The organism is Diaminobutyricimonas sp. LJ205 (assembly GCF_009755725.1).
Classification (GTDB): Bacteria; Actinomycetota; Actinomycetes; order Actinomycetales; family Microbacteriaceae; genus Ruicaihuangia.
Genome location: NZ_CP046619.1, coordinates 1,486,285 through 1,600,633 on the forward strand (window position 1 = coordinate 1,486,285; position 114,349 = coordinate 1,600,633).

Annotated in this window: 116 protein-coding genes and 1 tRNA gene (2 of these 117 running past the window's edge); 68 read left to right on the forward strand and 49 right to left on the reverse strand. The window is 65.5% G+C overall.

What is annotated here, in order from left to right; translation table 11 throughout:
- On the reverse strand, positions 1–653 hold the 5' portion of the coding sequence (locus GO591_RS07055) for a Sir2 family NAD-dependent protein deacetylase (RefSeq protein WP_370455342.1). Its footprint begins 184 nt before the window's first position; the window shows 653 of its 837 coding nt (coding positions 1–653); its start codon is at positions 651–653; its stop codon lies off the left edge, out of view.
- A 98-nt stretch (positions 654–751) separates the two neighbouring features.
- Between GO591_RS07055 and GO591_RS07060 the strand changes: the two genes are divergently transcribed.
- On the forward strand, positions 752–1,564 hold the full coding sequence (locus GO591_RS07060) for a TrmH family RNA methyltransferase (RefSeq protein WP_157156171.1): 813 nt from the start codon (positions 752–754) through the stop codon (positions 1,562–1,564).
- 35 nt (positions 1,565–1,599) lie between these two features.
- Positions 1,600–2,823 carry a D-alanyl-D-alanine carboxypeptidase family protein gene (locus tag GO591_RS07065; RefSeq protein WP_157156172.1) on the forward strand — a complete coding sequence of 408 codons (1,224 nt, stop codon included), beginning with the start codon at positions 1,600–1,602 and terminating at the stop codon, positions 2,821–2,823.
- Positions 2,824–2,866: 43 nt separating this feature from the next.
- Here the strand turns inward: GO591_RS07065 and GO591_RS07070 are convergent, their stop codons facing one another.
- On the reverse strand, positions 2,867–3,655 hold the full coding sequence (locus GO591_RS07070; RefSeq protein ID WP_157156173.1) for an ICP22 family protein: 789 nt from the start codon (positions 3,653–3,655) through the stop codon (positions 2,867–2,869).
- A 245-nt stretch (positions 3,656–3,900) separates the two neighbouring features.
- Complete coding sequence (locus GO591_RS07075; RefSeq protein WP_157156174.1) at positions 3,901–4,686, reverse strand: SGNH/GDSL hydrolase family protein; 786 nt, start codon at positions 4,684–4,686, stop codon at positions 3,901–3,903.
- A gap of 137 nt (positions 4,687–4,823) precedes the next feature.
- Here GO591_RS07075 and GO591_RS07080 point away from each other — a divergent pair, with 137 nt between their 5' ends.
- The 3 genes from GO591_RS07080 to GO591_RS07090 all read left to right on the forward strand — a co-directional run bounded on the left by GO591_RS07080 (position 4,824) and on the right by GO591_RS07090 (position 8,274).
- Complete coding sequence (locus GO591_RS07080; protein WP_157156175.1) at positions 4,824–5,090, forward strand: GlsB/YeaQ/YmgE family stress response membrane protein; 267 nt, start codon at positions 4,824–4,826, stop codon at positions 5,088–5,090.
- A gap of 114 nt (positions 5,091–5,204) precedes the next feature.
- Complete coding sequence (gene dinB / locus GO591_RS07085; RefSeq protein ID WP_157156176.1) at positions 5,205–6,479, forward strand: DNA polymerase IV; 1,275 nt, start codon at positions 5,205–5,207, stop codon at positions 6,477–6,479.
- Positions 6,472–8,274, forward strand: a complete 1,803-nt coding sequence (locus GO591_RS07090; RefSeq protein WP_157156177.1) for a DEAD/DEAH box helicase — start codon at positions 6,472–6,474, stop codon at positions 8,272–8,274. The genes dinB and GO591_RS07090 overlap by 8 nt, the downstream gene beginning before the upstream one ends.
- On the opposite strand, the gene GO591_RS07095 is transcribed toward GO591_RS07090, so the two are convergent.
- Genes GO591_RS07095 through GO591_RS07120 form a run of 6 tightly spaced genes read right to left on the reverse strand, consistent with a single transcriptional unit; the run spans position 8,271 to position 16,172 of the window.
- Entirely contained in the window at positions 8,271–9,416 is a 1,146-nt protein-coding gene (locus GO591_RS07095; RefSeq protein WP_198295582.1) for a YihY/virulence factor BrkB family protein, read from the reverse strand. The two genes, GO591_RS07090 and GO591_RS07095, sit on opposite strands and share 4 nt — an antisense overlap.
- A complete protein-coding gene (locus tag GO591_RS07100) occupies positions 9,409–9,672 on the reverse strand; it encodes a hypothetical protein (protein ID WP_157156178.1) in 264 nt (87 codons plus the stop codon). The genes GO591_RS07095 and GO591_RS07100 overlap by 8 nt, the downstream gene beginning before the upstream one ends.
- Positions 9,673–9,719: 47 nt before the next feature.
- Positions 9,720–10,205 carry a DUF6194 family protein gene (locus GO591_RS07105; RefSeq protein ID WP_157156179.1) on the reverse strand — a complete coding sequence of 162 codons (486 nt, stop codon included), beginning with the start codon at positions 10,203–10,205 and terminating at the stop codon, positions 9,720–9,722.
- Between the two features lie 49 nt (positions 10,206–10,254).
- Positions 10,255–11,121, reverse strand: a complete 867-nt coding sequence (locus tag GO591_RS07110) for a hypothetical protein (RefSeq protein WP_232466307.1) — start codon at positions 11,119–11,121, stop codon at positions 10,255–10,257.
- A gap of 24 nt (positions 11,122–11,145) precedes the next feature.
- Positions 11,146–14,610 carry an error-prone DNA polymerase gene (locus GO591_RS07115; RefSeq protein ID WP_157156180.1) on the reverse strand — a complete coding sequence of 1,155 codons (3,465 nt, stop codon included), beginning with the start codon at positions 14,608–14,610 and terminating at the stop codon, positions 11,146–11,148.
- A gap of 2 nt (positions 14,611–14,612) precedes the next feature.
- The gene (locus GO591_RS07120) at positions 14,613–16,172 is read right to left on the reverse strand and encodes a DNA polymerase Y family protein (RefSeq protein WP_232466309.1); all 1,560 of its coding nucleotides are present in this window, start codon (positions 16,170–16,172) and stop codon (positions 14,613–14,615) included.
- Between the two features lie 115 nt (positions 16,173–16,287).
- On the opposite strand from GO591_RS07120, the gene GO591_RS07125 reads away from it, so the two are divergent.
- Both GO591_RS07125 and GO591_RS07130 read left to right on the forward strand, forming a co-directional pair.
- Positions 16,288–18,651: a glycosyltransferase gene (locus tag GO591_RS07125; RefSeq protein ID WP_157156182.1), complete on the forward strand. Its 2,364-nt coding sequence runs from the start codon at positions 16,288–16,290 to the stop codon at positions 18,649–18,651.
- On the forward strand, positions 18,648–21,161 hold the full coding sequence (locus GO591_RS07130) for a sensor domain-containing protein (RefSeq protein ID WP_157156183.1): 2,514 nt from the start codon (positions 18,648–18,650) through the stop codon (positions 21,159–21,161). Before GO591_RS07125 ends, GO591_RS07130 begins: the two co-directional genes overlap by 4 nt.
- Here the strand turns inward: GO591_RS07130 and GO591_RS07135 are convergent.
- From GO591_RS07135 to GO591_RS07160, 7 genes are all read right to left on the reverse strand, one after another.
- Positions 21,149–21,865 carry a hypothetical protein gene (locus GO591_RS07135; protein WP_198295583.1) on the reverse strand — a complete coding sequence of 239 codons (717 nt, stop codon included), beginning with the start codon at positions 21,863–21,865 and terminating at the stop codon, positions 21,149–21,151. The genes GO591_RS07130 and GO591_RS07135 overlap by 13 nt on opposite strands.
- Before the next feature lie 53 nt (positions 21,866–21,918).
- Positions 21,919–22,347: a pyridoxamine 5'-phosphate oxidase family protein gene (locus GO591_RS07140; protein WP_157156185.1), complete on the reverse strand. Its 429-nt coding sequence runs from the start codon at positions 22,345–22,347 to the stop codon at positions 21,919–21,921.
- Positions 22,348–22,373: 26 nt separating this feature from the next.
- Positions 22,374–24,533 carry an amylo-alpha-1,6-glucosidase gene (locus tag GO591_RS07145; RefSeq protein ID WP_157156186.1) on the reverse strand — a complete coding sequence of 720 codons (2,160 nt, stop codon included), beginning with the start codon at positions 24,531–24,533 and terminating at the stop codon, positions 22,374–22,376.
- A gap of 2 nt (positions 24,534–24,535) precedes the next feature.
- Complete coding sequence (locus GO591_RS07150; protein ID WP_198295584.1) at positions 24,536–25,672, reverse strand: glycosyltransferase family 4 protein; 1,137 nt, start codon at positions 25,670–25,672, stop codon at positions 24,536–24,538.
- A 70-nt stretch (positions 25,673–25,742) separates the two neighbouring features.
- Entirely contained in the window at positions 25,743–26,489 is a 747-nt protein-coding gene (aqpZ, locus tag GO591_RS07155) for an aquaporin Z (protein ID WP_157156187.1), read from the reverse strand.
- Positions 26,490–26,659: 170 nt separating this feature from the next.
- Positions 26,660–26,827 (reverse strand): DUF2207 domain-containing protein, encoded by a 168-nt coding sequence (locus GO591_RS15765; RefSeq protein ID WP_167139568.1) that lies wholly within the window; start codon positions 26,825–26,827, stop codon positions 26,660–26,662.
- A gap of 98 nt (positions 26,828–26,925) precedes the next feature.
- Positions 26,926–27,498: a TetR/AcrR family transcriptional regulator gene (locus GO591_RS07160; RefSeq protein ID WP_157156188.1), complete on the reverse strand. Its 573-nt coding sequence runs from the start codon at positions 27,496–27,498 to the stop codon at positions 26,926–26,928.
- Between the two features lie 435 nt (positions 27,499–27,933).
- Here GO591_RS07160 and GO591_RS07165 point away from each other — a divergent pair, with 435 nt between their 5' ends.
- The 4 genes from GO591_RS07165 to GO591_RS07180 all read left to right on the forward strand — a co-directional run bounded on the left by GO591_RS07165 (position 27,934) and on the right by GO591_RS07180 (position 30,720).
- Positions 27,934–28,866 (forward strand): sigma-70 family RNA polymerase sigma factor, encoded by a 933-nt coding sequence (locus GO591_RS07165; protein ID WP_157156189.1) that lies wholly within the window; start codon positions 27,934–27,936, stop codon positions 28,864–28,866.
- 23 nt (positions 28,867–28,889) lie between these two features.
- Complete coding sequence (locus GO591_RS07170) at positions 28,890–29,387, forward strand: Dps family protein (protein WP_157156190.1); 498 nt, start codon at positions 28,890–28,892, stop codon at positions 29,385–29,387.
- Positions 29,388–29,900: 513 nt separating this feature from the next.
- Positions 29,901–30,137 carry a hypothetical protein gene (locus GO591_RS07175; RefSeq protein WP_157156191.1) on the forward strand — a complete coding sequence of 79 codons (237 nt, stop codon included), beginning with the start codon at positions 29,901–29,903 and terminating at the stop codon, positions 30,135–30,137.
- A 25-nt stretch (positions 30,138–30,162) separates the two neighbouring features.
- A complete protein-coding gene (locus GO591_RS07180; RefSeq protein ID WP_157156192.1) occupies positions 30,163–30,720 on the forward strand; it encodes a hypothetical protein in 558 nt (185 codons plus the stop codon).
- 27 nt (positions 30,721–30,747) lie between these two features.
- Here GO591_RS07180 and GO591_RS07185 read toward each other — a convergent pair whose 3' ends face one another.
- Complete coding sequence (locus GO591_RS07185) at positions 30,748–31,140, reverse strand: RidA family protein (RefSeq protein ID WP_157156193.1); 393 nt, start codon at positions 31,138–31,140, stop codon at positions 30,748–30,750.
- Positions 31,141–31,277: 137 nt separating this feature from the next.
- Between GO591_RS07185 and GO591_RS07190 the strand changes: the two genes are divergently transcribed.
- A complete protein-coding gene (locus tag GO591_RS07190; RefSeq protein WP_157156194.1) occupies positions 31,278–31,460 on the forward strand; it encodes a hypothetical protein in 183 nt (60 codons plus the stop codon).
- Positions 31,461–31,603: 143 nt separating this feature from the next.
- On the opposite strand, the gene GO591_RS07195 is transcribed toward GO591_RS07190, so the two are convergent.
- Positions 31,604–32,983 carry an alpha/beta fold hydrolase gene (locus GO591_RS07195; RefSeq protein ID WP_198295585.1) on the reverse strand — a complete coding sequence of 460 codons (1,380 nt, stop codon included), beginning with the start codon at positions 32,981–32,983 and terminating at the stop codon, positions 31,604–31,606.
- A 116-nt stretch (positions 32,984–33,099) separates the two neighbouring features.
- Complete coding sequence (locus GO591_RS07200; protein ID WP_157156196.1) at positions 33,100–33,639, reverse strand: dihydrofolate reductase family protein; 540 nt, start codon at positions 33,637–33,639, stop codon at positions 33,100–33,102.
- A 229-nt stretch (positions 33,640–33,868) separates the two neighbouring features.
- Between GO591_RS07200 and GO591_RS07205 the strand changes: the two genes are divergently transcribed.
- Together GO591_RS07205 and GO591_RS07210 are read left to right on the forward strand one after the other, a co-directional pair.
- Entirely contained in the window at positions 33,869–34,777 is a 909-nt protein-coding gene (locus GO591_RS07205) for a YhjD/YihY/BrkB family envelope integrity protein (protein WP_157156197.1), read from the forward strand.
- 129 nt (positions 34,778–34,906) lie between these two features.
- Positions 34,907–35,725, forward strand: a complete 819-nt coding sequence (locus tag GO591_RS07210) for a CPBP family intramembrane glutamic endopeptidase (protein ID WP_157156198.1) — start codon at positions 34,907–34,909, stop codon at positions 35,723–35,725.
- A gap of 402 nt (positions 35,726–36,127) precedes the next feature.
- Here the strand turns inward: GO591_RS07210 and GO591_RS07220 are convergent, their stop codons facing one another.
- Both GO591_RS07220 and GO591_RS07225 read right to left on the reverse strand, forming a co-directional pair.
- Positions 36,128–36,733: an HdeD family acid-resistance protein gene (locus GO591_RS07220; RefSeq protein ID WP_157156200.1), complete on the reverse strand. Its 606-nt coding sequence runs from the start codon at positions 36,731–36,733 to the stop codon at positions 36,128–36,130.
- A 67-nt stretch (positions 36,734–36,800) separates the two neighbouring features.
- The gene (locus tag GO591_RS07225; RefSeq protein WP_157156201.1) at positions 36,801–37,229 is read right to left on the reverse strand and encodes a hypothetical protein; all 429 of its coding nucleotides are present in this window, start codon (positions 37,227–37,229) and stop codon (positions 36,801–36,803) included.
- Positions 37,230–38,444: 1,215 nt separating this feature from the next.
- Between GO591_RS07225 and GO591_RS07230 the strand changes: the two genes are divergently transcribed.
- The 4 genes from GO591_RS07230 (at position 38,445) to GO591_RS07245 (ending at position 41,410) form a co-directional block, all read left to right on the forward strand.
- Complete coding sequence (locus GO591_RS07230; RefSeq protein WP_157156202.1) at positions 38,445–38,708, forward strand: hypothetical protein; 264 nt, start codon at positions 38,445–38,447, stop codon at positions 38,706–38,708.
- Between the two features lie 563 nt (positions 38,709–39,271).
- The gene (locus GO591_RS07235; protein WP_157156203.1) at positions 39,272–40,273 is read left to right on the forward strand and encodes a hypothetical protein; all 1,002 of its coding nucleotides are present in this window, start codon (positions 39,272–39,274) and stop codon (positions 40,271–40,273) included.
- A gap of 135 nt (positions 40,274–40,408) precedes the next feature.
- The gene (locus GO591_RS07240) at positions 40,409–40,609 is read left to right on the forward strand and encodes a hypothetical protein (RefSeq protein ID WP_157156204.1); all 201 of its coding nucleotides are present in this window, start codon (positions 40,409–40,411) and stop codon (positions 40,607–40,609) included.
- Positions 40,610–40,624: 15 nt separating this feature from the next.
- Complete coding sequence (locus GO591_RS07245; RefSeq protein WP_157156205.1) at positions 40,625–41,410, forward strand: hypothetical protein; 786 nt, start codon at positions 40,625–40,627, stop codon at positions 41,408–41,410.
- A gap of 80 nt (positions 41,411–41,490) precedes the next feature.
- Here the strand turns inward: GO591_RS07245 and GO591_RS07250 are convergent, their stop codons facing one another.
- From GO591_RS07250 to GO591_RS07260, 3 genes are all read right to left on the reverse strand, one after another.
- Positions 41,491–41,808 (reverse strand): hypothetical protein, encoded by a 318-nt coding sequence (locus GO591_RS07250; protein WP_157156206.1) that lies wholly within the window; start codon positions 41,806–41,808, stop codon positions 41,491–41,493.
- A gap of 234 nt (positions 41,809–42,042) precedes the next feature.
- Complete coding sequence (locus GO591_RS07255) at positions 42,043–42,624, reverse strand: hypothetical protein (RefSeq protein ID WP_232466312.1); 582 nt, start codon at positions 42,622–42,624, stop codon at positions 42,043–42,045.
- A gap of 184 nt (positions 42,625–42,808) precedes the next feature.
- Positions 42,809–43,660 carry a DUF6988 family protein gene (locus GO591_RS07260; protein WP_157156207.1) on the reverse strand — a complete coding sequence of 284 codons (852 nt, stop codon included), beginning with the start codon at positions 43,658–43,660 and terminating at the stop codon, positions 42,809–42,811.
- A gap of 370 nt (positions 43,661–44,030) precedes the next feature.
- On the opposite strand from GO591_RS07260, the gene GO591_RS07265 reads away from it, so the two are divergent.
- On the forward strand, positions 44,031–45,098 hold the full coding sequence (locus GO591_RS07265) for a hypothetical protein (protein WP_198295586.1): 1,068 nt from the start codon (positions 44,031–44,033) through the stop codon (positions 45,096–45,098).
- A gap of 167 nt (positions 45,099–45,265) precedes the next feature.
- Here the strand turns inward: GO591_RS07265 and GO591_RS15770 are convergent, their stop codons facing one another.
- The gene (locus GO591_RS15770) at positions 45,266–46,309 is read right to left on the reverse strand and encodes an SHOCT domain-containing protein (protein WP_198295587.1); all 1,044 of its coding nucleotides are present in this window, start codon (positions 46,307–46,309) and stop codon (positions 45,266–45,268) included.
- Between the two features lie 274 nt (positions 46,310–46,583).
- Here GO591_RS15770 and GO591_RS07275 point away from each other — a divergent pair, with 274 nt between their 5' ends.
- Complete coding sequence (locus tag GO591_RS07275; protein WP_157156209.1) at positions 46,584–46,922, forward strand: hypothetical protein; 339 nt, start codon at positions 46,584–46,586, stop codon at positions 46,920–46,922.
- A gap of 224 nt (positions 46,923–47,146) precedes the next feature.
- Here GO591_RS07275 and GO591_RS07280 read toward each other — a convergent pair.
- Positions 47,147–47,231 (reverse strand) — tRNA-Leu (locus GO591_RS07280).
- A gap of 80 nt (positions 47,232–47,311) precedes the next feature.
- Between GO591_RS07280 and GO591_RS07285 the strand changes: the two genes are divergently transcribed.
- The 3 genes from GO591_RS07285 to mshC are packed head-to-tail and all read left to right on the forward strand — an operon-like array spanning position 47,312 to position 50,714.
- On the forward strand, positions 47,312–48,643 hold the full coding sequence (locus tag GO591_RS07285; RefSeq protein WP_157156210.1) for a M20/M25/M40 family metallo-hydrolase: 1,332 nt from the start codon (positions 47,312–47,314) through the stop codon (positions 48,641–48,643).
- Positions 48,644–48,653: 10 nt separating this feature from the next.
- Positions 48,654–49,484: an undecaprenyl-diphosphate phosphatase gene (locus tag GO591_RS07290; protein WP_157156211.1), complete on the forward strand. Its 831-nt coding sequence runs from the start codon at positions 48,654–48,656 to the stop codon at positions 49,482–49,484.
- Between the two features lie 9 nt (positions 49,485–49,493).
- The gene (mshC, locus tag GO591_RS07295) at positions 49,494–50,714 is read left to right on the forward strand and encodes a cysteine--1-D-myo-inosityl 2-amino-2-deoxy-alpha-D-glucopyranoside ligase (protein ID WP_157156212.1); all 1,221 of its coding nucleotides are present in this window, start codon (positions 49,494–49,496) and stop codon (positions 50,712–50,714) included.
- Here mshC and GO591_RS07300 read toward each other — a convergent pair.
- Positions 50,701–51,594 carry a PAC2 family protein gene (locus tag GO591_RS07300; protein WP_232466314.1) on the reverse strand — a complete coding sequence of 298 codons (894 nt, stop codon included), beginning with the start codon at positions 51,592–51,594 and terminating at the stop codon, positions 50,701–50,703. The genes mshC and GO591_RS07300 overlap by 14 nt on opposite strands.
- Positions 51,595–51,676: 82 nt before the next feature.
- Between GO591_RS07300 and GO591_RS07305 the strand changes: the two genes are divergently transcribed.
- Genes GO591_RS07305 through lnt form a run of 9 tightly spaced genes read left to right on the forward strand, consistent with a single transcriptional unit; the run spans position 51,677 to position 61,506 of the window.
- The gene (locus GO591_RS07305) at positions 51,677–52,348 is read left to right on the forward strand and encodes an HAD family hydrolase (RefSeq protein ID WP_157156214.1); all 672 of its coding nucleotides are present in this window, start codon (positions 51,677–51,679) and stop codon (positions 52,346–52,348) included.
- Positions 52,348–53,358 (forward strand): tRNA (adenine-N1)-methyltransferase, encoded by a 1,011-nt coding sequence (locus GO591_RS07310; protein WP_157156215.1) that lies wholly within the window; start codon positions 52,348–52,350, stop codon positions 53,356–53,358. The genes GO591_RS07305 and GO591_RS07310 overlap by 1 nt, the downstream gene beginning before the upstream one ends.
- Before the next feature lie 41 nt (positions 53,359–53,399).
- Positions 53,400–54,353, forward strand: a complete 954-nt coding sequence (locus GO591_RS07315; RefSeq protein WP_157156216.1) for an FKBP-type peptidyl-prolyl cis-trans isomerase — start codon at positions 53,400–53,402, stop codon at positions 54,351–54,353.
- 18 nt (positions 54,354–54,371) lie between these two features.
- A complete protein-coding gene (locus tag GO591_RS07320; RefSeq protein WP_157156217.1) occupies positions 54,372–55,355 on the forward strand; it encodes a helix-turn-helix transcriptional regulator in 984 nt (327 codons plus the stop codon).
- Positions 55,348–56,328 carry a helix-turn-helix transcriptional regulator gene (locus GO591_RS07325; protein WP_157156218.1) on the forward strand — a complete coding sequence of 327 codons (981 nt, stop codon included), beginning with the start codon at positions 55,348–55,350 and terminating at the stop codon, positions 56,326–56,328. The genes GO591_RS07320 and GO591_RS07325 overlap by 8 nt, the downstream gene beginning before the upstream one ends.
- A gap of 40 nt (positions 56,329–56,368) precedes the next feature.
- Positions 56,369–56,587: a twin-arginine translocase TatA/TatE family subunit gene (gene tatA, locus GO591_RS16035; protein WP_157156219.1), complete on the forward strand. Its 219-nt coding sequence runs from the start codon at positions 56,369–56,371 to the stop codon at positions 56,585–56,587.
- A 47-nt stretch (positions 56,588–56,634) separates the two neighbouring features.
- On the forward strand, positions 56,635–57,435 hold the full coding sequence (gene tatC / locus GO591_RS07335) for a twin-arginine translocase subunit TatC (protein ID WP_157156220.1): 801 nt from the start codon (positions 56,635–56,637) through the stop codon (positions 57,433–57,435).
- The gene (locus GO591_RS07340; RefSeq protein ID WP_157156221.1) at positions 57,432–59,870 is read left to right on the forward strand and encodes a DEAD/DEAH box helicase; all 2,439 of its coding nucleotides are present in this window, start codon (positions 57,432–57,434) and stop codon (positions 59,868–59,870) included. Before tatC ends, GO591_RS07340 begins: the two co-directional genes overlap by 4 nt.
- Complete coding sequence (lnt, locus tag GO591_RS07345) at positions 59,845–61,506, forward strand: apolipoprotein N-acyltransferase (protein WP_232466316.1); 1,662 nt, start codon at positions 59,845–59,847, stop codon at positions 61,504–61,506. The genes GO591_RS07340 and lnt overlap by 26 nt, the downstream gene beginning before the upstream one ends.
- A 35-nt stretch (positions 61,507–61,541) precedes the next feature.
- Here lnt and GO591_RS07350 read toward each other — a convergent pair whose 3' ends face one another.
- The 4 genes from GO591_RS07350 to GO591_RS07365 form a co-directional block, all read right to left on the reverse strand.
- Positions 61,542–61,907, reverse strand: coding sequence for an RNA polymerase-binding protein RbpA (locus tag GO591_RS07350; RefSeq protein WP_157156222.1), 366 nt, complete (start codon positions 61,905–61,907; stop codon positions 61,542–61,544).
- A gap of 136 nt (positions 61,908–62,043) precedes the next feature.
- Positions 62,044–62,787 carry a glycerophosphodiester phosphodiesterase family protein gene (locus tag GO591_RS07355; RefSeq protein WP_232466317.1) on the reverse strand — a complete coding sequence of 248 codons (744 nt, stop codon included), beginning with the start codon at positions 62,785–62,787 and terminating at the stop codon, positions 62,044–62,046.
- 8 nt (positions 62,788–62,795) lie between these two features.
- Positions 62,796–63,707 carry an SPFH domain-containing protein gene (locus GO591_RS07360; protein ID WP_157157822.1) on the reverse strand — a complete coding sequence of 304 codons (912 nt, stop codon included), beginning with the start codon at positions 63,705–63,707 and terminating at the stop codon, positions 62,796–62,798.
- Positions 63,708–63,736: 29 nt separating this feature from the next.
- Entirely contained in the window at positions 63,737–64,219 is a 483-nt protein-coding gene (locus GO591_RS07365) for an NfeD family protein (protein ID WP_232466321.1), read from the reverse strand.
- Between the two features lie 77 nt (positions 64,220–64,296).
- Between GO591_RS07365 and GO591_RS07370 the strand changes: the two genes are divergently transcribed.
- The 5 genes from GO591_RS07370 to GO591_RS07390 all read left to right on the forward strand — a co-directional run bounded on the left by GO591_RS07370 (position 64,297) and on the right by GO591_RS07390 (position 70,680).
- Positions 64,297–65,061, forward strand: coding sequence for an SDR family oxidoreductase (locus tag GO591_RS07370; protein ID WP_157156224.1), 765 nt, complete (start codon positions 64,297–64,299; stop codon positions 65,059–65,061).
- A 61-nt stretch (positions 65,062–65,122) separates the two neighbouring features.
- Positions 65,123–67,120, forward strand: a complete 1,998-nt coding sequence (locus GO591_RS07375) for a S9 family peptidase (protein WP_157156225.1) — start codon at positions 65,123–65,125, stop codon at positions 67,118–67,120.
- A 70-nt stretch (positions 67,121–67,190) separates the two neighbouring features.
- The gene (locus GO591_RS07380; protein ID WP_157156226.1) at positions 67,191–69,578 is read left to right on the forward strand and encodes an ATP-binding cassette domain-containing protein; all 2,388 of its coding nucleotides are present in this window, start codon (positions 67,191–67,193) and stop codon (positions 69,576–69,578) included.
- 22 nt (positions 69,579–69,600) lie between these two features.
- Positions 69,601–70,035, forward strand: coding sequence for an iron chaperone (locus tag GO591_RS07385; protein WP_157156227.1), 435 nt, complete (start codon positions 69,601–69,603; stop codon positions 70,033–70,035).
- A 198-nt stretch (positions 70,036–70,233) separates the two neighbouring features.
- Complete coding sequence (locus GO591_RS07390) at positions 70,234–70,680, forward strand: CHRD domain-containing protein (RefSeq protein ID WP_157156228.1); 447 nt, start codon at positions 70,234–70,236, stop codon at positions 70,678–70,680.
- Between the two features lie 106 nt (positions 70,681–70,786).
- Here the strand turns inward: GO591_RS07390 and GO591_RS07395 are convergent, their stop codons facing one another.
- The 3 genes from GO591_RS07395 to GO591_RS07405 form a co-directional block, all read right to left on the reverse strand.
- A complete protein-coding gene (locus GO591_RS07395; protein ID WP_157156229.1) occupies positions 70,787–72,019 on the reverse strand; it encodes an epoxide hydrolase family protein in 1,233 nt (410 codons plus the stop codon).
- A 132-nt stretch (positions 72,020–72,151) separates the two neighbouring features.
- On the reverse strand, positions 72,152–72,490 hold the full coding sequence (locus tag GO591_RS07400; RefSeq protein WP_232466323.1) for a type II toxin-antitoxin system PemK/MazF family toxin: 339 nt from the start codon (positions 72,488–72,490) through the stop codon (positions 72,152–72,154).
- Entirely contained in the window at positions 72,475–72,681 is a 207-nt protein-coding gene (locus GO591_RS07405; RefSeq protein WP_157156231.1) for an antitoxin MazE-like protein, read from the reverse strand. Before GO591_RS07405 ends, GO591_RS07400 begins: the two co-directional genes overlap by 16 nt.
- A gap of 98 nt (positions 72,682–72,779) precedes the next feature.
- Here GO591_RS07405 and GO591_RS07410 point away from each other — a divergent pair, with 98 nt between their 5' ends.
- On the forward strand, positions 72,780–73,313 hold the full coding sequence (locus GO591_RS07410) for a 2'-5' RNA ligase family protein (protein ID WP_157156232.1): 534 nt from the start codon (positions 72,780–72,782) through the stop codon (positions 73,311–73,313).
- A 147-nt stretch (positions 73,314–73,460) separates the two neighbouring features.
- Here the strand turns inward: GO591_RS07410 and GO591_RS07415 are convergent, their stop codons facing one another.
- From GO591_RS07415 to GO591_RS07435, 5 genes are all read right to left on the reverse strand, one after another.
- Positions 73,461–74,210, reverse strand: coding sequence for a type 1 glutamine amidotransferase (locus GO591_RS07415; RefSeq protein WP_157156233.1), 750 nt, complete (start codon positions 74,208–74,210; stop codon positions 73,461–73,463).
- Positions 74,207–75,481 (reverse strand): Mur ligase family protein, encoded by a 1,275-nt coding sequence (locus GO591_RS07420; protein ID WP_157156234.1) that lies wholly within the window; start codon positions 75,479–75,481, stop codon positions 74,207–74,209. Before GO591_RS07420 ends, GO591_RS07415 begins: the two co-directional genes overlap by 4 nt.
- An 8-nt stretch (positions 75,482–75,489) precedes the next feature.
- Positions 75,490–76,764: an RNA polymerase sigma factor gene (locus GO591_RS07425; protein WP_157156235.1), complete on the reverse strand. Its 1,275-nt coding sequence runs from the start codon at positions 76,762–76,764 to the stop codon at positions 75,490–75,492.
- 148 nt (positions 76,765–76,912) lie between these two features.
- Positions 76,913–78,232, reverse strand: a complete 1,320-nt coding sequence (locus GO591_RS07430; RefSeq protein WP_157156236.1) for an MFS transporter — start codon at positions 78,230–78,232, stop codon at positions 76,913–76,915.
- Between the two features lie 73 nt (positions 78,233–78,305).
- Positions 78,306–79,223 (reverse strand): proteasome assembly chaperone family protein, encoded by a 918-nt coding sequence (locus GO591_RS07435; RefSeq protein ID WP_157156237.1) that lies wholly within the window; start codon positions 79,221–79,223, stop codon positions 78,306–78,308.
- Between the two features lie 124 nt (positions 79,224–79,347).
- On the opposite strand from GO591_RS07435, the gene GO591_RS07440 reads away from it, so the two are divergent.
- The 3 genes from GO591_RS07440 to sucB all read left to right on the forward strand — a co-directional run bounded on the left by GO591_RS07440 (position 79,348) and on the right by sucB (position 83,902).
- Positions 79,348–80,820: a leucyl aminopeptidase gene (locus GO591_RS07440; protein ID WP_157156238.1), complete on the forward strand. Its 1,473-nt coding sequence runs from the start codon at positions 79,348–79,350 to the stop codon at positions 80,818–80,820.
- 101 nt (positions 80,821–80,921) lie between these two features.
- Positions 80,922–82,295 (forward strand): dihydrolipoyl dehydrogenase, encoded by a 1,374-nt coding sequence (gene lpdA / locus GO591_RS07445; protein WP_157156239.1) that lies wholly within the window; start codon positions 80,922–80,924, stop codon positions 82,293–82,295.
- Between the two features lie 59 nt (positions 82,296–82,354).
- The gene (sucB, locus tag GO591_RS07450; RefSeq protein WP_157156240.1) at positions 82,355–83,902 is read left to right on the forward strand and encodes a 2-oxoglutarate dehydrogenase, E2 component, dihydrolipoamide succinyltransferase; all 1,548 of its coding nucleotides are present in this window, start codon (positions 82,355–82,357) and stop codon (positions 83,900–83,902) included.
- Here sucB and GO591_RS07455 read toward each other — a convergent pair.
- A complete protein-coding gene (locus tag GO591_RS07455; protein ID WP_198295588.1) occupies positions 83,896–85,314 on the reverse strand; it encodes a protein kinase domain-containing protein in 1,419 nt (472 codons plus the stop codon). The two genes, sucB and GO591_RS07455, sit on opposite strands and share 7 nt — an antisense overlap.
- Before the next feature lie 115 nt (positions 85,315–85,429).
- On the opposite strand from GO591_RS07455, the gene GO591_RS07460 reads away from it, so the two are divergent.
- A complete protein-coding gene (locus GO591_RS07460) occupies positions 85,430–86,131 on the forward strand; it encodes a DUF4191 domain-containing protein (protein WP_157156242.1) in 702 nt (233 codons plus the stop codon).
- Between the two features lie 32 nt (positions 86,132–86,163).
- Positions 86,164–87,024 (forward strand): hypothetical protein, encoded by an 861-nt coding sequence (locus GO591_RS07465; RefSeq protein ID WP_157156243.1) that lies wholly within the window; start codon positions 86,164–86,166, stop codon positions 87,022–87,024.
- 5 nt (positions 87,025–87,029) lie between these two features.
- Here GO591_RS07465 and GO591_RS07470 read toward each other — a convergent pair whose 3' ends face one another.
- On the reverse strand, positions 87,030–87,434 hold the full coding sequence (locus GO591_RS07470) for an RDD family protein (RefSeq protein WP_157156244.1): 405 nt from the start codon (positions 87,432–87,434) through the stop codon (positions 87,030–87,032).
- A gap of 134 nt (positions 87,435–87,568) precedes the next feature.
- Between GO591_RS07470 and glnA the strand changes: the two genes are divergently transcribed.
- The gene (gene glnA, locus GO591_RS07475; protein WP_157156245.1) at positions 87,569–88,993 is read left to right on the forward strand and encodes a type I glutamate--ammonia ligase; all 1,425 of its coding nucleotides are present in this window, start codon (positions 87,569–87,571) and stop codon (positions 88,991–88,993) included.
- Between the two features lie 5 nt (positions 88,994–88,998).
- Here the strand turns inward: glnA and GO591_RS07480 are convergent, their stop codons facing one another.
- Positions 88,999–90,090: a tyrosine-type recombinase/integrase gene (locus tag GO591_RS07480; RefSeq protein ID WP_157156246.1), complete on the reverse strand. Its 1,092-nt coding sequence runs from the start codon at positions 90,088–90,090 to the stop codon at positions 88,999–89,001.
- Positions 90,065–90,622 (reverse strand): helix-turn-helix domain-containing protein, encoded by a 558-nt coding sequence (locus GO591_RS07485; protein WP_157156247.1) that lies wholly within the window; start codon positions 90,620–90,622, stop codon positions 90,065–90,067. Before GO591_RS07485 ends, GO591_RS07480 begins: the two co-directional genes overlap by 26 nt.
- A 107-nt stretch (positions 90,623–90,729) precedes the next feature.
- Here GO591_RS07485 and GO591_RS07490 point away from each other — a divergent pair, with 107 nt between their 5' ends.
- The 23 genes from GO591_RS07490 to GO591_RS07600 all read left to right on the forward strand — a co-directional run bounded on the left by GO591_RS07490 (position 90,730) and on the right by GO591_RS07600 (position 104,280).
- Positions 90,730–90,912 (forward strand): helix-turn-helix transcriptional regulator, encoded by a 183-nt coding sequence (locus tag GO591_RS07490; protein WP_157156248.1) that lies wholly within the window; start codon positions 90,730–90,732, stop codon positions 90,910–90,912.
- Positions 90,912–91,343 (forward strand): DUF6907 domain-containing protein, encoded by a 432-nt coding sequence (locus GO591_RS07495; protein ID WP_157156249.1) that lies wholly within the window; start codon positions 90,912–90,914, stop codon positions 91,341–91,343. Before GO591_RS07490 ends, GO591_RS07495 begins: the two co-directional genes overlap by 1 nt.
- On the forward strand, positions 91,344–91,670 hold the full coding sequence (locus GO591_RS07500; RefSeq protein ID WP_157156250.1) for a hypothetical protein: 327 nt from the start codon (positions 91,344–91,346) through the stop codon (positions 91,668–91,670).
- A gap of 4 nt (positions 91,671–91,674) precedes the next feature.
- The gene (locus tag GO591_RS07505; protein WP_157156251.1) at positions 91,675–92,415 is read left to right on the forward strand and encodes a helix-turn-helix domain-containing protein; all 741 of its coding nucleotides are present in this window, start codon (positions 91,675–91,677) and stop codon (positions 92,413–92,415) included.
- A complete protein-coding gene (locus GO591_RS07510; protein ID WP_157156252.1) occupies positions 92,412–92,816 on the forward strand; it encodes a hypothetical protein in 405 nt (134 codons plus the stop codon). Before GO591_RS07505 ends, GO591_RS07510 begins: the two co-directional genes overlap by 4 nt.
- Entirely contained in the window at positions 92,813–93,109 is a 297-nt protein-coding gene (locus tag GO591_RS07515) for a DNA/RNA non-specific endonuclease (protein ID WP_157156253.1), read from the forward strand. The genes GO591_RS07510 and GO591_RS07515 overlap by 4 nt, the downstream gene beginning before the upstream one ends.
- Complete coding sequence (locus GO591_RS07520; RefSeq protein ID WP_157156254.1) at positions 93,103–93,240, forward strand: hypothetical protein; 138 nt, start codon at positions 93,103–93,105, stop codon at positions 93,238–93,240. Before GO591_RS07515 ends, GO591_RS07520 begins: the two co-directional genes overlap by 7 nt.
- Positions 93,237–94,844 carry a hypothetical protein gene (locus tag GO591_RS07525; RefSeq protein ID WP_157156255.1) on the forward strand — a complete coding sequence of 536 codons (1,608 nt, stop codon included), beginning with the start codon at positions 93,237–93,239 and terminating at the stop codon, positions 94,842–94,844. The genes GO591_RS07520 and GO591_RS07525 overlap by 4 nt, the downstream gene beginning before the upstream one ends.
- A 37-nt stretch (positions 94,845–94,881) precedes the next feature.
- Complete coding sequence (locus GO591_RS07530) at positions 94,882–95,949, forward strand: phage portal protein (protein ID WP_157156256.1); 1,068 nt, start codon at positions 94,882–94,884, stop codon at positions 95,947–95,949.
- A 2-nt stretch (positions 95,950–95,951) separates the two neighbouring features.
- Positions 95,952–97,505: a phage major capsid protein gene (locus GO591_RS07535; protein WP_157156257.1), complete on the forward strand. Its 1,554-nt coding sequence runs from the start codon at positions 95,952–95,954 to the stop codon at positions 97,503–97,505.
- 18 nt (positions 97,506–97,523) lie between these two features.
- Positions 97,524–97,874, forward strand: a complete 351-nt coding sequence (locus GO591_RS07540; protein ID WP_157156258.1) for a hypothetical protein — start codon at positions 97,524–97,526, stop codon at positions 97,872–97,874.
- Positions 97,864–98,292, forward strand: a complete 429-nt coding sequence (locus GO591_RS07545; RefSeq protein WP_157156259.1) for a hypothetical protein — start codon at positions 97,864–97,866, stop codon at positions 98,290–98,292. Before GO591_RS07540 ends, GO591_RS07545 begins: the two co-directional genes overlap by 11 nt.
- Before the next feature lie 2 nt (positions 98,293–98,294).
- Complete coding sequence (locus tag GO591_RS07550; RefSeq protein WP_157156260.1) at positions 98,295–98,702, forward strand: hypothetical protein; 408 nt, start codon at positions 98,295–98,297, stop codon at positions 98,700–98,702.
- A gap of 2 nt (positions 98,703–98,704) precedes the next feature.
- Positions 98,705–99,208: a hypothetical protein gene (locus GO591_RS07555; protein ID WP_157156261.1), complete on the forward strand. Its 504-nt coding sequence runs from the start codon at positions 98,705–98,707 to the stop codon at positions 99,206–99,208.
- Complete coding sequence (locus GO591_RS07560) at positions 99,208–100,353, forward strand: hypothetical protein (protein ID WP_157156262.1); 1,146 nt, start codon at positions 99,208–99,210, stop codon at positions 100,351–100,353. Before GO591_RS07555 ends, GO591_RS07560 begins: the two co-directional genes overlap by 1 nt.
- Positions 100,353–100,700, forward strand: a complete 348-nt coding sequence (locus GO591_RS07565) for a hypothetical protein (protein WP_157156263.1) — start codon at positions 100,353–100,355, stop codon at positions 100,698–100,700. Before GO591_RS07560 ends, GO591_RS07565 begins: the two co-directional genes overlap by 1 nt.
- Positions 100,697–101,782, forward strand: coding sequence for a hypothetical protein (locus tag GO591_RS07570; protein WP_157156264.1), 1,086 nt, complete (start codon positions 100,697–100,699; stop codon positions 101,780–101,782). The genes GO591_RS07565 and GO591_RS07570 overlap by 4 nt, the downstream gene beginning before the upstream one ends.
- Entirely contained in the window at positions 101,779–102,402 is a 624-nt protein-coding gene (locus tag GO591_RS07575) for a M15 family metallopeptidase domain-containing protein (protein WP_157156265.1), read from the forward strand. Before GO591_RS07570 ends, GO591_RS07575 begins: the two co-directional genes overlap by 4 nt.
- Positions 102,402–102,677 (forward strand): DUF2746 domain-containing protein, encoded by a 276-nt coding sequence (locus GO591_RS07580; protein WP_157156266.1) that lies wholly within the window; start codon positions 102,402–102,404, stop codon positions 102,675–102,677. Before GO591_RS07575 ends, GO591_RS07580 begins: the two co-directional genes overlap by 1 nt.
- Complete coding sequence (locus tag GO591_RS07585) at positions 102,674–103,303, forward strand: hypothetical protein (RefSeq protein ID WP_157156267.1); 630 nt, start codon at positions 102,674–102,676, stop codon at positions 103,301–103,303. Before GO591_RS07580 ends, GO591_RS07585 begins: the two co-directional genes overlap by 4 nt.
- An 8-nt stretch (positions 103,304–103,311) precedes the next feature.
- Positions 103,312–103,503 (forward strand): hypothetical protein, encoded by a 192-nt coding sequence (locus GO591_RS07590; RefSeq protein ID WP_157156268.1) that lies wholly within the window; start codon positions 103,312–103,314, stop codon positions 103,501–103,503.
- A complete protein-coding gene (locus tag GO591_RS07595; protein ID WP_157156269.1) occupies positions 103,500–103,736 on the forward strand; it encodes a hypothetical protein in 237 nt (78 codons plus the stop codon). Before GO591_RS07590 ends, GO591_RS07595 begins: the two co-directional genes overlap by 4 nt.
- Positions 103,737–103,980: 244 nt before the next feature.
- Positions 103,981–104,280: an RbsD/FucU family protein gene (locus GO591_RS07600; protein WP_157156270.1), complete on the forward strand. Its 300-nt coding sequence runs from the start codon at positions 103,981–103,983 to the stop codon at positions 104,278–104,280.
- A 138-nt stretch (positions 104,281–104,418) separates the two neighbouring features.
- On the opposite strand, the gene GO591_RS07605 is transcribed toward GO591_RS07600, so the two are convergent.
- The 6 genes from GO591_RS07605 to GO591_RS07630 form a co-directional block, all read right to left on the reverse strand.
- A complete protein-coding gene (locus tag GO591_RS07605; protein WP_157156271.1) occupies positions 104,419–104,649 on the reverse strand; it encodes a hypothetical protein in 231 nt (76 codons plus the stop codon).
- Positions 104,650–104,918: 269 nt separating this feature from the next.
- Entirely contained in the window at positions 104,919–106,307 is a 1,389-nt protein-coding gene (locus GO591_RS07610) for a UDP-glucose dehydrogenase family protein (RefSeq protein ID WP_157156272.1), read from the reverse strand.
- A 13-nt stretch (positions 106,308–106,320) separates the two neighbouring features.
- Positions 106,321–107,754, reverse strand: a complete 1,434-nt coding sequence (locus GO591_RS07615) for a glycosyl hydrolase (RefSeq protein ID WP_157156273.1) — start codon at positions 107,752–107,754, stop codon at positions 106,321–106,323.
- Positions 107,747–109,228, reverse strand: a complete 1,482-nt coding sequence (locus GO591_RS07620; RefSeq protein ID WP_157156274.1) for a glycosyltransferase — start codon at positions 109,226–109,228, stop codon at positions 107,747–107,749. The genes GO591_RS07615 and GO591_RS07620 overlap by 8 nt, the downstream gene beginning before the upstream one ends.
- Positions 109,229–109,670: 442 nt before the next feature.
- A complete protein-coding gene (locus tag GO591_RS07625; protein ID WP_157156275.1) occupies positions 109,671–112,598 on the reverse strand; it encodes a bifunctional [glutamine synthetase] adenylyltransferase/[glutamine synthetase]-adenylyl-L-tyrosine phosphorylase in 2,928 nt (975 codons plus the stop codon).
- Positions 112,599–112,609: 11 nt separating this feature from the next.
- Positions 112,610–113,947 (reverse strand): glutamine synthetase family protein, encoded by a 1,338-nt coding sequence (locus tag GO591_RS07630; protein WP_157156276.1) that lies wholly within the window; start codon positions 113,945–113,947, stop codon positions 112,610–112,612.
- A gap of 103 nt (positions 113,948–114,050) precedes the next feature.
- Between GO591_RS07630 and panB the strand changes: the two genes are divergently transcribed.
- Positions 114,051–114,349, forward strand: partial view of a 3-methyl-2-oxobutanoate hydroxymethyltransferase gene (panB, locus tag GO591_RS07635; RefSeq protein ID WP_157156277.1) — the 5' end (the start) only. It continues 517 nt past the right edge of the window; 299 of the gene's 816 nt are visible here — the first part of the coding sequence; the start codon lies at positions 114,051–114,053; the stop codon falls past the right edge of the window.

Sequence of the window (114,349 nt, forward strand, 5' to 3'; positions counted from 1 at the left end):
AATGCGTCAGCGGCAACGATCAGCGACCGTGCTTCGGTGAACTTCTCGGCCGGCACCAGCTCGCCGAAGAACACCACCTGAGGTTTCAGGGTTCCTCCGCAGACCGTGCATTCCGGGATCTGGAAGCTGTCGATGTCGTCGACGTCGACATCCCCGTCGGGAGCCAGGCGCACGGCATCCGGAGCCTCCAGCCAGGGATTCATGTCCGCGAGCCGGGCCGCGACATCCTCACGCGCGAAGATCTGGCCGCAGTCCAGGCACCGCACCCGGTCCATCGTGCCGTGCAGGTCGACCACTCGCCGCGAGCCGGCCTCGAGATGCAGTCCGTCCACGTTCTGGGTGACCACCCCGTTCACCACCCCGGAGCGCTCCAGGTCGGCCAGGGCGATGTGCCCGGCGTTCGGGTGCACGCTGGAGAACCGCTTCCATCCGACGTGGCTGCCTGCCCAGTACCGCTTGCGGTAGCGCTCGTCGGCGAGGAACTGCTGAAAGGTCATCGGCGCCCGCGGCTGGGCGCCTTCGCCGCGGTAGTCGGGGATCCCGGAATCCGTGCTGACCCCGGCACCGGTGAGCACCGCGACCGTTCCGCCGGAGAGCAACCCGGCGGCCGCGTCCGCTTGAGCGTCGAGCTCGTGCTCGTGGATGGTGATCACCGGGTGCCCTTCGATAGTTGCACTGTCGCCAGTTGCACTGTTGCCAGAATAGACACCGCCGCCCGAGGGATTATTCCGCGGGCCGAATTGGAGGCAGTGTGCGAATCGTGCAGGTCGATCACCTCGACCATGAGGGGCTCAGCGATTACGCGAGGCTGACGGATGTCGCGCTCCGCCGCGTCTCCGAGCCTGAGGGCGGGCTCTACATTGCCGAGTCCACGAAGGTGATCCAGCGTGCCCTGGCCGCCGGGCATCAGCCCCGCTCGGTGCTGCTGCAGGACAAGTGGCTGGCCGATGTAGCGCCATTCCTCGAGGGCTACGACGTGCCGGTGTACATGGCCGAACCCGAGCTGCTCGAGCAGCTGATCGGGTTCAACCTGCACCGGGGTGCCCTCGCCGCGATGCACCGGCCGCCGCTGCTGCCGGTGGCTGAGCTGTTGCGCGATGCCCGCAGGGTGGTCGTGCTTGAGGACATTGTCGATCACACCAATGTGGGTGCGATCTTCCGCAGTGTCGCGGGACTCGGTGCCGACGCGGTGCTGATCAGCCCGCGCTGCGCCGACCCGCTGTACCGCCGCAGCGTGCGGGTGAGCATGGGCACCGTCCTCCAGGTGCCGTGGACGCGGATGCCGGAGTGGCCGGAGGCGGCAGACGAGCTGCACGCCGCCGGTTTCGAGATCGCCGCGCTCGCCCTGGCCGACGATGCGGTGCCACTTGACGAGTACGCGGCATCCGCTCCCGACCGGGTGGCGGTGCTGCTCGGCTCGGAGGGAGACGGGCTCACCCACTCCGCCCTCGCCGGGGCAGACAAAGTGGTGACCATCCCGATGCTGCACGGCGTGGATTCGCTGAATGTCGCCTCCGCCAGTGCCGTCGCGCTGTGGTCGTTGCGAACCGCGGTGCGTGCCTGAGGCGCGAGGATACCCCGCTCTCGTACACTGAACCAGTGCCGCTAACCCGTCAACAGATTTACCGTCGCCGCCGGGCTGCCGTATTCGGCACGACGGGTGTCGTCACCGGCCTGTTGATCTACCTGCCGATGACGCTGTTGGCTCCGCTGGAGTCGGCGACGGCCGTCGTGCAGCCGTACACGGTCGAGGCGCCGGCTGCGGTCGAGGTGGGCGTTCCGCAGTACGGCGCGAGCGCGATCGCCGCCGAGGGCTTCGGCGTGCTGGCACATGGCGGAACCGAAGAGGCCGTGCCGATGGCGAGCATCACCAAGGTCATCACCTCGCTGGTCGTGCTGGAGAAGCATCCGCTCGCCCTCGGTGAGTCGGGGCCGAGCATCAAGACCACCGCCGAGGATGTGGCCACCTACAACGCCTACCTCGCCGTGAACGGCTCGGTGAAGTCCGTGCGGGCCGGGCTCAGCTTCAGCCAGTACGAACTGCTGCAGTTGACCCTGATCGAGTCGGCGAACAACTACACCGAGACGCTGGTGAACTGGGCGTTCGGGTCGCAGGACGCTTTCCTGCAGAGCGCCCGGGAGTGGTTGGCCGCGAACGGGTTCACCTCGGTGACGATTGTCGATTCCACGGGCATTTCGCTTGAGAACACAGCGACGGCGAGCGATCTGATCACCCTGGCGCGGCTTGCGCTCGAGAATCCGCTCGTCGCCGAGATCACCTCGACCGCCGCGGTGCAGATGCACGACATCGGCGTGCTGGAGAACAGCAACCCGTTGCTCGGCGAGGGCGGCGTGACCGGCCTGAAGACCGGCACCCTGCGCGCGTTCGGGCACAACCTGCTGTTCAGCGCGGTGCACACCGTTGGCGAAACGTCGATCACGCTGTACGGGGTTGTGCTGGGCGCGCCGGGCGAGTTCCGCCTTGAGCAGGATGTCGCCTACCTGCTGAGCACCGCCACCGCCGGGTTCGCCGAAATCACTCTCGCCGAAGCCGGCGCGGTGATGGCGTCATACGAGACGGAGTGGGGGGCATCCGCACAGCTGGTGACCGCGCATCCCGAGTCCGTCGTCGTCTGGGGGAACACCCCGGTGTCAGTGCTGGTCAGCGGCCGACCGGTCAGCACCGGAACCGCGGGTGAAGAGGCCGGCACCGCCACGTTTGTGGTCGGCGACCGCTCGATCGAGATTCCGTTGGTGCTGGATTCGGATGTCTCGGACCCGGGCGCCTGGTGGCGACTGACCAACCCGGTCGCGCTGCTCTAGACGTTCAGTGTTCAACTGATCGGCTGCGCCAGCAGGAGCGAATTCAGGGCCTGCGCTCCACGAAACAGGTGCTGGCGGAATCAGGATGTCCATCGACTGTCGAGTAGAACGCTGTCACCTCGAACCACTGTTCCAGTTGGGAGTCCCAGCCCCAGAAACGGTTCAGCACCCGAACGGTGATCGGCTCGAATCCGACGGAGACAGCGGTGCTGACGGTGGTCAGGTGATTCCCGTCCGGGTCGGCCCAGGGAGCTGGTGTGAAATACGTCGAATCGGCGATGTTGCTGTGATACGCACTCCTCCACACTGTCTCCCAGAGTTGCGTCCGCGGGCTCAGTGTTTCGATGCTCGCCGCCCACAGGATGTGTCCGCTGAGCGGAACGTTGATGGGTGCGTTGATGATCACCGTGTCGAAAGCGCAGAGCAGTCGGTTTGGCTGTTGGTATGTGATCACTGACTGCTCCTGAGTGGGGAGCACATCGGGCGAGTGCATGCCTGGCAGCTCATCCGGAGCAGGTAACGGGTCTGTGAACCCCTCGGTTGCGCCCTCCAAGCCACTCTCAGGCTGGTCGCCGAGGCCCTCGGAATCGGAGTAGCCGAGACCTCCCGACTCGACGGAGTCGTCAGGGCTCGCGGGCTCGTCCGTGGCGCTCGATGGCGTGTCATCCGAAGGATCGGAAGTCTGCGACGGGTTGTCGGACGGGGGAGCCTCGGATGCGGGCGGTTGCCCGGTGCCCGTTTGGTCGGCTGGCGCCGTGGTCGAACATGCTGTGAGCAGCAGCAACGGGATGGCGATGACGGCGGCGGGGAACGGTGCCCGTGCGACGTTCATGGGCGGCCTTCGGCGGAGGCGCGGGCCGTTCACTCGACCCGTTGCCGGGTTCGATGTGGTGCGCCCGCCCGTCTCCGACGGGCTACCGGGTGGCTGCCTCGCGCGAGCTTGCCGCGTCGAGTGAGACGACCGCAGCAGCGGGCTGTGCATCGCAGATACGACGTATTCCCGGCGAGCGTAAACCGACAGCTTTTCGCGTGTCAATAGGTGAACCGGATTCTTCTGGGGCGGCTGGTTCTGACGGCTCAATCGTCGTCGAGTCGGACCGATCCCGCATCGGGCCGTTTCGCCAGCACGTTGTCGCCCGAGGATTGGTGGCGTATGCGGCGGATCACCCATGGCACCAGGTGCTCACGCGCCCAACCGAGGTCCTCGACGCGCGCCTGCCGCCAGGACGCGCGGGGCAACGGCTCGGGCGCGAAGGGTTCCAGGTTGTGCTCGACGCCGAGCGAATCGAGGACCATGCGTGCGATCGTGTGGTGGCCGGTAGGCGAGAAGTGCAACCGGTCCGGCGCCCACATCCGCGGATCCTTCAGCTCTCGCAGCGCCCACATGTCGGCAATGATTGCGTCATGCCGAAGCGCGATGGCGTGCAGGTTCTCGTTGTAGATCGCCACCTTGCCGCGGATCCGGCCGAGCACCGGTGTCATGCCTATATCTGGCCCGGTGAACAGTACGACCGTGGCGAGGTCCGACCTGAGGGTTTTGACGAGACCTTCAACGCGGCTGGCGACCTCGTCGGGGTCGGTACCGGGGCGAATGATGTCGTTGCCGCCCGCGGACACGGTGATCAGATCGGGACGCAGCAGCAGCGCCGGTTTCACTTGCTGATCAATGACCTGCTGCAACAGCCGGCCCCGGATGGCGAGGTTGGCGTACGCGAAATCGGGGGCTGTTTCGCCCAGGACCTCGGCGACTCGGTCTGCCCATCCGCGGTGGCCGCCGGGGCTCCGAGGCTCGGGGTCGCCGATGCCTTCGGTGAACGAATCGCCAATCGCGACATATCGCGACCAGGGGTGCTGCTGTGCCATCCCTCCAGCGTGCCATCCCGACGGCGCCTGAGCGACACGCCACGCAAGTTTCTTGCCCCCCGAACGGGGGAGTGCCATGCTGTGATGACACGGAGCCGACTCGGCGCCGCACACAATCGAACATGTAGGAGGACCTGATGGGATTCTTCGGATTTTTGATTTTGGGCCTGATCGCGGGGGCAATCGCCAAGCTGATCCTCCCCGGCCGTCAGGGTGGCGGGTGGTTCATCACCCTGCTTCTCGGAGTGGTCGGAGCCCTCCTCGGTGGTCTGATCGGCGGCCTGATCTTCGGCCGCGGGCTGACCGAGTTCTTCGACCTTGGAACCTGGCTGTTGGCGATCGCAGGCTCGATCATTGTGCTGCTCATTTACGGCATGATGACGCGCCGGAGCACCACGACCTGAGATTCCTCCCACTCTCCCTAAGCCCCTGCGGGTGTCGGCGCGAAGCTGACACCCGCAGTGCTGTGTCGGGGCTCGGATCCCCGCGGTGTCAGTGGTCGCTGACAGAATTGCAGGGTGGGCAAGCAAGACGGATCGGGACGCCTGGTCACCGAGGGCCCGCTCGACGATCGCACGGCGACGATCATGCACGTCGACCTCGACGCCTTCTTCGCGTCGGTGGAGCTGCTCACTCGCCCGGAGTTGAAGGGCAAACCAGTCATCGTCGGGCATCGCGGGGCGCGGTCGGTCGTCACAGCCGCCACCTATGAGGCGCGGCGCTACGGGGTGAACTCGGCAATGCCGATGTCGATCGCGCTGCGCAAGTGCCCGCAGGCAATCGTGCTGGAACCGCACTTCGAGCGCTACACGCACTACTCGAAACAGGTGTTCGGCATCATCGAGCAGTTCACGCCGCTGGTGGAACCGCTGTCGATCGATGAGGCGTTCTTCGACGTGTCCGGGGCCCGCGCGCTATTCGGCGGTTCCTACCAGATCGGCACCGAGTTGCGCCGGCGCGTGCACGCCGAGACCGGACTGGTCTGCTCAGTGGGAGCCGCGGCCACTAAGTATGTCGCCAAGCTCGCGTCGGGGCGGAGCAAGCCCAACGGGCTGCTCGTGATCCCGGCATCCGAAACCATCGACTTTCTTCATCCGCAACCGATCACGGCGCTCTGGGGAGTCGGCGGCAAGACCGCCGAGCACCTGACCCGGCTTGGCCTGCGAACCATCGGCGACCTGGCCACCACCCCGCTCGACTCGTTGCGCGCGGCGATCGGTGAGGCGGGCGCCCTCCGGCTGCACGAGCTGTCGTGGGGGCGGGACCCTCGGTCGGTCAGCACCGAGCGCGAGGAGAAGAGCGTCGGTCACGAGGTCACCTTCGAGTACGACGTGACCGATGCTGATGTGATCCGCCGGGAGCTGTTGCGCCTCTCCGACCAGGTCGGCGTGCGGCTGCGGCGGCACGGGGTGCTTGCGCGCACGGTGTCGCTCAAGCTGCGCTTCGGTGACTTCACCACGATCACCCGGTCGAAGACGCTGGGCGAGCCCACCGATCTGGGCCGGCGGATCTACGAGGAGGCGCGGGCGCTGTACGAGGCGCTCGGCAAGCAGCGGGCGCGGATCCGTCTGGTCGGTGTCCGCGCCGAGCAGCTGGTCGGCGATGCCGGGATGCCGGGGCTGTGGGATCCCGACGAGGACTGGCGCGAGGCGGAGCACACCGTCGACGCGGTCAGCGAGCGGTTCGGTCTTGGCGCGCTGCGGCCGGCGTCGCTCGTGCGGCGGCCGGCGGACTCGAGCGGGTCGCGTCACTCGAGCGGTGACCCCTCGGCTAAACTCTCTTCGAGTGAGTGATCCAATTCAGCAGCAGCACCCGGTCGGGAACTTCGCCGCAGAACATCTCTCACCAAGCTTCCCCGGACGCGCCCCGTGGGGCACCGCGAGCAAGCTCCGCGCCTGGCAGGCAGAGGCTCTCGACGAGTACTTCTTGCGCGAGCCGAAGGACTTCCTCGCCGCCGCTACGCCGGGCGCAGGCAAGACCACATTCGCGCTGCGTCTCGCCACCGAACTGCTCAGCCGCAAGGTCATCGACCGGATCACCGTGGTCGCTCCGACCGAGCACCTCAAGAAGCAGTGGGCCGACGCCGCACATCGGGTCGGCATCCGGCTCGACCCACGCTTCAAGAACAGTCAGGGCTGGCACAGTCGGCAGTATCACGGCGTCGCCGTCACCTACGCCCAGGTCGCCGTGCGGGCCGGACTGCACAAGCAGTTGACCGAATCCGGGCGCACCCTGGTGATCCTCGACGAGGTGCACCACGGCGGCGATGCGCTCAGCTGGGGCGACGCCATCCGCGAGGCCTTCGAACCGGCGACACGCCGCCTGTCGCTCACTGGGACGCCCTTCCGCTCGGATACCGCACCGATCCCGTTCGTCCGCTACCTGCGCGACGAGAAGGGCATCCGCACGTCCCAGACCGACTACAACTACGGTTACGGGCGGGCGCTGGCCGATGGCGTCGTGCGTCCGGTGCTGTTCATGGCCTACGCCGGCACCATGCGCTGGCGCACCAAGATGGGCGACGAGATGGCCGCCCGGCTCGGCGAGGGCGACACCAAGGATGTCACCTCCCAGGCCTGGCGCACCGCCCTCGACCCCGAGGGTGACTGGATCCCGCAGGTGCTGCGCGCCGCGAACGTGCGGCTGAGCGAGGTCCGGCAGACGGTCCCGGATGCCGGTGGCCTGGTCATCGCGACCGACCACTTCTCCGCGAAGGCGTACGCCTCGATCCTGAAGGACATCACCGGGACGATGCCCACCGTCGTCCTCAGCGACGACAAGGAGGCCAGCGACCGGATCGACGAGTTCTCCGCCGGCACCGACCGGTGGATGGTCGCCGTCCGGATGGTCTCCGAGGGCGTCGACGTGCCGCGGCTCGCCGTCGGCGTCTACGCGACAAGCGCGTCAACTCCGCTGTTCTTCGCCCAGGTGATCGGTCGCTTCGTGCGCACCCGCCGCCGCGGCGAAACCGCGACCGTGTTCCTGCCCAGCGTGCCGAACCTGCTGGAGCTGGCCTCCAAGCTGGAGCTGGAACGCGACCACGCCCTGGACCGGGAATCGCCCGAGGACGGCGACTTCTACAATCCCGAAGACGCGATGGTCGCCGCGGCGAACCGTGAGGACAAGGCCTCCTCGACGCTCGAGGACGAGTTCACCTGGCAGGCCCTCGAATCCGACGCGCAATTCGACAAGGTCATGTTCAACGGCGACGAGTTCGGGCAGCTGGTTGAACCCGAGACACCGGAGGAGTTTGAGTTCCTCGGGCTTCCCGGTCTGTTGGAGCCTGAACAGGTGAGCGAACTGCTGAAGCAGCGGCACGCTCGCCAGTCCCGCCGCGTCGAGGACCGCCGCCGCACCCTGCCGCCCGAAGAGGCTCCGCCGCCGCCGCTGTACCGCACCCTCAAGGAGCAGCGCAGCCTGCTCAACAGCCTGGTCGGCATCTGGTCGAAGAATTCCGGACAACCGCACGGGATGATTCACGCCGAAGCCCGGCGGATCTGCGGCGGCCCCGCAGTGCAGCAGGCCAGTGTGACCCAGCTTCAGGCGCGGATCGACCTGCTGCGCAAGTGGATGGCACGCGGCGTCTAGCCCTTGCCCGACGGCGCACGGGTGGCTCCAGTGGATGACCGGTCACGGTCGTCGCGGTTGCCTTTCTCGTCATCGGTGTAGTCGTGTCCCTCATGCGCCTTGCGAAGCTCACGACCCTTGAGCACATCCTCGGCCCGTTTCTCAGCCGCCTTGTCGCTGCGCTTGGTGTCGCGCGGCGGCAGCTGCACCGTTTCTTCAGCGGCGATTCCGGCCTGCAACTCGCGGCCGCGTTCCAGCTCCGAGTCGAGCTCCGCGCCGAACAGCAGGGCCAGGTTCGAGATCCACATCCACAGCAGGAAGATGATCACTCCCGCCAGCGATCCGTACGTGTTGCTGTAACTGCTGAAGTTCGTCACGTAGAAGCCGAAGCCGACCGAGACCAGCGCCCACACGACAAGCGCCACGAACGCGCCGATACTCATCCACCGGAACTTCGGCTGCTTGATGTTGGGTGCTGCGTAGTACAGCAGTGCGACGAGGACGACCGCGATGGCGACGACGATGGGCCACTTCGCGACCTCCCAGATCACCAGAGTCGTCTCGCCGATGCCGATCGCATCGCCCACGGCCTGGGCTACCGGGCCGCTCAGCACCAGCAACACGGCCGCGATGGTGAGCAGCACGACCGTGATGACAGTGATCAGAATCTGCAACGGCCGGAGCTTGAGGAATCCGCGACCCTCCTCGATGGAGTACATCCGGTTCATCGCCCGACTGAACGCGCCGACATAACCGGACGCCGACCAGAGCGCGCCGATCAGACCGGTGAAGAAGGCGAGACCGGCCGCGGGGGATCTGGTGAGGTCCTCGATCGGCTCTCGGATGGTGTCGACCAGATCGGGCGGCATGAATCCGCCAGCGATGTCGAGTAGACCATCAACGGTGTCCTCGGCCTGTCCGAAGATTCCGAGCAGCGAGACGATTGCGAGCAGTGCTGGGAACATCGCCAGCACCGCGTAGTACGTCAGCGCCGCCGCGAGGTCGGTGCACTGATCGGCGCTGAACTCGCGGAGCGTCTTCTTGAACACGTACCCCCATGAGGGTTTCGTGATCTCGGTCAGCTGGTCCGGTTTACGGTCATCGTCGGGGTGTGGCGCCGTAGCCTCTCGCTCGCTGGCGCTGTCGGTTGCCTGCTCAGCCACGATGCATCCTTTCTCGAATCACGGCAGAGATCACGAAAACGCCGACCGATCCGGCGACGATGGCAAACAGCACGTACGCGCGCGGGGTAGCCCGCACATCGCGGCGAATACTGGCCCAGACCCGGAGACCGTGCGTTTTGAAGTCGAGTCGGCCCCGGATCGTTTCGATGGTGTCTTCGAGTTCTTCGCGGGTCTTGGAGATCCGCAGCTTGGTCTCGTTCTTGCCCACATGGTGAGTTGCCGGCTCGGCGTTCATGGTTCCTCCGCCCTGAGGAACCTACGGTACGACCGCCGCGCGAGATTTCAACCCTTGCGGTTCTGGGAGCGTCGCTGAACCCTTCGTCGATCGTCCTCGTGGGCGGCGCGGAGCAAATCGGCGACCGTCACCAGCGTGCGCGCGCCTGGATTCACGACGGCGACCCAGCCGAGTGACCCGTACACCGGGTGCGGCATGATCAGGTCGGCCTCGCCGAAGTCCCGACCCGACCGGTCGCCAGCGCCGAAGTCGCGCGGGGTTACGCCGGTGAGCTCGGTGAACCTGGCCGGTCCGACGTGGATGTTCAGCCGCCAGCGGTCATCCGGGTTGAGGTTCGACCGGTCGTCATCGGGGTAATCCTTCGTGACGATCGTCGCGTACGGCTGAACGTTCTGCGGGATGGTGCCGTCCGGGGAGTAGTAGAAGAAGTGGTCGCCCCAGGAGATCTCCGGGAACTCGCTGCCGACCGCGGGCGCGAGTTCCACGACGCCCTCGAACGATCGAATCGTGTCGAGAATCTGGTCCATGCTCATGGTTCCAGTGTGAATCAGCAGCCGCGGATGCCGCCGAACCAACGCGAAGTCAGCCGAGCTGTTCGGCCCAGTGCCGCAGGAACAATGCGCCGGCGTCGTCGTGGATGGCGTCCCCGAAGGTGCGCACCTGGTAGGCCTTGTCTGGCACGCCGTCCTTCGGCCGCACATCGACGTGGACGACCTCGAAGCCGGCGTCGTGCAGGTAATCGGCCATCGCATAGTCGGTGCGCGAGTCGCCGACCGTGCGCCACACGTGCGGCAGCTCGCCGGTGTTTCGCAGCTCGGTGAGGGCACGATCCGCGCCGAGGTCCTTACCGAGGCGCACGGACTCGATGTCGGTGGAGATGATGGTCGGGTCGATCCGGTAGGGGCTTAGGCCCGAGGCATCCTTCACCTCACGCTCACCCCACACCCCACCGATGCCATGCTCGCTGAACAGGGCGAAGGCGTCCTCGTTGAACTTCTCCTGTGCTGCAAGGTACTCCTCGCTGCCGACATCGGTGCGCTGCTCGACCGAGACCATCGCACGCTTGGTGTGATCGAAGAACATCAGGTCGGCGTACTTCTCGTCGACGAGCTTCTCGATGGCGGTTGCGTAGCTGGCGGGCAGCGCCACGGTCGGGTCGACGTACAGGTCGCCGACTCCTGCGGTGGTGATCGGGAACACCACAGCGCCCTTCTCGCAGACGCCGAGCACGCGGGCGCCGTCCTTGAGACCGCCGTCGATCAGCTGGCCGACCACCTGGTCGCGGATGAACGCGTCGGAGCGGCCGGTGTTGAAGACGATCGGCACGCCGGCGTTCGCGAGGGTGACGAGGTCGTCACTGATGCTCTGGATCGCAATCGTGCGACTGACCGGGCTGGCGATGGGGCCGTCGACGTCGAGCAGGAGACCGAGGGGCGGGGTAGAACTCACCAGACAAGGCTATCGGCGCGCTGGTCACTGGAAGTCACGGGAGGTGTGCTTGGTGCGGATGCTGAGCGACTCCATCCGATCGGCGATCAGGTTGGTCACCCCCTCGTCGGAGCGTTCCAGGATGCCGCGGATGATCATCGCCGGCGCCTCTCGGGCGACCCGACGGTAACGGTTCCAGACCCCGACGCTGCAGATGATGTTGATGAGCCCGGTTTCGTCCTCGAGATTCAGGAAAGTGATTCCGCTCGCAGTCGCCGGACGCTGCCGGTGGGTGACCACCCCACCCACCTCGATCCGACGGCCGGATTCCGTCTGCTGCAGCGCCGCCGCGGTGAGGGCACCCCGGGCATCCAGTGCCGGGCGGAGCAACCGGATCGGGTGATCGTCGGTCGACAGGTTGGTCGACCAGAGGTCGAAGACCAGGTCGTCGGCCTTCGTCGGCAGGCTGAACAGCGGCGGCTGCACGGCAACGACCGTACCGTCGAGATACTCGGGCCGGTGCTGGGCCGCTGCGCCGGCGTTCCACATCGCCTCGCGCCGATTCAGTCCGAGACTGTCGAACGCGCCGGCCGCTGACAGCGCCTCCAACTGGGCGGTGGACAACCCGACCCGCCGGGACAGGTCGGCCATGGAGCGGTACGGACCGTAGGCGTCGCGTTCGGCGACGATCTTCCGGGCGAGTTTCTCGCCGATCGAGGTGACCTCGGCCAGTCCCAATCGCACGGCGAAGTTCCCGTCGCGCCGGTGCCGGGCGGAGTCGTCGGGAAGAGAACGGTCGAACTCTGGGGACGGGGGATGCTCGAGCCGGAGGCATCCGTCGTCGCCGGTTGGCCCGAGGGCCTCGACAGGCTCGACCAACGGAGTGCGGGTCTCGGCAGGCTCGACCAACGGAGTGGGCTCGACCGACGGGCTGACCGGCTCCAGGCCTGCCTGCACCCCGGACCGGCCGATGTCCGGCCGGCGCACCTCGACCCCGTGCCGGCGGGCATCCGCGGTCAGCGTTGCGGGGGAGTAGAACCCCATCGGCTGCGCCCGCAGCAGCGCGGCGAGGAACGCGGCCGGATAGTGCAGCTTGAACCAGGAACTGGAGTAGACCAGCAGGGCGAAACTGATCGAGTGGCTCTCGGCGAACCCGAAGTTCGCGAACGCCTGGATCTTGCCGTAGATGTCATCGGCGACATCCCCGGTGATGCCGTTCGAGGCCATCCCGGCGTACAACTTGTCGCGGAGCTTCTCGATCTTCTCCACCCCACGCTTCGACCCCATTGCCCGGCGCAGGTGATCGGCGTCCTCGGCGGTGCAGCCGCCGACCGCCATCGCCATCTGCATCAGCTGCTCCTGGAACAACGGCACACCCAGGGTGCGTTCGAGCGGCTCCTCGAGCAGCGGATGCAGGTAGGTCACCGGCTCCTGGCCGAGCTTGCGGCGGATGAACGGATGCACCGCCCCGCCCTGGATCGGACCGGGTCGTACCAGCGCGATTTCGACCACCAGGTCGTAGAAGCGGCGCGGCTTGAGCCGGGGCAGCACGCCCATCTGCGCGCGGCTCTCCACCTGGAACACGCCGATCGAGTCGGCCCGACAGAGCATGTCGTAGACGCCCGGCTCCTCTTTCGGGATGGTGTCGAGGCTCCAGCTCTCCCCGGTGCTCTCCTTGATCAAGTCGATCGTGTACTGCAGCGCGGCCAGCATGCCCAAGCCGAGCAGGTCGAACTTCACCAAACCCATCCAGGCGCAGTCATCCTTGTCCCACTGCACGACCGTGCGGTTCTCCATGCGGGCGTGCTCGATCGGCACCACCTCGCCGACCGGCCGATCGGTGAGCACCATGCCGCCGGAGTGGATGCCGAGGTGCCGGGGGAAGGTGAGCACCCGCTCGGCGAGGGCAACCACCGGCTGCGGAATGTCGTGATCGCCGCTGGAGATCTGCGCCCCCCAGCGTTCCACCTGCTTCGACCAGGCATCCTGCTGGCCTGGGCTGTAGCCGAGCGCCTTGGCCATGTCGCGCACCGCGAACTTCGGCCGGTAGCTGATCACATTCGCCACCTGCGCGGCATTGTGCCTGCCGTACTTGCCGTAGACGTACTGGATGACCTCTTCCCGGCGGTCGGAGTCGAAGTCGACATCGATGTCCGGTTCCTCCTCGCGCATGCTGGAGAGGAACCGTTCGAACGGCAGCCGATAGAAGATCGAGTCGACCGCGGTGATGCCAAGCAGATAGCAGACCGCCGAGTTCGCCGCGGAGCCGCGACCCTGGCAGAGGATGCCGCGGCCCTTCGCGAAGTGCACGATGTCACGCACGATCAGGAAGTAGCCGGGAAAGTCCTTCTGCTCGATCACCGCGAGCTCGCGTTCGATCCGGTCCCGGTTCTCGGCTGTCAGCTTCGGGTACTTGTGCGGCACCGCGTCCCAGACCAGCTGCCGCAGCCAGCTCATCGGCGTGTGCCCCTCGGGCACCTCCTGCTTCGGCAGCCCGGGACGCACACTCTTCAGCCGGAAGCCGAGGTCGTCGGCAACCGTGACGGTGTTCTCGATGGCGCCCGGATACCGGCTGAAGCGGCGTGCCATCTCGGCCCCCGAGCGCAGATGCGCGCCGCCGGATGCCGGCAGCCAACCGTCCATCTCATCGAGGCTGCGCCGGGCCCGAACCGCGGCCAGCGCGTCGCCGATGTGCCGCTCGGCCGGGCTGGCGTAGTGCACGTTGCCGGTGGCGACCACAGGCAGCCGCAACCGCTCGGCGAGACGAGCGAGCTGGTCGTTCCTGGTGGAATCGAGCGGATGTCCGTGGTCGGTGAGTTCGACCAGCACGTTGTCCTGGCCGAACAACTCCACCAGCCGGGCAACCTCTCGCTCCGCGGCATCCGCACCCTGGCTGGCGAGCGCCTGCCGCACGGTTCCCTTGCGGCAGCCGGTGAGCACCGTCCACTGGCCGTCCGCCCGGGCGGCCAGGGCGTCGAGGTTGTACAGCGGCCTGCCCTTCTCGCGGCCGTCCAGTTGCGCCTCGGTGAGCGCGGCGGCGAGCCGGTGATAGCCCTCCTGCCGGCGGGCGAGCACCACCAAATGGCTGCCCTCGGGGTCGGCCACGCCGTTCTGCGGTGTGGTCAGGCCGAGCGAGAGTTCCGCGCCGAACACGGTCTTCACGTCATAGCTCTCGGCCGCCTCGGCGAGCCGGACGACCCCATAGAAGCCGTCGTGGTCGGTCAGGGCGAGACCGTGCAGGCCGAGCCGGGAGGCTTCCTCGAGCAGTTCCTCGGGGGAGGACGCGCCGTCGAGGAAGCTGAAGTTGGAGTGCGCATGCAGTTCCGCATATGGCACCGCCGCGGCATCCGGAGCCTTCTCGATCGCGGCGGGCTCGTAGGCCTCCCGCTTGGTCGACCACGCCGGACTGTCGCCGCCGTCGGCGTTCGTCGGCCGGGAGCCGGGCCGACGCGAGTCCGACAGGCGGCGTTCGAACTCGGACCACGGGATCGGGGGGTTAGACCAGCCCATAATCAGTCATACCTCGCCTCGGCCCACCAGCCATGCGCGTCGAGCACCAGCAGCCAGGCCAGCCCGTCATCGTCGACCACCTGGAACCGGTGCGCCGCCCTGGAGTGCTCGGCATCCCACCAGCGCTCATCGATCGGCCAGGGACCGGCCCACGCGGTGACCTGTTTCGAGGCACCGGATGCCGCAACCAGCCGAGCTGGAGCAGCCGAGAGTCCCGCTCGCTCGTCCACCGACACCTGTTCGCCACTGTCCGCGAACACGGTCACCGGGTGCGGAGCGGGGAACACCGTCGCCGGAGCCGGCTGCGGCAGACTGCCCGGCCAAGGCTGGTCGGGGGAGCGCAGAAATGCCGGCCAGTCACCCCAGGGAACCAGCATCGCCCGCTCGGCAAGGGTGCGGCCGCCGCCGATGGCGACGGTGAGCACTCCCTCGTGGCCGAGCATGCTCTGCACCCGGGAGAGGGCGTGGTGGACCCGTTCGTCTGGTCCGTCACCGAACAGCCCGCGCTCGTGGTTGCCGATGGCATCCACGCTCTCCGGTACCACCCGTACCCGGGTGATCGGCGCGCTCAGCCCGCTGGCGCCGTCCGCCGTGCCGTTGCCCTGTAGCTGCCAGCGCAACCGGTCGACGACCTCCGCTGGGGTGAATGAGCGCGGGTGCAGCCAACTGCGTTCGGAGATCTCACCGTTCTCGGCATCCACCTCGATCCGCAACGCGGTGCAGACGAGTTTCGCCGCGGTCAGCTGGTCGATGAACCGTTCGGCCGCCTGTTTGAACGCGAACGCGGCCTGGTCGATCCGGTCGACCGGAGGCTCGAACCAGACGACGCCGTCAAGTTCAGCCGGCGGAGTGCGCGGGCTGACGCTGCGGGCATCCAGGCCGGAGGCGATCGCGTGCAGGCGTGCGCCGTCCACCCCGAACCGTCCTTCGACATCGATGGCCTCGAGCGCGGCGAACTCACCGAGGGTGCGGATGCCCAGCCGCTTCAGCAGGGCAACCAGGTCGGGCCGGTCGAGGATGCCGATCGGCAGTGGCGCCAGGAACTCGGCCGCGCCGCCCTCCGGCACGATCAGCACCCGCGTCGCGGGCTGAGCGGCCCGGGCTGCCTGTTCTGCGGTGAACGGCCCGTCGGCGATTCCGGCTCGGGCGTCGAAGCCGAGTTCCCCGAGCCGGCCGAGCAGGGTCAGCGCGGCGGCCAGTTCCCCGCCGTAGTAGCGGCTGGGGCCGCGGGAGCGGATGGCGCAGGTTCCCGGTCGCAGCAGTTGCACGCCGGGGGTGAGCCGCTCCAACTCGGCGAGCGCCGGCTCGAACACCCGGGCGTCGAGGGCGGGATCGTACTGTTCCACGATGAGCTCCGGGCAGCGGGCCTGCGCCTCACGGATGCGCAGGCCACGCTTCACGCCCTCCACTCGGGCGGCGGCCGAGCACGCGAACACCAGCCCTCGATCGACGAGAGCGATCGGCAGGTCACGATCCAGGTCGAGTGACTGTGCTGCGGCAATGACTGGCCAGTCCGGGCACCACAACACGAGGGTTCTTGTGGATGACGCGGGGTGAAACACCCTTCTATCTTCGAACATATGTTCGATTCAGTCAATCTGTGCTCGCGAACCCCTTATCGTTGACCACAAGGGCCGCGGGTGGGTGGCCTGAAACACCGGTCGGGGAGGAACATCGGTGCAGGTGTGGGGATGGCCGTGGGTACTCGTCTATCCGGCGGTCTTGCTGCTGCTGATGACAGGGATCTGGATGGTGCAGCGCACCCGACCCGGTTTCGGCCGTCGCCTGGCCATCGTGCTCTCACTCATCGCCGGCGCCCTGTACCTCTCCTGGCGGATCGGCTTCACCATTCCCACCGGCTCGGTCGCCGACACCATCGTCGGGGTCACCCTGATCGTGGTTGAGATCATCGGCTTCGCGCAGACCGTCGCCTTCTCGGTCGTCGTGTGGAGCCCGGCGCCACCCCCACCGGTTCCACTGTCGGCGCTCAGCCGATTCCCCAGCGTCGACGTCTTCATCGCCACCTACAACGAGCCGGTGAGCACCCTGCGGCTGACACTCGCTGGTGCGGTCAACCTGCGCTATCCCGGCCCGGTGTCGGTCTACCTCTGCGATGACGGTTCCCGGGCCGAGGCCCGGGAACTGGCGGATGAGTTCGGGGCGCGGCACCTCACCCGCACCGACCACTCGCACGCCAAGGCCGGCAACCTCAACAACGCGCTCGCGAACAGCTCGGGCGAACTGGTCGTCACGCTCGATGCGGACATGGTGCCGAAACAGGACTTCCTGGAGAAGACCGTCGGTCACTTCAGCGATGACGCGCTGGCGTTCGTGCAGGCGCCGCAGGCTTTCTACAACCAGGATCCCTTCCAGTACAACCTGTTCTCCGGGCAGGTGCTGCCCAATGAGCAGGACTTCTTCATGCGCACCCTGCAGGGTGCCAAGGCGCGCTTCAACGCCACCATGTACGTCGGCAGCAACACGGTGTTCCGCCGCACCGCGCTCGAGGCCATCGGTGGATTCGCGACGGGCGTGATCACCGAGGACATGGCGACCGGGATGCTGCTGCAGTCGGCCGGGTTCCGCGCCACCTACGTGCCGGACGTCATCGCTGCCGGCCTTGCCCCGGAAAGCTTCCCCGACCTGCTCAAGCAACGCGACCGCTGGTCGCGCGGGAACGTGCAGTCCGCGCGCAAGTGGAACCCGCTGACGATGCCGGGGTTCACGCCGATGCAGCGCTGGCTCTATGCCGACGGCGTCGTCTACTGGTACTTCGGTGTCTTCAAGCTCGTCTACCTGCTCGCGCCACTGCTCTTCCTGCTGTTCGGCGTCGTGCCTGTCAACGCGGAGCTGGCCTGGCTCGCCGTGTTCTGGCTGCCCTTCTTCGTGACGTCGATGCTGAGTTTCCGGATCGTCGCCGATGGCAGGCGCAGCTTCCTGTGGAGCCACGTCTATGAACTGGCCATGGCTCCGACGCTCGCCATCTCAACCGTCGCCGAAACCTTCGGGCTGAAGGTGACCGCGTTCGCGGTCACCCCGAAGGGAATGCTGTCGAGTAATCGGCAGTTCCACTGGCGGATCGCGCTGCCGCACCTTGTGCTCCTGGCGCTGTCCGTCATCGGGCTGCTCAACGTCTTCGTGTTCAACCCGCAGGCGTACTCGCTGGCCGCCCTCGTCATCAGCGTGCTCTGGACCGTCTACAACGCGGCGGGCCTGCTGATGGCGGTGCTCATCTGCATCGAGCGGCCCAGGGTCCGCACCGCCGAGCGAGTTCCGGTCGACTTGCCGGTGAGCGTGTCGTTCACCGGCCTCGGTTCGGTCCCCGGGCGGATCGTCGACCTCAGCGTGGGCGGTGCCAGGATCTTCGTGCCCTTCGGCGCTGCCATCGATGCAGGTGTCCTGGTCGATGCCGCACACAAGCCCACCGCGGTTGACCTCGCTCCAGTGGGTCGGGTCAGTGGTCAGAGCCGCTGGATCGTGGGCACGAACGACGGCGTCACGCTCGGGTTCGTCTTTGACCCATTGTCGACCGGCCAGTGGATTGACCTCGTGAGCGTGCTCAGCTCGTCGCCGGCGTGGGTGCGCAACGACCGGGAAGTGGGTGCCCGGCTCACGGCGTCACTGGGTCGGACCGTGGCCGGCACGGCGAGCCGGGTCGCGGCGCACGCCCGTCGCGACATCCGGGTGCCGGCGAGCGCCCCCGCCCTCGTGCGCCCGCTCACCGCGGACATGGCGACCTCCACCAGCCGGGAGAGCGCCGGCGGTCGCCACAGCACGGGAGCCGCCGCGCCGGTGCTCGTTCCCAAGACATCAGAGGCGCTGCCGGCGACGGTCGAGGACTACAGCTTCGGCGGCGCCCGCCTGTTCACCAAGAAACGACTCGAGCCTGGTGGTTTCGTGAGCATCGAGATCCCCGATCGCCTGGAGATCCCCGAGGTCGCGGAAGTGCGCTGGGTTCGCCGCAGCACGCAGGGATTCAGGGCGGGTGTGCTCTTCGCACGAACCGAGGCATCGAGGAACGAACAGGTAATCGGCACATGAGCAAGACGGAAACCAAGACCCACAACGAACTGTTCCACGCGGTCGTCGAGCACGCACCGGAGGCGATCGTCATCGTCGACGGCACCGGCCGGATCCTCGTGGTCAACAGCGCCACCGAGGCGCTCTTCGGTGCTTCCAGAGATGAGCTGGTCGGCGAACCGGTCGAGTCCCTGATGCCGGAGCGCTACCGCGATGGCCATCGAGGGTTCCGTACTGAGTACACCGAGAAGCCGCATGTGCGCGGACTGGAATCCGGTCTCCAGCTGACCGCGCTGCACAGCAATGGGACCGAGTTCCCCGTCGAGATCTCGCTGGCGCCGCTGCCCATTCCCGACGGCACGCTCGGGATGGCCACCATCCGCGAGGTGACGCCGCGGCGCAAGCAGCAGATGGCCGCGGAGAAGATCGCCGCCCGCCTCGCGGAGGCCCAGGAGATGGCTCATGTCGGCAGCTTCGAGATCGACCTCGAGACCGGCAAGCGCTGGTGGTCTGATGAGTTGTGGCGGATGCTCGGCATGGACCGCGTCGGCAACGAGGCGAGCAAGGACGTGATGGTGAACGCCATCCATCCGGAGGACGTCGAGATCCTCGACGAGATCTACCGCAAGTTCCAGCGACATGAGGCGATCCAACCCACCGAGTACCGGATGGTGCGGCCGGACGGCGATGTCCGCTGGGTGCGAACCCGCGCGCATGTTGAGCAAACCGGACGGCACACCCGGCCGACGGTCATCGGCACGACGATGGATATCACCGACCTGCGCGAGGCGTTTCGACGTCAGCGTGAGGCCGAGAAGACCTTCGAGCTGAGCTTCGACCATTCACCGATCGGGATGGCTGTCGTCGACTTCGACGGCTACCTGCAGCTGGTCAATCCCGCGCTGTGCACCATGCTCGGTCGGTACAGGGAAGACCTGCTGGTCCTGCGCCTGCAGGACGTGCTCACCGACGAAGATGGCAACGAGTCATTCCGGCTGGATGACCAGGACCGTGCCCATTCCCACCACCTGGTCGCGAACCCCGACGGCACGTCGATCTGGGTGGACGTCATTTCGACCCTGGTGAAGCACGACGACGGAACCCCCGCGTACTACTTTGTGCAAGTGCAAGACATCTCTGACCAGAAGCGCGAGGAAGCGACTCTGATGCACCACGCATTCCACGACGCGCTCACCGGTCTGCCGAATCGCCTCATGCTGATGCGCCGCCTCGATCAGGCCCTCGACCGTGCGCGTCGTACCGGCGAGAGAGCCGCCGTGCTGTTCCTCGATGTCGACCAGTTCAAGCCGATCAACGACACGCTCGGGCATGACGCGGGCGATTTGCTGCTGGTGCTGCTCACGCAGCGGCTGAGCCAGCTCGTCCGCGGGTCCGACATGCTCGCCAGGTTCGGCGGCGATGAGATGGTGATCGTCTGCGACCGGATGACCGACGCATCGGCTGCGGCACTGGCCGATCGCGTCGCCGAGGCGACGCGAGAGCCGTTCGCCCTTGCCGGCCGCGAAGTATTGATCACCGTCAGCATCGGCATCACCCTGGCGACCGGCTACGAGGAGGTCGCGGCCGTGCTTCGCAGCTCGGATTCCGCGATGTACGAGGCCAAGCTCCGCCGGTCCAGCGGAATCCGATCGGCGGATCGGGATGTCCCGTCCTCGGTGACTCGCCAGACGCCCCTGTATTCCGAGCTGGCCCAGGCTGTTGAGCGGAATGAGCTCACCGTGGTGTACCAGCCGCTGGTGCGGATCGCGGATCAGAGCCCCATCGGGTTCGAGGCGCTGCTGCGCTGGAACCACCCGGAGCGGGGCCCGATCTCGCCACTCGAGTTCATCCCCGTGGCTGAGGCCTCGGGCCTTCTCGTTCCGATCGGCGAGTGGGTGCTGCAGCAGGCTGTCGCCCAGGTGCACGGCTGGCGCTCGCAACTGCCCGGCGCCGAGGCGCTGTCCGTCAGCGTGAACGTGTCCGCGGTGCAGATGCTTGACCCGGGCTTCGTGCCCGTCGTGGAAGGCATCATCGACGAGGTCGGCATCGACCCTGGTGCGGTGATCCTCGAACTGACGGAGTCCATCGTCATGAACGACATCGAGAAGGCCACCGGCGGCTTGGAGAGCCTGCGCTCGGTGGGCGTCGAGATCGCGATCGACGATTTCGGCACCGGCTATTCGTCGCTGGCGTACCTACGCGACCTGCCGGTCAACTCGATCAAGATCGACCGGTCGTTCGTGCAGTCGCTCGATACCGATTCGCCCAGTGCGGCGCCCATCCTACGGGCGATCATCGGCCTGGCCGACGCAGTCCAGCTCGCGAGCGTCGCCGAGGGGGTCGAGACCGAGGAACAGCTGGCGCAGTTGCGCGAGTTCGGTGTGCAGTTCGGGCAGGGGTACCTCTGGTCGAAGCCATTGCCCGCCGACGAGGTCCCCGGCTGGTTGGCGGGGCACGGTCCCGCCAAGGAGGTGTGGCCGGCTCAGGAGGCATGGCCGGCTCAGGATGCGGACCCCGCTCAGGAGGCATAGGCGGCCGATCCCGCGCTGACCACCTGGCCTTCGCCATGCACCCGCAGCGTCGAGTCAGGCATGCAGATCCTGCCGCTGCGTTCTCGCCCGCTGGCTGCCTGAACCGTCACCGTCATCTGGCGACCGGCCAAATAGCCGTGGCCGGCACCGATGCCACCCCACGTGGTGTGCGAGACACTCAACCGGGCTTCCGCCTGGGGCCAGCTGCCGAGGGCGATGAGTACCCCCTCACGCTGCCGGAGACGGGCCGCGAGTTTCGCCGCGCTCGCATCGGCCACGCGTGCCTGCGGCCGGACGACGACGACGGTGAGGGCATCGACGAGCGCCCCGGTGACGGCGAGCCAGTGCTCGCCCGGACGGGGCACGAGCACCACCCGGTCCAGGTCGATGCCGAGCCCCGAGGCCGCTTCAACGCCGAAATCGGGCATCCCGATCACCCCGCACCAGGATCCCGCCTGCACCGGACCCGCCATGAGCGCCATGACGAGCGAGGCAGACCCGGCAACCGAATAACTGGCTCCCGGGCGCAGCCCACCGCCGGGCAGCAACTCGGCGAGCGCGGACAGGGTCGGCAGGGTGCGCACGTCGAGCTTCGGCGCCTGCATCTGACGGATGCGCGACTGCAACTCACGCACCCGGTCAGGGCTGACCTTGTCAGGTGCGCGGCTCACCTCGGTAGCGGGGGAGGAGAGGGATGTCAGCACCTCTCTATTATCGAACACATGTTCGATGGTGTCACGTGCTACCGACAATCTTGCTACTCGGGTGAGACCGCCTGAATCCGCCGTCCCGAGACCTTCACTGCGACGATCCGCAGCCACCGAACGGATTCACCGCTGATCCAGCGCACCCGCTCAGCGCGCAGCCGACTGAGCCGCTCAATCAATTCGAGATCCGTGATCTCCTCGGCGCGTCCGACCACCTGCACACTCCAGGCCGTCTCAGCGGACTCGTCCAAGCCGTCAATCTCGTACGCCACCCACGGCCACTCGAGCGCCGCATGAATCTTCGTGTGACCACCAGTGGGAAACGCCACACTGCCCGACTCGGCGTCATACACATGGCTCACCGGAAAAATCTCCGGCCGGCCCTGGATGACCACCCCCAGCCGGCCGACCACTGCTGCCTCCAGCAGTCGGGCGCACTCATCGCCAGAGAGGTCGACCAGCCATGTCTGCACAGTCATCGGTTCTCCTCACCTGGATGCCACGGTCATCTGGATGCCACGGCCGCGGATGCGGCGACCGGATCGAACACCGGACGCGCCGCCGGCACCACGGCCAGATCGCCGGCCCCGGCAAGCGCGATCCGGTCGTTCTCCACATCGACCGTGATCCGCCGGCCCGCGATCATCAGCCCCTCCACTCGCAGCCGATGCAACCCGGCGGGAAGCATCGGTCGCAACCAGAACCTGCCCCGGTGAGCATCGGGTTCCACGCCGAGCAGCGTCCGCAGCCACAGCAGGGGGGAGGCGGATGCCCAGGCTTGCGGCGAGCAGGATGAGGGGTACACCGCCGGCACAGCGAACTCGGCCCGGTCAAAGCCAGCGAACAGTTCCGGCATCCGACCATCGAAGGCGTCGGCGACATCCACCTGAGCCATGATCACGCGCTGTGCCTCCTCGCTGAAGCCGTAGCGGGCGAGCCCCCACGCGCAGATCGCCGTGTCGTGCGGCCACACCGAACCGTTGTGATAGCTCACCGGGTTGTATGCCACCGTGTCGGTCGACAGCGTGCGGATGCCCCAGCCGCTGAAGCTGGCATCACTGAGGAGGGTTTCCGCGACGCTGGCAGCGCGATCGGGACGGACAATGCCGGTCCACAGCGCATGCCCGATGTTCGATGCGCGCGTGGCGACCTGACGCTTCTGCCCGTCGAGGGCCAGCACATAGAACTGCCCCTCCTCGTTCCAGAAGTCCTCGTTGAAGCGCCGGTACAGCTCAGCGGCCTTGTGGATGCAGCGTTCATGCTCATCGTCTTCGCCGAGCAGGGTCGCCAGTTCGGCGCGGGCCAGGTAGGCGCCGTACACGTAGGCCTGCACCTCGCAGAGAGCGATCGGCGCGTCCGCGAGCGCGCCGTCGGCGTGCCGGATGGCATCCCACGAGTCCTTCCAGCCCTGATTGACGAGGCCCACCTCGCCGTGGCGTTGGTACTCGACGTAGCCGTCGCCATCGGCGTCGCCGTAGCGCTCGATCCACTCCATCGCCGCGTTGATCGCCGGCAGCAGGGAGTTCAACAGGTCGAGGTCGGGAGCAAATCGCTGCAACTCGGCGGCGACCATGACGAACAGCGGGGTGGCGTCCGCCGAGCCGTAGTAGAGCTGCCCGTGGCTGAAACTGCGCGATTCGGTGTCGGCGAAGCGCACCTCGTGCATGATCTTGCCCGGTTCCTCGCCCGCCGTCGGGTCCACCTTCCGCCCCTGCAGGCGCGCGAGGGTCTGCAGCACCCCGCGGGCCAGGCTCGGATCGGCGATCAGTGTCATCCACGCTGTGAGCAGCGAGTCACGGCCGAACAGCGTCATGAACCAGGGCGCACCGGCGGCAATGAGCGCCTGGTCGGGGTGCTCATCGTCGAGAATTCTCAGGGCGGCCAGATCTTCGTCGGTGCGCTGCGTCACCCGGGTGAGCTTGCTGTTGTCGCTGGAGATCTGGAACGGCTCGTGCGGTTCGTCGCGGTCCGGATGCGGCATCCCGACGATCCCGTGTGCCGGTCCGCGCGGGCCAACGACCGCACCCCCCTGCGCAACGGTGACTGACACTCGGGTGCTCCACATCGATCGCTCGCCCAGGGCGATGTGCCAGCGGGCGCCGCCGTCTTCGATGCTGGCCTGGGAATCCAGCAGGACCGCGACTTCGCGGGCATCCGAATCACCCGGCCGGGTGAACCGGATGCTTCGTTCCTCGACGCGCCGAGCACGTTCGCGCGGCATGATCCGGCTTTCCTTGACTTCGAACAGGCCGGCAAAGTCGCAGTCGACCTGCAGACCAAGGTCGAGTTCCACCGGCTGCAGGCCGTGGTTGGTGACGATGATCTCCTCATGCATGCCCATGTCGAATGAGCGCTTCCGCTGCACCACGACATCCGCGTCGGCGTGCCCATGCACCGGGCGGCCGCGGCCGACGAAGGTCACCCGGAACGGAACCGGACTGTCAACGCCGAGCACTTCGACCGGCTCGCCATCCAAGGTCAGAACCCACCGGGAAAGCACCCTCGTGTCGAGCACAAAAAGCCCCTGGGTGAGTGATGGTTGCATGTTCCCGTCGCTGTCCGAGAGCGCGAAGGACCTGCCGCTGATCAGCGTCACTCCGCCTCGAAGACCCTCGACGGCTGCGACCGGCATTGTGCCGTCGTACTGGGAGGGTGCTGAAGCCACGTTTATCCTGCCTCCCCGGACCTTTCGGACAGGGTGTCGGTTGAATGGAATCGTTCGATCGCGTCGGCGTAGGCCCGGACGTGTCGGTTCACCATGCGGTTCACCGAGAACAGCCGCAGGCAAGCGCGCCGGCAGACAGCCCGGTCGAGGGTCGCGACGCGTTCCAGGGCGGCTGCCATGTCCGCTTCGTCGGTGCACAGGAAGCCGGTCACGCCGTTTTCGATGATCTCAGGGGCGGCGCCTTCCGGGAAGGCGATCACAGGCGTTCCACAGGCCAACGCTTCGATCATCACCAATCCGAATGGCTCACGCCATCGAATCGGGTTGATCAACGCCTCGGCGCCAGCCAGCAACTCACGTTTGCGTTCCGGCCCGACCGGACCCAGATACTCGATGCCGGGCCCGAGCATCGGTTCGATCACCTCGGCGAAGTAACGGCGCTCTTCGCTCTCCCACATCTTCGCGGCGATCAGCAGGCGGCGGCCGGTCGCGCGGGCGACGTTGATCGCATGGTGCACGCCCTTCACAGGAGCGATCCTGCCGAGGAACAGCAGATACCCGCCATCCCCGTTCCCGAAGGGGTACATCGAGGCGTCGATTCCGTGGTGGATGACCGTGCGCATCGGGATTTCCGGCGCGCTTCGCCGCTGGTCGTGGGAGATCGCGATGAGGCCGATGCGGCCGACCGTCCGAGTCAGCGAGTTCCGAAGCTCGGGCTCGAGCAGGCTGTGCAAGGTCGCGAGGATCGGCAATTGCGGAAAGGATCCGGGTGGAAGCAAGGGACCGCTGGTGGTGTGGTCGTGGATAAGGTCTACGTCGCGCAGCGCCCGGTAGCCATCGCGGGCGTGCACGACTTCCGCGAAGAGTCCCGCTTCGGTTGACAGGGCTTCCGGATGCTTCCAGCGCAGTTCGACCGGACAGGTTGAGTCACCGACCGTGTACAGCACCACTTGATGGCCGCGAGCGGTGAGACCGCGCGCGAGCAGGTCGATCACCATCTCGGTGCCGCCGTAGTTCGGTGGTGGCACCGCGACCATCGGGGGAGCGATCAGGCCGATCCGCATCGGACGCTGCCCGCCGGCCCGCACGGGAATCGACTGAGTGGACTGGCCCGCCGTCTGCGGGTCTGAATCGACCATCGCCGGCTCCTCTCGGGTTTCTGAGGACAGGCGGAGTGTACCGCCGTGACTTGCGAGGAGTCCTGTGCGATCAGGCGGTGCGGGCCGGCTGTACGCGCTGGAACACGTACCGATAGCCGAGTCCGGCGATCAGTCCGCCTGCGAGCGGGGCGACGATGAACACCCAGAGTTGGAGCAGGGCATCCGGACCGCCGTAGAGGGCTGCCGCGATCGACCGTTGTGGGTTCACCGAGGTGTTGCTGATCGGAATACTGACCAGGTGAATCAGGGCGAGGGTCAAACCGATCGCGAGGGGTGCGAACCCAGGTGTCGAGCGAACTCCGGTCGAGCCGAGGATCACCCAGAGGAAGACCGCGGTGAGCAGCACCTCGGCGATGATGACCGACAGCAGGTTGAATCCGCCGGGGGAGCGGTCGTCGTAGCCGTTGGAGGCGAATCCGGCCTCCATCGCATCGGAGAGGAAGCCGTTTGGTCCGCCGGCAGCGATCGCCACGAGCAGGGTGCTCGCAAGTGCCCCGCCCACGATCTGGGCCACCCAGTATCCGATGACGTCGCGCCATGGCATCCGTCCGGCCATCGCAACACCCAGGGTGACGGCGGGATTGAAATGCCCGCCCGAGACGTTGCCGACTGCGTAAGCGCCGACGACGACCGTGAGTCCGAAGGCCAGCGAGACCCCGAGGAAACCGACTCCGGTATCGGGGAAGGTCGCGGCGAAGATCGCGGTGCCGACGCCGCCGAGGACGAGCAGGAAGCTGCCGAATGCTTCGGCGGCGAGACGGTCGAATGTGGACGGGGTCTCCGGTGTCGTGGCCATGACATCCCACTTCCTCGTGAGCTTCGAGCCGACTCGGGCCGAGCGGCCTCTCGCGTGAAGGATATTCCCGGATCGGGGCGTTCAGGGAGTGTTCAGTTTGCGAGCGTTAAACGCAGCGAGCGGCGGGAGCCGGTTCATCCGACTCCCGCCGCTCGAGAAAACGCTGCAACTTAGAGGTTGTTGCGGCGACCGCTCATCGAACGGATCAACCATGCGATCACCGCCAGGATCAGCAGGACCAGTCCAACCCAGAGCAGGAAGTTCAGGGACTGAACGAATCCGCCCGTGAACAGCAGGATTACAGCGATCACGGCGACGACGATGAAGAGGATATTCATGGTGTTCCCTTCGGTCTCGGGGCCTTGTCCCCCGGAAGAGGGGCCCCATGATGGAAACTCAACGTACCCCGACTCGCGAGACTCGCCAAGTTTTTCACTCAGGCGGCGTGGTGCTCGATCAGCCAGGTAGCCATTTGCCGAGCGCGCGGCGCGGCTTGCGGATCACCCATCGTCGCGGTGATGATCGACCCCTTCATGAGGATCTGGAAGGCATGCGCAAACTCGCTCGAGTCGCGTAGGCCGGCGTCGGTGGCGATCTCGGCCACGAGGGCCCGCACATGGTTCAGGTGGGCGATGCTTGCCTTTCCCAATGGGTGCGTTGGCCCCATTTCGAGCAGCACGTTCACGAAGGAGTCGCCCTCGAAGTCATCGCGGGAGAACCACTCGTCGAACAGGTCGAAGATGGCGAGGAGTTGGTCTCGTGGCTGCTGTTCGCGCTCGCGGGCGGCGTCGATGATTCGCTCGCCTGTCCAGACCTGTTCTCGACGGTTCAGGAACTCGGTGACCAGTTCATCTTTCGACGCGAATTGGCGGTAGAAGGTCGCGATGGCCACGCCGGAACGACGGATGATTTCGTCAACGCTGACGTCCCGAATGCCCCGCCGCGAGAAGAGGTCGTAAGCAGCCTCAAGAATCCGTTCGCGGGCGCTCGGTTTCTTTTGATCACTCATGGTTGCTTCACAGTACCCCGCCGATATCTACTTGACATCGAAGGTGAAATACCCCTGAATAGGGGTAGAGATAACGTTCTCTTTCCCGCGTGACGAAAGGCAGGACCCAATGCTGGATACCGCAGCGCCCACGACGGCACCCGACACTTTCGCAAACCCAAGCGACGCCGTCGGTACCATCTCCCGCCCCCTGACAGCACCCCACAACAAGCAAGACCTGTTGGTGCTGCCCATCTCTGACCGCGAATGGCGAGTCACTGACCGCCGGGTTGCACCCGACAATGCTCATTCCGTGCTGGGGGTCATCGAACGCAAGAGCAACGACCTTTTCGAAGTCCTTCAGCTGGCTCCAAGCCTCGCCTGGCGCTGGTTCCCAAGCCTGGACGAGGCAACTGATTCGTTCGTTCGGATTTCTCGACGGTAAGGGTTTCGATCATGGTTCAGACCACTGCACGCACAGCCCGCGCAACCGGCTCAACCATGGAGGTGACCGACGACACTCTCGGTGATTACCTCCGTCAGATCGGAAGGCTTCCACTTCTCGCCGCTGAAGAGGAAACCGAACTGGCCCGACAGATCGAAGTTGGCGTCCTCGCCGCCGAGGCGATGGAGAAAACGCCGGCCGACTCCCCGCTCTATCGAGAACTGGCGCAGCTGGTGCACGAGGGCGAGGCGGCGCATGCTCGCTTCGTTCGTTCCAACCTGCGTCTGGTCGTCAGCGTCGCTCGACGGTATGTGGGCCGCGGAATGCCTTTCATGGACTTGATCCAGGAGGGCAACATCGGCCTCGACCGCGCGGTGCAGAAGTTCGACTTCACGCAGGGCTACAAGTTCTCGACGTACGCCATGTGGTGGATTCGGCGGGCAATCACTCGCTGCCTCTACGACTCCGCCCGCCTGGTCCGGGTACCCGTGCACACGGAGGAGCGGATTTCGGCAATGCGAGCCGCTGCGCGGGCCTTCGAAACCGACCATGGCCGTCAGCCGACTGTCGCCGAGCTCTCCGAGGAGACCGGTTTCAGCGAGGCGCACGTGCGTCTCTACCTGGACGCCGACCGAGACCCGGTGTCGCTGCACACGCCGATCGGCGACGATGACGCTGAACTGGGTGACCTCATCGAGGACGGTGACAGCTCGCAGCTCGTCGACATCGTCGCTGCGCGACGACGTCATGACACGTTGTACGCCCGGATCGAGTCGCTGCCCCCTCGGGAGGCGGAGATCGTGAAGCTGCACTTCGGGCTCACCGCCGATGCACCGATGACCTTCGAACAGTTGGGACGCCGTTTCGGTGTTTCCCGTGAGCGGATCCGCCAGCTCGAGCAGCAGGCGCTGCGTCGTCTGCGCTGCGCCGAACTGGGCGAATGACTAGTAATAAGGAGTAACTGAACGTGGATGCATCTCAGAAACTGTCCGACAACCTGCAGGCCGTGCTGGTCGACCTGATCGAACTGCACTTGCAGGGCAAGCAGGCCCACTGGAATATCGTCGGCACCAACTTCCGCGACCTGCACCTGCAGCTGGACGAGATTGTCGACGCGGCCCGTGAGTTCGCCGACGACATCGCCGAGCGGATGCGGGCGCTGAACGCGACCCCGGACGGGCGGTCCAGCGTCGTGGCGAAGTCGACCACGCTGCCGGCATTCGACGCGGGCGAGATCGACACCGCCGACGCGGTTGAGGCGATCACCGACCGGTTGAATGCAGTCGTCGCGACAGCGCGGAAGGTGCACGATCCGGTGGACGAGGAGGATCCGACATCCGCCGACCTGCTGCACGCGATCCTGGAGCGTCTGGAGCAGCTCGCCTGGATGGTGAGCGCCGAGAACCGGTCGCCGCGTCAGACGAAGGCGAAGACTCCGGCGAAGCCCAAGTCCAAGGCTTCCTAGGAGCGAGACGAAGGGGACGGATCCGTCAGGGTCCGTCCCCTTCACTGTGCGCGGGGGAGTCGGACATACTGGGCGGATGTCCGCCCCTGCCGAAGGATCCGTTGACGAGTTCGTCGCATCGCTTGATCATGAGCTTCCGGATGTCGTCGACCTTGTTCGAACGTCCATCAAGTCGGCGGTTCCGCAGGTCTCCGAGAGCATCAAGTGGAAGGCGCCGAACTTCGCGCTGAGCGACGACTTCGCCACGCTCAATCTCCGCCGGCCCGACGCCGTCCAGGTGATCCTGCACACGGGTGGGAAGCCGAAGCCAGATCATCCGATGACCCCGCGTCACTGCTGCGCTGGGCAGACAACAATCGTGCGATCGTCACCTTCACCAGCCGGTCTGAAGCGCTCGCGGCGCAGCCCGCGTTCGTCGCCATCGTGCGGGACTGGGTGAGCCAGCTGCAGCCCTAGAACGCTTGCGGGCACGGTTTGGGCTGGACGCGCCGGCGACTATGACAGGGTTATTTCATGGAAGCCGGCCAAATTTTCGCTCTCGTCTGGGGCGTTATCGCCATTGTCTTCGGCGGAGTGTTGCTCGCGATGAGGCACAAGATTGCCCAGGTCGCCAAGGCGGAGCGGGAGCGCAACGGTACCAGGCTTGGTCGGCGCAGTCAGACTCCGCTTGCCCTCGGCATCGTCGGCACGCTCTTCCTGCTCGTCGGACTTGCCGTGTCGGTCAGCCTTTTCACCGTGATGGTGAGCTGAGCGCTTCGCCCGCTAATGTTCTAGCGTGAAGAACCGTCGTTTCTCCGGTGCTGCCGCTGTCGCCGCGTCAGTGACGCCCCGACGGGCGTTCTGGATGGGCGTGGTGCTCGTCATCTCGAGCGCCACGCTGCAGGTCGGGCTGCTTCCTGCCCTGTTCGCGATCGGCGGGCAGGAGTTGGCCGCAACCGACCTGGCGTGGGCGATCATGACTGCCTGCAGCACGGTGGTGCTGCCGCTTGGGGCAGCCCTGGTGGTGCTGTCGTTCGTCGGCGGCGCGCTTGAGGCGGTGCCCGCAGCAGTTGCCGATCCGGATGACCCCGCCTGGCCGAAGCGCCTCAGCCCGCGAGCCGCAGCCTGGACCGGGTGCACCTTCGTCGTGCTCGGTCTGGCGCTTCGGACGGCGCTGCCGGGGTGGCAGATGGCGACCGCCGCACCGTCCGACAGCCTGCTCCCGCATGTTCTTGCGTACGTGGTGTATCCGATAGCCGTCGTGCTCGTGCCCATCGGGATCCTGCTGATGCCGGCGGCGTGGGTGTTGAGCATGATCGAGTCACGGCGAGCGGCGGCCGCTCGCGTCGACTGATCTCGGTTGGTCTTTCTCGCTGATTCCTCAGCGCGCAGGGATGGCGGCGACCGCTTCGATCTCGACCAAGGCACCCGGCCGCGCCGGCGTCACGGCAAGCACGGTAATCGCGGTGCGGCGATCGCCCCATACCTTCCACGCTGCGGAATACCCGACGGCCGGATCCTCTCCGGCGGCGAGATAGATCGTCAGCTTGGCGACGTGGTCAGCATCAGTGCCGGCCTCGGCGAGCACGGCGAGCAGGTTGCGCATGGCCTGCTCGGTTTGTGCTTCAAGCCCGCCGAGCAACTCGCCGGAGCTGTCGGCGCCGTTCTGGCCGCCGACATACAGTGTCGGCCCGGCAGGCACGATCATGCCCTGTGTGAACGCAGGATTACTGTGCAGCTGGGGCGGGTCGACTGGTATGAGTTGAGTGGTCATGGTGGCATCCTTTCCATCGGATGCTCCCGAGTATCGCGCTGACCACTGACGCTGAGCCAAGGCACTGGTGGTCGAGTATGCCGAGTGTGCGCCTACGAAAAAAGAATAGATTTCGCGGCCGAAGGCTATGGTGAGGCATGGATGCTTCCGACGCACCGAGCGGATCCCGCAAGCTCACCGTCTTCGCGCTGATCTGGAGCGCAACGTTGTTGGCCGGCGGCTTGATCCTGAGCCTGCTCACCGGCGAGTGGATCGCACTTCTCCTGGCTAGTGGGCTCGCGATTCTCCCTGTCGGTGTGTTCCGGCGTCGCCCGCGCTGATGCCAGGCAGGGTCGACGAGCAACGCGCTTCCCGAGTGAGCCACAACCGTGGAGGTCGTCGACATGGTTCGACTCGTGGCGACGAAGACGCCGTCGGCGACTGGGGCGAGTTCGCTCATCACACTCCGACCATGTGGGTTTCATCATTGCATCGGCGCCGAGTTTCGGACCGATGCGACGACATCGAGGATCGCCTCGGTGACGGCGGCGGCGTGTTCCTCGTTCAAGAGCAGTGATGGGTGGGTGGCCCCGTCGACGACTTGGTGCACGCTGTTTGTCGACAATGCGGCCAGGGCGTCCTGCTTCTCGGACCAGCCGGGGGAATTGCCGATGTCGGCCGTCAGGACAGCCAAGGGCTTGTCGTCGAAGTCGCTGAGCGATCCTGCTTGCGCAATGGCAGCGTTCGCCTGAACGTACTCGTCGATGGTGCTGCTGATCTGGCTCGCGTGTGCAGCGTTGGCGCGCGACTCGTCCCGGGAGTGCGGCGGCAGGCTGTCATAGTCGGACAGCGCGTACAGCCGGGCCAGACCAAGTCGAGCCGAGGTTGAGATCAGTGCCGACGCTCGGCTCAGGATGTCGTAGGTGTCTTCGTCGGACGATGGCGCCACCGGGTTCACGGCGGATGCCGGGGCGGTCGAGTCCACGAGCACCATTCCGGCGACTTCGTCGGGATACTGGTCGGCGAAGATGAGTGCGTAGAGACCCCCGAAGGAATGGCCTGCCACGACATACGGTCCTGGCACGTTCCCGCGTTGCAGCAAGGTGTGAAGGTCGGTCGCGATCTGCATGCCGTCCTGCGGCGTCTCGGCGGGCTCACTCCAGCCTCGCCCGGCTCGGTCATAGACGCAGACCCTGGTCTCGGCGGCGACAGCCGGGGAGATCCACCCGAGATCGGAAGACGACAACCCTGCACCCGGCTCGAGCACGACAGTGGGGCTCCCTGAGCCGGTGCAGTTCAGGTGCAGGCTGTGTCCGCCGACGTCGATCAGCTGGCCGGGCATTGGGTAGGTCCCAGCATCGACCGCTCGTTGCACGGTCTCGTAGCCGCCCCCGATCGAGGCGAGAGCAAGCATCCCGAGCACCGGATAGATCAGCCAGCGTCCGCTCCGGCTGCGAAGCTGGCGACGGGCGCGAATGAACATCCAGATCGCCAGGGCGAGCAAGACGGGTGGCCAAATCCAGCTGAGGACCTCCAACGCCGGGGAGCCGAACACCAGCAGAAGCAGCCCACTGATTCCCATGAACAGCGCGGGAGCAATGGCCCATCGCTGCGGCTGGTCGGTGAAGCGCACGGAGAGCACGGCCAACATCGCCCAGCCCAGTGCGAATCCGCACAGCATGGCCCCGATCATGTGGCTCTCGTCGGACGGGATGAAGGGGGCGGCGGCAAGGAGCACGGCAGCAATGAGTCCGGCGAAAAGCGAGCCGGCCACGATCCAGCCGATCCGTCCGCGGGGCACCGCATCGGCCCGGGCCGGATGGTCCTCGCCCCTGTCCTCGGGTGCGGTGGGGGCAGTAGCCACGAGCGACTCGCTTCCCTGCACAGCGGCCACCCAAGTACCGTCGTCTGCACGTGGGGCGTGTGCATTCAGTCCGACACTACGACACCGTTACTCGTTTGAATCCGCCCAAATCGAGCTCAGCGCGTGCGGTAGTTCATGCCCACGTGACCGCTCGGATGCGCCACCACGTGATCGAGGGCGAGGCGCCGTTCGCCGAGCTTCGCCGGCGTGAACGACCGACCCTCGCCGATGAGCACGGGCACGACGCGCAGGCGGAGCTCGTCGACGATCCCGGCTTCGAGCAGCGCATCCGCGAGTGTGAGACTGCCCCACACGATGATCGCGCCGTAGCGCTCCTTCAGCGCGGCGGCCGCTTCGGCCCCATCGCCGCGGAGAACTTCGACCTCGCCATCGCCCCACGGAGCATCGGTCAACGTGTTCGAGACAACGAACTTCGGCAGTCGGTTGATCGGCTCGGCCACGCGCTCCACCTGGGGGTCGGCATACGGCCAGTACCCCGCGAACATCCGGATCGCGTCGACCCACTCGAGAAACGCGAGTTGGTCGGCGTCGTTCGAGTCGACCTCGTCGACGGCTTCGAAGAACCCGATGCCGCCGTCGAGGTCGGCCGCGTAGCCGTCGACGCTGACGATCTGCTCGACGATCAGACGGCCCATCACGCGCTCCCGTCGGAAACGCGGGTGATGGTGAACTGCTTGTTGCCGGCTTCGGTCTGTCCAGGCATCCGTCTGTCCCTTCAATTCGCGGAGTCGCTCATCGACCGGCTAGAGGCCTCTATGTTTCCTGAAGCTATGCCGAGGTGAGCGGGTCGTCAACCTCGGCTGAGGCGCAGTGCCGACCCTCGGAGGATCATGGGTCCAGGGTCGTGCGTCAGGAGGCTTCCCAATGACAGCGGAACAGCCCGAAAGCCCGGGCGCCACCCGGTCAGCGCAGGACGGCGGGGAGAAACGTCGCTCGGCGATACGCTCGGCCAGGTCCTGGGTAGAGACACGGTTGCGTACAACCGCGGTCGGCCGTTTCATCATGCGCATCGCCAACGCCCTCATCGCGATCGAAGTGTTCGATCGGGCGATGACTCTAGCGGCGCAAGCATTCATCTCGATACTCCCGCTCGTCATTGCGGTTGCAGCGTTGCGGCGCGGCGACGCGGAACCGATCGGCCGGGGTCTGTCCAACTATCTGGGGCTGAGCGACTCCGCGGCCACCGCCCTGGAGAGGATTGTTCCCGCATCCTCCGACGTTTTCAGTGCCCTGGGGTGGTTCGGCGTCCTGCTCCTCGTGGTTTCAGCCACGGCATTCTCGCGGGCACTCGAGCGGTTCTACGCGCGCGTGTGGTCCAAACCCAAGCTCGGTTTCCGCGCCGCCTGGCGGTTGTTCGCAGTTCTCGCGGCCATCCTCCTCGGAGTGGTCGTGCTGCAGCTCACCCGTTCTATCCTGCGGTCGGAACCATCTTTCGTCCCGCTCAGGGGCATCATCGAGTTCATGCTCTGGGCCGCGGTGTGGCTGATCGTCGGATGGATCGTCCTCAACCGGACCGTCAGCTTCCGGTTGTTGTTGCCAGGTGCCGTTCTCTGCGGCATTGGGCTTGCGATCGCGGGCGGAGTGGGGCGGATCTACCTTCCGATCGCCCTGACCTCGTCTGCGGCCCAGTTTGGCGCGCTCGGCATCACCATCGCCTATGTCGGATGGCTCTTCGTGCTGATGTCGGTCGTCGTCGTCGCGGTGACCATCGGTCAGGTTCTCACCATGGATTACGGCGTTCTGAACCGAGTGCAGCCTCGAGGTCGTAACTAAGATTTTTCGTCGAAGGTGCTTCCGGGTGAGCCGTTGGCTGTTGTACATTCTCATCTGTGAGAACGCTGAAAGCGTTCCGATCTCCGATATCGGAGCTCGCGTACTCGATCCCGAAAGAGGCACCCAGCCATGCTTCGCTCCAACCGCAACGCGCTGATCGCGTTTTTCTCCCTCACATTCGTTCTCTCGTGGGGGGTATGGGCAACTGGGCTCGCTTTCCAGAACGGGCTGCTCGACTGGAAGCTTCCGGGCGACCCACTGTCGTATCTGGCAATCACGGTCGCAGCCGTTTTGATCACCGCGCTGTCGGCTGGGGCGGCAGGACTGCGGAGCCTCTTCGGCCGGATGATCATCTGGCGGGTGCACGTCAAGTGGTATCTCGCCGCGCTGCTCATTCCCGGCGTCCCCGCCCTGGTCGCGATTGGAATTCACTTCGCAGCCGGAGGCGAACATGACATGGGGGCGCTGATTCCGCTGTCGGCGGTGGCGCCACTGCTGCTCACCCAGATCCTCTTGCACCTGCTCACCGAAGAGCTCGGCTGGCGAGGCTTCGCGCTTCCTCGCCTGCGCACGCGTTTCGGCCCCCTTGCTGCAAGCCTTGTCCTCGGACCCATCTGGGCAGCGTGGCACATCCCATTGTTCCTTCTGGCCGGCAGCAGGCAGAGCTACCCCTTCATCGGTTTCGTCATCCTCGCCATCTCCATCACCGTGATCATGACGTGGATCTTCGACCGCACTCGAGGGAGCGTGCTGATTGCCGCAATTTTTCACGCCGCGATGAATACCTGGTGGGCCGCAACGAACGCGCTCTGGGGTGCCGAGTCATTGTTTTGGATCCTCGTCACTCTCACGGCGATCACGGCCGTGGCCGTTGCGATCTTGCAGCATAAGGACTCAACAACCACGTCGGTGCGCCAACTCACCGGCACTGCTGCTGCGGAAATGTGAATGGAGGAGCGGGCGAGCTCCAGAGCCTCCTTGCTGGGAAGCGTCCAGGAAATGGAGAAGGCCGGATCTCGAAGGATCCGGCCCACTGTCTCAACACCTAGCTGCCGATCACGGTGCGCGCCTCCGCCGTCACGGTTAGCGGTGAGATCTCGGCTCGCGCGGCCGGATTCGGTAGCCCGACGGTGACCGTTCGACGCAATTGCACACGAGTCAAGGCAATTTGGTAGCCAGCCATGGTCATCATCCAGATCGCATGAAGCTCGATCGGCCCGCCTGTGGCCAGCGAGAAGCTGGAAGGCGGCGGCCAGCGTCACCAGCCGCCCGACAAGGGCGGCTGAGCGGCAGACTCGCTCCGCATGCTGCGGGGCTGGCTGGAAAAATCTCGTCTCGTTGGGTGGTTGCTCACGCGGTTGAGGTGATGCCGCGCCCAAAGGTGAAGGCACGGATGATCTGCACCACGCCGAGGGCGATCAATGTGACACCCGCCAGCAGGAAAAGCAGCTGCGCTCCCCATACCGGCGCGAACAGCAAAGCGATGCCGGCGATGATGCTCACGATCGCGAAGAAGATTGCCCAGCCTTTCGATGGGGCATCGCCGAGCTGTACGAGGGTCGCCGCACCCTCGACGATCCACAGAATGCCGATCAAGATGCCGAGGAAGACGGCGAGAAATGCCACCGTGCCCGACAGGTTGGCGAACGCCAGGCCCGCGCCGATCAGGAAGAGGACACCGAGGATGATATCGAGCGCCCTGGCCCCACCCGAGATACCCCGAGAGAAGACACCGATGCCCACGTAAACCAGACCCGCGAAGACGAAATAGATGCCCAGCAGCACGGCGATCGTCGTGGCGGTCGCCTGCGGTTGGAACGTGATCAAGAGGCCGATGATGAGGGCGACAGCCCCACCCACGCCAAGAGCGACACGGATATTGGTCACGGCGGACTTGGTGAGCTCAGCAGAGTCGAGCGAGAACCCGCCGAGAGCTGAACCGGATGATGTTGACATCTGATACCTCCTGCAGCAAATGGGTGATTGATTCTGCCGGGCCCGGCGAATTTCACGCCGTTAGCGCTCAGCAGGTGCTCTCGACGGCATCGTCCAGCGCCCTCAGGGACGCACCCAGCGCCTGAACGGCTGTGCCGACGTCGGCGATCGCCTGCGCCGATGGCGATGTCGTTGCCGCGTTGACGCTGGAGCCGACAGAGGCGGCGGCCTGCTCGACGGCGTCGATCTCGGTGTCGTACTCATCCTTGGCGTCGTCCTTGACCTTGCCCAGATCCGACTGCACTTGCGTGAGTTTGTCCTGCAACTCCGCCAACGCGCCCTGGTCGAGGTCAACGGTCGTCACGTCCTCGACTGATGCCTTGAGCGAGTCCACCGCTGAACACACCGCGGCCGGTTCATCCTGGGCGGGCGGTTCGTCCTGGGCACATCCAGCGGTGATTGTTGCCAGCAGGAGGGCTCCACCCGCCAGAAAGAGGGCAGTAGCCCGATTCGTCATGGCAGCAACGGTACGCGCGCTGCGTCCGGCGGCATCATCCTGAGCAGGTGATCCGGGTATGGCGGATGGCTGCCACCAGAAACGGAAAAGGCCGGACCCCGAAGGATCCGGCCCACTGTCTCAACACAGTTCCGCGGAATGAATTTCCAGTGGGACGTTCGGAATATTCATTCAGGCCCGGAACTGCAGGGGAGTCGGATGCTTCCCCCGGAGGGCATTCCACGCATTAACTCTTGAAATTCCACGTGTCACCGAAGTTGTCCCGCCGCTATGGCCAACTTGCACCGTGCACGGAAGAACCCCCGACCATTGGCCAGGGGTTCATGCACTGTCTCAACCAGTACCCGCCAGCCGAGGCTGGAAGTCTGAAAGCAAGCATACGCGAGGGATCGAGCGATCAAGTTAGACCGAACTATGGTTGCGCTAAGGAATCGACAGGGTTGGTTCAGCCGCGCGGTCATGCCGCAGTCCGCCCCGCGCACATGCGAAACTGACTTTCATGTCTGGTGTCCTGTGGTCCCAAGGGGACAGCGAGGACGCTCTGCAATTCTGGCCCGAACTGGGCGAAGGTCAGGCAATAACGCCCAGAGGGTCAACAGGGGCGTTGCGGACGAACGGCGACCGGTGTGGCTTGACTGGATTGATGGGGACGACATCGATAGCGGGCCGCCGGTGGTACGAGAGACGGTAACAGCCTGACTCCCTCCGAAAGGTCACCACCGCAATGTCAGGGCGGGCGCGCCTCCGATAGAAGTGGAGTGCATCGGCTGCAGAGCGATGAGGCGGACTCACACTCGAAAGTGGGCGTACTGTTCAAACCTCTGCCACGGCTTAATCAAAGAAGCGCGAGCGCTCATGCATTGCATCGGGTGTGGAGTCACCAGCCCGATGCGGCCGCCTCTATTTGCGATTCCCGAGGATCGCGTCGCTCTCGACCGCGCTCGCACCGATTTTGTCAACGATCACACTCCATGTCGGCGCACGTGGCTCGACGAGCGGGAGCGTAGCTTGGAATGCCGGTGCGATCCGTGCCGGGCTGAACGGGGCGAGACTCTCGAAGCCCGCCGAGTTGGGCGCAAGTCAAAGCCGGCGCCTTCTGCCCGATCGAGATCTTATCAACGACATCGCGACGAGGTGTTGTTACGGGATGACTTCACATGCGGTATCTGTGGAATTGAGTTAGACGTCGACCACGAGAAATCCCACTTTGACGAAATGGCGCCTGCACTCGATCACATTCTCCCGGACTGGGCTGGCGGCGGCGATGAGATCGATTATCTCCAAGCCTCGCACCAGTGGTGCAACGGAGCCCGCGTGAATGTGTTGACTTGGGAGAGTGATGAAGTCATCCGCGCCGAAGCATGGCGACGTTCGCCGATCGGATTGATGATCAGAGACGGCTATCACCACGATGAGTGTCTTGGGGGCGTCAGGCCCAGATTGCCAATCTCAAAGTCCCGCGAGATCTCGATCCGGTGATGTCGCGTCTGAAAGATAGGGAGTGAGCCGGCGAACCAATCGGTGTCACCACGGACGGTGAGTTCGTGAGCGTCCAAGCTCCTGGGAGTAGCCCCACGAAGGGTGAGCGGCGATCCGTGGTGCCGCCGAAAGAACGCGACCGTTTTTCATCGAAAGACCGAAAGCGCTGCGCGCAAGATAACCCCGATGCCGCTGTCGCCTACGGCGGCGATCACTCCGACGAGAAGCAAGCCCCTCACAACGAGAACGGTGATGAGCCGTGCGGTGGCCCCCCAGCCATCTCGCACTGCTTCCGCAATACAGAACCACATCCCTGACTTGGGTCCACCCGCAGGCTTCCGGCGTTCTGCTGCCATGGCCGGTCACCTCCTTGGTTTCTGCCTCGCGCACGTCCTCTTTTTGACCGCTCTGTCGGCCAGTAATCCACAGAAAGGCAGGGCTGTCCACTATGCTGAGAAGACGCTTCAACCAGCCAGACACCATCACGGAAGATAACGATTTGAGACGGGAGATCTGGCCGGTTAAAACGCTCAGAATCATCCGATACAACCGAGGGCTTCTCCGTGGTCGACACCGTCAACTTCACCCGCCCGCCGACATCGAAGGAGCGGTTAAAACTGGAGGCTCGTCTCCAACGGCTTGATCGACCGGAACACGTCGCTCGGATCGATCGGGTCTACGGGGCTATGCCGGGCAAGCTTCCATCCACCGGTCTCGTCGTCCGCTCGGGCTTCTCGTACCGAGAAGCGGGCATCGATCTTGACGCGTCAGATCGCAGGGCCCCGCCTCACAGCCTCAGGCCACCAGCTACACGACTGATCACGAGCCGCGGAGCGGCTCTCCGCTTTGCCCTGACACTTCTCGCCCTTGTGCAGACGAAGCGTAAACCAGGCGCGAAAGCGCGACTAAGTGAATTGGGTTTCGAGGTAGGAGGCGACTCAAGAACACTCGGACTGGCTGACCTGATTGCCACTGACGCAGCCGACAGCAACCGGGGCGGAGTGTACTTAACAGCACGGGACAAGCGTGCCCGCAGTGTTCGAAGCGCTCTCTCTGCCCTGGCCGAAGCGGGACTCGTCGCAATCCCTGGCGAACCTGGCGTGCGCGACCGTTTGAAAAACTTCGTTCTTCTAAACGAGTGCGGCGTCGAAGCCGTCGGAGAAGCGGAAGAATATTACGTGCCCAGGCGTGGCGAGGCGACATTCACAATGCCTGCCGGGTTCGTTTCGAACGGCTGGTTGCATGTCCTCGAAGATTCAGAGATCGCGCTCCTTCTGATGGTGGCGTGCCAGAAGGGTGGGTGGCCCGAGAACGGGCTACTTGTGGTCCCCGCTGACGTCCGACTGAGACACTACGGAATCCATCGTGACGCCTACTCATCGGCGCGGAAGGTGCTGGAATGGTGTGGCCTGTTGAAAGTCGAAGAGGTGGCGCGGCACCGCGATGGCAGAGCAGAGAACGCCGAACTTCGGGTCCACAGGCTCGGACTCCTTCCAAGCGGATTCGAAGAGCCAGCGGTTCTGACGACGATCGACGCGCTGACCCATCAAGTCGCCCGCAGCTAGAGTCCCGCGCAACTCGGGCAAGCGTCGCGTGGCAATAGACAGTCTTGGACACGGAAGCAAGTGGCTTCCAAGCCGAACGCGTGCGCGTTCACCGCGCGCGACCCGGCGTTAGACATTCTGGCGAGGGAGCCTTGGGTGGTTCGGAAGCTGCAGTCTCAGGCTTGGGCGCCGACCACGTATGGCGTGTTCGTCTCTTCGCATGAGCACATGCCGTACTTTGAGTGGATGGACGAGATTCGCGACGCCTACGCTGAGCTACTCGTCGCATCCGGGTTTACGGATCGTGCGCATTTGATTCCCGCGAAAACGCTCACCACTGGCGCCAAGCAGTTCTAAGAGGCGGACAGAGACATGAACGACGGCAAGCCCATCGACAATCGCCAGCAACTGCTGGCGGTGTGCATGGTGCCGCGTGGCGTCGAAGCGCGCGACGACGCTCTCGATCGGTGCCTCACTCTATTGGACGACATTCGATCAGCCGTTCTCGCGGCGCAAGGCGGTGATAAGCGTGTTCTGTTCGCGGTCAGCCTCGTCGCGGAGGGCGCGAGCGCGCTGGTGACCGGAGTGCGTACCTTGCTGCCCGACAACGTGTACGCTGCAAGCGCTTTGGTGCGCCAGCTCGTGGAAGTCGAGTACCTCGCTTGGGCATGCGGGTATGACGAGGCCGAGACCCTTGACTGGATCAGTTCCGACCGCGATACGCGGCGGAGGCGCTGGCAGCCGCGGCACTTACGGCAACGCGCGGGCGACCGCTTCGACGCGGACGATTACAGTGACCATTGTGAGGCCGGCGGCCACCCGACTCCGGTTGGCATCATGACTTTGAACGGCCCGACCATTTCTCAGCCGGAGTTGATCGGAATGGCCGGAGTGCAGAGTTACGAGCTGGTTCTGCACACCGTCGCGACGTGCGACTACCTCAGTCATGCGATCCCCGAAGCGGTCTCTCAGGCTAAGGACCTACGTGATCGCGCCCACGCGATCGGCGCAGACTGGCGCACAAATGATCCAGCGGCATTGTTCACCACCACCGGAGGCGACGCGGACCAGGAGGCAACACTGCTAGTCGCGATCGCCGAGGGGATAGTGGAGTTGACCGAGCGGGCGGCGGAATGGCGGGGCGGCGAGCTGTGTTAGCTGGCGCGAAGCGAGCGAACTGTCACAGTCACGCTCATGTCCCGTCTTCGGGTCTGACGGAATCGCGCTGACGGGCGCGATTAGCCCCACTGGAATAGCGAAAAGATCCCTCCGAGCGCACCGAAGAGTAGCCCCGCTCCCACGAGGAACAGGTCGCGCTTCACCTGTTTCCATCTGTGAGCGGGTCTTCGGGCGGATTCCGCGGCGGCGCGCGATATATCGGCCACGCGAATTGTCCTGGTGAATCCCGCGGACCCGACCGCAATCCGCGGTCCTTGATCGTCACTGCTCTGAAGCGATCCTGTGTACTCAGCGCGAGCAGCGAGGGCGAGACGGATAAGCCCGGCAATGGGCAAAACCGCCGAAAGGGAATAGAAGGCGATGATGAGCAAAGTCATGCGGCGACCATAGCGACTGCAGGGGTATGGTCGGCGCCCGTCATCGCTCGCTTGCTCGTGTCGTTGGACTCGACCGGAGAACTGCCCCTCCTTCCTCAGTCGCTGCGTTGCCCGCAGCTGCCGACTCAGTGACGTGGCGCACGCGCATGGCATCGACGATCGGCGTTGTGTTCGCGATGTCGAGCTCAGCCACGTGAGCGGAGCCAGCCGGTCCGCTACTGGAGTGGTCCGCTCTCACCACATTGGGAGGCCATCCCTCCACTCATGACCGAGCGGAAGCCCCACTCGGCCCTCCAGTGCGAGGTCTCGAAAGTGAGGTGGCAAGAGAACGGGAGCGTTGCCTTGATCTGTCTCCAGCAGATCCCAGCGACCTTCGTACTGCTCGAAAGTGGCGAGACGGACACGGGATCGCTCCACTGGAGCGTTGCGTTTGCCAGGCTCAATCCCGGGTGAGGTCAGCCAGTCCGTGTGCTCAATCCACGCGGCAGCAGCGACATGGACCCGAGGCACCACGAAGCTGCGCGGTGGCAGCGTATCGTCATCCGGTACCGCGACCATCACGAAGTACTCGCGCTGGTGGGCGCTTCGCTTCTGCGACTTTTCTCCCAAGGGCCAGCTGATCGATTCCATCCGAGCGCCCCGAGCCGTCTTAACCTGCACCTCGACAAGCACCCGCTTCGTTCCAGTGGTGAGCACGCCCAGGATGTCCGTTCGCTCCAACCCGTCCCGGGTGAGCGCCGGCGCCCACCCTCGCCGCGCCATCTCAGCGGCGACGTGATGTTCGCCAATGGTCTTCGCCTGTTTCGTGTCGCGCATGATCTGGAGCCTATCGATGCACTCCCGTCACCGTGTCGAGCTGCGCGACGTTGATCTCATCGTCAAGGATTTGCCGCGCAAGCAGGCGCTGCTCCGAAGAACGACTCCAGTCTGATCACGGAGCCAATTGTCGCAGGGCTCCTTGTCCCGCTGAGATGGCAAAGCGCCCCGTTGCCATGGCCGTCTAGATTGTCGGCCCGTGTCCGGCGCTCCCACTACCTGATCCCGCCATGCGACTCGCGTGGCGCCGTCGATAGTTCTCGCTCAACTGGAGTTCTGGATCGATCTCTAGCAGCTGAGCACTCTGCCGCAGCGCGGTGCGGTGCTGCTTGTCCCGCGTCAGGTATGAGTACGCGCGTCCTGCCCAAACCATCGAGGCAGCAGTAAAAAAAAGGAGCGTGTCGTTCGGATGCGCCGCTTGAGGCACGGCTCGAAACGACGGCACCTGATGGTTCGGCGCCATCGGATGGAGGTAGAGGTCCACCACATCGATGCTGGCGTGACTGTGGGCGGACAAGAGGCGGTAGTGGATGTATGCGTCTTGACCGCCGGGTGCGAGGTCGAGACATAGCTGATAAAACCGTTGGGCGTTGTCTCGCGTGTCCTTGAACAGCTCAGGATCGGCGTCCGCGATCTGATCTGCACCCGTGCGGAAGATATCCGACAGAGCCTTCAACGATTCCTTCTTCAACGCTAGGCGGATCCGAGAGTGCTCATGAAGGAACGCCTTAATCCCGTGGTCGCCTTTGCTCTGCACAAGCCACGCTGCAGTCAATGCGCTCTCGTAGGCAACGCGTACGAGGGGAATAGCAGCGTTGGCGTGGCCAGCCTTGATGAGCACGTCGATCGCGCGGGCCGTTTCGTGCACGTGCCGAGCCAAGCCATAGACAGACATGATCCGCGAAGCGTCGGATCCAGTGACCCGCTGCCCGCGACGATCTGCGGGCTGGTGGAGCGTCCGCGGTTGGCTGGCATCCTCCCACTGTGTCAGAAGGTCATCGATCAGTTCGCGGAGCTCGCTCTCATTGAGGGGCATGCCCGGAGCCTAGGGGAGCTGGAGCCCATCGGCATTGCATATGGGTCGCTACCGGTCAGCAGCTCGAATGCGTCAGGACACGCGGGTTTGCTGCCAGCCATCTTCACGCCAGCACGTATACGGCGCTGGGCTCAGTGAACGCCGACGGGGTTGTCCGGGCAGTCGGATAGCGGCGCGAGAGCAGGTACAACGAGCGGGCGGTTTACCCCCCTCGGACCCGACCGTGACACCGGTGGTGCCCGATGGGGCGACGTGCGAGCTTGCTTCGCTGGGCCTCTTCACGACTAGCCTGCGCGCTGATTGCCAATAGGACTTTGCCTTCTCTTGTGACAGTGGCCAATAGACTCACCGGGAAACCAAAGGGGGCGTGGTGGCAGCTACCGAGGGTAAGGCTCCCCGGACTTTCCGAGTCCAAAAGGACAGCGGTGACTTCTGGGATATGACCTACGCCAAAACTGGCGTTACGTGGAAGCGTGCAGAAGGTTCATTTGATGAGCCTGCAGACGTCGCCGGGCATCCACCCCCACTAGGCGGGCGGATCGGGCCGATCGAAGCCATCACCTCTATAGCCGACACGGCCGCGAATATCGGTGTGTGGTGGGAGATTCGACAACAGCGCCTCCTCAACGAAGCGATGAACGAGGAGACACGGAGAATCTCGTGGCTTGCCGACATGATCGCTCGTTGGGGCGAGGTTCATCGCCAAGGAGATCGGCTCGATTTTCGTGTCTCCGAATACTTGGCGCGTGAGGCAACGGAGACAATGAATTCCATCGTCGCGAACAAACGCATCGCATTACCCCAATCGATGCTTTACGAACTTGAGACAGTCCAAGACACGTTCCGCTCGTTCCGTTCGTTGATGCTCGCACAGTTCGAAACACTGGCGGGCGATTCCAGAATGGATCTCGACGGCGCAGTGCGAAGAGCATTGCCACGCAGCAGACTCAACATGGACTTCATCCGCGCACTCGGCGAAGACCCTTCGACTGAATGGGTCAAACGCGTGCGCGAAAAAACTACGGGAGAATTTGAACGGGAGATCACGGATGCGATGCGTGACCCCTCCGTGTTCCTTTCCCGGGTCTTCCCGAGCACTGAGCCGGCAATCCCAGAGCCGCAGGAGGTAGAGAAGAATCCGGGCTTCGCCGAGCGACTTATCAACCTCTTGGCTCCGGCACTTCCACTGCTACTTGCAGTAGAGTCCAAGACCGATGCATCGGAAAGACGAGATGCTTTCCGGGAACTCTCTCTACTTTCAGCGGAGGTTTCGCGGGTTATAGCTCTGAACTCAGCGTGGCTCGCGACGAATGCCATTGTTGCCGTGAGCTCAGGGAAGGAGCTGCAGGTGCAGGTCAGCGCACTGGGTCTCGGCGTTGGGCTCGCCTCACCTCACACGGGTCGTGAGCTTGGCCCTACAAGCCCGCGCGAAGAGTGAGCGTTCATTGCGACGCACGAGGGCTTTCATAAGTGCTGTTATCGGCTCTGCTAAGAGCAGTACCGGGAGAACGGCGGGGCCGGGCGGGGGTCTGGTCCGGCAATGAGGTCGAGCATACGGACAACGGTTGCAGCGGCACTACACCGCCGCGACCCGAAAGAAAAATGCTAAGCCAGGAGGCGTGCTTTGGCGGCAGTGAACTCCTCATCGGAGAGCACTCCGGAATCTCGGAGGCCGGCGAGCTTCTGGAGTTGTTCCGCAAGTCCATCCACTTCGGGCGCAGCTTTTGGCGCGACAGGTCCAGCGCTCATCTGCTTTGCCCTGCTCACCCGTGCCTTCAACTCATTGATCTCGGCAAGGGAGGTGTTGTAGTCGAGCTTGCTCAAGGGCAGGCAGTTGCTAAGAGTCCAAGGATCATTGCTGTCGGCATTCCTCGACTGATTGGTGCCCCGCCAATAGTCCTTGTTCGCGCCTCCGCTATAGCTCGGAGTCAGTATTTCTAGAACGCCGTTCACGAACCCGGAGTTGTATTCGATTCCTGTGATGTCCGAGAAATGGAAGGTAGCAGAGCGTTCACCGCCGAGCGAGCCAGCCATAAAGCTCGTAAAAGCACCAGTCTTGATGATCACCAAACGGTCGTCGAAGGACGCGAGTATCCCGGCTCCAGCAGAGGACGTCAGAATGAGCCAAGGCTGCTCGTCGCCGTGACACTGCCGGAGGATCGCCTCGCTAGCTTTTCGCGAGAGTTTCCCCTTCAAAATCGAGTTCGGCCAGCTCGACTCCTTGGCCGCGGTGATTCGTTTTAGAGAAGCCGCATTCGTCGCGGCCGCGGTGTCCGCAGTCGCCATCAGACTAGATGGCGGCGTCGTCCTTTGGCCGAGCCGGAAGAAACCCTCTATAACGTCGAGGTCGTCTTGCGGAACCATCTTGATGACGATCGACCCACCGTCCCTCCGGACGACTTCGACAGTCCCTTTCTTCGCGTTCGTCACGAACGACGCGATGTCGGGATACCGGGCCTCAAACTTGATCTCTCGCTCTTGCAACGCGACGACTCGGAGTGCGGTGAGGGCAATCTCGCTCGCGAGCGGCTTCAGATTATTGCAGAAGCCGAGAAACCAGACATCTTCGCCAGGAAACAGCGCCGTTTGGACTACCGCCATTTTCTTCGCAGCTTTCTTAGGGTTCCACTTGACGCTGAAATCAGTCACTCTGTGTCCTTCCGGTTGTCGAAGCGCAGGCAAAGACTATCGATGAGTTTCCAATGCTCGTGGGAGGCTCTCCCCGCTCTGTTACGCGACACCGGTGGTCGGTGGTGCCGATCAGAGCGATCAAATGCTGGCAGGCAGGCGACGGCGTGCCAGCCATACACGAAAGGAGAAGGGCCGAATCCCGAAGGACCCGACCCGCTGTCTCAACACAGTTTCTTGCAACTAATTCCGGCTCGCGGCCTCGTGGTGCAGACCCGTATGGAAGGGGTCCGACGTGCGGCCGTTACTTCATTGCCCAAGTGATTCGCTCGGCCGTCACTGTGTCAGCGAAATACACGGAAGCAACCTCAACAGGCGCATCGACTACGAAGGACAACCAACCGCGTGCGCATTCGCCAGCAGGGATAGCATCATCCGACTTCGCGGCAACACCTTTACCTACCTCGTCGTCGCCTTGGCGCTCGTCTCCGAGAACCTGCGCAAGTTGCTCAGTTTCTACAAGAACAAGCTTGCGCTGAAGACCCTCACCGCGAAGAACCAAGACGTCGCGAAGTCCTTCTGGCAGAGTCGAGCACCCATCTCCCACCAGGACGAACTCAGACCCACCGGCTAGTCACGGCCAGCAACCGCCCCACACGCCAGTTCCGCAGCACCGAACAATCCGGCGCGCCTGAAAACATTCAGGCGCGCCACTTTTCGTTAAGAACTGGCGGGCCCACGACCACAGCGTCACGAGCTGACCGGCCGAAGCGCCCCGAAACGAAAAAAGCGGCCCGAATCGGGCCGCTTTTTTCAATAGTCCTTGGAAATTCGCGCAATATCCCGAAGTTCCCCCAGTGTCCGAGGGGGGACTTGAACCCCCACGCCCTATACGGGCACTAGCACCTCAAGCTAGCGCGTCTGCCATTTCCGCCACCCGGACGAGTGTCTTGGTTTGTTCAACCGAGAGACGACATTAGCACGAATCGAAACGCTCATATGACGCCCGGTACGGTTGTCCGCATGGCCTCAGAACCCTTCAACGACACGACTCTTGACGACACGGTTCTCGACGACACCGCCGTCATCGCCCGCGACCTCATCCGATTCGACACCACCAACTATGGTGAAGGCCGCTCAAACGGGGAGACGGATGCCGCCGAGTACGTCGCCGCCCAGCTCGAGGCAATCGGCCTGACCACCGAACTCATCGACTCCGCGCCCGGCCGCACCAGCCTGATCACCCGCGTGCCCGGCGCCGACCCGACGAAGCCCGCCCTGGTCCTGCACGGCCACCTCGACGTGGTGCCCGCCGACCCCACCAACTGGAGCGTGGATCCGTTCGAGGGGGTCATCAAGGACGGCCTGCTCTGGGGCCGCGGCGCCGTCGACATGAAGAACATGGACGCGATGATCCTCACCGCGCTGAAGGACATCCTGGGCAGCGGACGCCAGCCCGCCCGTGACCTGGTCGTCGCGTTCTTCGCCGATGAAGAGAACGGCGGCCAGTACGGCTCCGGACACATTGTGAAGACCCGTCCAGAACTGTTCGCGGGCGCCACCGAGGCGATCAGCGAAGTCGGCGGCTACTCCATCAACCTCGCCGGCCAACGCGCCTACCTGCTGCAGACCGGGGAAAAGTCCCTGATCTGGATCAAGCTGATCGCCCGCGGCCGCGCCGCGCACGGCTCACGCCTGATCCAGGACAACGCGATCACCCGCCTCGCCGAAGCGGTCGTCGCGCTGGGCCGCCGCGACTGGCCGATCCGCCTCACCGACACCACCACCGAGCTGCTCGCCGAGCTCGCACGCCTGCTCGATGTCAACCCGCAGACCGTCGGGCCGGACGAACTCGTGCTCGCCACCGGCACCGCCGCCGGCTTCATCCAGGCAAGCCTCCGCACGACCACCAACCCGACCGTGCTCACCGCCGGCTACAAGCACAACGTCATCCCCGACACCGCCGAAGCGCTGATCGACATCCGCACCCTGCCGGGGGAGGAAGATGCGGTGCTCGCCGAGGTGCAGGCCCTGATCGGTGAGGATGTCGAGATCGTCGTCATGCACCGCGACATCGGTCTCGAAACGAGCTTCGACGGCCCGCTCGTTGACGCGGTGAAAGCGACCCTGGAGACCCACGACCCGGGCGCCCCGGTGCTGCCGTACATGCTCTCCGGGGGCACCGACAACAAGGCCCTCGCCACCCTCGGGATCAAGGGCTACGGGTTCGCGCCGCTGCAACTTCCGCCCGAGCTGGACTTCCCTGGCATGTTCCACGGGGTGGACGAGCGGGTCCCGCTCGACGCATTAGTCTTCGGTAGGCAGGTGCTGACTGACCTGCTGTTGAACTACTGACGGGAGCCGCGTGTCGTTTATCGAGGCGATCATCCTCGGCCTGATCCAGGGCCTCACTGAATTCCTTCCCATCTCGTCGAGCGCGCACCTGCGCATCGCCGGCGAGTTCCTGCCCAGCGCAACCGACCCCGGTGCCACGTTCACGGCGATCACGCAGATCGGCACCGAACTGGCCGTGCTGGTGTACTTCTGGAAGGACATCACCAGGATCATCGGCCGCTGGTTCCGCCACTTCGGCGGTGGCATCCCGCGCCACGATCCGGACGTGCGGATGGGCTGGCTGATCATCATCGGCACCCTCCCGATCGTGCTGATCGGGTTCTTCGGCCAGGAGTACATCCGCTCGGTGTTCCGCAACCTCTGGCTCGTGGCGATCGTGCTGATCGTGTTCGGCATCCTGCTCGGCCTCGCCGACCTGCTCGGTCGCAAGGACCGTGAGCTGAAAGACCTCACCTACCCGCACGGTGTCTGGCTGGGCCTGGCGCAGGCGCTCGCCCTCATCCCCGGCGTCTCCCGGTCCGGGGCGACCACGACAATGGGCCGCGCGCTCGGCTATAACCGCCCCGCGGCGGCACAGTACGCGTTCCTGCTTGCGGTGCCCGCCGTGTTCGGCAGCGGGTTCTACGAGCTGTTCAACAGCTTCGGCGAGCCGATGGGCCACTACGGATATGCGGAGACCGCGGTCGCCACGATCGTCGCGTTTGCGGTGGGTCTGGGCGTGATCGCGTTCCTGATGAACTACATCTCGAAGCGCTCGTTCCTGCCGTTCGTGATCTATCGCATCGCGCTCGGGGTGCTGCTGCTGATCCTTCTCTCAGCTGAGGTTCTCTCGCCCGTTTAGGATCAAGGCATGCAGTCTTGGAACAGTCCCGCCCGTCCCGCGCTGCCCGGTCAAGGACCCGTTCCCATGCTGTTTGACACGGTGTCGCAATCGGTGCGCCCGGCCGAACCGCGCGACGGCGTCGCTGGGCTCTACGTCTGCGGCATCACGCCGTACGACGCCGCACATATCGGCCATGCCGCCACCTACCTCGCCTTCGACACGCTGGTGCGGTTGTGGCTCGACGCCGGGTACGAGGTGCGCTACGCGCAGAATGTGACGGATGTCGACGACCCACTGCTCGAGCGCGCCGCGCAGACCGGCGTCGACTGGCGCGATCTCGCGGCCGAACAGACCGAACTGTTCCGGCAGGACATGCAGGCGCTCGGCGTGATTCCGCCCGACCACTTCATCGCCGTGACCGATGTGATCGACCCGATCGCCGAGGCCGTCGCCGATCTCGTCGACCGAGGGTTCGGCTACCGGGTGGATGACGATGTGTACTTCGACAACGCCGCCGCCGAAGCAGGCGCGCCCTGGCGGCTCGGTGAGGAGTCACGCCTCGACGAGAGCACGATGCTCGAGTTGTTCGCCGAACGCGGGGGAGACCCGCAGCGCGCCGGCAAGCGGAATCCGCTTGACCCGCTGCTCTGGCGGGCCGAGCGCGACGGCGAGCCGGCCTGGGCATCTCCGGTCGGCCCCGGCCGCCCCGGCTGGCACATCGAATGCTCGGTGATCGCGCAGCAAACCCTCGACATCCCGATCACCGTGAACGGCGGGGGATCCGATCTGGTCTTCCCGCACCACGAGTTCAGCGCCGCGCACACCGCTGCGCTCACCGGCACGCCCCTGGCATCGTTGTACTCGCACGCCGGGATGGTCGCCTATCAGGGCGAGAAGATGTCGAAATCGCTCGGCAACCTGGTCTTCGTGTCGAAGCTTCGCTCCGCCGGAACCGACCCGCGCGCCATTCGGCTGGCGCTGCTCACCGAGCACTACCGCCAGGACTGGGACTGGACCGATGAGTCGCTGACCGCCGCCGAAGCGCGCCTGGTGCGCTGGGTGGCCTGGGCAGCGACCGAGCAGGGCGACGACGACTCTCTCGTCGCCGAACTGCGGACTCTACTGGCGCACGATCTGGACACGCCGGCGGCGGTTGCCGAAGTCGACCAGCACGTCGCGCGGCAAACGCGGCCGAGTTCCGTCTCGCTGGACGCGATTGAGGCGCTGCTGGGGATCAGCCTCCGCTAGGGCGCCAGGGGTCCTCGCCCGGACCACCATGTCCGCCGCGGCCGTCGCGGCGATCGCGGCGCCGCAGGTACTTCTCGAACTCCTCGGCGATCGCGTCGCCGCTGGCCTCGGGCGCCTCAACCGCGTCACGCGCGGCTTCGAGCTGGTGGATGTAGGCCGACATGTCGTCGTCGTCGTTGGCGAGCGCGTCGATTCCGGTCTCCCAGACCGCCGACTCCTGCACCAGTTCGGTGCGGGGGATCACCACGTCGACAACTTCCTCGAGCTTGTCCAGCAGCGCGAGGGTCGCCTTCGGAGACGGCGCATTGTGCACGTAGTGCGGCACCGAGGCCCAGATCGTCATGGTGGGGATGCCGGCTTTCTCCGCAGCATCCGCCAGCACCGACAGGATGCCGACCGGTCCCTCATACACGCTTCGTTCCAGCCCGAACTCGTGCCGCAACTGCGGGTTCTCACTGCTGGCGAACACGGAGATCGGCCGGGTGTGCGGCACATCGGCCAGCATCGCCCCGAGCATCACGATCCCGGTGATGCCGCTGTCGATCACGGCCTCCATGATCTCGCTGGTGAACGTCTTCCAGCCCCGTGAGGGCTCCGTTCCGGTGAGCAGGTACAGCGATGACCGGCTCGGCTGGGTCGGCCCGTACATGGTCACGCTCGGCCACACGATCGCCCGCTCGCCGTGCTCGTCGCGTTCCACCATCGGCCGATTGAACTGGTAGTCGAAGTAGTCCTCCGGCTCGACTTCCGCGATCGGGTAGACCTCGAGCTGGTCGCGGAGCACATCGATCGCTCCGCTCGCCGCCTCGCCTGCGTCGTTCCAGCCTTCGAACGCGACGACCAGGATGCGGCCGCTGGTGAATACAGTCGTATCTGGCACTCTCATCCTTGCCTCGCCCAGCCGGGGCGGCCGGGTGCTTTCAGTCAAGGATAGAACCCTCGCCGATTTAGACTGGTTCGTTGTGACTACGCTGACCCCCGCCGCGGTGCTCTGGGACATGGATGGCACCATCGTCGACACCGAACCGTACTGGATGGATGCCGAGACCCGCCTGGTCGAGGAATACGGCGGCACCTGGAGCCACGCCGACGCGATGGGCCTCGTCGGGCAGGGGCTATGGCACTCCGCCCGCATCCTGCAGGACCATGGCGTCGCACTGACCGAAGACGAGATCATCGGCGCGCTCACCAGCCGGGTGCTGCAGCAGATCGATGTCGAGGTGCCCTGGCGGCCGGGAGCGCGGCAGCTGCTCGCCGAACTGCGCGAAGCCGGCGTCAAGACCGCCCTGGTCACCATGTCGATGCGCCGGATGGCCGAACGGGTCGCACAGGCGATCGATTTCCCCGCGTTCGACGCGATCGTCGCCGGCGATGACGTGACCCGCAGCAAGCCGCACCCCGAACCGTACCTGCTGGGCGCCGATCTGATCGGCGTCGCCGCCACCGACTGCGTCGCGATCGAAGACTCCGCGCCCGGTATCGCTTCGGCCGTCGCCGCCGGTGCGACGACGATCGGGGTGCCCCTGCACACCAGCATTGCCGACAGCGACCAGTACACGCTGTGGCCGACGCTCGACGACCGCACGATCGCCGATCTGGTGGCCGTGCACACAGCCCGAAACAGGAGCCTTTGATGACCCACGTCCTGCGCCGCCAGAGCGGCCCATTCCGAGCCGGCGACCGGGTGCAGCTCACCGGCCCGAAGAACAAGCTGCATACCATCACCCTCGAAGCCGGCAAGGTCTTCCACACCCACCGGGGGATGCTGAACCACGACGGGATCATCGGGCTCCCGGATGGCTCGGTGCTCGAGGCATCGAACGGCGACAAGTACCTGGCGCTGCGCCCGCTGCTGAACGACTTCGTCATGTCGATGCCGCGAGGTGCGGCCATCATCTACCCGAAGGATGCCGCCCAGATCGTCGCCTTCGCCGATATCTTCCCCGGCGCGACCGTCGTCGAGGCGGGCGTCGGCTCGGGGGCGCTGTCCCTGTGGCTGCTGCGGGCGATCGGTTCGGAAGGTCACCTGCATTCCTTCGAGCGTCGCGAGGAATTCGCGGATGTCGCGCGCGGCAACGTCGGCAGCTTCCTCGGCGCTGACCCCACCAACTGGGATGTCACCGTCGGTGACCTCGTGGAAGCCCTGCCTGCGACCGTTCAGCCGGGCACCGTCGACCGCGTCGTGCTTGACATGCTCGCCCCATGGGAGTGCCTGCCGGTTGTCGCCGACGCCCTCGCGCCCGGCGGCCTGTTGGTCTGTTACGTGGCCACCGTCACCCAGCTGTCCCGCGTCGCCGAGGCGATCCGCGGCACCGAACTGTTCACCGACCCCGACCCGTTCGAGACGCTCGTGCGCGGGTGGCACGTCGAGGGCCTGGCCGTTCGGCCGGACCACCGGATGATCGGTCACACCGGCTTCCTGGTCACCGCCCGGCGCCTCGCCCCCGGCGCCGTGCTGCCGCAGACCAAGCGTCGCGCGTCGAAGTCCGACTACAGCGATGAGGATGTTGAACTGTGGACTCCCGGCGCGTTGGGGGAGCGGAGCGCGAGCGACAAGAAGCTCCGCAAGTCCGCGCGTGAGGCTCAGCGCACTGCCGAAAGGGCGGCCGAGGCGGAGTCATCCGCAAATAGCGACAACAAGTAGAGTTATTCTGCCCGTCCCGCGATCAATCGAAAGAAGGATTCGTGCGCAAGACTCCCGCGCTCGTCGTCGCCGCAGCATTGCTGTCGACCCTGACTGCTTGCACTGCCCAGGCGAATTGCGGGGCTCCGTACCCCTCGGGCACGGCGTCCGAGCTGGTCTCCGCCAGTGGCTCGGTGGGCAATGCGCCCCGCGTGACCTTCCCGACCCCGCTCTTCACCTCGAGTACCGAGGTCTCGGTCCTCGAGGACGGCGAGGGTCAGCCGTTGCGCGAAGGACAGGTCGCCGACCTGCAGCTGACGCTGCTGCACGGTGAGACCGGCACCGAGATCACCTCGTCCAGCTACGACGAATCGCAGCCGATCCGGCGCACCGTCGGTGACCCGGAGGACTTGTTCGGCTCGGCGCTTGAGTGCGCGAAGGTCGGCAGCCGGGTCGTCGCGGCCACGACCGTCGCCGAGGTCTATGGCGCCGACACCCTCGACCCGCGGCTCGGACTGGCCAACGAGGACACCCTGATCGCCGTCATGGACGTGCAGGACGCCTACCTCGGCCGCGCCAACGGAGCCGACCAGCTGGGCAAGCCGGGCTTCCCGGCCGTGGTCACCGCGCCGGACGGAACGCCTGGCGTGACGATCCCGAACTCGGACGCGCCGGACGACCTGAAGATCGCCGTCACCAAGCAGGGCGACGGTGAAACGGTCGAAGAAGGCGATGAGGTCATCGTGCATTACTCCGGATTCGTCTGGGAGTCGAGCGCGGTATTCGACAGCACCTGGGCGACGAAGTCACCGGCGACTCTCACCGCCGAAAGCATCGAGGACAACCCGCAGTCGGGCCTGCCCGCCGGATTCGCCGAGGCGCTCATCGGGCAGCAGGTCGGCTCCCAGATCGTTGCGGTGGTCCCGCCGGAGTATGGCTACCCAGAGGGCGCCGTACCCGCCATCCCCGCCGGCTCGACGATCGTGATGGTCTTCGACATCCTCGGCATCGAGTAGGCCGGAGGAGTCCTTGTCGTGAGCGCCATCCAACGTGTTCCCGTCGAGGAACGACTGTTCTCGCTTGTCCTGGCGCTCCTCGCGAGCGACAACGGGCTCACCAAGACCGAGATCCTGTCGACCGTGCAGGGGTATCGGCAGCGGTACTCGCCCGCGGGTGACAACTCCAACTTGGAACGTCAGTTCGAGCGCGACAAAGACGACATCCGCGAGCTCGGTGTGCCGCTTGAGACGCTCGACAGCCCGATCGACCCCGGGAACAACCAGAACGCTCGCTACCGCATCCCGCGCGGCAATTACGAGCTGCCCGACGACATCACCTTCACTGCTGAGGAAACCGCGCTGCTGAATCTCGCCGCGATGGTCTGGCGGGAGGGCTCGCTGTCGGACCAGTCGCGACGCGCGCTGATCAAGCTGCGCGGCCTGGGCGTGGAGACCGCCGAACCGGTGCTCGGCTACGCACCTCGGGTGCGGGTGCGCGACGCCGCCTTCGAGCCGCTGAACGCCGCCCTCTCGAAACGCGTCGTGGTGAGCTTCGACTACCTGAAGCCGGGCGAGGCCGAGGCGGGAAAGCGTACCGTGCTGCCACTCGCGCTGGTGCAGCACCAGGGACGCTGGCACCTGTACGCGGAGGACACCGCGAACGGTGCCACCCGCACATACCTGTTACGCCGAATCGTCAGCAAGGTGACCACCGGCAAGCCGTTCGACGAGCGCCCCGGCGACCACTCCGCTACCGCGCTGGCCGGTCTAGACGAAGTCTGGCGCAGCAACGTCGCCGAGCTCCAGGTCGAGGACGGTACGGATGCCGCCACCCGACTGCAGAAGCGGCGCGGCACCGAGCGCACCGACTCCGGGACCCTGCTGATGCACTTCACCGACCTGAACGTATTCGCCGACGAACTGACCTCGTACGGCCCGGAGGTGCTGGTGCTCTCACCCCCGGAACTCCGTGAAGCCGTCCGCAGCCGGCTCGTGCTCGTGGCGGTGAAACATGGCTGAGAAGCGCACTCAGATGCAGGCCCAGGACAAGCTCGCGTTCCTGCTGTCGCTCGTGCCGTACCTGATGGACCATGACCGGGTCAGCGTCGCCGAAGCCGCGCGTCACTTCGGGGTCAGCAAGCAGCAGATCCGCGACGCGGTGATGATGCTGGTGGTCAGCGGCATCCCCGGTGACACCCGCACCTATCAGCCCGAGGACCTGTTCGACATCGCCTGGGACGACTTCGAGGAGCACGACGAGATCGTGCTCACCAATATGGTCGCGATCGACGAGACTCCGCGGTTCTCGGCCAGGGAGGCGGCCGCCCTGATCGCCGGACTGCAGTACCTGTCCGCGCTGCCCGAGCACGCCGACCGCGCCGCGATCGCTTCACTCACCGACAAACTGTCCCGCGGGGCATCCGCTCTCCCGGCCGCCGTCGCGGTGGAGGGGTCCACCTCGGACGAGACCATCTCCTTGATCCGCCAGGCTGTCGAACAGGGCGTGCAGCTCGGCTTCGACTATCTCAACGCGCGCGGGGAGCGGGAGCGCCGGCGCGTCGACCCGTTACGCGTCGACGCGGTCGACACCGACTGGTACCTGCGCGGTTGGGACCACACCCGGGAGGCGTTCCGCACCTTCCGGCTGGACCGGATGTCGGCGCCCGAGATCACCGACGAGCCGATCAACCACCGCAGTGCCGATGTTCCGGTCCCTGACACCCTGTTCGTGGGGTCGAGCGAAGACCTCACCGTGACCATCGACATTGCCCCGTCCGCGCTGAGTCTTCTCGGCGACTACCTCGACTCGAGCAGTGCCCCGGTCGAGGTTCCAGGCGGACTCCTGCGGGTCACGATCCGGGTGGCGCACTACCACAGCCTCAAGCGCCTGATTGCGGGAATGCCGGGGCTGGCGACCGTCCTTTCACCGGATGAAGCCCGGGCCGTTGTGCAGGACTGGGCAATGACCGGAGCCGACAGGTACGCAGAGTAGACTTTTACCATCCCTCAGCACCGAACCGAAGGACGCGCTAATGCTCTCTGGCCTGCAAGGCTGGGAATGGATCATCCTCCTAGTCATCATCCTTCTGTTGTTCGGCGCTCCTAAGCTGCCCGCCTTGGCGAAGAGCCTCGGCCAGTCATTCAAGATCCTCAAGTCGGAGGCGAAGTCTGACAAGCAGCCGAAGGACGAGCAGTCCAAGGACACCGAGGAGCCCCCGGCAACGTCGTCTGAGACGACGCCGAAGCCGTAGTCGCCGTGGCCGCGCGCGCGAAGCGGGGCGCGAACCGCGAACGTCGGATGTCGCTTAAGGAACACCTCCTCGAGCTACGGAAGCGGCTGTTCATCTCGGCAATCGCGATCGTCGCTGGAACAGTCATCGCCTTCATCAGGGTCGGCGAGATTCTGCCCTTCACCAAACTGGGCGACTTCTACATCGCCGGGTGGGTCTGGGCACAGTTACGCGCTCCGGTGCTGCAGATCGCCGCCGAACAGGGACGTACAGCCGAGATCAACTACAGCTACATCACCGAGTCCTTCGACATCATGATGGGCATCGCGATCGGCGTCGGTGTGATCATCACCAGTCCGATCTGGCTGTACCAGATCTGGGCGTACTTCGCGCCTGCGATGCAGCGCAAGGAGAAGCGCTACACCATCGGCTTCCTCGTGTCGGCGGTGCCGCTATTCCTCGCCGGCTGCGCAGTCGGATGGTTCATCCTGCCGAACATGGTCGGCCTGATGACCGGGTTCGCACCGATCGAGGACACCACATTCCTGCAGGCGAAGACCTACCTCGACTTCACACTCAAACTGATCCTCGCGATCGGTATCGCGTTTGTGCTGCCGGTGTTCCTGGTGCTGTTGAACTTCGCCGGCGTGATCTCGGCGTTGGCCATCCTCAAGGGCTGGCGGATCGCGATCCTGTTGATCGCGGTGTTCACCGCGCTGGCCACCCCCGCGGCCGACATCGTCAGCATGTTCATGCTGATGGTGCCGATGATCCTGCTGTACTTCACCGCGTGGGGCATCGCCTGGGTGCATGACCGCCGGGCCAGCAGGCGCAGCGCCGCCCTCGACGCCGAACTCGCAGGCGCATGACGACCGAACTGTCGCCGGCCGAGCGCTACGCGGCATCCCAGGCCCGCCGCGCCAGCGTGCGGCTGCAGGCCTTCCGCGACCGGCAACGATTCGATCTCGACCCGTTTCAAGAGGCCGCCTGCCAGAGCCTGGACGAGGGCCGCAGCGTGCTGGTCGCCGCGCCGACCGGCGCAGGAAAGACCATCGTGGCCGAGTTCGCGGTGTTCCTCGCGATGTTCGAAACCACGGCGAAGGTGTTCTACACGACACCGATGAAGGCGCTCAGCAACCAGAAGTTCAACGAGCTGGTCGCCGAGTACGGTGCGGACCAGGTCGGCCTGCTCACCGGGGACACCAACATCAACAGCGGGGCGCGGATCGTCGTAATGACGACCGAGGTGCTGCGCAACATGCTCTATGCCGACAGCGACCTGCTGCAGAACCTTGAGTACGTGATCATGGACGAGGTGCACTACCTCGCCGACCGGTTCCGCGGCGCCGTCTGGGAAGAAGTCATCATCCACCTGCCGCAGTCGGTGCGGATGGTGTCGCTCAGCGCGACCGTCTCAAACGCCGAGGAGTTCGGCGACTGGCTGCAGGCCGTGCGCGGAGACACCGATGTGATCGTCTCCGAGGAACGCCCGGTGCCGCTCGACCAGCACGTGCTGATGCGCACCAAACTGCTCGACCTGTTCGAGACCGTGCCGGGTCATGCCACCGCCAACCGAGTGAACCCCGAGCTGGTGCAGCTGGCCCGCGGAGGCGGCGGCAGGGCCGAACGCTCTGGCCGGAGACATCCGGCGGTCCGCGACCGGCGCGGTAACCCGGACCGGATGGACCGGATGGACCGCCCCGAGGTGGTGGCCATGCTCGCGTCGAAGAACCTGTTGCCGGCGATCTTCTTCATCTTCTCCAGGGCGGGCTGCGACGCGGCCGTCCGTCAGGTGCTGCGCGCTGGAGTCGTGCTCACCGAACGGCATGAGCGTGACGAGATCCGCGCGATCGTCGAGGACCGCTGCCGCACCCTGCTCGACGAAGACCTTGCCGTGCTCGGCTACTGGGAATGGTTGGAAGGCCTCGAGCGGGGCGTCGCCGCGCACCACGCCGGGATGCTGCCCGCCTTCAAGGAAGTGGTTGAGGAGCTGTTCCAGCGCAAGCTGGTTCGGGCGGTCTTCGCCACCGAGACCCTCGCGCTCGGAATCAACATGCCCGCCCGGACGGTGGTCCTCGAGAAGCTTGAGAAGTTCAATGGCGAGGCCCGGGTGCCGATCACGCCGGGGGAGTACACCCAGCTGACCGGGCGCGCCGGCCGCCGCGGTATCGACGTCGAGGGGCACTCGGTGATCCAATGGGTCAGCGGGCTGGACCCGCAGGCGGTCGCGTCGCTGGCCTCGCGGCGCACCTACCCGCTGAACTCCAGCTTCCGGCCGACCTACAACATGGCCGTCAACCTGATTGCCCAGTTCGGACGCGAGCGCACCCGCGAGATCCTCGAGTCCTCGTTCGCGCAGTTTCAGGCAGACCGTTCGGTCGTCGACCTCGCCCGCAAGGTGCGCGAGATAGAGAAGTCGCTCGGCGGATATGAAGAGGCGATGACCTGCCACCTCGGCGACTTCCGCGAGTACGCCACGATCCGCCGCGAGCTCACCGATCTTGAACGCAAGGGACAGTCGCGGGCCGACATGTCCAGCCGGGCCGAGCGGGATCGCCGCCAGCGTCAACTGAACGGGCTCCGCAAGCGGCTCCGGGCGCACCCCTGCCACGGGTGCTCAGACCGGGAGGCGCACGCCCGCTGGGCCGAGCGGTGGTGGCGGCTGAAGAAGCAGGGTGACCAGCTGACCAGCCAGATCCGCGGCCGCACCGGTGCGGTGGCGAAGGTCTTCGACCGGGTCACCGATGTCCTGCAAGAGATCGGTTACCTCGTGGTGGCCGAAGACGGCACTGTCGCTCTCAGCCAGCATGGCCGAGTGCTGCGGCGAATTTATGGAGAACGGGACCTGCTCGTCGCCGAGTGCCTGCGCCGCGAGGTGTGGACCAAGCTCGACGCTCCAGCCCTGGCCGCGATGGCCGCTGCGATCGTCTACGAGCCGCGCCGCGAGGAGGGCGAACAGAGCGAACGGATGTTGCCGCGCGGACCGTTCCGGGAGGCCCTCGACCGGACGGGCGATCTGTGGGCGCGACTCGACGATCTCGAGCGCGACAACCGACTGCCGGGCTCCGAGCCGCTCGGCACCGGGTTGTGCCTGGCCATGTACCGCTGGGCGCAGGGAGCGCCGCTCGACACCGTGCTGCGCGACGCGGACCTGGCCGCTGGCGACTTCGTCCGCTGGAGCAAACAGACCATCGACCTGCTCGACCAGCTCTCGGTCGTCGCTGACGGACCGGTCGGCCGCACCGCCCGGGCAGCGCTCGACGCGATCAGGAGGGGCATTGTCGCGTACAGCAGCGTCGCCTGAGGAACAGTCGCTTAGGCTGGATGGCACCGTGATCAGCCCCAGCTCCACCCGACCCACCCGCCGCCGCCTCCGCATCCAGCTCGGTGTCCGGGGGGAGTTACCGCTCTGGCTAGCGCTAATCGTTGCCGCCGTCGCCGGCCCGGTGCTTGATGCGGGCTTCCCCGACCTTGGCCTGTGGCCGCTGACTTTCGTCGGTATCGGGCTCGTGCTGATCGCCGTGCGCGGTCAGAACGTGCCGCGGAGCCTGCTCATCGGTTTCGTCGCCGGTGTCAGCTTCTACGGGATCCACGTCCAGTGGGCGACACTGTTCCTCGGCGTGGTGCCGTGGGCGGCCCTGTCCGTGCTCGAGGCGCTGTTCTTCGCCCTCGGCACCATGGCGATCGCCCTTGCCTACCGCTGGCTGCCACGCTCGCGCCGAGGCACCCTGGAGCGACTGCTGTTCCTGCCGGTCGTGGTCGCCGGGTTGTGGACCGCACGAGAAGCATGGGCAAGCGTCTGGCCCTACGGCGGATTCTCCTGGGGCCGAGTGGCCCAGTCGCAGTCGGAATCTCCGCTGGCGCCGTTGTTCGCCTGGCTGGGCACGTCAGGCGTGAGCTTCGTCATGGTGCTGTTCGTCGCGATGGTCATCGAGGCGGCCACTCTCCGGACCGCGCGGCCCACCGTCCGGCTCATCCCGGCCGCGGTCGTGCTGGTCGCGATGGTCGCAACCCCCGTGTTCCCGGTTGCCGTGCACGACAGCCTCCGCGTCGGCGCGGTCCAGGGCAACTCGAAGGCCGGCTACTTCGACGTGCGAGACCTGGGCGACAATCTCCGCGACCACGTCGAGGCGACCGAACCGATCCTCGACGAGGATCTCGACGTCATCGTCTGGCCGGAGGCGGCATCCGACATCAACCCGCTGGTGTCGACCTCAGCGTCGGACGTGTTCGACCGGATCGCTGACGAAGCCGGTGTGCCACTCGTGGGCGGCGCGATCACCGAGCGTGACGGCGAACTCTTCAACACCTCGATGCTGTGGCAGCCCGGAGTGGGCCCGACCGACCACTACGACAAGAAGCATCCGGTGCCATTTGGTGAATACGTGCCCGATCGCGAGTTCTGGTCCGCGCTGGCCCCGGACCTGATCGGCATGATCGCGCGCGACTACACCCCTGGGACCACCGACATGGTCTTCGACCTGGGACCGGCGATCGCCGGCATCAACATCTGTTTCGACATCGTCGACGACCAGATCATGCGGGAATCCGTCGAGCAGGGCGCCCAGATCATCTTCGCGCAGACCAACAACGCCGACTTCGGACGCACCGACGAGAGTGTGCAGCAGCTGGCCTTCGCGCGGATCCGCGCCCTCGAACTGGGGCGCAGCGTGGTGAACATCTCCACTGTGGGAACCAGCGCGATCATCGCACCGGATGGCTCGACCATCGACGAGCTGGAGTGGTTTACGCGCGACGCGATGGTCGCCGAGGTACCACTCAGTGACACCGAGACTCCCGCGCTCGTGATTGGCCGCCAGCTGGAGTGGCTGGCCGCCGCGGCGGGCGTGCTCGGTCTCGGTTTCGCCGGCCTATGGCAGGCTCGAGCCCGGCTGGAGCGGAAGGACGCAGACAGCAAGAAGGGCCAGCCCGCAGGCTGACCCTTCGGTCGATTCCGAAATCGGAACGGTGCTGTCTACGCGCCGATCTTCTGCTGTCCCCGACGAGCGCGCAGGTACGCCAAGCGCTCCTCAAGAAGTTCCTCGAGCTCGGGGCGCGTCCGGCGCTCCAGGAGCATGTCCCAGTGCGTACGAGGCGCCTTAGTCTCGGCGGCTTCCGTCTGCACGAGTTCACCCTCGTCGCTGAGCAGTCGGCCTTCCTGACCGCTCTTCGGCGACTGCCAAACCTCGGGGACCTCCGCCTCAGCGGCAAACATTACTGAGAATGTGGAACCGTCATCGCAACGGTAAACACTTCTCTTTCGCGGGGAGAACTCGACGCCTTCTTCGCTCTGCAGGCTCTGTGCGCCCAGTCTCATCCCACGCAAACTGCGATCCGCCATCGTGTGGCCTCCTTCTTCGCGATGCAACTCACGAGTATGAACCAAGAAGCTGGGCGTTTCCTTCCCACAGCCACCTAACTCCCTTTGGTTAAGGCTGCCGAGACCTCGGAATCCCTCGCCCAGCCTGCAGAGAACTTCAGCGCGCGCGAATCAGCTCCAGCGCAAGATCCGCCCGATCGGTCACCAGACCATCGATCCCGGCGTCCAGCAACCGGCGCATGTCGGCCACCTCGTTCACCGTCCAGACGTGCACTTCGATACCCACCCGATGGAAGGCGTTCAGAATCCGCGGTGTCGACACGGTGAGCCCTAAGGTCTTCTCGGGAACCTGCAGCGCATCCAGCCCACGCAGCGCAAGCCGCTGCAGCGGACGGGCGCCGGATGCCGCGGCGAGCAGTGCGGCGACGAACCGAGGTGCGCTGGCCGACGTCGCGACACCCGGCAGCAGTTCTACCGCGGCGCGGCGCCGACGCTCACTGAACGAGGTGAGCAGCACCCGGTCGCGAGCATAGGCATCGCGGACCGCCTGCACGGTGGGGATCACGGCATCCGCTGATTTGATGTCGATGTTGAACCGGGTGTCCGGGAACGCGTCGAGGGCTTCCCGCAGTGACGGCAGTGTCTGCCCCAACCCGAGCGGCACCCTGGCCAACTCCTCGGCGGTCAGGTCGGCCACCCGTTCCGGCCGGCTGGCGACGCGTTCCAGGGTGTCGTCATGGCTGACGATCGCCACGCCATCAGCGGAGGCGTGCACATCGGTCTCGACGTGGCTCACCCCCAGCGCGACGGCCTCCATGAAGGCCAGCATGGAGTTCTCGGGCGCGGTCGTCGCCAGTCCACGGTGCGCAAGCACCCGCGGGGGAGCGGGACTGAAATACACGGCGGGACTTACTGCTGCGGCGGCGTTCCCGGTGCAGGCGTTCCCTGCGCGGTGAATGCCCGGCTGAGGTTCTTCATACCCTCGGTGAGCTCGGCAGGCACGATCCACAGCTTGCTGGCCTGTCCATCGGCGATCTTCGGGAGCGTCTGCAGGTACTGGTACGCGAGCAAGGGAGCGTCGGGGTTGCCGTCGTGGATGGCGCTGAACACGATCGAGATCGCCTGCGCCTCACCTTCAGCCCTCAGCACTGCGGCGCGCGCGTCGCCCTCGGCCTCGAGGATCGCGGCCTGCCGGGCGCCCTCGGCCGTGAGGATCGCCGACTGCTTGGTGCCCTCCGCGGTGAGGATGAGCGCGCGCCGGTCACGCTCGGCACGCATCTGCTTCTCCATCGAGTCCTGGATCGACAGGGGCGGGTCAATCGCCTTGAGCTCCACCCGGCCGACGCGGATTCCCCACTTCCCGGTGGCTTCGTCGAGCACGATGCGCAGCTGGCCGTTGATCTCATCACGGCTGGTCAGCGCCTCTTCGAGGTTCAGCCCACCGACGACGTTACGCAGCGTGGTTGTAGTCAGCTGTTCGACCGCACCGAGATAGTTGGCGATCTCATACGTGGCGGCCCGCGCATCCGTCACCTGGAAGTAGACCACCGTGTCGATCGAGACGACCAGGTTGTCCTCGGTGATCACCGGTTGCGGCGGGAAGGAGACCACCTGCTCGCGCATGTCGATGAGTGGGCGCATCCGATCAATGAACGGAACCAGGATGTTCAGGCCCGGGTTGAGCGTCTTGTGATACTTGCCAAGCCGTTCGACAACTCCGGCCGTCGCCTGCGGCACGATCCGGATGGCCCGGAAAATGACCACGATCACGAAGATCGCGACCAGCAGGATCAGCACGTACAGCAGGACGTTCCCGACAATCTCGGCTACAACGCTCTGGGTCGAAACAATCACTCAGGGGTCCTTTCCACGGGCACAACCACGGCGGTCGCCCCCTCGATTGCGGTCACGATGACGCGTTCGCCCTCGACGAGGGCACGGTCCTCGGTGAGGTGAGACAGTCGCGAGGTCCAGGTCTCACCGTTGGCGAGCTTCACGTAGCCGCCGCCGTCGACGAAGTCGCGCATCACGCGGCCCTCCATGCCGAGCAGGGCGTCGACGTTGCTGCGCGCCGGATCGGCGCCGGTCCTCAGCAGTTGTTGCAACGGCGGTTTGACGAAGAACAGCAGCAGCAGCGAAAGCGCCGCGGCGATGATGATCTGCAGCCACCACGGGCCACCGGCCAGGCCGCTGACGAGGCCGCCGAGACTCCCGATCGCCAGCATCAGGAACGTTAATTCGGCCGTGGAGACCTCGATGATCACGAAGATCAGGATCAGCGCCAACCAGAAAACCCAGGCATATGTCGTCAGGAACTCTGGCAAAATCGGCACTCCTTTGGTGTCGGCTGGCATCAAGCTATCACCCGGCTCGGGCTGGGCACGGCAACGAGTTGATAGTGTCGAGTCTCGTGAGCAACCCACTTGAGCCTGGTTCCCTGTCCGGTAAGCGAGCACTCGTCACTGGTTCGTCTCGCGGAATCGGCGCCGACACGGCGACCTATTTCGCCGAGGCCGGTGCGCGTGTCGTCATCAACTACCGGAACAAGGAAGGGCGGGCGAACAAGCTCGTCGGCCAGATCGAAGAAGCCGGCGGCTCTGCTATCGCGGTGGGCGCCGATCTCACGGACCCGGCGTCGGTGGCCACCATGTTCGACACCATTGCCGAGGAGTTCGGCGGTCTCGACATCCTCGTCCTGAACGCCTCCGGCGGCATGGAGAGCGGGATGGCTGAGGACTACGCCATGCTGCTCAACCGCGACGCGCAGGTGAACGTGCTGCAGGGGGCAATGCGGCTGCTCGGCGAGGGCTCCCGCGTGGTCTTCGTGACCAGCCACCAGGCGCACTTCATCCGCACTGTGCCGACCATGCCTGAGTACGAGCCGGTCGCGCTGAGCAAGCGCGCAGGCGAGGACGCCCTGCGGGCGATGATCCCCGAGCTCACCGCCGCCGGCGTCGAGTTCGTCGTGGTCTCCGGCGACATGATCGAGGGCACCATCACGGCGACCCTGCTCGAGCGAGCGAACCCTGGGGCGATCGGCGCCCGCAAGGAGGCCGCCGGAAAGCTATACAACGTGAGCGAGTTCGCGGCTGAAGTTGCGCTGGCCGCGGTGTCGCCGGTCCCGGAAGAAAACACGCGCTACGTCGGCGACGTGTCCGACTTCCAGACCCGGTAAGTTTCCACGCTCGTAACTTGCTGACCGGTAACACCGCCCCTTTGGGAGGAGCACTCGTCCTATGAAGACCAGCGACCTACCCCTGCTGCAGAGCGTTTCCCGGCCGACCATCGACCCGACCGGTGAACGCGCCGTGGTCTCAGTGACCCGCCCGGACTTCGAGGCGGACAGTTACGTCGGCCAACTGTGGGCGGTCCTGCTCTCCGGACGACCGGCGGCCAGACGGCTGACTCGCGGGTTCCGCGACACCGCACCGCAATTCTCCCCGGATGGCACCCTGATCGCGTTCATTCGCGCGAGCGCCGCGGATTCCGCTGGGCAGTTGCACGTCGTGGATGCGATCGGCGGCGAACCGGTGCAGGTGACCGATCAGCCGCTCGGCATCGGCGCCTTCCGCTGGTCGCCGGATGGCACCAGGATCGCCTTCACGGCGCGCGTCCCGGAGCACGGCCGATACGGGACCGTGAGTGGCCTCGGCCCTGGCGCGGAACCGGCACGACAGATCACGACCACCCGGTACAAGGCGAACGGTCTCGGGTACAGCAACGATCGCCGCAGTCACGTGTTCACCGTTCGTGTGCCGAACGTGGACGCCGAGCCCGTGTATCCCCGCAGCCCGAGCCCGGCCACGCCACAGCCGCCCGCGCGCAAGCTCGCTCCGGAACCGGTGCAGTTGAGCACAGGGGACTACGACCACCTTGAGCTGAGTTTTTCTCCAGATGGCCGGTCGCTGCTTGCCGTGTCGGCTCGCCACGAACGCCGCGACCGCGATCTGCGCACTGATCTCTGGCGATTCGACCTCAGCCAGCCTGGCAGCGAGCCGCAGCTGGTGACGGGGGAGGAGCCCAACCGCTCCATTCGCCTGGTCGAGCACACGCCGACCGGGTCGGTGCTCTTCACCGGCACGGAGCTCGGGCGCGGCGGTCGTGACTTCGTCGGTCGGAACGAGAGCCTGTACCTGCTCGACAGTGCAGGCAAGGCGCGCCGTCTCACGGATGCCGAGAGCGTTGACACCACGGACACGCAGGCGATCACCATCACCGGGGACGACTCGGTCCTGGTGCAGACCAGCGTTCGCGGCGCGTTGCACCTGCTCGAGGCTCGGCTCGGCACGAACCGCGCGGTCGCCCTCACCGCCGGACCGTTCCAGGTGCAGGGTGCGGCCGCGGCATCCGGAATCGTCGCCGTGACCCTGACTGCCGCTGACACAGCGGGGGATGTCGCCATCCTGCGTGACGGACGGCTGCAAATGCGCACCGACTTCTCGGGCGGCCTGCGGCGCGCGGGCGTGCTGCCCGCCAAGGAACTGACTGTGACCGCGCGCGATAGCTACCCGGTGCACGGCTGGGTGGTGCTGCCGAAGGGCACCGGCCCGCACCCGGTGCTGCTGAACATCCACGGTGGGCCGTTCGCGGCTTACTCGGCGTCCTTGTTCGATGAGGCGCAAGTGTACGCCGATGCCGGGTACGCGGTCGTCATGTGCAACCCGCGTGGGTCGTCCTCGTACGGGCAGAAGCACGGACGCGCGATCCGGAAGGCGCTCGGAACGGTGGACCACACCGACGTGCTCGACTTCCTCGAGGGCGCGATCGGCGAGTTCGCAAGCCTGGACGACAACCGGGTCGGCATCATGGGCGGCTCGTACGGTGGCTACCTGACGGCGTGGACGATCGCGCACGACCACCGGTTCGCGGCAGCGATCGTGGAACGCGGATTCCTGGATGCCACCGCCTTCGCCGGCAACTCCGACATCGGCACATGGTTCGGCCAGGAGTACCTCGGATCAGACCCCGAGCAGCAACGGGCCCAGAGCGCCCAGACCTACGTCGACTCGGTGAAGACGCCGACCCTCGTCATCCACTCTGAGCAGGACCTGCGGTGCCCGGTCGATCAGGCTGAGCGCTATTACCAGTCCCTGAAACGCAATGGCGTGGACGCCGAGCTAGTGCTGTTCCCTGGCGAGGATCACGAGCTGTCGCGCACCGGAAGGCCGCGGCACCGCCGGCAGCGCTTCGAGATCATCCTCGACTGGTGGCAGCGGCACCTGCCGATCGGCTGATGCGCCGAACTGGTTAAATCGAGGGAGGCCTGCCGACTGTTTCGGCGGCGTGCTGAGAGGTGGACCAACAATGAGCACTGTCACGAGCACCGACCCGAACACGGCGGCGCGACAGGTAGCCGACAGTCACGACCTGATCCGCGTGCAGGGCGCCCGGGAGAACAACCTCAAGGACGTGAGCCTCGAGCTGCCGAAACGTCGGCTGACGGTGTTCACCGGGGTGTCCGGTTCGGGCAAGAGCTCGCTGGTATTCGCCACCATCGCCGCGGAGTCGCAGCGGATGATCAACGAGACGTACAGCACGTTCGTCCAGGGGTTCATGCCGACGATGGCGCGGCCGGACGTCGATGTGCTGCAAGGGCTGACGACGGCGATCATCGTCAACCAGGAGCGGATGGGCGCCAATGTGCGTTCCACGCTCGGCACCGCCACTGACGGCAACGCATTGCTGCGGATCCTGTTCAGCAAGCTGGGGCAGCCACACATCGGATCGCCCAACGCGTTCTCATTCAATGTGCCGTCGGTGACCGGATCCGGTGCCATCACCGTTTCGCGCGGTGACAAAACAAAGTCCGAGAAGGCGACCTTCAACCAACTCGGCGGCATGTGCCCGCGCTGCGAGGGCATGGGCTCGGTCAACGACTTCGATCTGTCGGCTCTCTACGACGACACGAAGTCGCTGAACGAGGGGGCGCTCAGAGTCCCGGGCTACAGCATGGACGGCTGGTACGGCCGCATCTTCAGCGGGGCAGGGCTCAACATGGACAAGCCGATCGGCAAGTTCAGCAAGAAAGAACTGCACCAGCTGCTCTACGCAGAGCCGACCAAAATCAAGGTGGAAGGGATCAACCTCACCTATGAAGGCGTGATCCCCAAGGTGCAGAAGTCGATGTTGTCGAAGGATGTCGACACGCTTCAGCCGCACGTCCGCGCCTTCGTTGAGCGTGTGGTGACCTTCACGACCTGCCCCGAGTGCGACGGCACGCGCCTCAGCCCCGAGGCCCGGTCATCGAAGATCAAGGGGAAGAACATCGCCGACCTGTGCGCGATGCAGATCAACGATCTGGCCGAATGGGTTCGCGACCTCGACGAGCCTTCGGTGAGCCCGCTGCTGGCCGGACTGCGGCACCTCTTGGACTCGTTCGTCGAGATCGGGCTCGGCTACCTCTCACTTGATCGCCCATCGGGCACCCTGTCCGGCGGCGAGGCGCAACGCACCAAGATGATCCGACACCTCGGATCCTCGCTCACCGACGTGACGTACGTTTTCGACGAGCCTACGATCGGTCTGCACCCGCATGACATCCAGCGGATGAACAAGCTGTTGCTGCAGCTGCGCGACAAGGGCAACACGGTGTTGGTGGTCGAGCACAAGCCCGAGGCGATCGCGATCGCCGACCACATCGTCGACCTCGGGCCAGGCGCGGGCAAAGCGGGCGGCACGATCTGCTTCGAGGGCACCCTCGACCAGCTCCGGGGGAGCGACACCCTCACCGGACGCCATCTGGATGACCGGGCCACCCTCAAGCAGAACCTGCGCAAGCCGAAGGACAAGCTACAGATCCGCGGTGCAAGCACAAACAACCTGCAGGCGGTCGACGTCGACATCCCACTCGGAGCGCTCGTCGTGGTCACCGGAGTCGCGGGCTCCGGAAAGAGCTCGCTGATCCACGGTTCGGTCTCCGGCCGGGACGGCGTGGTGTCGATCGACCAGGGCACGATCAAGGGGTCTCGGCGCAGCAACCCGGCCACCTACACCGGACTCCTCGAGCCGATTCGCAAGGCCTTCGCGAAGGCCAACGGCGTGAAGCCGGCGCTGTTCAGCGCCAACTCCGAAGGTGCCTGCCCGGTCTGCAACGGCGCTGGGGTCATCTACACCGATCTGGGCTTCATGGACACCGTCTCCACGCCCTGCGATGAGTGCGGAGGCAAGCGGTTCCAGGCCGCGGTGCTGGAGTACAAGCTCGGCGGCCGGGACATCGCCGAAGTGCTCGCCATGTCGGTGATGGAGGCTGAGGAGTTCTTCGGCGCGGGAGAGGCGCGCACCCCGGCCGCGCACACTGTTCTCGACCGGCTGGCGGATGTCGGGCTCGGCTACCTGAGCCTCGGCCAGCCGCTCACCACCCTGTCCGGCGGTGAGCGTCAGCGCCTCAAGCTGGCCACGCACATGGGGGAGAAGGGCGACGTGTACGTGCTCGACGAGCCGACCACTGGCCTGCACCTGGCCGATGTGGAGCAACTGCTCGGGCTGCTCGACCGGCTGGTTGATGCCGGCAAGTCGGTCATCGTCATCGAACACCACCAGGCGGTGATGGCGCATGCCGACTGGATCATCGATCTCGGTCCAGGCGCCGGCCATGACGGCGGCCGAATCGTGTTCGAGGGCACACCCGCCGACCTCGTGGCCGCCCGCTCGACGCTCACCGGCGAGCACCTCGCGGCGTACATCGGTAACTGACCAGGAAGGAAAGAAAACTGTTATGAGCGACACTCAAGAACCCGCCGAGGGATGGACCGCAGAGGAACGCGCCGCCATGAAGGAGCGTGCGGCCGAGGTCAAGAAGGCCAAATCCCGCACGAAAGCGAACCCTGAAGAAGAACTGCTGGGCAAGATCGCCGAGATGGACGACCAGGACCGGAAGATGGCTGAGCGGATCCACGCCATCGTCAAGGACAGCGCCCCGGAGCTGAAGCCGAAGACCTGGTACGGGATGCCCGCCTACGCCAAGAACGGCAAGGTTGTCGTCTTCTTCCAGGCAGCAGGCAAGTTCAAGTCCCGGTACGCGACGCTCGGTTTCAACGACGACGCCAACCTCGACGACGGCGCGATGTGGCCGACATCCTTCGCGCTGACCGGCCTGTCTGCCGAGGACGAGGCGAAGATCAGCGAACTAGTGAAGCGAGCGGCGAGCTAGGCGCGGAGCCTTCTGCTTTACCGAATCAGGCTGTCCGTGTTTTCAAAGTCTTGAAGCGAGGGTATCGGGCGACGAGAATCTAGGTGCGGGCGGGGTGCGCTGCAACCGTCGCGAACCTGCAGATCAAGGGTCGGATCCCTCCGGCGACGTGCACGCTCCGAACGAGCCATAACGCCCGCACAGTCGAAAGGAACCGACATGCGCACACGAATTCTGGCAGCAATGGTTTCACTTGCGGGGGTGGCGGTGCTGGCGGTACCGACGACCGCGAATGCCGACGCGTCGACGAACTTCCTGCCCTTCTCGCACACCCGCCTGACCGGTGCCGTGGAGGTGCCAGGTCCCGGCGACCCGAACGGGCGCGGGTTCGCGTTCGTCCGGTGGGACACCGACGACGGGACGGTTTGCTACAACGTCTTCGTCCGTCGGATCGCACCGGCGACCGCGGCACACATCCACATTGGCGATAGGAACACGGCGGGTCCCGTCGTACAGGGACTGGAGGCCCCAACTGACGGCTACTCGTCTGGTTGCGTGGACAACGCCGCGCTCGCTGCGGCGCTAGACGCCAACCCGGACAACTACTACGTCAACGTGCACAACGCCGACTTCCCCGCCGGGGCCGTGCGCGGCCAGCTCGGCTGACGGTCGGCCGGCACCATCAGGTGGTCATCCTTCGTCCGAAGGATGACCAGTTCGTGAAAGAGGCGGCGAGCTCAGCACCGCGATCTGAACGCACTCAGTGCCGGGGTCACCGTAGGTCGCGGAAGAACGTGCGCACGTCGCCGATCAGCAGATCGGGGACCTCCATGGCGGCAAAGTGGCCGCCGCGCTCGAACTCCGACCAGTGCACGACGTTGTTCTCGCGCTCGGCGACCGGGCGAATCCCGAAGTCACCGGGGAACACCGCGACCCCGGACGGCACCTCGGAGCGTTCCGTCGGTTGCCCCCAGCTGGCCTGGGCCTCCTTGTAGAGCCGCGCCGAGGACGCGGCCGTGCGAGTGAGCCAGTACACGCTGACGTTGGTGAGCATCTGGTCGCGATCGACGGCATCCTCCGGAAGTCCGGCGGCGGGGTCGGTCCATTCCTTGAACTTCTCGACAATCCAGCCGAGCTGGCCGGCGGGGGAGTCGGTCAGGCCGATCCCCACCGTCTGCGGCCGCGTCGACTGGATGATCGCGTAGCCCGCGCCCTCCTGCAGTTGCCGTTCCAGGCCGGCGACCCGCTCCCGCTCGACCTCGGTCATCCGTGCCAGTTCGTCCGGATCTCCCATGGGAAAGCCCAGGCTTCCGTTGACGTGGACGCCCACGACGTGCTCGGAGTCGATGCGGCCCAGTGTCGGTGAGATCACCGCACCGGTGTCGCCGCCTTGGGCGCCGTACCGCTCATAGCCGAGTCGGTGCATCAGTTCTTTCCAGGCCTCGGCGATGTGCGTCATGTCCCAGCCGGTTTCGCTGGTCGGACCGGAGAATCCGAACCCGGGCATCGACGGCGCGACGACGTGGAACGCGTCGGCCTTCCGGCCGCCATGGGCGCGAGGGTCGGTGAGTGGTCCCATGATGTTCATGAACTCGACGATCGAGCCCGGCCATCCGTGAGTAATGATCAGCGGTAAGGCGTTCGGTTCGGGGGAGCGAACGTGCACAAAGTGAATGTTCTGCCCGTCGATGGTGGTGGTGAACTGTGGGAACTCGTTCAGCCTGGCCTCGTAGGCGCGCCAGTCGTACGAAATCCGCCAGTATTCGGCCAGCGGCTTCAGGTAACTGATCGGAACGCCGTAGTCCCAGTCGACGTCAGGCAGTTCGTCGGGCCAGCGAGTGTTGCCGAGTCGAGCGTGCAGATCGTCCAGCTCAGCCTGCGGAATGTCGATTCGAAATGGCCGGATGTCGGTGTCGGCGGCGTTGTTCGTGTCAGCGGTGTCGTCGTTGGCGTTGCTCTTGTAGTTGGTGTCCACGGGGGCGACGATAACGACCGTTGCGGTCATTTTCTGTCCTGTATGCCGAGCAATTCAGAACTCCCGGGCTCAGCATGTCTGGTCGCCGATAATGCACATTATGTCAAGTAGGCGATGCGAGCCACTCCTCAACCAGGGCATGCATGGATACCGGCGCCGTGTTCACCGTGCCAGCCCGAGGAACACCATCACCGCGCGTTCGACGTCGGCGAGCTGATCGGCGCTCAGCCGGCCAATCCGGTCTTGCACATTGGAGCGTCGCACTGTTGTGACCTTGTCGACCATCACGTCGCTCTCGGATTCCAGTCCAGACAGTTCGTCGGCCGACACACGAACACGCATCATCGGTGCGTCGACCAGGTCGCTTGTCAGTGGTGCCACTGTCACTGACGCAGTTGTCGCAAAGAGATCATCCTGCACGATGAGTGCGGGTCGAAGTTTCGACGCATAAACCCCGCCTGCGACCGTCCAAATCTCTCCGCGGTTCACTCGTCGTCCCATGTGGTCGACACGGACTCGATGAACTCCTGATCGTCAGACAGTCGGTCTGCCTGCGCGATCAATGACGCCTGGCGACGTGCTTCGGCTGCGAACGCTTCGGTCCGGACATCCGGCACCCAGATCTGCACCGGACGAAGTCCACGCTCACGCATCCGTCGGCGATATTCGCTTACTCGGTCGTTGACCGCCATGACTCAATGTTACATGTAACACCCGCCGACGTCACCGCCCCTCCACCGTCGCATCACGGGTGCGACGTGCCGAGGCGGGCGTCAGGGATGCGATCCGTATGCTCGGGCACGTGGAAAGTGGCGCGCTCATCGTTCCGGTTCTAGAAGCCGCGCCCGCAGTCGATCCACATCGATCGCGTCTGGATCCCTCAAGCGGGCTCGACGTTCCAGCACACGTCACTGTGCTGTTTCCGTTTGCGCCGCCGGAATCGTTGGACGATGCCTCCCTGGTGCGCCTGGCCGCGGCAGTTCGTTCCGTCCCTGCTTTCCGGGTTCGATTCAGTGCGACGTCCTGGTTCGGCGACGACGTCCTCTGGCTCAAACCTGACGATGATGGAGGATTCCGCGCGCTGACCAGGAGCGTGCGGGAAGTGTTCCCAGCAGCACTCCCCTACGAAGGTCTTCATTACGACGCGGTCCCGCACCTAACGATCGGCATGGCGCCGCTCGCCTGCTATAAACAGCTTCGCGAGGCAGAGAGTGCCGTTCATACGGATCTGCCCATCGAGACAACTGTCCGAATCGTCGAGTATGGCGTGGTCAGCGACTCGCCCGGCTCGTGGACCGTCCACCATCGCCTGCACCTCGGCTGACAAACGCTCATGAGCGGATAACGCGCGCGCCGATGGCTGAGTTTTCTGCCCATGGCGCATGCCGAAACCGTGGCCGCCGGCAGAAAGTGACGCCACCCAGTGCACGCTGGCGCGTCGAGCACCGCCAGCTGGCTACTCCCCCGCCGGCTAGTCCGCGCGGACGCCGCGCCGCTGCATGATCGCCTCACGGGATTTGGCGGCCCGGTCATCCAGTTCGCGCAGGCTCTGCGCGTCGGACAGCTCAGCGCCAGGCTGCCGTACCCGCAGCGCCGCGAGCAAAAGCTCATCGGCGATCAGCGGGTTCATCGGCAGCACCGGCCCGTGCAACGACGTGCCGATGCTCGCACCGGTCCGCACGCCCTCGACCCGGTTCTGCTCAGCCGATGGGGTGTTGCCCTTGCCGTAGAGCACCTCACCGAATGAGTCGGCGCCGTCCTGCAAGGTCGTCACAGCCGAGTGATTCTCGAATCCGGTGACAATGCCGGCACGCGTCCGCAGCACGATCTCGCCGACGCTGCGGATGACGCCGAGCTTCACCCGGCTGGGGAAGATGCCGACACCCTGCACGTGGCTACCGTCAGCGAGCTCGACGTCCTGGCCGAGCAGCTGCCAGCCGGCGGCGATGCCGAGGAACGGAGCGCCGGATGCCGCAAGCTCGAGCAGGCGCCCGGAACGTTCCATCAGGTCCGCGTGCACGGCCTCCTGACCCGATACCGGGCCGCTGCCGATGTGCACGAGATCGACGTCGTCGGGCAGCGGATCGCCGATCCCAACGGCATGGACGGTCGCGGGAATCCCGCGGGCGCCGGCCCGGTAACGTAGCGCGATCACATTGCCGACGTCGCCGTTGATGCCCAGCTCGCGCGGGTACAGGTGCACGATGTTCAGGGCGGTCACTGGTCGCCGCCTTCCAGATCGAGGAAGCCGAGCTGCTTGCGGATGAGCATCATCTGTTCGTAGTTGACGATCATCGTCTTGATCCCGGTCCTCGGCTTCGGCAGGGCGAGGAACGCGGTGAGCGCGCTCTTCAGGTCAGGCTGAACCTGACCGACCGGAATGTCCGAGTAGCCGAGCCGGGTGGCGATTTGCCAAGCCTTCGTGCCGGTCACCACGTCGACGTGATCGATGCGGGACAGGTCTGTGCCGTACACCCAGGACGGATCGGGGGTTCCCTCGTCTACCGCAATCAGCAGTTGCTCCGGCGCCTCAACGAGGTAGTCGAGGTTCAGCTGCAAGCTCGGCGGGTTCTTCATCATGATGATCTCGATGTCCTCACCACCGACGGTGAGCAGTTCGCCGCGACCGTAGACAGTGCGCAGCGAACTCATCGCCCGCTGCACCGCGTCGATGCTGAACCGGTCGCCGACCATCTCGAGCACCGCGGCCACCGCGGCCGCAGTGTCGACGGCGTAGTGCAGGCCACGAGCGGGAATCGGTACGAGCGCTCGCGCTCCGTCGATCTCCAGGGTCGCCTGCCGGTTGTCCAGCCCGGTGACGCGAACGCGAGGCATGGGTGCCGGCGCCACCGCAGCGTCCGGGTCGGCCACGTTGGCCAACCCATTCGGTGACTGTTCAATCAGATCCGCGGACACCCCGAACCAGGTGATCCGTCGGCCATCCGTTGCCGGCAGCCCGGCACCGACCTTGCGCAGGCTGTCGTCATTGGCGTTCAGGACGACGAGGTCGCGGCCGGCGGTGGCCATGGTCCGCAGCATCTCAACGACGCGGGCCGGTTCGAAGAAGCGGTTGAGCTGGTCGACCTGGACGTTCAGCAGCAGCACGCCGCGCGGCTTCAGCGACTTGGCGAGGGCAACACCGTAGGCCTCGTCGACCTCGATCACGCCGACATCCCCACGCATGTAGCCGTCGGTCGGAACCGTTGCCAGCATCGCCGAGGCGATCCCCTGCGGCAGGTTTCCCCCGGACGGGTTCGTGAACACGTCGTAGCCATGCTCGCGAAGCATCGCTGTCAGCATGTTCGTCGTGGTCGACTTACCGTTCGACCCCGACACGAACATCACGCCGAGCGGCAGCTTGGAGAGCGCACGTTCCAGGAACCGTGGCGCGATCGCGAGAACGACCCGGCCCGGAACTGCAGACCCTCCCCCGCGCAGGCGCAACACCTTGCGGGCGAGGCGGCCGAGCAGGACGGCAATCCGGTAGCGCAATCCGCGGCCTACTCGAGGTAGTCGCGCAGCGACTGCGAGCGGGACGGGTGGCGCAGCTTGGCCATTGTCTTCGACTCGATCTGCCTTATCCGCTCACGGGTCACACCAAAGGTGTCGCCGATCTGGTCGAGCGTCTTCGGCATGCCATCGCCCAGGCCGAATCGCATCCGGATGACTCCGGCCTCACGCTCGGAGAGGGAGTCGAGCAGGCTCTCCAGCTGCTTCTGCAGCATGGTGAAGCCCACGGCGTCGGCGGGGACGACCGCTTCGGTGTCCTCAATCAGGTCACCGAACTCGCTGTCACCGTCTTCACCCAGCGGAGTGTGCAGCGAGATCGGCTCGCGACCGTACTTCTGCACCTCGACGACCTTCTCAGGGGTCATGTCGAGTTCGCGCGACAACTCTTCGGGCGTTGGCTCACGTCCGAGGTCCTGCAGCATCTGCCGCTGGACGCGAGCAAGCTTGTTGATGACCTCGACCATGTGCACCGGGATACGGATGGTGCGGGCCTGGTCGGCCATTGCGCGGGTGATCGCCTGACGGATCCACCAGGTGGCGTAGGTCGAGAACTTGAAGCCCTTGGTGTAGTCGAACTTCTCCACCGCGCGGATCAGGCCGAGGTTTCCCTCCTGGATCAGGTCCAGGAACTGCATGCCACGACCGGTGTAACGCTTGGCGAGGCTGACCACGAGACGCAGGTTCGCGCCGAGCAGGTGGCTCTTGGCCCGCTGACCGTCGCGGGCGACCCACTGCAGTTCACGCTGCAGTTCCTTGCTGAGCCCTGGGGTGTTCGCGAGCTTGTCCTCGGCGAACAGGCCGGCCTCGATCCGCATCGCGAGATCCACCTCTTCGGCGGCGTTCAGCAGCGCGACCTTACCGATCTGCTTGAGGTAGTCCTTGACCGGATCTGCCGTGGCGCCGGTGATGGCGGCCGAGTAGACCGGGACCTCGTCCTCGTCATCGGCCATCGACAGTACGAGGGCGCCGGTGGGCAGTGCCTCGTCTTTGCCGGTCGACTTGTCGTCGTGCTCGTCGTCGGCGACTTCTTCAGTCGGAGCCGCCTCAGCTGCAGCCTCATCGATAACTTCGACGGGCTCAAGGGCTTCCTCGGGCTCGTCTGTTTCTGCGGCCTTCTTCGAACCACGAGTGGCCTTCGCCGGCGACGCCTTCGTCGCAGCGGGCTTCTTGGCTGCAGGCTTCTTAGCCGCGGGCTTCTTGGCCGGAGCCGTTTCGTCCTTGGCTTCTTCGGCCGCTTCAGCAGCCGCAGGCTTTGTCCTTGCCATTCGAGCACCTTTCCGGGCGGTTGCGGGCAGTACTAAGACCCTTGTCAAGTCCGCTTGTCACGAAATTCGTGAACAATTGGGGATTGACAGGGTCTTGGACTATCGATTATTGCACGGTCTGCCAGCGACCGCTGACAGCAGCGGCCGATCAGCGGCCTGGTCCGCGCAATCGTCTCAAGAGTGCAACCCACAGAGGACCAGGTTCTATTCCCTCTTCCTTCATACCCCTCCGCGTCCGAGCGCGCGCTCGGAATAGGAAGACCATTCCCAGCCCGACGACAAGGAACTGCACCGAGAAGGCGATTCGGAAGTGGTCCAGCGAGTACAGCTCGGCCGGGTTCCCTGTGCCCCCGTTCGCGCGGTCGAGGACGTCGAGGATCACGCCGATGAGGAACATCATCGTGAAGCTCGCGGTGAAGCCCCCGACGTTGACCACGCCGTTGGCAGAGCCCAGGCTGCGCGTCGGATTGAAGGTGCGGGCGAAGTCGAAGCCGATGATGGAGCCGGGCCCGCCCGCGCCGTTGACGACTATGAGCACGATGATGAGCCAGAGCGGCGGCTCCCCCGGCCACAGCAGTACGGCCGCCCAGGCGAGACCCATTGGCACGACAGCGGCAATGACGATGTTGCTGCGCCGCATGGGGTACCGCGCGGTGAGCACGCCCATGATCGGTCCCACCACCGCGCCGCCCAAGACAATGAGGCTGAGCAACGAGGCAGCGGCCCCAGGACCGTAGCCGAGCCCGACCGAGAGGAATGGAAAGCCCCACAACAGTGCGAAAACGGTGCCGGGAGACTGCGTCACGAAGTGCGACCAGAATCCCAACTGCGTGCCCGGCCGCGCGAGCGCCTCCCGCAGATGCTTCAGGGTCGCCCGCCAGGTCAGCCTCTCGGCCGCCTGGTCATTCACCCCGTTACTGATCAGCAGGATGACCAGTACGACGCAGAGCGCCGACAGTGACCCGGCCCACAGGTAGGCGGGCGTCCATCCCCACTCCCGCAACAACCATGACAACGGCACGGCTGAGAGCAGTTGGCCGAATTGGCCGACGGTGCCGAGCCACTGGGAAACCTGCGGAAGCGCGCGTCCGGTGAACCAGGAGGCGAGCAACCGCATCACCGAGATGAAGATCATCGCGTCGCCGCTGCCGACGAGCACGCGGCCGACGATCGCGAGTGCGAATGTCGGGGCGAAGGCGAGGACCACCTGTCCGGTGACCATCAACACCGACCCGGTCAGCAGCAGCGACTTGGCGCCCACGCGATCTACGGCGACGCCGATCGGGATCTGCAGCGCCGCGTACATGATCAGCTGCACAACCGCGAGCGTCGACATCTGTGCGGCAGAGACATCGAACCGCTCGGTCGCTTCGACGCCGGAAACGCCAAGCGAACTGCGTTGCATGACAGCAACCAGGTAGGTGAACGTGCCCACGGCGAAGATGAGCCATGAGCGCGCGGAATTCACCGTCCCAGTCTACGGGCGGTCGCGGATCGGGCTTGCCGAGACGGGTTTCGACAGCCTCGACCGGCGCGGTTGTCTACCGGGGTGGGGAGTCGTCTCGACGGCCGGCGAGGAACTTCTCCAGCTCGGCTGCGATGGCATCGGCGCTGGGCAGCTCGCCGTCCTCATCCGTGAGCGGGGAACGCTGCGGATTGTCTTCCATATAGCTGTCGTGGCGAGCTTCAAGCGTGGCCACCAGCCGGGACAGCTCAGGATTTTCCTGCACCTGCTCGTCAATCCGAGCGATGAAGTCGCGTCCGTCTTCGCGCAGCCGGTCAGTCGGGAAGATCAGCCCGGTCGCGGCACCGATGCTTTCCAGCGCGGCAACGGCGGCCAGCGGGTATTCGGTGTCCGCGAGATAGTGCGGCACGAGCAGCACGAAACCGACCGTGGGGTGGTCGAGCTGCTGCAGTCGGTATTCGACGAGATGCAGGGCATTCGCCGGCACCTGGGTGTGCGGCTTCCAAATCGACAGGGCGTCGATCAGCTCGGTGCGATTGCCACTCACCGTGACGCCGATCGACCGTGTGTGCGGAACCGGCATCGGGATCGAGTGCACCCAGGTCGTGGTCGACACCTGGTAGCGGTCAATCAGCTGCAGCAAGGCGGCCGTGAAACGTTCCCATTGGAAATCCGGCTCGAACCCGCTGAGCAGCAGGAACTGGCTGCCGAGTTCATCGCGCATCAAATAGAGCCGCAGCCGCAGCGGGCGGTAGTTCGACAGGTGATCCTGATCGAAGTAGATGGTGGGACGCCGGGAGCGGTAGTCCAGCAGCTCGTCGACATCGAAACTTGCGACGACCTCGTGCTCGAGGGTGTCCAGCAGGTACTCCGTGAACTGCGACACCGCGGAACCCGCGTCGGCAAACCCGGTCAACCCGGCGACAAGGTGCAGCCCTGTCGGCACCTCGGCGGTGTCAAGCAGCACTTCATACAGGCCGGACGGATCTTGCATATTTCCAGCCTAAGCCGCGGGCACGCACACGGGCGCCTACTGGGTCATGCCGAGAGCGAACAGCAGGCCTGGTCGGTGCGTCGACGATGGCGCCCACGCAATCAGGGATCGATACCATGACCGGATGCTTCCTTCACTTTCGCTCACCGATTCAGTCCCGTCCACCGTCGATGTCCTGGTGCTCGGCGTGAAGAAGGGCCCCGACGGGCCTGAGTTGGCAAGTGAGGACGGGCAGTACGCAGCACTCGCTGGTTCACTGGCCGGCATCGGGTCGACTGGCGCGTCGGACGAGCTGCTGCGGGTTCCCGCGAGCACGGTCGACGGTCCGAGCCTGGCGCTCATTGGACTCGGTTCGAATCCCGATGCGCGGGCACTGCGGGCGGCGGCCGGATCGGCCACTCGCCAGCTCCGCGGCATCCGTTCGGTCGCCTTCCAACTGCCCGCATCCTCGGATGCCGACGTGATCGCGATCGCCGAAGGTGCCCTGATCGGTGCCTACCGGTACACCACGTACCGGTCCGCAAGCCTGGAGTCGACGAAGACGCCGGCCGACGAGGTCACCGTGGTCGCCGCGGTGACCGACGCGGATGCCGTAAAGACTCGGGCTCTCGCCACCGCGACCGCGATCAGCCAGGTTCGCGACCTGGTGAACGCTCCCCCGTCGCACCTGTACCCGGCGACGTTCGCCGACACCGCGCTCGAGCTCGCGGCCGGTCTGCCGGTCGAGGTCACCGTGCTGACCGAGCCTGAGCTGGCGGACGGCGGGTATGGAGGCATTCTCGGCGTGGGCCAAGGGTCGACCAGGGGCCCGCGGATGGTGAAGGTGACCTACCAGCCGGAAGGCGCCGCGAAGCATCTCGCCCTGGTGGGCAAGGGGATCACCTTCGACTCCGGTGGGCTGTCGCTGAAGCCCGCGGCCTCGATGGTCGGGATGAAGGAGGACATGACAGGTGCGGCCACCGCGCTCGCCGTCGTGCTCGCCGCCGCCCGCATCGGCCTGAATGTGCGCCTCACCGCATGGCTGTGCCTGGCCGAGAACCTGCCCTCGGGTTCGGCCATCCGCCCGAACGACGTGCTGACCATGCGCGGCGGAACCACCGTCGAGGTGCTGAACACGGACGCCGAGGGGCGCCTCGTCCTCGCGGACGGCCTCGTCGCCGCGAGCGAGGAGCAGCCGGACGCGATCATCGACGTCGCCACCCTCACCGGAGCAGCCCTCGTCGCGCTCGGCGACCGGGTCGTCGGCGCGATGGGTGACGCCGACCTCGTCCGCGAACTGGTTGATGTCGCCGATGCGCAGGGTGAGGAGTTCTGGCACATGCCACTGCCGGGGCACCTGCGCGAGATCTTGAACTCGGATGTCGCGGACATCGTGAACTCGAAGCCGGGCAACCGGAATGCTGGCATGCTCGTCGGCGGCGTGTTCCTCAAGGAGTTCATCGGCACCCGTCCAGACGGCACGCCGATCCCCTGGGCTCACCTCGACATCGCCGGCCCGGCCAGCACTTCGTCGCCGCGCGGATTCCTCGGAAAGGGGCCGAGCGGGGTAACGGTTCTGACCCTCGTGGCGCTGGCAGACCGGTATTCACGCGCGTAGTAAGGTCGTGTTGGCGTGGAAATCTCGCCAACAATCAGACCCTTCGCATACCCCCGTGGAGGACGTCTGCAAGCTATCCGGAAGCACGAGGGAGTTGCTGGGTGTCAGAACAGAACTTTGACATGGTCGTTCTTGGCGGCGGTAGCGGAGGCTACGCCGCCGCTATTCGCGCGAGCCAATTGGGAATGACCGTCGGCCTCATCGAGAAGAACAAGGTCGGTGGCACCTGCTTGCACGTCGGCTGCATCCCGACCAAGGCCCTCCTACACTCCGCCGAGGTTGCGGATGTGACCCGCGAGTCCGCCAAGTACGGCGTCACCTCGACTTTCGAGGGCATTGACATCGACGCGGTCACCGCCTACCGCCAGGGCATTGTCACGGGCAAGTTCAAGGGCCTGCAGAGCCTCCTCAAGGCACGCGGAATCACCACCATTGACGGCGAGGGAAAGCTCACCTCCCCCACCACCGTTCAGGTCGGCGATATCACGGTTACCGGCAAGCACATCGTGCTCGCCACTGGTTCCTACTCGCGTTCGCTTCCGGGTCTTGAGCTCGGTGGTCGTGTGATCACCTCGGAGCAGGCTCTCGAGTTGGACTTTGTCCCGAACAAGGTCGCGGTTCTGGGCGGTGGCGTCATCGGCGTCGAGTTCGCCAGCGTGTGGAAGTCGTTCGGCGCTGACGTCAACATCATCGAGGCGCTTCCGCACCTCGTCCCGAACGAGGAAGAGTCGGTCAGCAAGCAGCTCGAGCGGGCGTTCCGCAAGCGTGGCATCAACTTCTCGGTCGGCGTGCGCTTCCAGAGCGTCACCCAGGACGAGAACGGTGTGGTCGTCACCCTCGAGAACGGCCAGACCATCGACGCGGACCTGCTGCTCGTTGCCGTCGGCCGTGGGCCGTCGACCAACGGCGTCGGCTTCGACGAGGTCGGTGTGACCATGGACCGTGGATTCGTACTGACCGACGAGCGCCTGCGCACCAACATCCCTGGCGTCTACGCCGTCGGCGACATCGTCCCCGGCCTGCAGCTCGCTCACCGTGGGTTCCAGCAGGGTATCTTCGTCGCCGAGGAGATCGCGGGCCTGAATCCCGTCATCGTCGAAGACGTGAACATTCCCAAGGTCACCTACTCCGACCCCGAGGTCGCCTCGATCGGTCTGACCTCTGCAAAGGCCGCGGAGAAGTACGGCGCCGACCAGGTGTCCAGCTACGACTACAACCTCGCGGGCAACGGCAAGAGCCACATCATCGGAACTGCCGGTTCGGTCAAGGTCGTTCGGGTCAACGACGGCCCGATCGTCGGCGTGCACATGATCGGTGCCCGTGTCGGCGAACTGATCGGCGAAGCGCAGCTTGCCGTGAACTGGGAGGCCTACCCCGAGGACATCGCGCCGCTGGTGCACGCGCACCCGACGCAGAACGAAGCACTCGGCGAAGCGTTCCTCATGATCGCCGGCAAGCCGCTGCACTCGATCTGATCCTGCGCGAACCCGATTACTAGACTAAGAATCACCACAGGGCTTAAGGAGCACTACTGATGAGCGAATCCGTCAACCTCCCGGCACTCGGAGAGAGTGTCACCGAGGGTACGGTCACCCGCTGGTTGAAGAACGTTGGCGACCGCGTCGAGGTTGACGAGCCACTACTCGAAGTGTCGACCGACAAGGTCGACACCGAGATCCCGTCGCCAATCGCCGGTGTCATCGAGGAGATCCTCGTCGCCGAGGACGAGACCGTCGAGGTTGGTGCGCCACTCGTGCGCATCGGCGACGGTTCCGGTGCCGGTGGCGCCGCTCCGGCGGCCCCGGCCGAGGAAGCTGCTCCCGCAGAAGCGCCTGCTGCTGAGGCTCCTGCGGCCCCCGCTGCCGAGGCTCCTGCCGCCGAGGCCCCCGCTGCTGAAGCTCCGGCTGCCGAGGCACCGGCTGCTGAGGCTCCGGCTGCCGAGGCTGAGGTTCCGTCGAGCGCCGCGCCCGCCCCAGGCGAGGCTGCCCAGGCGACCGCACCGACTCCCGCTCCTGCGGTAGACGAGGCTCCCGCCGCGCCTGCAGAACCCGCTGCGCCTGCTGCTGCTCCGGCAGAACCTGCAGCCGCTCCGGCAGCGTCTGCTCCGGCCGCTCCTGCTGCTCCGGCGGCCCCGGCTGCGCCTTCCGCTCCGGCGCCTGCTGCCGCTGTTGCACCGTCCGGCTCCAACGCCGGTTACGTCACCCCGATCGTGCGCAAGCTCGCCAATGAGCGTGGCGTGGATCTCGGATCCATCACCGGCACCGGTGTTGGCGGACGCATCCGCAAGCAGGATGTGCTCGAGGCCGCCCCCGCAGCTGCGGGTGGCGCCGAGGCGAAGCCGGCCGCGGCTCCGCTCGAGGTGTCCGAGCTGCGCGGAACGACTGTGCCGATGTCGCGCCTGCGCAAGGTCGTCGCTGAGCGTGCCGTCCAGTCGATGCAGGGCACCGCTCAGCTCACCACCGTGGTCGAGGTCGATGTCACCAAGGTCGCCGCATTCCGCAACAAGGTGAAGGACCAGTTCCAGCAGAAGACCGGCACCAAGCTGTCCTTCCTGCCGTTCTTCGCGCTGGCCGCCACCGAGGCGCTGCAGACCTACCCGATCGTCAACGCGACGGTCGACGGCGACAGCATCGTCTACCCGGCGTCCGAGAACATCAGCATCGCAGTTGACACCGAGCGTGGCCTGCTCACCCCGGTCGTCAAGAACGCTGCTGGCCTGTCGCTCGCCGAGTTCGCCCAGCAGATCGCCGATCTCGCAGAGCGCACGCGCAACAACAAGCTGAAGCCCGACGAGCTGGCTGGCGGCACCTTCACGCTGACCAACACCGGTTCGCGTGGCGCCCTGTTCGACACGCCGGTCGTCTTCCTGCCGCAGTCCGCCATCCTGGGCACCGGCATCGTCACCAAGCGCCCGGTCGTGGTGACCGCGGATGGTTCCGACTCGATCGCGATCCGTTCGATGGTTTACCTGGCGCTGTCGTACGACCACCGCATCATCGACGGTGCCGACGCCTCGCGTTTCCTCGTGCAGGTGAAGAACCGTCTGGAAGAGGGCAACTTCGAGGGCAACCTCGGTTACTGACCCGATTCGGCGACCTGATCCAGGTACGCCCTGATCCGCCAGCCGGCCTCGCCCCTGATCATCAGGAGCGAGGCCGGTTTGCTGTCTGTGCCCAGATGAACGAGTGCCGAGGCTCCCACCTGTTCCACGAGCGTCAACTGGCCATGGCCGAGCGGTTCGGCAACGGCGGGACCACCGCCGTCCCGTGCCGCCCGGATCATCGCCTCGTCGGCCGCGTACGCCGGTGAACCCAGCTGCAGGACCGCATCGAGGCACAGCAGCGACAGCTCCTGCACGCACCGGTTACGGGCATCGACGAGCACCGGGGCAGCAGCCAGCGGGTCCTCCCCCATGACTTCGGGCGGAGCAGTCGAGGTCGCCGGGACGGTCGGGATTGCGGCATCCGGAGTCCCAGTGGCGCGCGGATCGCCGGTCGGCAACACCGCGACCAGCGTGATCATCAGCGCACTCGGGATGCCTGCAGCCACCCAGAATCTGCGCCGGACGGCGCGAAGCCGGGCGAGGACATGACTGATGCGCTCGCTCCACTCAGTGAGCTGGTGAGCGAGAAAGCCTGGAAGCGCGAGGGCCGCCAACCAGGGCGGGACCGGGCGCTCGGTCGGTCCCGCTTCGGGCGGGGCCGGCACCTGCGGACGCCGTTGCATACCGGTCAGGCTCATCGGCGTCAGCGGGACCGGCGTGACCAGCGTGCTCGGCGTCTCCCCCAGCTGTATGGCGACCGGCTCGGCCAGGGCGAACAGCTGATCCGCGAGCAATGATGGAAGGTCCACAGCATCCGGCTGCTGATCAAGCCAGTCCAGCAGCCGACTCGAGCGTGGTTCGGTCACACCGAGTACTGCCCTTGTCAGCGCGAGCAACCCCGCACGATCCGCGCGCACGCCGGGCTGGCCATCGACGATCACCGGCGGGGCTGCTGCGGAGAACAGCTGGCTCGAGCCCCAACCCACCAACACTGGCGCACCGCGCCGGGTGAACATCACGTGGCTCGCGGTGAGCGCTCCGTGCGCTACGCCCACCGCATGCAGTGCTGCGACGGTCTCGGCCAGTGGGGCAAGGATGGTGACGGCCTCACCGGCCGCGATGCGGCGACCGTTTGTGAGCCGGTCGGTCAGGGTGCCGTGGGGGCAGCGTTCAAGGAGCAGGCAGGGACGACCGTCCGGGGCACGGCCGACGTCGAACAGGCGCACGACGTGCTCGCTGTCGAGCCGGGTGAGCGCCTCCAGCTCGGTGCCGATGTCCGCATCGGGAACGTCGCGGCGGTAGAGCTTGATCGCTATCGGGAAAGCTTCCTCAGCGCTCGCGAGGAACACCTCCGCGCGAGATCCTTCACCGAGTTTTCGCAGCACGCGATAGCCCGCGATGGCCTGGTCGGACCGGGTCGGCGCGGTGGTGGAGCCGGGCGATCGCTGCATACGTCCAGCCTGCGAGCCAGGCCCGCGTGCCAGGGCGGCCGCTGCTCGCGCGTGGGTGCGCGCCAAGTGGGGAGGAGGGGATTCTGATGACGCTCGAACCCGTATCCTAGAAGGTATGGCAAAAAGGACGTCTTCCGCTAAAGAACCCGGCCGCATGAAGCAAATGTGGCAGGTGTTCCAGATGACCCGCCGCTACGATTCGCTGGCGATCTGGTTCATGCTTGCAGGCTTCCTGCTGCCGCTTCTGGCGGGTATCGCGCTCGCGCTGCTGCTCTCCCCGAACAACGTCATCGGAATCGTGCTGTACGTCATCGCCGGTCTGTTGGGTGGTGTGCTCGGCTTCCTGATCGTGCTCGGTCGTCGCGCTGAGCGTGCCGCGTACGGGCAGATCCAGGGCCAGCCCGGAGCGGTCGGTGCGGTGCTCAAGAGTTCGCTGCGCCGCGGCTGGCAGGCCAGCGAGATGCCGGTCAACGTCAGTCCCAGGACGCAGGATGCCGTGTACCGCGCTGTCGGCAAGGGCGGAGTCGTGCTGATCGGCGAAGGACCCAAGTCCCGCACCACGCGCATGCTCGAGGACGAGCGCCGGAACGTGTCGCGCATCGTTCCGAACGTGCCCGTCAACTTCCTCTACGTCGGTGTCGACGAGGATTCCACGCCACTGCACCGCATCGCGCCGACGCTGAACAAGTACAAGAAGACGTTGAACAAGGCGGAGATCATTGCCGTCAGCAACCGACTGAACTCGCTCGGCAAGAGTGCGCTGCCGATCCCGAAGGGGATCGACCCGTTCAAGATGCGGGCACCGCGTCCGCGCTAGCCTCCTTCGCGCCATACCCCTAAGGTTGGCGCATGCGTTGGGTCGAGGACATTGCGCGGGGCGAGTGGCTCTGCGCCCTTCTCGACACGCGGTGGCAGGACATGCACGCGGTCGTGCCGCATGGGTATGAGGCGTACACACGCATTTTCCACCCGGTCCCCCGCGACCGGCCACGGGACACCGGAACCTGGCACGCGTACGGTCTGATTGATACTCCCGAACTGGAATCCGAGTCGGTGCGCTGGGCGGTGGTCGCCGAGGCGTTCGGCCAGACGATGCATCCGCTTGCTCAATACCATCGTCTGCTCGGGCGAGCACGGGTGCATCATGTCGAAGCCATCGACGCCGCCGGCTGGCGCTACGCCGAGCCGGAGGAAGGATGCCTGGAGATACCCCTGCTCGCGCAGCTGGCCCGCCACCTGGTCCAGCACACCGCCACTCCGGAGAGCGGTATCGCCGCGGTCTGGGAAGGGTGGGGCGGACTGACCGGCGGAGTCGGCTATGCCGTGGCATCCATCGGCCCGCTCGGGCGCGATGGCCTGATCTCCCCCGCGCCCTCGAGCGCGCAACTGCCGGTCGAGGCGGTCAACGGTCCGAGACTGAGACTGCCCGACCGTGACTATTTTCTGTTCGAGGTCGGGATCGGCCAGTTCACGGATGCCGCCTGGGCAAGTTCTGCTCCGTGGGTCAGCGCCAGCGATCGGCCCCAATCGCCCAGCGTCCTCTGGCCGGATGACCACGCCTGGGTGCTGGTAACCGAAATCGACTACGACTCAACCGTCGTCGCGGGGCCGCGAGAGCTGATCGACAGGATCGTCGGCGACCTGGAACTCGAGGCACTGGAGATCCCGGAGGGCGCCGACCTCAGCTGGCGCGGCGACCGCATCAACTGAGTCGGTCAGACCCGCACCAGGATGGTGCCCGCGGCCTTGTCGTGGAGTCCGCGCTGGTCCGCGTCCCAGATCACCGCCGGGATCACCAGGCAGAGCAGGATGGTGCGCACAAACGGACGCCAGACGCCCAGATAGCCGCCCTTGTCGGGAACCACGCGCATCCGCATGATCAGGTGGCCGATGCTGCCGTTGATGATCAACAAGGCAACGATCTGCGTGACCGCAAACACGGCGAGCGTGGCGAACGGGTCGTAGTTGAAGAAAGCGACCGAGATGATGACAGCGAGAGCCCAGTCGATCGCAAGCGCAGCAACGCGACGGCCAATGCGGGCGATCGACCGCGGACCCTCGTTCGGCAGACCGAGGCGCTTGCCTGGCCAGTCGGACGGGGACGGAGCAGGCGCGGACATTGCTCAATCCTACCGACGGTCGCTCGCGTAACATGGCCGAAACATTGGCGTCACTGATGCGAAACGCCTCAGTCGTAACCTCAAAGCCGGTTGCGTTCGCAACCGCCCAGTAACACAACTTGGAGACCAATCACATGTTCAGTGACTCTTCCGAGGTGCTTGCGTTCATCAAGGACACAGATGTCAAGTTCCTTGACATCCGCTTCACGGACTTGCCAGGCGTCCAGCAGCACTTCAACATCCCGGCCACAACTGTCGACGAGGACTTCTTCACTGTCGGTCAGCTGTTCGATGGGTCTTCGATCCGCGGGTTCGCTTCGATCCACGAGTCGGACATGCAGTTGATCCCCGACGTGTCGACCGCGTACATCGACCCGTTCCGCGCCGAGCGCACGCTGATCATGATCTTCGACATCTACAACCCCCGCAACGGCGAGATCTACTCGCGCGACCCGCGCCAGATTGCCCGGAAGGCTGAGAAGTACCTCGCCTCGACCGGCATCGCCGACACCGCATTCTTCGCCTCCGAGGCAGAGTTCTACATCTTCGATGATGTGCGCTACGAGGTTAAGCAGAACTCGAGCTTCTACTCAGTGGACTCCGATGAAGGCGCCTGGAACTCCGGCCGCAAGGAAGAGGGCGGCAACCTCGCCAACAAAACCCCCTTCAAGGGCGGCTACTTCCCGGTCAGCCCGGTCGATCAGCACGCCGACATGCGTGACGACATCGTGCTGAAGCTCGTGGACGCGGGCCTCGAAGTCGAGCGCAGCCACCACGAGGTCGGCACCGCTGGCCAGGGCGAGATCAACTACAAGTTCGACACCCTCGTGCACGCGGCCGATGACATCCTGAAGTTCAAGTACATCGTCAAGAACACCGCCGCCGAGTGGGGCAAGACCGCGACCTTCATGCCGAAGCCGCTGTTCGGTGACAACGGATCGGGCATGCACACCCACCAGTCGCTGTGGAGCGAGGGCAAGCCGCTGTTCTACGACGAGGCCGGCTATGGCGGACTGTCCGACATCGCCCGCTGGTACATCGGCGGCCTGCTGAAGCACGCCCCGGCGGTGCTCGCGTTCACCAACCCGAGCGTGAACAGCTTCCGTCGCCTGGTGCCCGGCTTCGAGGCACCGGTGAACCTGGTGTACTCGGCCGGTAACCGTTCCGCCGCGATCCGGATCCCGATCACCGGCACGAACCCGAAGGCGAAGCGCATCGAGTTCCGTGCTCCGGATGCCGCGGGCAACCCGTACCTCGCCTTCGCGGCGCAGCTGATGGCCGGCCTGGACGGCATCAAGAACAAGATCGAGCCGCACGAGCCGGTCGACAAGGACCTGTACGAGCTGCCGCCCGAGGAGGCGCGCAACATCCCGCAGGTGCCGGCGTCGCTCGAGGCCGCGCTTGAGGCTCTTGAGGCAGACCACGAGTTCCTCACCGCCGGCGGCGTCTTCACCGACGACCTGATCCAGACCTGGATCACGTACAAGCGTGAGAAGGAACTGCTTCCGTTCGCGCAGCGTCCGCACCCGTTCGAGTACGAGCTGTACTACAGCGTCTAGCTAGATCACGGGGCAGAAGCGGGTGCAGTCCGCGGGGAGTCCGCGAGAGAGTCCGTCCGGGCAGCCAGAACAGTAGCGACGGCTGCCCGGGAGGACTCGTCTTTGTCCGGCCACATGTGCCCGTACACGTCGAGCGTCGTCTTCGCGGACGCGTGCCGCAGACGTGCCTGGACGACCTTCACATCGAGCCCGGACGCGATCAGCAACGACGCGAAGTAGTGCCGCAGGTCGTGGATCCGGAAGCCGTCGGGAAGGCCTGCCACGGTCTCGCGCGCGGTCTTGAACGCTCGCTCGATCGTGAAGGGTGCGACGGCTCGACCGAACGCACCGACGACGAGCGTGCTACTCCCCCACTGAGTCGGAACTCGGTTCAGTTCGAGGGCGAGCTCCTGAGGGATCGGGATCGGCGTCTTGGACATCTCCGTCTTGAGCGGTTCGCTTGGGTACTGGATCGCGGGCGTTATGACACCTCGCATGAAGTCCACGTCGGTGACCCGCAGGGCCGCGATCTCGGCGACTCGAAGACCAGCGAATGCCCCAAGCAGCACGACCGGGCGGAAGTGCTCGGGGAGGGCGTCGTGCAGTGCCCAGATCTGCTTTGTCGTGGCGACGTACGGCCGCGGCTTTCCGGCGCCCGGAGACGTGCGACGCGACACTGGCGAGCGCGGCACGATGCCGTCGTGGATCGCGTCGCTGTACAGCTGAGACAGTCGCCTGTGGATCGCGTACACGGTCGAGTCGGCGTAGCCGGAATCCTTCAACTCACCCATCCATGCCTTCACCTCGGACGGGCGGATGTCGGCGAGGGCACGCTGCTCGAACTTCGCCAGAATCAGCTTGAGATGGACACGTGCCTGACGCACGGTCGACGGGCGTTTGGTCTCGTATCCGCGGAGCCAGGTGGTTGCCCACTCCCCCACGGTTAGCTTCGCGGTCTTCGGATCGACGTATGTGCCGGTGACGACCGACGTCGTTACCTCGTCCAGCCATCGCTGGGCATCCACCTTCCGCGGGAAGTGCCGCGCATGCTCCTTGCCGGCGGCGTCGCGATACCGCGCTCGCCAGGACCCGTTATCCCTCTTCTTGACGCTCGACATCTTCACCGCCAGCGAGGAACTGTTTGACGTACTTGCCGTTTGGGAAGGAGTGACCCTCTACAAGAAGCGCGCGAGGAGCCGGGATGAACTCGGAAGAACTCCATAACCGCTGGATCGCCTCCGTTACCGTTTCGCTGAAGTTGATCTCCACCCCGGAGGACTTCTCAACGATCCCCTCACCCTCTTCACGCTCCCAAGCGTCAGCTTCCGCCGCGACATAGAAGAGCCTTAGGGGCCACTTGATCGCTAGCTGTCGTAGGTCGGCTTCGGTTTCTTCGAGGCGCTGCAGGGCGTTGAAGTACGAGTAGGCAGCAGGCAGTTTCAGTAACTCCTCGATGCCATCCAGCTTCAATACATCGAAGAGCGCGTCGGCCTCAGCCAGGCGCAGAGGGCGTTCGCCCTTCTCGATGCTCCAGACCGTCGCCTGAGACCACTTCCACCCGAGGGCGCGCATTTTGTCGGCGAGCTCCTTCTGCGACATGTCGCCGCGGAGGTTCTGGAGGTTCTTACCGATCAGTTCGTCTCGATTCACGTTGCCAACTGTAGCCAACAATCGACACGCAACGCTAGTTGCCTCGACAAGAAAACGTGTGTATAACTAGTTCACGTAGTTACTCCAACTAGAAACGGAGGGCCAAAGTGCCCGAACTGCTCACACTCGAGGAAGTCGCAGATCTGCTGCGAAAGTCGCCCGCCCAGATCCGCTGGATGATCCACAACGGCACCGCGCCGAAGTCCGGGAAGATCGGCGGCCGCCGCATGTTCCGCAAGGCCGACGTCGACGCGTACATCGAAGCCGCGTTCGCAACGGACGCCGCGTGATGGCCACCAAAGAAGAAGCCCCCGAACTGTTGGAGCAGTTCGAGGGCATGTCCGAAACCATGATCAGAAGGAACGAACATATGCAGACTATCGCGACCGTATCAGAGACCACCGACAAGGTGACCACCTCGTACTGGTGGACCTGCCCCGACTGGTGCGAGCTCCACCACATCGACGGCCCCAACCTCGAGACCGACACTCACGAAGTCGTGATCTTCCACGAAGGCCCCGCCGTCCGCCAGGGCGACATGACCGCGTGGCAGTGCCTCGAAGAGAGGCTCACGATCGCCGGCCGCGTGGCAAGGCCCTATGCGCTCGTCGCAATCGGCGACTCGGAGTCCGTGGAACTCGACCGGCAGAACCTCCACACTCTCTCGGAGACGTTCGACTCGATCGCCATCAGACTCCTCGCTTCGACGGCGGTGATCTGAATGGACCGCATCGACTGCCCCCTCCACTGGTGCAACGGCGACCCCGACACGCACGACAAGGAAAAGCCCCTCATCGGGCAGCACGTCCACCACCTGATCGACGGGCTCGGCTTCGGCCAGGTCGGCGTCGCCCAGACCGGGATCAGCGAGCAGAAGGGCGTCCCGATGCTCCTGCCCGCGACCATCCGCATCGACCTCGACACCGACCTGCTGCTCGTGCCGCGTGACGCCCGAATCCTCGCCAAGGCGCTCGAGACGGCCGCGCTCATGGCGGAAGGCATCACTGCAGGTGACTGGGACGAGACCAATGCAGTCAGGACCAAGTAGCGCCGTGGGTTTCAAGGATGCCAACTGGGCCTACCGGCTTAGGCTGCCGACCGCGCAGAAGGTGGTCCTCGTCGCGATCGCGCACTCGACCGACGACAAGACCCACCAGACGTACGTGAGTCAGAAGACTGTCGCATCCATGGTCGAGCTCTCCACCAGCACAGTGAATGCGGCAGTCAAGGAACTCGTCAGGAAGCGGGTCATATCGAAGACCCGGCGGAACGGTGCAGGCGGGTATCGGACGACCGACCTGATCACCGTCGAGCGTTCCTATATCGGGGAAACCAACATAGGCGAATCCAACATAGGTGAAACCAATGTGGGCGTGACGGCGGACCTACTTCCAGATGACGGCGGTCCTACATCCGAGAGCCGGATAGCAGAAGAGATCAACCAGATAGATCAACCAGAAGATCAACCAGTCTCTTCGGCTACGCCTCGAAGAAGCACGACAGGCACTCGACTCATCGAAGGCTGGATGCCCTCACCAGCGGTCCGGGAGCAGATGGCCCTCGAAGCACCCCTCGTCGACCTACGCAAGGAACACGAACGCTTTACCGACTACTGGATCGGTGTACCCGGCGCCCGTGGCCGCAAAGCGAACTGGGACGCCACCTGGCGCAACTGGATTCGCAAGGCCAACGAGGACGCCTCACGCCGCCAGAACAAACTCACTCCCGAAGACCGCATGCGCGCCACGATCGCGCTCGGCGCTGACTTCTCCATGAAGGAGCTCGCATCATGACCCCCGACCAAACAGCCAAGGTCGTGGCCCGCATTCAGGCAGGCGACAACCGCACCGTCGACCGCACAACAGTCGCCCACTGGCACGAGGCCATCGGTCACCTCGAGTACCAGGACGCGCTGCAGGCCGTGGTCAACCACTTCCGCGAGACCGCCGACTACCTCATGCCCGCACACGTCATCGCAGGCGCTCGCCGCATCCGCGAGGAACGCGCCGAGAAGGAGCACCACGCCCAGATCAACGGGGAGGTCGAGAACCCGGCACCCGCCCCGCACAACATGGCGGAGATGATGGCCGCGTGGAATGACCCGGTGCAGTTCGCCCGCGAGGTCGCCATCTACAACCAGCAGCTCGCCGAGGCTGGCCTCCCGCCCGTGGAGCAACGCAGGTGGGCAGCATGACAGCCGTCCACAAGGATCCGCTCTACATCAAGAACGCCCGGATCGTCCGGGCCCAGACCAACGCCCGGCTCAAGCGCGGCGACCAGGTCAACTGCGGCAAGTGCGGGCACGCGATCCAGTCCGGGCAACGGTACGACGTCGGCCACATCATCGACGCCTCCCGAGGTGGCACCCACGACCTGCACAACCTCCGACCCGAACACCGACACGAGAACCGATCAGCCGGCGGAAGAGTCGGTGCAGCGGTCACCAACGCCACCTCGAGGCGAGCAAGGAGACTCCCGACATGGTGAGCAGCAACAAGACCCCACGCTGGGCCCGCCCGTCATGGCTCGGCATCCCTACCTCGGTGTGGTGGGTGATATCGGGCCAAGCCGCGCTGACAATCGGCGCGATGATCGCGATGGCTGCGCTGATCCGATGACCGACACCGTTTCTTTGACTGAGGCCGTAGCAACCCCCGCCGAGGCTCTCAAAGGCTCCTCTCTCCCCGAACTTCCGGCTGCGGTGTCGTCGCATCCGTTGCTCGCTGAGGCGGCGTGGGTGGCGCTGCGCGACAGTGGCATCGAACCGTTGGTGGAGACCAAGCTCGTGACGACGGAGCGGTCGCGGGCCGAGTTCCTGGTGGGCGCGTGGCTGCTGGATCGGACGGTGAAGGGCGACGGGCTGCTGGCGAACATCAAGCCGCAGATGCTCCGCGTGGTCGACGTGCTCGCCGCGGGCCGGTTCAAGAACGCCATCCTCGAGCCTCGGCGATCGTCCAAGACGACGACGCTGTGGTGTGTGCTGCTGGGTCGCTGCTACATGGACGAGCTGCACATGGCCGGGTACACGATGGCGACGACGCAGAAGAAGACAGCGGAGCGGTACCGCATCGACGTGTGGGGTCCGATCACCCGGCAGTGGCCCGACGAGAACGAGCGCCCGGTGAAGGTGTACAAGGGCAACGGCACTGAGCGGGTGGAGTTCCCGAACGGGTCGCTGCTGGCGATCCTGTCGCCGGATGGTGAGGCGTTCCGGTCGGGCGCCTACGACACCCTGCTGGTCGACGAGGGCGGTGCGGCGTCACCGGAGACGGGCGAGGACATCACCTCGGCCGTGCTGCCCGCGTTCGACACGCGTCCTGATGGCCAGTTCATCGTGGCCGGTACCGCGGCGAAGTACCGCGAGACGAACATCCTGTGGGACACGCTCGAGGATCCGAAGGCTGCGGTGCTCAGGTACGCGGTGCCCGACACGGTAACCGAGGAGGAGCTCGCCGCGTGGGAGCCGACCGAGGAGCACCCGAACGCGCGCGTGCGTGAGTTGATCGAGCAGATGCACCCCGGCGTCGATAGTGGCCTGACCACGCTCGAGAAGATCCAGACGAACTTCGAGACGTTCACGGCGGTGCAGTTCTCCGAGGAGTACCTCGGCCTGTTCGGCACGGTCGGTGTCACAGCCGGGATCTTCGACCGCGAGAAGTGGGCGCTCGCCGGCGCAGGTGGCGCGCTGCCGTCGCCGCCGCCACGGTTCGGGCTCGCCTTCGCCTGCCACCCCGATCAGTTGTCCGGGTCGATCCTCGCCGCCTGGCGCACCGACGACGGCAAGGCAGTCCCGCTGCTGCTCGAGACGAAGCGCGGCGTCGACTGGATGGCGGCCGCACTGATCCGCTACTCACGGAAGTACTCGATGCCGATCGTCTACGACTCGGGCAGTCAGGTCGCCTCGCTCGTGGTGGAGGCGCTGAACCGTGCACGGCCGCGACCGAAGCTCGACCCGCAGGTGTTCATGGGGGTGAAGAAGGGCGCGTCGCTCATCGTCGATGAGGTGGCCCGCGGGAACGTCGAGCACTACCGGCAGCCCGAGTTGGATGCCGCTGTGACCGTCGCTGTGAAGCGAGGCACGAAGCTCGGCAACGCTTGGGCGCTCGGTCGTCGCGAGCCCGACGACGACATCACCGCCGTCGAGGCGTGGAGTCTCGCGCAGCTGGTGTTCGACAACAGCACGCCGAAGACACGCCGACGCACGATTGTCTCAAGTTCATAGCCGATCACCGATAGAGTTGTGGGGAACCTACAACTGATTGGCGGATCGCTTGGGACTGTTCGACATCTTCACAAGGCCGGGACAGATCGGCCTCAACGTGCCGATCTCCGCCGGCATGGAAGGTCCGAGCGCATCCACGTCTCTCGCCAAGGTGGTCTACGCCGAGTACTTCGCGGGCGAACTCGGAGAGGTCACGCGCCTCTCCGCCCTGCAGATCCCCGCGATCAAGAAGGCCCGCGACGTTCTGGTGGGTATCGTCGCGGGCCTTCCCCTTCGCGAGTACGAAGGCGAGGCAGTGGTCGACCAGCCATGGCTGTATCGCACCGCGTCCAGCATCAGCCCATGGCACCGCCTGGCATGGGTGTTCGATGACCTGTTCTTTTACGACTGGTCGGCGCTCGCCGTGGCACGCGACGGTAGCGGGCAGATCACCGATGCGATCCGGATCCCGTTCGAACGGTGGAGCGTGGACGAGCACACCGGTGTCGTGCGCGTGGACTTCGCGGAGGCATCCGGCCGCGAGGTCGTGCTAATCCCCGGGAACGGTTCGGGTGGCATCCTCGCCGCGGGCGCTCCGACCATCACCGGCGCTGGTGCGCTGCAGCGTGCGTGGATCGGTCGGGCCCAGAACCCGATCCCGCTGATCGAGCTGCACCAGAACAACGACGACCCGCTCACGGACGGCGACGAGGACGAGGAAGACAACGAGATCCAAGACCTCGTCGACACCTGGTCGAAGGCGCGCACATCGCCCACCGGTGCCGTCGGCTTCACCCCGTCGAACATCGACGTGAAGGTACACGGCACGATCGCCACCGACCTCTACGAGGAAGGCCGCAACGCGATCGTCCTCGACATCGCACGCCTGACCGGTCTGCCGGCCGCCCTGCTCGATGGCTCGATGTCGACCGCTTCGCTGACCTACTCCACGCAGGAGGGCAAGCGAAACGAGTTCCTCGACTACACCCTGCCGATGTGGCTCGCGCCGATCGAGGCACGCCTGTCCATGGACGACGTGAGCGGCACTGGCCGCGTCATCCGCTTCGACAAGTCCGACCTCGTCACCCGCGACCAGGCTGCCGTCTCTGACCCGAAGGAAGACTGACCATGACCGAAACCGCACTGTTCGCAGACGTGGAGAAGCGGACCATCCGCGGGCTCCTGCTGCCCTACAACGAGATGTCCTCGCCGAGCATCTCGAAGACCGAGCCGGTGATGTTCGCGCCCGGGACCGTCGAGCTTCCCGCCGACCCTTCCGTTGTGACCGCGAACGAGGGCCACTCGCAGTTCGAACCCCGCGGCCGCGCAGTCATCCTCGAGGACACCCCCGCCGGCGTCATCGCCGAGTTCGCCATCGCACGAACCCCCGAGGGCGACGCACTGCTCGCGCGGGCTGCGGATCCTGACACGACCAAGCGTCCCCGCCTGAGCGCCGAGATCCGAGGTCTCGTCCGCGACGGAGCCAAGGCCATCAAGTCGACGCTCACCGGCGCGGCGTTCGTCCCGCAAGGGGCATTCGCATCCGCCGCGCTCTTCTCGGTCGACGAAGAGGAAGCCGACGACATCGAGGACCGCATCACCGCTGCTGTGAAGGCCGCCCTGGCCGAGCACACCGAACCCGAAGACAACCCGTCCGAGGAACCTGAAGAGGAAGAAGAAATCATGACCGCATCCGCTGCTGTCGTGCCGGGCGGGCTGACCCCTCCGGCGACTCCCCTGACCCCGTCGATGAGCGCGAACAGCTTGTTCGCTTCGCTCGCCAACGCGCGGTCCAACCCCGAAGCGCTCAAGGACGCCGGCCAGCTCGGCGACCTGTTCGCGATCGCCACCGTCCAGCACTCCGGCCCGTCGACCGTCACCATCGGTGCCGACGTGCAGGTGCCGCAGGCGCTGGGCGAACTGTGGAAGCGCCGCCGCTACGAGCGCAAGTTCGTACCCCTGTTCAGCCAGGCCGCGCTCACCAGCATGAAGGCCCGCGGCTGGCGCTGGGTCGACGGCAAGGAACCCGAGGTCAACGACTACACGGGCAACACCGCCGAGATCCCGTCGAACGCCGTCGACACCGAAGAGGTCACCGCCGACGCGAAGCGCATCGCCGGTGGGCACAAGCTCGACCGCCGCTTCATCGACTTCGGTGACACCACGGTGATCAGCTCCTACTTCGACCGCATGAGCGAGAGCTACGCCCGCGTCAGTGACGCTCGCACGCTCACCGCCGCGCTCACCGCCTCGACCGCCCTGGCATCCACCGTCGCTCCGCCGACCGGTGTCGCCACGGGCCTGAGCGCGATCGTCGACGGAGCCCTCTCCATCATCGACGCCGAGAACACCCCGAGCTTCGCGGTGGTCTCGCCGGAGCTGTGGCGGGCGATCGTCCTCACCCCGACCGACTACACGCTCGGCTACCTGAGCGCGTCCCTCGGTCTCGAGGACGGCAACGTCGGCGGCTTCCGGATCATCCCCGGCGCGGTCGGTGCAGGCAAGGTGCTCGTGGGCGCCAAGGAAGCCATGACCGTGTTCGAGCTGCCCGGTGTCCCGATCCGCGTCGAGGGCATCGACCCGCACCACGGTGCGATCGACCCCGCGCTGTTCGGGTACTACGCGACCATCGCCAACAACACGAAGGCGCTGCAGCTCGTCACCGCCTACACCGCGGCCTGAGACGACGGGGCGTAGACGATGGCCACCTGGTACACCGCAGCGTCGGTGCTGGACGAGAACGCGTGGCGGGACATGCCCGACGACGCGCTCGCCGACCGGCTCCTGAGCGTTGCGAAGCAGCAGGTGCTCGCCTACGCCCCGCGGGCCGTCCGCACCCGGCTCACCGCCGCTGACGCTCCCGTCGACGGTGTGCCGGACAACCTCGTCCTCGCCCAGCTGGAGCAGGCCAAGAACCTGTACACGGCTGGCAGCGTCGACTCGTCGGGTGGGATGGGTGACGGCGAGAGCTTCGTCGCCCGTCCTCACCCGCTCGACTGGATCATCAAGCAGATCATCCGCCCGAAGCGAGGTGCGCCCAGTGTCCGATAACGTGCGCGGCTACGTCGCCGAGGAACTGGCACCACTCCTCGCGAAGGGCTACCGGGTCATCCCCGAGCAGCAGCTGCCCGACGTGTTCGAGACGCCCATCGTCGTCATCAAGCACGCGCGCATCGAGAAGCTCCCAGAAGCGCCGCTCGGGCACCTCCGCAACGAGGTCGTACTCGGCCTGTTCGACCCGCACAAGGACGTCGCCAAGGCGGAGAACGCTCTCGATGACGAGGTCGTCGAACTGCTCACCGTCATCGACAAGCACTCCCGGATCGACTGGACGGATGCCCGCAAGGTCATGCACCCGAACCAGCAGTACCGAGGGTGGGACATCACCCTGTCCGTCATCACGGGCCCCGAGCCCACACCAGAACCCGAACCGGCAACCGTGCCGGCCGTAGACCCTGAGGAGGTCTAATCATGCCGAAGATCATCCCCGCTCCCATCCTGCTCAACGACATCGTGCTGTCCATCGGCACCGATGACTACGAGGCCAGCGTCAGCTCGGCCGCGATCGTCCCGAACAACCAGACAGTGACCTTCCCGGGCATGACCCCGAACGGGAAGAAGCACGTCATCGTCACCGACTGGACGCTGAATCTCACACTCGCGCAGGACTTCGCGACCGCGTCGAGCCTCAGCACGTACCTGCGGACGAACAAGAACACGTCGAAGGAGATCACCCTCCGACCGAAGGCTGGTGGCAAGGGTTACAAGGTCACCGCAGTCCTCGCCCCGGGCCAGATCGGTGGCGACGGCGGCACGATTGGGACCGCCCAGGTGTCGCTCCCATGCGAGGGTGACCCCGCAGAAGTCGTGGCGGGCTAACCGTGGCAGGAGTCGGGCGCATCTCGCTGCTCGTCTCCCGTGACCTCCAGACGCTCGTGCAGGTGGCGCGTGGATTGGACCGGGAGGTGGCAGCGCAGTTGCGGAAGCACACGCGGAAGGCCGCCGAGCCGATCTTCCAGGACGCCGTGCGCGCGAACGTCACCACCCGATTGCAGACGCGAGTGCTATCGGACACCGCTCGAGTGTCAGTGTCCGACAGCAACGTGACGCTGAAGTCAGCGATGGTCGGCAAAGTGCACGGCATCCCGACGTCGGTACTCGCGCCCGCGACGGAGTTCGGTGCTCAGCCGACGACGCTGATCAGCACGACCTCCAAGACGGGCACCCCGTACAAGCGGCGCATCGGCAGCAGCTTCGGACTCCCACGCAGGAAGGGCTACGTGTTCCATCCGGCCGTCCGCGAGTCGATCCCGCGGATGGCGTCGCTCTGGCTGCAGACGGCGCTCCGCACTGTCGCTGAACAGTTCGAGAAGGGCGAACGGTAATGGCCGCAGGTTACTCAGTCGGCATCGCATCCGAGACGAAGGCATTCAAGCAGGGTGTGGATGCGGGCATCATCAAGCCGCTCGAGAACGCGGAGGATGCGCTCACCGATCTCGGTAAGAGCAAGGGTCCCGACCAGCTCGAGCGCGGCATGAAGGACGCGCAGAAGGCCACCGAGAAACTCCAGAAGGAGACGAAGGAAACCGCCGACACGATCGAGCAGGAATTCCGCGACTCCTATCGGAAACTCAAGGAGTCATCCGAAGGGGCCACCCGCGACGTCGGTGAAGGTTTCGACGAAATGAAGGGCGAGGCAAACGCGACCGCGCGAGAAACCGCCGCATCCTTCGATGGCAGCTTCGAGTCAATCGTGGGTATGGCCCAGGAGACCGCTGCCAACGCCTTCGCCGGGTTCGGCCCGGCTGGCGCGGTGGCCGGCCTCGCCGCGGCCGCCGGCATCGGCCTTGTCTCGGCCGCGTTCGATCAAAGTGGCGTGGATGCCGAAGCGATGGCCGAACGGACCGAGGCCGCATTCGATCGAATGGTGGAGGCCGGCGGGAAGTTCCTGGACGCCGAGACAGAACGCGCGCTCATTCAGGACGCCCTGAATGATCCGACGGACTGGCAGACCATCCAGGACATCGTGGAGGCCACCGGTGCCAAGACCGCGGATGTCGCGCGCGCGGTCGCTCTTGAGGGCTCGGAACGGGACAAGGTCCTCGGCCTCCTCAAAGAGGCCAAGAGTGAATACGAAAAACAGACCGAGCTGCAAGCACTCTCCAACTCGATCGGCGAGCAATCCGCCCTCGGCGTGGATGCTCTCATCGGAAAGATCGAGCTCAAGTCCAAGGCCGAGGAGGAGGCCACCCGGAAGTATGAGACGTACTCCGAGGCCGTGGACACCGGCGAGGAGAACGCCCGCACCCAGATCGAACGGACCCAATCCGCGGACCAACGACGTTGGGAAGCACAGACGGAGGCGCACCGCCGGCATGTGGACAAGGTGAACGGGGCGCCGCCGTACAAGCTCGTCCCCGAGTTGGACACATCCGGGATAGATAGGGCGATGGACGCGATCAAGAACAAGAAGCACCATCTCAGGGTTGAGGCTGAAGTGTTCACCCGCGCGGGAACGAGGGTCATCTGATGATTACGTCCGGCACCGCTTCCGTAGCACCCGAGCTGGTCCTCGGCTACCAGACGAACCGCGAGTCGAACAACGTTGTGCATCGCCTCGTGGACGGCTCTGTCTCGGTCACCCTCCGCGAGACGAACCTCCGCGCCGGCACGTTGGAACTGTTCTTCCTCACCGAGCCGGCCGCCGCCGAGTGCGTCCAGATGCACGCGGACGGGAGTTTGTTCCTGTTCACCGAGCCTGAACGGCCCACGCTGTCCATGACCTACGTCGTGGCAGGCCGGATCGGATTCGCACTCGAAGAGCAAACCCGCGATCGATGGATCGTCAGCGTCGACTACCAGGAGGTTGACGCGTGATCCCCCAGAAGCACACCCTCACCGCCACGGTGGATGGTGGCGAAACCCTCGAGGTGATCTCTGGACGGCTCACCCTCGACGACACCTGGAGCCCTTACGCCCAGGCCACTCTCACCATCGTGACACCCGCCGACCTCGCTGCGATCGATCCCCGCCAGGTACACCGGGTCAAGCTGACCATGACCCGCGATCTCCCGACCGCGCAGACCCGTACCCTGCACCTCCATATCCGCGCCCGCACGATTCGCCTCGACGGCACAACGGAGCTGCAACTCGCCAGCGATGACGCTTGGTTGCACGACCTCAAATGGCCCATGCTCGATGACGACATCAACATTCCGGCCAGTCCGGAGTACGGCCTGTATGCCACCGTCGCAGGCCTTGTGAATCACCTCGCCACCGTGACCATGCCGCAGTTGGGCGCCTCCCAGACCATCACCGTGGAAGTATTCCCTGAGGCCATCGTCCAGATCACAAACCCGGACGGTGGCAACCTCCTCCCGATCAGCACCGGCCAATCGCTGTATGAAGTGGCGTTGCCATATCTGCAAGCCAATAACCTCCGCCTGTATGCGGACGGCTCCGCCCCGGCGCGGCTCAAGGTCCACGGCACCACCCGGCTCCCCACGGCCGCATGGTTGACCGTTCAAACGGGAGTGGACCTGACCGACGCGCGGGACGAGATCAACCGAGACAGCGACCTATGGGCAGACTCCCTGACGGTCCACTACACCCGAGGGAACGCGCCGGTGTCAATGGCGACGTGGCCGCCGGTGGGTCAAGGTCCCGTCACTAAGCACCTGTATCTCCAGATCAACGCGCACAGTCCCTGGACTCAGTTCATGGACCCGGAGCTCGACATCGGTCCGGCGATGGAGGCCATGTTCAACCGACTGCAAAAGCGAGGGCGGCTAGTCCCGGTGGACGCGATCAGCGACTACAGCGCGAACGCCGGCCAGAACATCAACGTGACCACCCCGTTAGCGCCACCGCTCACCGGCGTCACCCAGTCCATCGAGTGGCGATTTCCCGATCACGAAATGACCGTGACCATCCGAGATCTCACGGAGGCGACGCCATGACGCTCGTGACCCTCGATAACGGGCTCAAGCTCGAGCAGCACACCGCCGCAACGTGGCTGGCCTTCCGCGCGGCCGTGCTGGAAGAGACCGGCGTCACCCTCCGGATCACTTGGCCGAACGGCGCCCACCGCACGCCGACCGTGCAGCAAGCTCTCCGCGATAGGTGGGAGCGCGGCGAAGGCGCGTATGCCGCCCTTCCTGGTGAATCAAACCACGAGGACGGTACCGCGTGGGACATCGCGAATTACAAGGCCGTCCCGGATGCGACCCTCCAGCGGATCGGCCGGCGGTTCGGTCTCAAGCGCGACCCATACGAGGCATGGCACTACAACGACACCGGCAGCTGGATCGCTCCCGCAGCAGCCACCATCACCCCGATCGAGGAAGAAGAGCCCGACATGGCCCGACCCATCATCATCACCGGCCAACAGACCGGCGAGAAGTTCCCCTACGTCGTCGACCCGTACACCGGCGAACGCTCGTTCCTGAACGAGCACCAGCTGTCACTGCTCCGCACCGCCGGGAGCGCCGAGATGCAGGTGACCATGTCGCAGGAGGGATTCGACGCGATCCCCAAGCGCCGCGGATCGGTCGACCACGACGGCAGCATCGTCGGCTAATGATCGAGATCATCGTCGCCACGATCGCCGCCCTCGGCGGCGTCACGGCGGCGTTCATTGCGAACCGCGGCCGCCAGCACGCTAAAGCTGCTCGCGCGCAGGTGGAGAACAGCCACTCAACCAACCTCCGCGAGGAAGCCGACGAGCGGCACGACGAGAACCGGCGACTGCTCATGCACCTGGTAAGAACATCCGACGATCAGGCCGGCCGCCTCGAACGCATGGAGGAACGCCTCGGCGTCGTCGAAGACACCATCCCGAAGGAGAAGCCATGACCACCATCCGCGATGTCGTCGCCGCAGCCGAGGCAGCCCGCGACGGGATACCTGCAGTGATCGCCGCCGAGCTCGCGGCACAGGTGCCGCCTGCAGCCAGCGCCGGTGTTGCCGCTGCGATCGCCGCACAAGCAGGCAAGGTCGTCCAGGGCAGCGGTTCACCAAACGGCGTTGTCACCGCGGCAGTCGGCACGCTATACGTCGATACCGCCAAGACTCTCGGCGCCCACATTTGGCGCAAGGACGCAGGCACCGGAAACACGGGCTGGATCGTCGTCAACGGCGACACCGGCTGGCGCAACCTCGACGCCACACTCGTGAACGGATGGACTGGCACTCTCCGTCTTCGGCGAATCAACTACCAAGTCCAAGTGCAAGGAACGCTCACGGCCACAACTGCGACCGCACGACAGTTGTCGGCTGTAACAGCAGGCTTCCTCCCGTCCTTCTCGAACGTGCCGATGCCGGCCTACTACGGAGGCTCGACCCTCATCTTCTCCAGAGTGCGGACGAATACCGCGATCGAGATGGACAACACCACTGTCCCTACGAACGCCCGGGAGTGTGCGGTGTCGTACCTCACAGGCGACGCCTGGCCGACCACCCTTCCCGGAACCGCAGCATAAGGAGCGCAATGGACTACACGACCCTCACCAACGAGCAGCTCGAACAAGCGCGCTTGGACGTGCTCAACGAGCAGGAGCGCCGAGCCAACCTCGCCGCGATCCCCGACGCAGTCGCGCAGCTCGCCCAGACCTACACCGCGGCCGGCGGCAACCCCGCCGACCTCTCCGCAGTCATCCCGACGAACGAGGAGCCCCAGTGAACGACAAGATCAAGGAATCCGCCAAGGCCATCGGAGGCGCGGTTCTGTCCGGCCTCATCACCCTCACCGCGGTGATGGACCCGACAGACGGCCCTGCCGACGTGACCTTCTTCCAGTGGCTACTGGTCGGCGTGAGCGTGCTCGGCACTGGGATCGGCATCTACGCCATCCCGAACCGCGCGCCCGTGAGCCAGAAAGTCGCCGACAGCAGCGGCCACGAGGTACCCGACTAGGGCGAGGAAACCGAACCCGACGAGGGCCCCGCCGAAGTTCATCCCTGCCACGGCTCCGCCGAGCAAAGCTGCATCCGAGTTGTAGTTGTTCGCGACGCTCATAGTGACGAGCCACGCGACAACCCAGACAGCCACGCCGCCACCGAGTAGCCAGCCGGCGAGAGCGCCGAGGGTGAATAGTGAGTCGCTCTTAGGTCGAGTCATGCTCGCAGCCTAGCGACAGGGGCGTCCATACTCTCCACTTATGTCTTCATTGCGAACGAAACAAGAAGTACTCGAGCAGGCTCGGCAGGTCTTCTGGGCGGGCGTCCAGCAGTCACGGCTCTTGCCCCCACGTGAACGGGCGATCGCGGCCTACTACGCCGGCGGCCCGTCGGTCGACGACATCGAACGCGCGATTCTGGCGGAGATGGACGTCGAGTCCGCAGTCAGTCCGCAAGAAGTCCGCAAACGGCCGGATTCGGACCAGCACAGCCAAGCACAAAAACCACGGAATCATGCGGGAAACAGGCCCATCCAACGCCAGCCAATAACCCCGGATTAGTACGAGCTGTACTACAGCGTCTAGCCCGACAGGCCGGCGACGTCAGCCGTTGGCCCGACATCATGGAGTCCGCCCGGGCCGCCTATGCGGCGGCCCGGGCGCACTCACGTGTTTCGCGGCCGAAGGTCAGATGAAGCGCTACTCCGAATCGGCGCCGGCGTGCGTGTGCTGGCGACGCACGATCCAATGGTGGATGGTCTCGGCATCCTGTGATGTCAGCCGAAACGAAACCCGCCCCGACTCCACGCTGTCTCGGCCGAGAGCCAGCGTGACAATGCCGTCGTCGGTTTCATTCGGTTTGATCGACAGGTCCAGGATGTCCAACGGCGAGTCGGCACCGAGCAGGAGAGCCCGCTCGTCATCCGACACGGAGTAAACCTCGCCGGCACGAAGTGCTCGAGCGTGGAACTGACACACCGGCCACTCGACCGGCGGTTCCCCGTCTACCCGGACTATGAACACTGCCTCTCGGCGGCCATCACACCCGTGGACCGCACACTTTCGCGTCACCATTCGACCAGAATATCCGTCTGTTCCGGCCATCACAGCACGGCAGGGCCCCCCAGAAACGTGTCGAGATCTGACAGTAAAGAAGGGGCCGCACCAGATGGTGCGGCCCCTTCTTTCTTCTGCTGTTGTCAGGCTACGGCCGGAACCCGCTCCAGGATCGGAGTTTCGGCCTGCGGCTGCGAGTTGTTGCCCAGAGCACGGACATCCCACCCGGCGTCCTGCCACACCTCGCGGTTCAGGCAGTTGCGGCCGTCGATCACCGCACGCTGCGAGACGAGCGCACCCAGCGCGTGCGGGTCGGCGCCCGTGAACTGCTTCCACTCGGTGAGCACGAGCAGCGCGTCCGCTCCTGCCGCCGCCTCTTCGAGGGAATCTGCGTAGCTGAGCGTCGGGAACGTACGGCGAGCCGTCTCCCCCGCCTGCGGGTCGTAGACGACGACCTGCGCACCGCGCAGATGCAAGGCCGCGGCCACGTTCAGCGCCGGCGAGTCACGGACATCGTCGGTGTGCGGCTTGAACGCAGCTCCGAGCACGCCGATGCGGCGGCCGAGCACGGATCCACCGACGGCGTCGAGGGTGAGGTCGATGACCCGCTGCCGCTGCGCCATGTTGATCTCGTCCACCTGCTGGAGCAGGTCGGACAGCCGGTGCGAATCCAGCTCACGCGACCGGTGCATCAGGGCACGGATGTCCTTCGGCAGGCAGCCCCCACCGAAGCCGAGTCCGGCGTTCAGGAACTGGCGACCGATGCGCACGTCGTGGCCCAGCGCGTCGGCGAGGGTGGTGACATCCGCCCCGGTCTTGTCGCAGAGTTCCGCGACCGAGTTGATGAACGAGATCTTCGTGGCGAGGAACGCGTTGGCGCTCACCTTGACCAGCTCGGCGGTGGCCAGGTCACAGGAGATGACCGGGGTGCCGGTGCTGATCGGCTCGGCATAGACGGTGCGCAGAACCCGCTCGGCTGATTCGGATGCCCCGCCGAACACGATCCGGTCGGGCGTCAGGGTGTCCTCGACAGCCTTGCCTTCGCGAAGGAACTCGGGGTTCCAGACCAGCTCGACAGAGATGCCATCCGGCACCACCTCGGCCACCAGGGTGCGCAGCCGGGCTGCGGTGCCGACCGGCACTGTTGACTTGCCGACGATCAGTCCGTCGTGAGTGAGGCTCGAGGCCACCGCGCGGACGGCCGACTCGACGTACCGCAGGTCAGCCGCGTGACTGCCCTTCTGCTGCGGGGTGCCGACGCAGACGAAGTGGACGTCGGCCAGTGCCACGGCTTCGGCCAGGTCGGTGGTGAACCGCAGGGAACCGCCTTCGACGTGCTTCTTGAGCAGTTCCGGCAGTCCTGGTTCGTAGAACGGCACCCGGCCGGCGCTGAGGGCGGCGACCTTGCTTTCGTCGGTGTCGACACCGACGACTTCGAAGCCCATCTCGGCCATCGCCGCGGCGTGGGTGGCTCCGAGATATCCGGTGCCGATGACGCTGATCCTCGGCGCCGCTACCCTCACATCTTCCATGCTGTTCTCCTTCTCAGCGAGCAATGAAGTCGCTTCCCTCTCCTGTGATGCCCTCGACGAATGCCGCGAGCGAATCGGCGCGGGACTCGATACGCCAGTCGTTGGTCGTTCGTTCTCCCTGGACATAGGTGGTCACGGCCAGGTTGAACCAGGCGAAACCGATGATGTCGTCGTTCTCTGGTCGGCCCATCGCCTCGAAGAAGCTCTTAACCCACTCCGGCTTGTATCCGCCGGTTTCCGATGCCCCGATCTCGGCGAGGAAGATCGGCTTGTCGGTGAGCGCCCGGAGCTGCGCGAGCGTGGCTCCGAAGGTGTCATCGAAGGTGATCTTCTCCTCGCCGGCATACGGCGGGCGAAGGTATCCGGACATGCCGACCCAGTCCACGTACTCGTCACCCGGGTACAGGCCTGCCAGGTGCGACGGATCCCGGAGCGCGGACGGGAGTTTGTCGATCCGGTTCGGCGCCCAGATCCAGATCACCTGCTCGTTCGCGCCTTCCTGCTCGAAGATCTGGTGCACGTGCTGCCACACCTTGACGTAATCGCCGGGGCGGTTGCCGTTGATCGACTCGCCCTTGCCGTCCACCTCGTTCCACGGGTACCAGATGCTGTTCATCTCGTGGTTCAGGCGGATACCGAGCGGCAGGCCCGTCGCAACGATGTCGCGGGCGTACTGGCGCAGGTACTCATCGAACGCCCCATCCAGGATGCGCGGCAGCGAGTACTCGGGCTCCTCAACCACGTCGTTCTGCGCGTCGATCGGTCGCGACTCCCAGGTGAGAAGTGGCAGTCGGCCTTCCTTCCACGCCCTCGTGACGCCCTCTGCGCGGAAGTTCTCGTCCCAGCCACCGAAGTAACCGACGGCGCTCGGCTGGACCCCGACCTTGCTGGAGGTGTCATCGAATGTCGCCCAGTTCCACGGCGCCTGCGCGGTGTACATCCCGAAGTAGTCGGTTGCCGGTGCCATCAGCTCGGCCTTCGACGGCGCGGTGATCGGGGCAGCGGCAGGCTGCGTCGAGGCCTTGCTCGTCGACCCGGACGGCTTGCCCGACGATGACGGCTTCTTCCCTGACGCGGCCGCTGCGGCCGCCTGACGATCGGCGCTGGCCGCCTGCATCGCCTGCAGCTGGCCCTCGGCCGACCACAGCGCATTCTGCAGGCGTTCCTGCTCGGCGGTGGCAGCGGTCAGGTCGCCGTCCTTCTTTTCGAGCTCACTTTGCAGCTCACGGAGTTCGGCCAGGAGCACCTTGCGCTCCTCGTTCAGTTCATCGATCTCGCTCGAGCCCGAGACCAGGGTCTCCACGGCTTCGGGGAGGGGGCTCATTGGCGAGGTCCAGACGACGACGCTGACGGCGATCAGGCAGAGAGCGACGAAGGATGCCGCGACGGCGGTCCAGCGGGCCCGGACAGTGCTGCCGGCCCACCAGGTGCGGGTGGTTTCAGACAATGAGGATCGCCTCCAGAACGAAGATCGAGAATCCGATCAGGTATGGGATGCCGGCCTTGGGGTTCAAGCGCCGGCGAGGAGCAGCCTTCGGGGCCGCGACACGCACACTCGCCGCGCGCCGTGGCGAGACAGAGACCATGCCGTCACCATGCGGGGTGACCGGTGCTCCGACCGGTGCGAGTTCCGGCGTCGGCTCGGCAGCGTTCGCGAGCGCGTCATCCTGCGCGCCACCGGCATAGGCTCCCGCACGGGTGCCCCAGCCGCTGGCGTGGCCCATCCGGAAGAATCCGATGAGGCGGATCGGCATGAGGAACAGCGTCGAAACGATGATGAAGGCCGGTAACCGGAAGAAGTCGCTTGGCTTCTCAGCGAGGTGGCGCATCTGGCGGATGGCCATGCTGAGCACCGAGGAGACGAGCATGAGTCCCAGCACCAGGAACAGACCGGCGCGGACGCCGTACTCCTCGAGGAAAATCTCGTAGAAGTTGTAGCCCTGACCCGTGAGGGCTCGGTAGATCCAGCCGCCCAGCACGCCGGCGAGCAGGAACGGCAGGATGATGTCCAGCACGAAGAAGAACGCGAGCACCGGCGCGTGACTGAGCATCCAAGGCAGCATCCGCAGCGTGTTGTACTGGCTGCCCCGAGCCCAGCGCAGTTGCTGCTTGAACAGCTTCTTCACCGTGAGCGGAGCATCGGTGTAGACCAAGCTGGTGTGCTGGTAGACCGTGCGGTAACCCTCCTTGAGGGTGAGGTTCGTGAGGGTGCGGTCGTCCGAGACCTCGAGGAAGACGCCCATGAACTTCTCGTGCATGAACTTGTCCATCACCCGCATGAGGATGTTGCGACGGAACGCGATCGTGCGGCCGGGAAGGCATCCGACCTGGCCCACCACGCTCTGAGCCGGCATCGAGTACAGCGAACGCGTGTTCTCGAGCCAGTCCATCCACCGGGTGATCCAGCTGCGCTCCGGCTCCAGGATCCGCTGACGCGTGGTGACGCCACCGATGGACGCATCCGCGAACGGTTTCACCAGCTCGCTGAGGGTGCCCGGCGTCCATACCGTGTCCGAATCGACGAGCACGGTGATCTCGCCATGCGAGAGCTCGGTGCCGATCTTGACCGCGTTGCGCTTGCCCGGGATCGGCGTGTGAGTCCACCGCACCAGCGGGGCGAACTCCTCGCACACGGCGACCAGCGCGGGGTTCTCAGCGCCGTTGATGACCACGATGATCTCGTCCGGCCGCTGCTCAACCATGCGGCTGATCACATCGCGGAACAGGTCGATCGGCTCATCGACAACCGGGACGACGACGCTCGTGGTGCCGCTGAACTGTCCCGTGTAGGCGCGGTAGCGCCGAGACAGGACAACCTTCACCACCCACAAGATCCAAATCAACGCGGTGTACACCGCGAAGAGGTAGAGCTCGGGGTATCCCCCAAGCATGTGCCGCATTTGCAGCAGGAAGATGAACAAGGTTGAGACCCTCCTCGGTAGGGGAATTTGTCGTCGCGGAAGTCAAATGGACGGCGCCAAAAGTTCCGCGACGCTGAGGAACGGGCCGTGAGCCATCCCCGAGTAAAGCGGTTCCGCACACCCCCCGCAAGGGGTACATTTCGGCGTGTCGGGCCGCTCGCGAGATTTGTGATTTGTATTCACGCGAATGCAGTGGGTCTTTTGGAGGACACCATTTCTGTCCCCCTGAACGCCGACATAACGGGCCGCTGAGCCACCCTCCAATCGCCGGGTTCGCGCGGATCGACCATGTACCCCTCGAACGAGGGTCAAAGACGAACGGCCGTCAGTCCTTCCCGGATGGGGTACAAGCTTTCAGGCGAGAAAGCTCGCCGTCACGGGACCAAGAATTAACCGTTTGGTAACAATCAAGCCATCCGGATTGATGGTTTGGAGGCGTCGCTCAGTGGTCGTGGGCGGATTCGGCGGTGCCGTAGAACAGGCGGTCGAAGACCTGCCGCGCGCGACGGGTGACCCCCAGATAGTCATGCTCGAGCTGGCTAGCGCTGCCGGGCGGGTAGCCCATGATTCGGGCAACACCCTCCAGTTGTCGACGTTCGGTCGGCAGCACGTCCGAGGTCTTCGCGTTCCACAGTGTCATCGCGGAGCGTGCCCGGGATGCCATCAACCAGGCTGCCCGCAGGCGGCCGGCATCCGCGGTGCTGACCAGGCCTGCGTCCTCGGCAGCCGCGAGTGCGCCGAGCGTTGAGGTGGTCTTCAGTGCCGGTGTCGAGGCCGCGTGTTGCAACTGCAGCAACTGCACAAACCACTCGACGTCGCTCAACGAGCCGCGGCCGAGCTTCAGGTGCCGGGACGGGTCAGCGCCCTGCGGCAGCCGCTCGGCCTCAACCCTGGCCTTGATGCGCTTGATCTCCCGCACGGCGTGCTCGCCGATCGCGGACGGATGGCGCACCTCATCGGCGAGGGCTTCAAAGTCGCTCAGCAGGGCCTCGTCGCCCACCGTGCCTCGGGCCCGCAACAGCGCCTGGGCCTCCCAGGTCAACGACCAACGTTCGTAGTACGCACGGTAGGAATCCAGCGAGCGCACGATGGCACCGGTCTTGCCCTCCGGGCGCAGTCCGGGGTCCAGGTCGAATGGCAGCCGGAGGTCCTCGGTCAGGGCGCGCAGGCCCTTCACGATGCGTTCGGCGGCGACCTGAGCCTTCTCGGGTTCCACGCTCCGCGCGCGGTACACGTACATCACGTCGAGGTCGGAACCGAAGCCGAGCTCCTGGCCGCCGTATCGGCCCATCCCGATGATCCCGAACTCGATGCCGTCGTCCGGCTCCCGGACCAGCGTGAGGATGCCGGTGAGGGTTGCCGTGGCGATATCGGACAAGCCAACCCCCAGCGCCTCGATCGGCACGGCATCCAGCATGCTGCCCAGTGCCAGCCGGAGCACTTCGCGGCGACGAAGCGTGCGCAGCGCACCGGCCGCGGCGTCCACTGTGGGGTGCCGGGCGACCGTCGCGCGCACCTCCTCAAGCAGGGTCCCGAGCGGCCGCGGCTGCAGGTCTTCGTCGTGTTCCAGCCACGCCACAGCATCGGGGATGCGCTCGAACAGCGCCACGGCGAAGTGTGAGCTGGACAGGACGTTCGTCAGCCGGTGGGCGGCCCCGGACGAGTCCCGCAGCGTGCGCAGGAACCAGTGCGCCTCGCCGAGATCGTCGCTCAGGCGGCGGAACGCCAGCAGACCCTGATCCGGGTCCGCCCCATCCGCGAACCATTGCAGCATCACCGGCAGCAGGGTGCGCTGGATCGTTGCGCGCCGAGACACCCCAGTGGTCAGGGCGCCGATGTGGCGCAGCGCCCCGGCGGGATCGCGGAACCCGATGGCGGCCAGCCGAGCGGTCGCCTGTTCGCTGGACAGCGCCACCTCTTCGGCGGGAAGCGCTGCGACCGCGGACAGCAGCGGACGATAAAACAGTCGTTCGTGCAGCGACCGCACGGCGAGCTTGGTGCGCTGCCAGGCGTCGGTGAGCTCTCGCGCGGTGCCGAACAGGCCGCTGGCACGGGCGAGCACGCGCCGATCCGCCTCGTCTCGAGGCATCAGGTGGGTGCGGCGCAGTCGCGACAGCTGCAGTCGATGCTCGAACAGCCGCAGTAGCCGGTAGTCGCGCGCGAACTCGGCGGATTCGTCACGGCCGATGTATCCGCCTGAGGCGAGCGTTGACAGCGCCGTCAGTGTGTCACGGGCGCGCACCGACTCATCGAACTGGCCGTGCACGAGCTGGAGCAGTTGAATCGTGAACTCGATGTCCCGCAACCCGCCGGGGCCGAGCTTCACCTGCAGGTCGACCTCATCGGCGGGGATGTGCGCGGTGACCCGTTCGCGCATCGCTTGCACGGATTCGACGAAACCCTCGCGCGACGCGCTGGAGAAGACCAACGGTTCCACCAGTGCCACGTATCGGGCGCCGAGGTCGGGGTCACCGGCGAGCGGTCGTGCCTTCAGCAGTGCCTGGAACTCCCAGCTCTTCGCCCACCGGTCGTAGTACGCGCCGTGCGACTGCAGTGTGCGCACCAGGGCGCCGTCCTTGCCCTCCGGGCGCAGGTTGGCGTCCACCTCCCAGAGCAGCGGTTCGGCCGCGAGCTCGGTGAGTCCGCGCATGGTGACCATCGCCAGGCGGGTGGCGATCTCCAGCGCGCGCTCGGGAGCGATCGTGCCATCCCCCTCCCCCACGAAGATGACATCGACGTCACTGACGTAGTTGAGCTCGCGCGCACCCGCCTTGCCCATGCCGATGATCGCCAGCCGGGTCGCCGCGACCTCGTCGGGCGGATATGGCATCTCCCGCCTGGCGCAGTTTAGGGCGGCATCCAGGGCGGCACCGGCCAGATCGGACAGCGCGGCGGTGACGGTGCTGACGGCTTCCAGCGGGTCCGGATGTTCCAGATCCCACGCCGTGATCCGGGCCAGATGCCGGCGATAGCGCACCCGTAGCGCGACCCGTGCGTCATCGCCGGTAAGCGACCTGATCCCGGTGAGCAGATCCGCGGTGTACGCGGCCTGGGTCCACGGCTGCGCCACCTCCTCGACCGCCGCGAGCTCGGCAGGTCGGCGCAGGAAGAATTCGCCGAGGCCCTCGGATGCGCCGAACAATCTGATCAGCCGATGCGCCGACCGTTCGTCGGCGAGCAACGCGTCAAGCTCCCTCGGTGCACGATCCCGCACGCGGTCGAGCAGGCGCAGGGCCTGATCGGCATCGGCGGCCGACGCGAAGAACCGCACCAGGTCCGGCGAGAAGCTCTCGAGCAGGTTGCGGCTCGACTCCAGCTCGACAAAGCCGAGCCTGGCCAGCTCGGTGAGGGTGATCCTGGGTCGCGTCATCCGGTCAGCAGCTACAGGATCTCGAGGTTCGACTCCAGCTCGTACTGCGTGACCTGAGCGCGATAGTCGCTCCAGTCCTTGCGCTTGTTCAGCAGCACGTAGTTGAACACCTGCTCACCCAGGGTCTCGGCAACCAGCTCGGACTCCTCCATCAGCGCCACAGCACGATCCAGGCTGGACGGCAGCGAGCGGTAGCCGAGGGCGCGGCGTTCCGCGTCGGTCATGTTCCAGACGTCGTTCTCCGCCTCCGGCGGCAGCTCGTAGCCCTCCTCGATGCCCTTGAGACCCGCAGCGAGCAGCAGCGAGAAGGCCAGGTAGGGGTTCGCTGCCGAGTCCATCGCGCGGTACTCGACACGCGCACTGGTGCCCTTGCCCGGCTTGTAGAGCGGAACCCGCACCAGCGCGGACCGGTTGTTGTGTCCCCAGGTCACATAGCTCGGGGCTTCATCTCCGCCCCAGAGCCGCTTGTACGAGTTCACGAACTGGTTGGTGACCGCGGTGATCTCCGGCGCGTGCGTGAGCAGGCCGGCGATGAACTGCCGCCCGATCTTCGAGAGCTGGTACTCGGCTCCCGCCTCATAGAACGCGTTCGCGTCGCCCTCGAACAGCGACAGGTGGGTGTGCATGCCGGAACCTGGATGTCCCGCGATCGGCTTCGGCATGAAGGTGGCGTAAACACCCTGTTCGATCGCGACCTCCTTCACCACGGTCCGGAAGGTCATGATGTTGTCGGCGGTGGTGAGCGCGTCGGCGTACCGCAGGTCGATCTCGTTCTGGCCGGGGCCGACCTCATGGTGGCTGAACTCCACCGAGATGCCCAGGTCCTCGAGCATCCGCACCGACCGGCGCCGGAAGTCGTGCGCGGTGCCACCCGGCACATTGTCGAAGTAGCCAGCCGAGTCGACCGGAACGGGCTTGCCGTTCTTCAGCTTGGGCGACTTCAGCAGGTAGAACTCGATCTCGGGGTGCGTGTAGAAGGTGAAACCGCGGTCGGCAGCCTTCGCCAGCGCACGCTTCAGCACGTTGCGCGGATCGGCGACGGCGGGCTCGCCATCCGGGGTGAGCAGGTCGCAGAACATGCGGGCGGTCGGATCCACAGTGCCCCGCCACGGCAGGATCTGGAACGTTGACGGGTCGGGTCGGGTGATGACATCCGCCTCAAAGGAACGGGTCAGGCCCTCGATCGCCGAGCCGTCAATCCCGATGCCCTCGTTGAAGGCGCCCTCGACCTCGGCCGGGGCGATCGCGACGCTCTTGAGCGTGCCAAGCACGTCGGTGAACCACAGTCTGATGAACTTCACGCCACGCTCTTCGATCGTACGAAGAACAAAGTCCCGCTGCTTGTCCATCTGACTCCTCTGATGCCGAACCCAGGGGCGTCCCGCCCCGAGTTCCTAGGCTACTGGGTCGCTCAGGAATCCCCGTAGCACTGGTGACCGTTATGGTTTAGCCATGACGGACCAGCCTGTTAAGCGCGTGCGCACTCGCCACTTTCAGAACGCCAAGAACGAGGGCATCAAGATCACCGGCCTCACGAGCTACGACATGCTCACGGCACAGATCTTCGATGCCGCGGGAATCGACTTCCTGCTCGTCGGCGACTCGGCGGGCAACAACGTCCTCGGGTATGACACGACGCTCCCGGTCAGCGTCGACGACCTGATCCCGCTGACGCGTGCGGTCGCCGGCGCCACCAAGCGGGCGTTTGTGGTCGCGGACATGCCGTTCGGCAGCTACGAGACCAGCACCGA

Coding starts and splice junctions, on each gene's coding strand:
- GO591_RS07455 (WP_198295588.1), bottom strand. CDS start 85,314: ATGCAGCGATCGCCCGGCTCCACCACCGCGCCGACCCGGTCCGACCAG.
- GO591_RS07625 (WP_157156275.1), bottom strand. CDS start 112,598: ATGACGCGACCCAGGATCACCCTCACCGAGCTGGCCAGGCTCGGCTTT.
- GO591_RS07100 (WP_157156178.1), bottom strand. CDS start 9,672: ATGAACGCCGAGCCGGCAACTCACCATGTGGGCAAGAACGAGACCAAG.
- GO591_RS07440 (WP_157156238.1), top strand. CDS start 79,348: ATGCTTCCTTCACTTTCGCTCACCGATTCAGTCCCGTCCACCGTCGAT.
- GO591_RS07200 (WP_157156196.1), bottom strand. CDS start 33,639: ATGGGCCGTCTGATCGTCGAGCAGATCGTCAGCGTCGACGGCTACGCG.
- GO591_RS07400 (WP_232466323.1), bottom strand. CDS start 72,490: ATGGGACGACGAGTGAACCGCGGAGAGATTTGGACGGTCGCAGGCGGG.
- GO591_RS07435 (WP_157156237.1), bottom strand. CDS start 79,223: ATGCAAGATCCGTCCGGCCTGTATGAAGTGCTGCTTGACACCGCCGAG.
- GO591_RS07350 (WP_157156222.1), bottom strand. CDS start 61,907: ATGGCGGATCGCAGTTTGCGTGGGATGAGACTGGGCGCACAGAGCCTG.
- GO591_RS07630 (WP_157156276.1), bottom strand. CDS start 113,947: ATGGACAAGCAGCGGGACTTTGTTCTTCGTACGATCGAAGAGCGTGGC.
- GO591_RS07390 (WP_157156228.1), top strand. CDS start 70,234: ATGCGCACACGAATTCTGGCAGCAATGGTTTCACTTGCGGGGGTGGCG.
- GO591_RS07105 (WP_157156179.1), bottom strand. CDS start 10,205: ATGAGCATGGACCAGATTCTCGACACGATTCGATCGTTCGAGGGCGTC.
- GO591_RS07225 (WP_157156201.1), bottom strand. CDS start 37,229: ATGACGAATCGGGCTACTGCCCTCTTTCTGGCGGGTGGAGCCCTCCTG.
- GO591_RS07560 (WP_157156262.1), top strand. CDS start 99,208: ATGGCCGCAGGTTACTCAGTCGGCATCGCATCCGAGACGAAGGCATTC.
- GO591_RS07525 (WP_157156255.1), top strand. CDS start 93,237: ATGACCGACACCGTTTCTTTGACTGAGGCCGTAGCAACCCCCGCCGAG.
- GO591_RS07520 (WP_157156254.1), top strand. CDS start 93,103: ATGGTGAGCAGCAACAAGACCCCACGCTGGGCCCGCCCGTCATGGCTC.
- GO591_RS07160 (WP_157156188.1), bottom strand. CDS start 27,498: ATGAGTGATCAAAAGAAACCGAGCGCCCGCGAACGGATTCTTGAGGCT.
- GO591_RS07075 (WP_157156174.1), bottom strand. CDS start 4,686: ATGGCACAGCAGCACCCCTGGTCGCGATATGTCGCGATTGGCGATTCG.
- GO591_RS07185 (WP_157156193.1), bottom strand. CDS start 31,140: ATGACCACTCAACTCATACCAGTCGACCCGCCCCAGCTGCACAGTAAT.
- GO591_RS07175 (WP_157156191.1), top strand. CDS start 29,901: ATGGAAGCCGGCCAAATTTTCGCTCTCGTCTGGGGCGTTATCGCCATT.
- tatC (WP_157156220.1), top strand. CDS start 56,635: ATGTCGCTTAAGGAACACCTCCTCGAGCTACGGAAGCGGCTGTTCATC.
- GO591_RS07410 (WP_157156232.1), top strand. CDS start 72,780: ATGCTCGGGCACGTGGAAAGTGGCGCGCTCATCGTTCCGGTTCTAGAA.
- GO591_RS07285 (WP_157156210.1), top strand. CDS start 47,312: ATGGCCTCAGAACCCTTCAACGACACGACTCTTGACGACACGGTTCTC.
- GO591_RS07515 (WP_157156253.1), top strand. CDS start 92,813: ATGACAGCCGTCCACAAGGATCCGCTCTACATCAAGAACGCCCGGATC.
- GO591_RS07405 (WP_157156231.1), bottom strand. CDS start 72,681: ATGGCGGTCAACGACCGAGTAAGCGAATATCGCCGACGGATGCGTGAG.
- GO591_RS07070 (WP_157156173.1), bottom strand. CDS start 3,655: ATGAACGTCGCACGGGCACCGTTCCCCGCCGCCGTCATCGCCATCCCG.
- aqpZ (WP_157156187.1), bottom strand. CDS start 26,489: ATGGCCACGACACCGGAGACCCCGTCCACATTCGACCGTCTCGCCGCC.
- sucB (WP_157156240.1), top strand. CDS start 82,355: ATGAGCGAATCCGTCAACCTCCCGGCACTCGGAGAGAGTGTCACCGAG.
- GO591_RS07080 (WP_157156175.1), top strand. CDS start 4,824: ATGGGATTCTTCGGATTTTTGATTTTGGGCCTGATCGCGGGGGCAATC.
- GO591_RS07465 (WP_157156243.1), top strand. CDS start 86,164: ATGCGTTGGGTCGAGGACATTGCGCGGGGCGAGTGGCTCTGCGCCCTT.
- GO591_RS07590 (WP_157156268.1), top strand. CDS start 103,312: ATGGACTACACGACCCTCACCAACGAGCAGCTCGAACAAGCGCGCTTG.
- GO591_RS07230 (WP_157156202.1), top strand. CDS start 38,445: ATGGCGCCTGCACTCGATCACATTCTCCCGGACTGGGCTGGCGGCGGC.
- GO591_RS07535 (WP_157156257.1), top strand. CDS start 95,952: ATGACCGAAACCGCACTGTTCGCAGACGTGGAGAAGCGGACCATCCGC.
- GO591_RS07480 (WP_157156246.1), bottom strand. CDS start 90,090: ATGTCGAGCGTCAAGAAGAGGGATAACGGGTCCTGGCGAGCGCGGTAT.
- GO591_RS07245 (WP_157156205.1), top strand. CDS start 40,625: ATGAACGACGGCAAGCCCATCGACAATCGCCAGCAACTGCTGGCGGTG.
- GO591_RS07610 (WP_157156272.1), bottom strand. CDS start 106,307: ATGGAAGATGTGAGGGTAGCGGCGCCGAGGATCAGCGTCATCGGCACC.
- GO591_RS07255 (WP_232466312.1), bottom strand. CDS start 42,624: ATGCGCGACACGAAACAGGCGAAGACCATTGGCGAACATCACGTCGCC.
- GO591_RS07550 (WP_157156260.1), top strand. CDS start 98,295: ATGCCGAAGATCATCCCCGCTCCCATCCTGCTCAACGACATCGTGCTG.
- GO591_RS07150 (WP_198295584.1), bottom strand. CDS start 25,672: ATGGTCGATTCAGACCCGCAGACGGCGGGCCAGTCCACTCAGTCGATT.
- GO591_RS07585 (WP_157156267.1), top strand. CDS start 102,674: ATGACCACCATCCGCGATGTCGTCGCCGCAGCCGAGGCAGCCCGCGAC.
- GO591_RS07115 (WP_157156180.1), bottom strand. CDS start 14,610: ATGGGCTGGTCTAACCCCCCGATCCCGTGGTCCGAGTTCGAACGCCGC.
- GO591_RS15765 (WP_167139568.1), bottom strand. CDS start 26,827: ATGAATATCCTCTTCATCGTCGTCGCCGTGATCGCTGTAATCCTGCTG.
- GO591_RS07575 (WP_157156265.1), top strand. CDS start 101,779: ATGACGCTCGTGACCCTCGATAACGGGCTCAAGCTCGAGCAGCACACC.
- GO591_RS07205 (WP_157156197.1), top strand. CDS start 33,869: ATGACAGCGGAACAGCCCGAAAGCCCGGGCGCCACCCGGTCAGCGCAG.
- GO591_RS07495 (WP_157156249.1), top strand. CDS start 90,912: ATGGCCACCAAAGAAGAAGCCCCCGAACTGTTGGAGCAGTTCGAGGGC.
- GO591_RS07470 (WP_157156244.1), bottom strand. CDS start 87,434: ATGTCCGCGCCTGCTCCGTCCCCGTCCGACTGGCCAGGCAAGCGCCTC.
- GO591_RS07260 (WP_157156207.1), bottom strand. CDS start 43,660: ATGCCCCTCAATGAGAGCGAGCTCCGCGAACTGATCGATGACCTTCTG.
- GO591_RS07220 (WP_157156200.1), bottom strand. CDS start 36,733: ATGTCAACATCATCCGGTTCAGCTCTCGGCGGGTTCTCGCTCGACTCT.
- GO591_RS07540 (WP_157156258.1), top strand. CDS start 97,524: ATGGCCACCTGGTACACCGCAGCGTCGGTGCTGGACGAGAACGCGTGG.
- glnA (WP_157156245.1), top strand. CDS start 87,569: ATGTTCAGTGACTCTTCCGAGGTGCTTGCGTTCATCAAGGACACAGAT.
- GO591_RS07500 (WP_157156250.1), top strand. CDS start 91,344: ATGGACCGCATCGACTGCCCCCTCCACTGGTGCAACGGCGACCCCGAC.
- GO591_RS07425 (WP_157156235.1), bottom strand. CDS start 76,764: ATGGCAAGGACAAAGCCTGCGGCTGCTGAAGCGGCCGAAGAAGCCAAG.
- GO591_RS07395 (WP_157156229.1), bottom strand. CDS start 72,019: ATGACCGCAACGGTCGTTATCGTCGCCCCCGTGGACACCAACTACAAG.
- GO591_RS07510 (WP_157156252.1), top strand. CDS start 92,412: ATGACCCCCGACCAAACAGCCAAGGTCGTGGCCCGCATTCAGGCAGGC.
- GO591_RS07375 (WP_157156225.1), top strand. CDS start 65,123: ATGAAGACCAGCGACCTACCCCTGCTGCAGAGCGTTTCCCGGCCGACC.
- GO591_RS07310 (WP_157156215.1), top strand. CDS start 52,348: ATGACCCACGTCCTGCGCCGCCAGAGCGGCCCATTCCGAGCCGGCGAC.
- GO591_RS07130 (WP_157156183.1), top strand. CDS start 18,648: ATGAGCAAGACGGAAACCAAGACCCACAACGAACTGTTCCACGCGGTC.
- tatA (WP_157156219.1), top strand. CDS start 56,369: ATGCTCTCTGGCCTGCAAGGCTGGGAATGGATCATCCTCCTAGTCATC.
- GO591_RS07165 (WP_157156189.1), top strand. CDS start 27,934: ATGGTTCAGACCACTGCACGCACAGCCCGCGCAACCGGCTCAACCATG.
- GO591_RS07210 (WP_157156198.1), top strand. CDS start 34,907: ATGCTTCGCTCCAACCGCAACGCGCTGATCGCGTTTTTCTCCCTCACA.
- GO591_RS07250 (WP_157156206.1), bottom strand. CDS start 41,808: ATGACTTTGCTCATCATCGCCTTCTATTCCCTTTCGGCGGTTTTGCCC.
- mshC (WP_157156212.1), top strand. CDS start 49,494: ATGCAGTCTTGGAACAGTCCCGCCCGTCCCGCGCTGCCCGGTCAAGGA.
- GO591_RS07340 (WP_157156221.1), top strand. CDS start 57,432: ATGACGACCGAACTGTCGCCGGCCGAGCGCTACGCGGCATCCCAGGCC.
- GO591_RS07565 (WP_157156263.1), top strand. CDS start 100,353: ATGATTACGTCCGGCACCGCTTCCGTAGCACCCGAGCTGGTCCTCGGC.
- GO591_RS07140 (WP_157156185.1), bottom strand. CDS start 22,347: ATGACTGTGCAGACATGGCTGGTCGACCTCTCTGGCGATGAGTGCGCC.
- GO591_RS07385 (WP_157156227.1), top strand. CDS start 69,601: ATGAGCGACACTCAAGAACCCGCCGAGGGATGGACCGCAGAGGAACGC.
- GO591_RS07325 (WP_157156218.1), top strand. CDS start 55,348: ATGGCTGAGAAGCGCACTCAGATGCAGGCCCAGGACAAGCTCGCGTTC.
- GO591_RS07600 (WP_157156270.1), top strand. CDS start 103,981: ATGTCTTCATTGCGAACGAAACAAGAAGTACTCGAGCAGGCTCGGCAG.
- GO591_RS07580 (WP_157156266.1), top strand. CDS start 102,402: ATGATCGAGATCATCGTCGCCACGATCGCCGCCCTCGGCGGCGTCACG.
- GO591_RS07190 (WP_157156194.1), top strand. CDS start 31,278: ATGGATGCTTCCGACGCACCGAGCGGATCCCGCAAGCTCACCGTCTTC.
- GO591_RS07460 (WP_157156242.1), top strand. CDS start 85,430: ATGGCAAAAAGGACGTCTTCCGCTAAAGAACCCGGCCGCATGAAGCAA.
- GO591_RS07380 (WP_157156226.1), top strand. CDS start 67,191: ATGAGCACTGTCACGAGCACCGACCCGAACACGGCGGCGCGACAGGTA.